General features: G+C 60.4%; 100 protein-coding genes (2 of these 100 only partly in view). 66 read left to right on the forward strand and 34 right to left on the reverse strand.

All coding sequences use genetic code 11. The annotated features are described in order from the left end of the window. The 3 genes from recJ to L6D82_RS03250 form a co-directional block, all read left to right on the forward strand. Positions 1–1292 carry the 3' portion of a single-stranded-DNA-specific exonuclease RecJ gene (gene recJ, locus L6D82_RS03240; RefSeq protein ID WP_102688609.1) on the forward strand. It extends 418 nt beyond the left edge of the window, so 1292 of the gene's 1710 nt are visible here — the last part of the coding sequence; the start codon falls outside the window, past its left edge; it ends in the stop codon at positions 1290–1292. Positions 1293–1525: 233 nt separating this feature from the next. Next, entirely contained in the window at positions 1526–2632 is a 1107-nt protein-coding gene (locus L6D82_RS03245; protein WP_085747028.1) for an NADH:flavin oxidoreductase/NADH oxidase, read from the forward strand. A gap of 91 nt (positions 2633–2723) precedes the next feature. After that, the gene (locus L6D82_RS03250; protein WP_085747029.1) at positions 2724–3257 is read left to right on the forward strand and encodes a GNAT family N-acetyltransferase; all 534 of its coding nucleotides are present in this window, start codon (positions 2724–2726) and stop codon (positions 3255–3257) included. 120 nt (positions 3258–3377) lie between these two features. Here L6D82_RS03250 and L6D82_RS03255 read toward each other — a convergent pair whose 3' ends face one another. Beyond that, on the reverse strand, positions 3378–5006 hold the full coding sequence (locus L6D82_RS03255; RefSeq protein WP_007954654.1) for a glucan biosynthesis protein D: 1629 nt from the start codon (positions 5004–5006) through the stop codon (positions 3378–3380). Positions 5007–5409: 403 nt separating this feature from the next. Between L6D82_RS03255 and L6D82_RS03260 the strand changes: the two genes are divergently transcribed. After that, on the forward strand, positions 5410–5595 hold the full coding sequence (locus L6D82_RS03260; protein ID WP_007954656.1) for a hypothetical protein: 186 nt from the start codon (positions 5410–5412) through the stop codon (positions 5593–5595). Between the two features lie 446 nt (positions 5596–6041). Here the strand turns inward: L6D82_RS03260 and L6D82_RS03265 are convergent, their stop codons facing one another. From L6D82_RS03265 to L6D82_RS03300, 8 genes are all read right to left on the reverse strand, one after another. Further along, positions 6042–7526: an APC family permease gene (locus L6D82_RS03265; protein ID WP_236188059.1), complete on the reverse strand. Its 1485-nt coding sequence runs from the start codon at positions 7524–7526 to the stop codon at positions 6042–6044. Between the two features lie 213 nt (positions 7527–7739). Then, the gene (locus tag L6D82_RS03270) at positions 7740–9164 is read right to left on the reverse strand and encodes a gamma-aminobutyraldehyde dehydrogenase (protein ID WP_207985142.1); all 1425 of its coding nucleotides are present in this window, start codon (positions 9162–9164) and stop codon (positions 7740–7742) included. A gap of 50 nt (positions 9165–9214) precedes the next feature. Then, complete coding sequence (locus L6D82_RS03275; protein WP_134023666.1) at positions 9215–10024, reverse strand: ABC transporter permease; 810 nt, start codon at positions 10022–10024, stop codon at positions 9215–9217. After that, entirely contained in the window at positions 10014–10949 is a 936-nt protein-coding gene (locus tag L6D82_RS03280; RefSeq protein WP_236188060.1) for an ABC transporter permease, read from the reverse strand. The genes L6D82_RS03275 and L6D82_RS03280 overlap by 11 nt, the downstream gene beginning before the upstream one ends. Before the next feature lies 1 nt (position 10950). Further along, complete coding sequence (locus L6D82_RS03285) at positions 10951–11988, reverse strand: ABC transporter ATP-binding protein (RefSeq protein WP_236188063.1); 1038 nt, start codon at positions 11986–11988, stop codon at positions 10951–10953. Between the two features lie 298 nt (positions 11989–12286). Beyond that, positions 12287–13438 carry a putative ABC transporter substrate-binding protein YdcS gene (gene ydcS, locus L6D82_RS03290; RefSeq protein ID WP_236188064.1) on the reverse strand — a complete coding sequence of 384 codons (1152 nt, stop codon included), beginning with the start codon at positions 13436–13438 and terminating at the stop codon, positions 12287–12289. Between the two features lie 82 nt (positions 13439–13520). Then, on the reverse strand, positions 13521–15008 hold the full coding sequence (locus tag L6D82_RS03295; protein WP_236188065.1) for a gamma-aminobutyraldehyde dehydrogenase: 1488 nt from the start codon (positions 15006–15008) through the stop codon (positions 13521–13523). 99 nt (positions 15009–15107) lie between these two features. Further along, positions 15108–16022, reverse strand: a complete 915-nt coding sequence (locus L6D82_RS03300; protein WP_007954670.1) for a LysR family transcriptional regulator — start codon at positions 16020–16022, stop codon at positions 15108–15110. A gap of 176 nt (positions 16023–16198) precedes the next feature. Here L6D82_RS03300 and L6D82_RS03305 point away from each other — a divergent pair, with 176 nt between their 5' ends. The 4 genes from L6D82_RS03305 (at position 16199) to L6D82_RS03320 (ending at position 20529) form a co-directional block, all read left to right on the forward strand. Next, on the forward strand, positions 16199–16921 hold the full coding sequence (locus L6D82_RS03305) for a tellurite resistance TerB family protein (protein WP_236188066.1): 723 nt from the start codon (positions 16199–16201) through the stop codon (positions 16919–16921). An 81-nt stretch (positions 16922–17002) separates the two neighbouring features. Further along, a complete protein-coding gene (locus L6D82_RS03310; protein ID WP_236188067.1) occupies positions 17003–17995 on the forward strand; it encodes a formylglycine-generating enzyme family protein in 993 nt (330 codons plus the stop codon). Positions 17996–18443: 448 nt separating this feature from the next. Further along, a complete protein-coding gene (locus L6D82_RS03315) occupies positions 18444–19439 on the forward strand; it encodes a formylglycine-generating enzyme family protein (RefSeq protein ID WP_236188068.1) in 996 nt (331 codons plus the stop codon). 88 nt (positions 19440–19527) lie between these two features. Beyond that, positions 19528–20529 carry a formylglycine-generating enzyme family protein gene (locus tag L6D82_RS03320; protein ID WP_102688597.1) on the forward strand — a complete coding sequence of 334 codons (1002 nt, stop codon included), beginning with the start codon at positions 19528–19530 and terminating at the stop codon, positions 20527–20529. 32 nt (positions 20530–20561) lie between these two features. Here the strand turns inward: L6D82_RS03320 and L6D82_RS03325 are convergent, their stop codons facing one another. The 4 genes from L6D82_RS03325 to L6D82_RS03340 all read right to left on the reverse strand — a co-directional run bounded on the left by L6D82_RS03325 (position 20562) and on the right by L6D82_RS03340 (position 26626). Next, positions 20562–23054, reverse strand: coding sequence for a LysM peptidoglycan-binding domain-containing protein (locus L6D82_RS03325; RefSeq protein WP_102718380.1), 2493 nt, complete (start codon positions 23052–23054; stop codon positions 20562–20564). A 19-nt stretch (positions 23055–23073) separates the two neighbouring features. After that, positions 23074–23961, reverse strand: a complete 888-nt coding sequence (locus tag L6D82_RS03330; protein WP_102718381.1) for a DUF4123 domain-containing protein — start codon at positions 23959–23961, stop codon at positions 23074–23076. Continuing rightward, positions 23904–25979, reverse strand: a complete 2076-nt coding sequence (locus L6D82_RS03335) for a type VI secretion system Vgr family protein (RefSeq protein ID WP_236188070.1) — start codon at positions 25977–25979, stop codon at positions 23904–23906. Before L6D82_RS03335 ends, L6D82_RS03330 begins: the two co-directional genes overlap by 58 nt. A 131-nt stretch (positions 25980–26110) precedes the next feature. Then, the gene (locus L6D82_RS03340) at positions 26111–26626 is read right to left on the reverse strand and encodes an Hcp family type VI secretion system effector (RefSeq protein ID WP_003226246.1); all 516 of its coding nucleotides are present in this window, start codon (positions 26624–26626) and stop codon (positions 26111–26113) included. A 524-nt stretch (positions 26627–27150) separates the two neighbouring features. On the opposite strand from L6D82_RS03340, the gene L6D82_RS03345 reads away from it, so the two are divergent. The 14 genes from L6D82_RS03345 (at position 27151) to L6D82_RS03410 (ending at position 42561) form a co-directional block, all read left to right on the forward strand. After that, positions 27151–28773 (forward strand): methyl-accepting chemotaxis protein, encoded by a 1623-nt coding sequence (locus tag L6D82_RS03345; RefSeq protein WP_039769604.1) that lies wholly within the window; start codon positions 27151–27153, stop codon positions 28771–28773. Then, on the forward strand, positions 28773–29309 hold the full coding sequence (locus L6D82_RS03350) for a chemotaxis protein CheW (RefSeq protein WP_236188071.1): 537 nt from the start codon (positions 28773–28775) through the stop codon (positions 29307–29309). The genes L6D82_RS03345 and L6D82_RS03350 overlap by 1 nt, the downstream gene beginning before the upstream one ends. After that, the gene (locus tag L6D82_RS03355; protein WP_102717177.1) at positions 29306–30583 is read left to right on the forward strand and encodes a CheR family methyltransferase; all 1278 of its coding nucleotides are present in this window, start codon (positions 29306–29308) and stop codon (positions 30581–30583) included. Before L6D82_RS03350 ends, L6D82_RS03355 begins: the two co-directional genes overlap by 4 nt. Continuing rightward, positions 30580–31263 (forward strand): chemotaxis protein CheW, encoded by a 684-nt coding sequence (locus tag L6D82_RS03360; protein WP_236188073.1) that lies wholly within the window; start codon positions 30580–30582, stop codon positions 31261–31263. Before L6D82_RS03355 ends, L6D82_RS03360 begins: the two co-directional genes overlap by 4 nt. Further along, positions 31260–33554 (forward strand): hybrid sensor histidine kinase/response regulator, encoded by a 2295-nt coding sequence (locus tag L6D82_RS03365; protein WP_236188074.1) that lies wholly within the window; start codon positions 31260–31262, stop codon positions 33552–33554. The genes L6D82_RS03360 and L6D82_RS03365 overlap by 4 nt, the downstream gene beginning before the upstream one ends. Next, a complete protein-coding gene (cheB, locus tag L6D82_RS03370; RefSeq protein WP_085748081.1) occupies positions 33551–34561 on the forward strand; it encodes a chemotaxis response regulator protein-glutamate methylesterase in 1011 nt (336 codons plus the stop codon). The genes L6D82_RS03365 and cheB overlap by 4 nt, the downstream gene beginning before the upstream one ends. A gap of 48 nt (positions 34562–34609) precedes the next feature. Beyond that, complete coding sequence (locus tag L6D82_RS03375; RefSeq protein ID WP_011332645.1) at positions 34610–35611, forward strand: response regulator; 1002 nt, start codon at positions 34610–34612, stop codon at positions 35609–35611. A gap of 106 nt (positions 35612–35717) precedes the next feature. Then, a protein-coding gene (gene prfB / locus L6D82_RS03380) for a peptide chain release factor 2 (protein ID WP_102621447.1) occupies positions 35718–36813 on the forward strand; the annotation gives its coding sequence in 2 pieces (ribosomal slippage) (positions 35718–35789 and positions 35791–36813; 1095 coding nt in all). 115 nt (positions 36814–36928) lie between these two features. Continuing rightward, a complete protein-coding gene (gene lysS / locus L6D82_RS03385) occupies positions 36929–38428 on the forward strand; it encodes a lysine--tRNA ligase (RefSeq protein ID WP_085748082.1) in 1500 nt (499 codons plus the stop codon). 118 nt (positions 38429–38546) lie between these two features. Then, positions 38547–39251, forward strand: a complete 705-nt coding sequence (locus tag L6D82_RS03390; protein WP_011332647.1) for a TetR/AcrR family transcriptional regulator — start codon at positions 38547–38549, stop codon at positions 39249–39251. Between the two features lie 145 nt (positions 39252–39396). After that, on the forward strand, positions 39397–39951 hold the full coding sequence (locus L6D82_RS03395) for a hypothetical protein (protein WP_011332648.1): 555 nt from the start codon (positions 39397–39399) through the stop codon (positions 39949–39951). Positions 39952–39984: 33 nt separating this feature from the next. Then, a complete protein-coding gene (locus L6D82_RS03400; RefSeq protein ID WP_129974054.1) occupies positions 39985–41262 on the forward strand; it encodes a flavohemoglobin expression-modulating QEGLA motif protein in 1278 nt (425 codons plus the stop codon). 58 nt (positions 41263–41320) lie between these two features. Further along, positions 41321–42235 (forward strand): alpha/beta hydrolase, encoded by a 915-nt coding sequence (locus L6D82_RS03405; protein ID WP_236188075.1) that lies wholly within the window; start codon positions 41321–41323, stop codon positions 42233–42235. Then, a complete protein-coding gene (locus L6D82_RS03410) occupies positions 42232–42561 on the forward strand; it encodes a PA3694 family proteiin (protein WP_085748084.1) in 330 nt (109 codons plus the stop codon). The genes L6D82_RS03405 and L6D82_RS03410 overlap by 4 nt, the downstream gene beginning before the upstream one ends. 68 nt (positions 42562–42629) lie before the next feature. Here L6D82_RS03410 and lptF read toward each other — a convergent pair whose 3' ends face one another. The 3 genes from lptF to L6D82_RS03425 all read right to left on the reverse strand — a co-directional run bounded on the left by lptF (position 42630) and on the right by L6D82_RS03425 (position 44593). Continuing rightward, positions 42630–43424: a lipotoxin F family OmpA-related lipoprotein LptF gene (lptF, locus tag L6D82_RS03415; RefSeq protein WP_102717182.1), complete on the reverse strand. Its 795-nt coding sequence runs from the start codon at positions 43422–43424 to the stop codon at positions 42630–42632. 55 nt (positions 43425–43479) lie between these two features. Next, positions 43480–43884 (reverse strand): DUF4398 domain-containing protein, encoded by a 405-nt coding sequence (locus L6D82_RS03420; RefSeq protein ID WP_085697302.1) that lies wholly within the window; start codon positions 43882–43884, stop codon positions 43480–43482. 364 nt (positions 43885–44248) lie between these two features. Further along, positions 44249–44593: a hypothetical protein gene (locus tag L6D82_RS03425; protein WP_011332654.1), complete on the reverse strand. Its 345-nt coding sequence runs from the start codon at positions 44591–44593 to the stop codon at positions 44249–44251. A gap of 214 nt (positions 44594–44807) precedes the next feature. Here L6D82_RS03425 and ppc point away from each other — a divergent pair, with 214 nt between their 5' ends. From ppc to L6D82_RS03460, 7 genes are all read left to right on the forward strand, one after another. Further along, positions 44808–47438 (forward strand): phosphoenolpyruvate carboxylase, encoded by a 2631-nt coding sequence (ppc, locus tag L6D82_RS03430; RefSeq protein WP_236188076.1) that lies wholly within the window; start codon positions 44808–44810, stop codon positions 47436–47438. 288 nt (positions 47439–47726) lie between these two features. Continuing rightward, complete coding sequence (gene adk / locus L6D82_RS03435; protein ID WP_236188077.1) at positions 47727–48377, forward strand: adenylate kinase; 651 nt, start codon at positions 47727–47729, stop codon at positions 48375–48377. A gap of 94 nt (positions 48378–48471) precedes the next feature. After that, positions 48472–49146 (forward strand): tRNA (adenosine(37)-N6)-threonylcarbamoyltransferase complex dimerization subunit type 1 TsaB, encoded by a 675-nt coding sequence (gene tsaB / locus L6D82_RS03440; protein ID WP_085748087.1) that lies wholly within the window; start codon positions 48472–48474, stop codon positions 49144–49146. A gap of 172 nt (positions 49147–49318) precedes the next feature. Then, a complete protein-coding gene (locus tag L6D82_RS03445) occupies positions 49319–49627 on the forward strand; it encodes a hypothetical protein (RefSeq protein ID WP_007954720.1) in 309 nt (102 codons plus the stop codon). Continuing rightward, entirely contained in the window at positions 49627–50487 is an 861-nt protein-coding gene (locus L6D82_RS03450; RefSeq protein ID WP_236188078.1) for a DUF72 domain-containing protein, read from the forward strand. Before L6D82_RS03445 ends, L6D82_RS03450 begins: the two co-directional genes overlap by 1 nt. Positions 50488–50519: 32 nt before the next feature. After that, on the forward strand, positions 50520–51356 hold the full coding sequence (locus L6D82_RS03455; RefSeq protein ID WP_236188079.1) for an isocitrate lyase/PEP mutase family protein: 837 nt from the start codon (positions 50520–50522) through the stop codon (positions 51354–51356). 2 nt (positions 51357–51358) lie between these two features. Next, positions 51359–52051, forward strand: a complete 693-nt coding sequence (locus tag L6D82_RS03460) for an extensin-like domain-containing protein (protein WP_236188081.1) — start codon at positions 51359–51361, stop codon at positions 52049–52051. 4 nt (positions 52052–52055) lie between these two features. On the opposite strand, the gene L6D82_RS03465 is transcribed toward L6D82_RS03460, so the two are convergent. Next, positions 52056–52670, reverse strand: coding sequence for an energy transducer TonB (locus L6D82_RS03465; RefSeq protein ID WP_236188082.1), 615 nt, complete (start codon positions 52668–52670; stop codon positions 52056–52058). A gap of 93 nt (positions 52671–52763) precedes the next feature. Between L6D82_RS03465 and L6D82_RS03470 the strand changes: the two genes are divergently transcribed. Then, positions 52764–53546, forward strand: coding sequence for a class I SAM-dependent methyltransferase (locus tag L6D82_RS03470; RefSeq protein WP_102686542.1), 783 nt, complete (start codon positions 52764–52766; stop codon positions 53544–53546). Positions 53547–53591: 45 nt separating this feature from the next. Here L6D82_RS03470 and L6D82_RS03475 read toward each other — a convergent pair whose 3' ends face one another. Further along, complete coding sequence (locus tag L6D82_RS03475; RefSeq protein WP_236188084.1) at positions 53592–54227, reverse strand: TetR/AcrR family transcriptional regulator; 636 nt, start codon at positions 54225–54227, stop codon at positions 53592–53594. A gap of 94 nt (positions 54228–54321) precedes the next feature. On the opposite strand from L6D82_RS03475, the gene L6D82_RS03480 reads away from it, so the two are divergent. From L6D82_RS03480 to L6D82_RS03490, 3 genes are all read left to right on the forward strand, one after another. Continuing rightward, positions 54322–55422, forward strand: coding sequence for an efflux RND transporter periplasmic adaptor subunit (locus L6D82_RS03480; protein WP_236188085.1), 1101 nt, complete (start codon positions 54322–54324; stop codon positions 55420–55422). 7 nt (positions 55423–55429) lie between these two features. Further along, positions 55430–58498 carry an efflux RND transporter permease subunit gene (locus L6D82_RS03485; protein ID WP_236188086.1) on the forward strand — a complete coding sequence of 1023 codons (3069 nt, stop codon included), beginning with the start codon at positions 55430–55432 and terminating at the stop codon, positions 58496–58498. 494 nt (positions 58499–58992) lie between these two features. Next, positions 58993–60387: a Fic family protein gene (locus tag L6D82_RS03490; protein ID WP_236188090.1), complete on the forward strand. Its 1395-nt coding sequence runs from the start codon at positions 58993–58995 to the stop codon at positions 60385–60387. Here L6D82_RS03490 and L6D82_RS03495 read toward each other — a convergent pair. The 3 genes from L6D82_RS03495 to plsB are packed head-to-tail and all read right to left on the reverse strand — an operon-like array spanning position 60384 to position 64052. Then, positions 60384–61073, reverse strand: coding sequence for a DUF4197 domain-containing protein (locus L6D82_RS03495; RefSeq protein WP_236188091.1), 690 nt, complete (start codon positions 61071–61073; stop codon positions 60384–60386). The genes L6D82_RS03490 and L6D82_RS03495 overlap by 4 nt on opposite strands. 24 nt (positions 61074–61097) lie before the next feature. Then, a complete protein-coding gene (locus L6D82_RS03500) occupies positions 61098–61496 on the reverse strand; it encodes a YbaY family lipoprotein (protein WP_085605193.1) in 399 nt (132 codons plus the stop codon). A 51-nt stretch (positions 61497–61547) separates the two neighbouring features. After that, positions 61548–64052 (reverse strand): glycerol-3-phosphate 1-O-acyltransferase PlsB, encoded by a 2505-nt coding sequence (gene plsB / locus L6D82_RS03505; RefSeq protein ID WP_236188092.1) that lies wholly within the window; start codon positions 64050–64052, stop codon positions 61548–61550. Between the two features lie 237 nt (positions 64053–64289). Between plsB and L6D82_RS03510 the strand changes: the two genes are divergently transcribed. Next, positions 64290–64499: a cold shock domain-containing protein gene (locus L6D82_RS03510; RefSeq protein WP_007954750.1), complete on the forward strand. Its 210-nt coding sequence runs from the start codon at positions 64290–64292 to the stop codon at positions 64497–64499. Between the two features lie 135 nt (positions 64500–64634). Here L6D82_RS03510 and L6D82_RS03515 read toward each other — a convergent pair whose 3' ends face one another. From L6D82_RS03515 to L6D82_RS03530, 4 genes are all read right to left on the reverse strand, one after another. Beyond that, positions 64635–65012, reverse strand: coding sequence for a hypothetical protein (locus L6D82_RS03515; RefSeq protein ID WP_039769649.1), 378 nt, complete (start codon positions 65010–65012; stop codon positions 64635–64637). 75 nt (positions 65013–65087) lie between these two features. Next, entirely contained in the window at positions 65088–65897 is an 810-nt protein-coding gene (locus L6D82_RS03520; protein WP_096819640.1) for a putative RNA methyltransferase, read from the reverse strand. Then, positions 65897–67048 (reverse strand): succinyl-diaminopimelate desuccinylase, encoded by a 1152-nt coding sequence (gene dapE, locus L6D82_RS03525; protein ID WP_011332670.1) that lies wholly within the window; start codon positions 67046–67048, stop codon positions 65897–65899. Before dapE ends, L6D82_RS03520 begins: the two co-directional genes overlap by 1 nt. A 98-nt stretch (positions 67049–67146) precedes the next feature. Next, on the reverse strand, positions 67147–69738 hold the full coding sequence (locus tag L6D82_RS03530; protein WP_102686548.1) for a glycosyltransferase: 2592 nt from the start codon (positions 69736–69738) through the stop codon (positions 67147–67149). 274 nt (positions 69739–70012) lie between these two features. On the opposite strand from L6D82_RS03530, the gene tcdA reads away from it, so the two are divergent. Then, complete coding sequence (tcdA, locus tag L6D82_RS03535) at positions 70013–70831, forward strand: tRNA cyclic N6-threonylcarbamoyladenosine(37) synthase TcdA (RefSeq protein ID WP_039769652.1); 819 nt, start codon at positions 70013–70015, stop codon at positions 70829–70831. 154 nt (positions 70832–70985) lie between these two features. Here the strand turns inward: tcdA and L6D82_RS03540 are convergent, their stop codons facing one another. The 4 genes from L6D82_RS03540 to L6D82_RS03555 all read right to left on the reverse strand — a co-directional run bounded on the left by L6D82_RS03540 (position 70986) and on the right by L6D82_RS03555 (position 74149). Continuing rightward, on the reverse strand, positions 70986–71393 hold the full coding sequence (locus L6D82_RS03540) for a SufE family protein (RefSeq protein WP_236188093.1): 408 nt from the start codon (positions 71391–71393) through the stop codon (positions 70986–70988). After that, positions 71390–72595, reverse strand: coding sequence for an aminotransferase class V-fold PLP-dependent enzyme (locus L6D82_RS03545; protein ID WP_236188096.1), 1206 nt, complete (start codon positions 72593–72595; stop codon positions 71390–71392). The genes L6D82_RS03540 and L6D82_RS03545 overlap by 4 nt, the downstream gene beginning before the upstream one ends. Before the next feature lie 125 nt (positions 72596–72720). After that, a complete protein-coding gene (gene dapD / locus L6D82_RS03550; protein WP_085748103.1) occupies positions 72721–73755 on the reverse strand; it encodes a 2,3,4,5-tetrahydropyridine-2,6-dicarboxylate N-succinyltransferase in 1035 nt (344 codons plus the stop codon). A 31-nt stretch (positions 73756–73786) separates the two neighbouring features. Then, positions 73787–74149 (reverse strand): ArsC family reductase, encoded by a 363-nt coding sequence (locus L6D82_RS03555; protein WP_003222107.1) that lies wholly within the window; start codon positions 74147–74149, stop codon positions 73787–73789. Between the two features lie 182 nt (positions 74150–74331). On the opposite strand from L6D82_RS03555, the gene L6D82_RS03560 reads away from it, so the two are divergent. Beyond that, entirely contained in the window at positions 74332–75963 is a 1632-nt protein-coding gene (locus L6D82_RS03560; RefSeq protein ID WP_236188097.1) for a Na+/H+ antiporter, read from the forward strand. An 8-nt stretch (positions 75964–75971) separates the two neighbouring features. On the opposite strand, the gene L6D82_RS03565 is transcribed toward L6D82_RS03560, so the two are convergent. The 4 genes from L6D82_RS03565 to map all read right to left on the reverse strand — a co-directional run bounded on the left by L6D82_RS03565 (position 75972) and on the right by map (position 81635). Next, positions 75972–76700, reverse strand: coding sequence for a zinc metalloprotease (locus L6D82_RS03565; protein ID WP_085748220.1), 729 nt, complete (start codon positions 76698–76700; stop codon positions 75972–75974). A 166-nt stretch (positions 76701–76866) separates the two neighbouring features. Then, complete coding sequence (gene dapC / locus L6D82_RS03570; protein WP_102686552.1) at positions 76867–78066, reverse strand: succinyldiaminopimelate transaminase; 1200 nt, start codon at positions 78064–78066, stop codon at positions 76867–76869. 43 nt (positions 78067–78109) lie between these two features. After that, positions 78110–80812, reverse strand: a complete 2703-nt coding sequence (locus L6D82_RS03575) for a [protein-PII] uridylyltransferase (protein ID WP_102686553.1) — start codon at positions 80810–80812, stop codon at positions 78110–78112. Between the two features lie 40 nt (positions 80813–80852). Beyond that, complete coding sequence (gene map, locus L6D82_RS03580; RefSeq protein ID WP_039769663.1) at positions 80853–81635, reverse strand: type I methionyl aminopeptidase; 783 nt, start codon at positions 81633–81635, stop codon at positions 80853–80855. Between the two features lie 374 nt (positions 81636–82009). Here map and rpsB point away from each other — a divergent pair, with 374 nt between their 5' ends. The 23 genes from rpsB to ispD all read left to right on the forward strand — a co-directional run bounded on the left by rpsB (position 82010) and on the right by ispD (position 108146). Continuing rightward, on the forward strand, positions 82010–82747 hold the full coding sequence (gene rpsB / locus L6D82_RS03585; RefSeq protein WP_008052780.1) for a 30S ribosomal protein S2: 738 nt from the start codon (positions 82010–82012) through the stop codon (positions 82745–82747). A 190-nt stretch (positions 82748–82937) separates the two neighbouring features. Continuing rightward, positions 82938–83801 carry a translation elongation factor Ts gene (tsf, locus tag L6D82_RS03590; RefSeq protein ID WP_011332682.1) on the forward strand — a complete coding sequence of 288 codons (864 nt, stop codon included), beginning with the start codon at positions 82938–82940 and terminating at the stop codon, positions 83799–83801. Between the two features lie 212 nt (positions 83802–84013). Then, a complete protein-coding gene (pyrH, locus tag L6D82_RS03595) occupies positions 84014–84757 on the forward strand; it encodes a UMP kinase (RefSeq protein WP_003222124.1) in 744 nt (247 codons plus the stop codon). After that, positions 84754–85311 (forward strand): ribosome recycling factor, encoded by a 558-nt coding sequence (frr, locus tag L6D82_RS03600; protein ID WP_007954771.1) that lies wholly within the window; start codon positions 84754–84756, stop codon positions 85309–85311. Before pyrH ends, frr begins: the two co-directional genes overlap by 4 nt. A 14-nt stretch (positions 85312–85325) precedes the next feature. Next, positions 85326–86081: a polyprenyl diphosphate synthase gene (gene uppS / locus L6D82_RS03605; protein ID WP_007954779.1), complete on the forward strand. Its 756-nt coding sequence runs from the start codon at positions 85326–85328 to the stop codon at positions 86079–86081. Then, positions 86081–86887, forward strand: a complete 807-nt coding sequence (locus L6D82_RS03610; protein WP_085748107.1) for a phosphatidate cytidylyltransferase — start codon at positions 86081–86083, stop codon at positions 86885–86887. Before uppS ends, L6D82_RS03610 begins: the two co-directional genes overlap by 1 nt. Further along, complete coding sequence (gene ispC, locus L6D82_RS03615) at positions 86884–88074, forward strand: 1-deoxy-D-xylulose-5-phosphate reductoisomerase (protein ID WP_085748108.1); 1191 nt, start codon at positions 86884–86886, stop codon at positions 88072–88074. The genes L6D82_RS03610 and ispC overlap by 4 nt, the downstream gene beginning before the upstream one ends. 53 nt (positions 88075–88127) lie before the next feature. Further along, positions 88128–89480 carry a sigma E protease regulator RseP gene (gene rseP / locus L6D82_RS03620; RefSeq protein WP_085748109.1) on the forward strand — a complete coding sequence of 451 codons (1353 nt, stop codon included), beginning with the start codon at positions 88128–88130 and terminating at the stop codon, positions 89478–89480. 74 nt (positions 89481–89554) lie between these two features. Then, the gene (gene bamA, locus L6D82_RS03625) at positions 89555–91930 is read left to right on the forward strand and encodes an outer membrane protein assembly factor BamA (RefSeq protein WP_207985167.1); all 2376 of its coding nucleotides are present in this window, start codon (positions 89555–89557) and stop codon (positions 91928–91930) included. A 45-nt stretch (positions 91931–91975) separates the two neighbouring features. After that, positions 91976–92479 carry an OmpH/Skp family outer membrane protein gene (locus tag L6D82_RS03630; protein WP_003222140.1) on the forward strand — a complete coding sequence of 168 codons (504 nt, stop codon included), beginning with the start codon at positions 91976–91978 and terminating at the stop codon, positions 92477–92479. 3 nt (positions 92480–92482) lie between these two features. Then, a complete protein-coding gene (gene lpxD / locus L6D82_RS03635; protein WP_085748111.1) occupies positions 92483–93538 on the forward strand; it encodes a UDP-3-O-(3-hydroxymyristoyl)glucosamine N-acyltransferase in 1056 nt (351 codons plus the stop codon). A 106-nt stretch (positions 93539–93644) separates the two neighbouring features. Beyond that, positions 93645–94085 carry a 3-hydroxyacyl-ACP dehydratase FabZ gene (gene fabZ / locus L6D82_RS03640; RefSeq protein WP_003222142.1) on the forward strand — a complete coding sequence of 147 codons (441 nt, stop codon included), beginning with the start codon at positions 93645–93647 and terminating at the stop codon, positions 94083–94085. After that, complete coding sequence (lpxA, locus tag L6D82_RS03645; protein WP_085748112.1) at positions 94082–94858, forward strand: acyl-ACP--UDP-N-acetylglucosamine O-acyltransferase; 777 nt, start codon at positions 94082–94084, stop codon at positions 94856–94858. Before fabZ ends, lpxA begins: the two co-directional genes overlap by 4 nt. Positions 94859–94860: 2 nt before the next feature. Then, on the forward strand, positions 94861–95991 hold the full coding sequence (lpxB, locus tag L6D82_RS03650; protein ID WP_085748113.1) for a lipid-A-disaccharide synthase: 1131 nt from the start codon (positions 94861–94863) through the stop codon (positions 95989–95991). An 11-nt stretch (positions 95992–96002) separates the two neighbouring features. After that, positions 96003–96629 (forward strand): ribonuclease HII, encoded by a 627-nt coding sequence (rnhB, locus tag L6D82_RS03655; RefSeq protein WP_102717198.1) that lies wholly within the window; start codon positions 96003–96005, stop codon positions 96627–96629. Between the two features lie 76 nt (positions 96630–96705). Next, entirely contained in the window at positions 96706–100227 is a 3522-nt protein-coding gene (gene dnaE, locus L6D82_RS03660) for a DNA polymerase III subunit alpha (protein WP_102686557.1), read from the forward strand. Between the two features lie 139 nt (positions 100228–100366). Further along, positions 100367–101314, forward strand: coding sequence for an acetyl-CoA carboxylase carboxyltransferase subunit alpha (locus tag L6D82_RS03665; protein ID WP_085748116.1), 948 nt, complete (start codon positions 100367–100369; stop codon positions 101312–101314). 146 nt (positions 101315–101460) lie between these two features. Then, complete coding sequence (gene tilS / locus L6D82_RS03670; RefSeq protein ID WP_102717200.1) at positions 101461–102789, forward strand: tRNA lysidine(34) synthetase TilS; 1329 nt, start codon at positions 101461–101463, stop codon at positions 102787–102789. Between the two features lie 274 nt (positions 102790–103063). After that, a complete protein-coding gene (locus tag L6D82_RS03675; protein WP_007954805.1) occupies positions 103064–104695 on the forward strand; it encodes a CTP synthase in 1632 nt (543 codons plus the stop codon). A 5-nt stretch (positions 104696–104700) separates the two neighbouring features. Continuing rightward, complete coding sequence (gene kdsA, locus L6D82_RS03680; RefSeq protein WP_007954807.1) at positions 104701–105546, forward strand: 3-deoxy-8-phosphooctulonate synthase; 846 nt, start codon at positions 104701–104703, stop codon at positions 105544–105546. A 156-nt stretch (positions 105547–105702) separates the two neighbouring features. Continuing rightward, positions 105703–106992, forward strand: coding sequence for a phosphopyruvate hydratase (gene eno / locus L6D82_RS03685; RefSeq protein ID WP_007954808.1), 1290 nt, complete (start codon positions 105703–105705; stop codon positions 106990–106992). A gap of 171 nt (positions 106993–107163) precedes the next feature. Beyond that, positions 107164–107442 (forward strand): cell division protein FtsB, encoded by a 279-nt coding sequence (gene ftsB, locus L6D82_RS03690; protein ID WP_003222158.1) that lies wholly within the window; start codon positions 107164–107166, stop codon positions 107440–107442. Continuing rightward, a complete protein-coding gene (ispD, locus tag L6D82_RS03695; protein WP_085748118.1) occupies positions 107439–108146 on the forward strand; it encodes a 2-C-methyl-D-erythritol 4-phosphate cytidylyltransferase in 708 nt (235 codons plus the stop codon). The genes ftsB and ispD overlap by 4 nt, the downstream gene beginning before the upstream one ends. On the opposite strand, the gene L6D82_RS03700 is transcribed toward ispD, so the two are convergent. Then, complete coding sequence (locus L6D82_RS03700) at positions 108143–109039, reverse strand: LysR substrate-binding domain-containing protein (RefSeq protein ID WP_102717201.1); 897 nt, start codon at positions 109037–109039, stop codon at positions 108143–108145. The two genes, ispD and L6D82_RS03700, sit on opposite strands and share 4 nt — an antisense overlap. A 116-nt stretch (positions 109040–109155) precedes the next feature. Here L6D82_RS03700 and L6D82_RS03705 point away from each other — a divergent pair, with 116 nt between their 5' ends. The 7 genes from L6D82_RS03705 to L6D82_RS03735 form a co-directional block, all read left to right on the forward strand. Next, a complete protein-coding gene (locus L6D82_RS03705) occupies positions 109156–110268 on the forward strand; it encodes an S-(hydroxymethyl)glutathione dehydrogenase/class III alcohol dehydrogenase (RefSeq protein WP_085748120.1) in 1113 nt (370 codons plus the stop codon). 55 nt (positions 110269–110323) lie between these two features. After that, positions 110324–111169, forward strand: a complete 846-nt coding sequence (gene fghA, locus L6D82_RS03710) for an S-formylglutathione hydrolase (RefSeq protein ID WP_085748121.1) — start codon at positions 110324–110326, stop codon at positions 111167–111169. A gap of 53 nt (positions 111170–111222) precedes the next feature. Further along, positions 111223–111696 carry a 2-C-methyl-D-erythritol 2,4-cyclodiphosphate synthase gene (gene ispF / locus L6D82_RS03715; protein WP_007954821.1) on the forward strand — a complete coding sequence of 158 codons (474 nt, stop codon included), beginning with the start codon at positions 111223–111225 and terminating at the stop codon, positions 111694–111696. After that, positions 111693–112751, forward strand: coding sequence for a tRNA pseudouridine(13) synthase TruD (truD, locus tag L6D82_RS03720; RefSeq protein WP_011332702.1), 1059 nt, complete (start codon positions 111693–111695; stop codon positions 112749–112751). The genes ispF and truD overlap by 4 nt, the downstream gene beginning before the upstream one ends. Beyond that, the gene (gene surE / locus L6D82_RS03725) at positions 112739–113488 is read left to right on the forward strand and encodes a 5'/3'-nucleotidase SurE (RefSeq protein ID WP_236188099.1); all 750 of its coding nucleotides are present in this window, start codon (positions 112739–112741) and stop codon (positions 113486–113488) included. The genes truD and surE overlap by 13 nt, the downstream gene beginning before the upstream one ends. Before the next feature lie 41 nt (positions 113489–113529). Further along, positions 113530–114165: a protein-L-isoaspartate(D-aspartate) O-methyltransferase gene (locus L6D82_RS03730; RefSeq protein WP_170844894.1), complete on the forward strand. Its 636-nt coding sequence runs from the start codon at positions 113530–113532 to the stop codon at positions 114163–114165. A 211-nt stretch (positions 114166–114376) separates the two neighbouring features. Next, positions 114377–114866 carry the 5' portion of a peptidoglycan DD-metalloendopeptidase family protein gene (locus L6D82_RS03735; RefSeq protein ID WP_085748123.1) on the forward strand. The gene runs 392 nt beyond the window's last position, so 490 of the gene's 882 nt are visible here — the first part of the coding sequence; the start codon lies at positions 114377–114379; the stop codon falls past the right edge of the window.

Below are 114866 nucleotides of genomic sequence, written 5' to 3' on the forward strand. Positions count from 1 at the left end.
AAGGTGTAGCGGCCGCGAAGCGCCATGGCCTGAAGGTTTTGATTACTGACCACCACTTGCCCGGCGATGAGCTGCCGCATGCAGATGCGCTGGTCAATCCGAACCAGCCCGGCTGCGAGTTTCCGAGTAAGGCGCTGGCCGGGGTCGGGGTGATTTTCTATGTGTTGATGGCCTTGCGCGCACGCCTGCGCAGCCTCGGCTGGTACGAGAGCAAACCACAGCCGAACATCGGCGAACTGCTGGATCTGGTGGCGCTGGGCAGCGTCGCCGACGTGGTGCCGCTGGATGCCAACAACCGGATTCTGGTGCACCAGGGCCTGGAACGAATTCGCGCCGGACGTGCGCGGCCGGGGATCAAGGCGATCCTGGAAGTGGCCAAGCGTGAGGCTTCGCGCATTACGTCTACCGACCTCGGTTTTATCGTCGGCCCGCGTCTGAACGCGGCGGGGCGTCTGGATGACATGAGCCTGGGCATTGAATGCCTGCTGACCCACGACCCTGCGCTGGCCCGGGAAATGGCCGCACAACTGGACGGCATGAATCAGGACCGCAAATCCATTGAGCAAGGCATGCAGCGTGAAGCGCTGGCCCAGCTCAAGGACTTGCCGGTTGAGTCGATGCCGTTCGGTCTTTGCCTGTTCGATCCGGAATGGCACCAGGGCGTCATCGGTATCCTGGCTTCGCGGATGAAGGAGCGGTATTTCCGCCCGACCATCGCCTTCGCCGATGCCGGTGACGGCCTGCTCAAGGGCTCGGGGCGTTCGGTGCAGGGTTTCCATATTCGTGACGCGCTGAGCGTGGTCGCGGCACAACATCCGGATCTGATCAGTAAGTACGGTGGCCACGCGATGGCGGCCGGTCTGACCTTGCCGCAGGAGAATTTTCCGTTGTTCGCCGAGGCCTTTGACGCCGAAGTGCGTAGGCAACTTCGCGAGGAAGATCTGACAGGGCGTCTGCTATCGGACGGCACGCTGGCGGTCGAGGAATTTCATCTGGAACTGGCTCGCGCCCTGCGCCACGCCGGGCCGTGGGGCCAGCATTTCCCGGAGCCGCTGTTTCACGGGGTGTTCCAGTTGGTCGAGCAGCGAGTGGTCGGCGAGCGGCACCTGAAAGTGGTACTGAAGACCGAATGCGGTTCGGTGAAGCTCGATGGCATCGCCTTCGGCATCGATCGCGATATCTGGCCGAACCCGACGATCAAATGGGTCGAACTGGCCTACAAGCTCGATCTCAACGAGTTTCGCGGCAATGAGACCGTGCAGTTGATGATCGCCCACATCGAACCGCGCTAAAGGACTTTGCGCCCCTTAACTGAAGGGGCGCAGGAAGCTTCAATTGTGCTGTTTCATTTCTGAACCCTCCCTCATCCCCGGATGTCGACTAGGCTCTAAGCACTGCTTGATTGGCCTTGTGACGTCTTGTCGAATTTTTTGCCCGCGGGGGCGGGTGCTGCACCTTTTTCCTGTCACTCGTCGACTTTTCAAACAGAACCCTGGAGCCTGCCCACTGATTTGAGAGGTGCCCCATGAGTCTGCTGCTTGAACCCTTTACCCTTCGCCAACTGACCCTGTCCAACCGCATCGCCGTGTCGCCCATGTGCCAGTACTCCAGCGTCGATGGCCTGGCCAACGACTGGCATCTGGTGCACCTCGGCAGCCGTGCCGTGGGGGGCGCTGGCCTGGTATTCACCGAAGCCACGGCGATCACGGCCGACGGGCGGATTACCGCCGAAGACCTGGGCCTGTGGAACGACGAACAGATCGCACCGCTGCAACGCATCACCCGTTTCATCAATGCGCAGGGCGCAGTGGCCGGCATTCAACTGGCCCACGCCGGGCGCAAGGCCAGCACCCACCGGCCGTGGATCGGCAAGCACGGCAGCGTCAAACCGGAGGACGGTGGCTGGACGCCGGTCGGGCCTTCGCCGATTGCCTTTGACCCGCAACACACCCAGCCGAAACAACTGGATGAAGGGCAGATCGCCCAGGTCATTCAGGACTTCGTGGCCGCAGCCAAACGTGCGCTGACCGCCGGTTTCAGTGTGGTCGAGGTGCATGCGGCGCACGGTTATCTGCTGCACCAGTTTCTGTCGCCGCTCAGCAACCAGCGCCGCGACCAGTACGGCGGTTCGTTCGAAAATCGCATTCGTCTGGTGCTGCAAGTGACCGAGGCGGTACGCGCGGTGTGGCCGGAAGAACTGCCGGTGTTTGTGCGCCTGTCGGCCACCGACTGGGTGGAGGACGGCTGGAATCCGGATGAAACCGTGGAGCTGGCGCGACGCCTGAAAGCCTTGGGGGCTGATCTGATCGATGTGTCATCGGGTGGCACGGCGGTCAATGCCGAAATCCCCGTGGGGCCGGGTTATCAGACGCGCTTCGCCGAACGTGTACGCAAGGAGTCAGGCATCGCCACCGGCACCGTGGGAATGATTACCGAGCCGGCCCAAGCCGAGCACATCCTGCGAACCTGTCAGGCCGACATCATCTTCCTCGCCCGTGAGTTGCTGCGTGATCCTTACTGGCCGCTGCATGCCGACGATGACCTGGGCGGACGCAAAGCGGTGTGGCCGGCGCAGTATCAACGTGCGACTCATCGGGATCAGCCGATTCACGAGTCTGATCTGCGGGATTGATTCCGACTGGTCGCAAAGCCTATAAAACCCGCCATTGAACCGGCGGGTTTTTTCTTGCCTGTCGTTTGGAATCGCGAAGGAATGGATCGCAATGTTGATCGAACGAGAGCTGACTGAATCGGACTTGCCGCTGCTTGCGTTGATCGACCGCAGTGAACTGGTCGAAGAGTGCTATCGCGTGGAAAACGGTGAGCTGATTCTGTATCCGGCGCGTTTCGACATGCGCGGCTGGCCCGAAGGGGAGGCGGCGGAAAATGCGCGGGTATTGGAAAAGTGCTGGCGCAGCGGCGGGTGGCTACACGGGATTTTCGATGGAGAGACACTGGTGGCGGCGGTGGTTGTGGATAACCGGGTTATTCACAATCAGGGTCTGAACATGCGGCAGTTGAAGTTTCTGCACATCAGCCGTGCCTGGCGTGGGCAGGGGCTTGGCGGGCGATTGTTTGCCCTGGCCTGCGAGCATGGTCGGGAGGTCGGTGCAGCGGCGTTGTACGTGTCGGCGACCGAGTCGCGCAATACCGTGGAGTTCTACCAGCGCCAGGGCTGCCGGTTGCTGGCACAACCGGATCCCGAGTTGTTTGCACTCGAACCTCACGATATCCACTTTTACTGTCGCCTGGACTGACGCCATCGCGAGCAAGCTCGCTCCCACAGGTTTCGGTTGTACACAAACGCTGTGATCAATCGATATCCATGTGGGAGCTGGCTTGCCAGCGATGAGGCCCGATCTGACGCCAGAGAATCATTAAGGATACTTGCGCTTGTCCGGTGCCGGCGGGAAGTACTGGTACAACCAGGTTTCGCTCAGCGTGCGATCGTTGGTGCGGATGAACAGTCGCAGCTCAACCGGCTCCACGCTGTCGTTGGTCGGGTACCAGTCGAACAGGATCCGGTAACCCTTGATGTCATCCAGCACCAGCACGCTGAAGTCCTGCACCTTACCGTTGGAGCAAGTCACCACCGGTTCGATCCCGGTGCCCTGCGGCAGGCGATCCAGGCCGCCACCGGTGAAGTCCACAGCAAAGCGACGGGCCCAGACCGGCGGGTAATGCTCACCCGGTGCCCAACCCTCGACAAATCCACCCATGCCCGAACGGGTCGCATGCACCCGCGCCAGCGGCGTGCCGACCGGCGGCAGGGCGCTCCAGTAGAGCTTGTAGCCATAGTTCAGCGAGTCGCCGGCCGCTACCGGTTTCTTCGGCGTCCAGAACGCAACGATGTTGTCGAGGGTTTCGCCGGTTGTAGGAATTTCCAGCAGATCGATGGAGCCTTCGCCCCATGCGGTTGTAGGTTCTACCCACAGGCTCGGACGCTTGCTGTACCAGTCGACGGTGTCCTGATAGTTGGCGAACTCATGGTCGGTCTGCACCAGACCGAAACCTTTCGGATCGGTGTCGGCGAAGGCGTTGAATTGCAGGGTCGCCGGGTTGTTCAGCGGTCGGCAGATCCACTCGCCGTTGCCGCGCCACATGGCCAGACGATCCGAGTCATGAATCTGCGGGTGAATGGTGTCGCACATCCGGCGCTCGTGGGTGCCGCAGCTGAACATGCTGGTCATCGGGGCGATGCCCAGTTGCTCGATGGCGGTACGGGCATTGATGTGGGCGTCGACTTCCATCACCACGCGCTCGGCCTGGCAGTCGATGTCGAAGCGATAGGCGCCGGTCGCGCTCGGCGAGTCAAGCAGGGCGTAGACCACAAAGCGGGTCGCGTTCTGATCCGGAGTTTCGAACCAGAATTTGGTGAAGTCAGGGAATTCTTCGCGTTTCTTGGCGTAGGTGTCGACCGCCAGGCCACGGGCGGAGAGGCCATATTGGCCAGTGGCGTCCACCGCGCGGAAGTAGCTGGCGCCGAGGAACGACACCACGTCATGCCGATCCAGCTCCGGTGCCTTGAACAGCTTGAAACCGGCAAACCCCAGATCGCCCTTGAGCTGCTGGGTGTCGACCGAGGTGTTCTCATAGTTGAACAGCTGAGGGCGGAAATGCACCTCGCGGGCCGTGCGAGTCTTCGGATCGACGCTATACATGCGCACCGGCTGGCGAAAACCCATGCCGACGTGGAAGAACTGCACATCGAGCTGACCCTTGTTCTCCTTCCACAGCGAATGCTCGCCGTCGTAGCGGATCGCGTTGAAGTTTTGCGGGGTCATGGTCGCCAGGGTCGGCGGCAGCACCTGTTTGGTGTCCTGATACGCGCTGCCGGCCAGTTGCTTGGCCTGGCGCTTCAGCGTCTCGAAGTCGAAGGCCTGGGCTTCACCGTCGGCGGCACCGCCAGAGGCGGCCCAGGCGCGTGCGGCGAGCAGGCCGGAGGCGGAAAGGCCGGTGTAAGCCGCAATGGCCATGGACGCTTTGAGCAAATTCCTGCGGTGCATAAATACAACCTGTCGTGGACAATCCCGCGCCGTTCCTGGCACGTACTGGATCAGAAATTACGGTTCGGACAAGCCTTCGGCCAAACGCTACGGACTAGTAACAGATGCCCGCTAGCTTAATCGGTTCGCCGATTTTGCAAAATTCATTGATAGCACGGCGACAGCGTCTCAATGAAACAAGACGTTACGGTTATTTATCTCACAGACTTTTCTGATTTATAGGGCATATCTGCTTTTTTCGACTAATTACTCTAAAAACAGCTTTTCAGCGCCGATTTAATTTCTATTCTATGGGCATCGCCGGTCACGACTCATCCGACCGGCAGGGCTCAAATCGCTGCTTAAAGGAGCAGGGCGATGCGGTTTTCGAAAATTTCTGACGTACTGGAAAAGGACATCGTCCATGACAAAAGGACAAGGCATCACCGAAATGTTGGGCATCTTTCCCTGCCTCACCAACGTCCGGCGAAGACGCCGGCTCAGTCCTGACGAACTGAAACTGGTGGAGCGTTACCGGGAGTTGTCGGAGAGCGACCGGATTGCGATGCGGTATCTGGTGGATGCGATGAGGAGTGTTTCGCGGTTTTGAAGTGAAAAACCAAAGGGGTGGACTGTGAAGTTCGCCCCTTTTTCATTCTTGAGACTTACCGGGGATACTGCGGTTGCATCCACCCCTTCGACAAGTTGGGTGGCGAACCGAGTGGCGTTCGAAGTCGGGTTACTTCCCGTCAACACGGCAAACCCGGAAGGCCCGCGCCACGCGGCCCGCCATAACGCAGAACTGAGGTTCGGAATAACCACAGTTCAATGAAGGGCAAACACCGTGTTGACAGATTTCCGGCTTCGACCTCAGCTAATAATTGGGCTGCAACGGGACAAAGCCTATCGGTCAGGCGCTAGCGGCGCCAAGTCTACTCTGCCGACGCCATTTGTAGGAAAGGGGACTGAATGCTGAGGGTTCGGTCTGTAGGAAGCGAGTAACTGACGCTGAAAGAAATCAGCCCCGAAATTGTGATAAATCCGGGGCTGTTTTTCTTAGCGACTAACTTTCCAGGCATCCCCAGCCGGCGCCTTCCCATGGTCATACGGCTTGCCAATCCACATATAAATCAACCCCAGCCCAATCACGATCACCGTGCTCAGCACCATCGCATAGTTGATGTACCACGCTGCATCCGGTGTGCGGGGCCAGGCCATGTTGATGATTGCGCCGACGCCATACACCAGCGCGCCGATGTTCACCGGCCAGCCCCAGGCGCCGAGGGTGAATTTGCCGCTCGGTTTCCAGCCTTTGCTGCGGGCGTACAGGGCGGCGAGGACGATCATCTGGAATGCGAGGTAGATGCCGATGGCGGCGAAGCTGACGATGGTCGCTACGGCGTCTTGCAGGAAGAAGCCGAGGGCGATGATCAGGCCGGGCAGGACGCCGGACACGAACAGTGCGGCAACTGGAACCTGGGTCGTAGGAGAAATCTTTTTCAGCAGTCGGCTGCCGATGACCATTTCATCGCGGGCGTAGGAATACAGCAGACGACTCGCCGCCGCTTGCAGGCTGATGACGCAGGAGATGAAGGAAATCATTACCACGCCCATCACCACTTTCGAGCCGACCGGGCCGAAGGCGTTGTTGAGGATGGTGGTGACCGGGTCCTTGTCGGTGCCGTTGATCACCGCCTGCATGTCCGGCACGGCGAGGATCAGCGCGAGGCAAGCGAACATCGCCGCGATGCCGCCGATGTAGATGGTCATGCGCATGGCCACCGGGATTTTTGCGCTCGGATTCGGGGTTTCTTCGGCCACGTCGCCGCAGGCTTCGAAGCCGTAGTAGAGAAACATTCCGGCCAGCGAGGCAGTGAGGAAGGCCGGTAGGTAGGAGCCGTCGACGCTGATATCGAAGGTGTTGAACAGCACGCTGATCGGCTGGTGACGCTCGAAAATCAGCAGGTACACGCCGACGATTACCGCGCCCACCAGTTCGCAGAGGAAGCCGAACATGGCGATCCGCGCCAGCACTTTGGTGCCGCTGAGATTCACTAGGGTGGCGAACAGGGTCAGCACCAGGGCGATCACGATGTTGGTGTTGTTACTCGGCTCAAAACCCAGCATGGCCGCGAGGTACGGGCCGGCGCCGACCGCAACGGCGGCGATGGTCACGCACAGGGCGATGGAGTAGATCCAGCCGACCATCCATGCCCATTTCTTACCCACCAAGCGACGCGCCCAAGGATAAACGCCGCCGGAAATCGGGAACTGCGACACCACTTCGCCGAAGACCAGGCACACCAGCAGTTGCCCGCAACCGACCAGCAAATAGGCCCAGAACATCGGTGGCCCGCCAGCGGCCAGGCACAGGCCGAACAAGGTATAAACCCCTACGACCGGTGACAGATAAGTGAAGCCCAGCGCGAAGTTTTCCCACAGGCTCATGCTGCGGTTGAAGTTGGAGGTGTAGCCCAGCTGGCGCAGTTGTTCGGCATCGCTGTCGGCAACGGCGGCTGAGAGATCGGGTGATGCACTCATGTGTGTTTGCTCCGTGAAATCGGCAGATTTCGGATGGCCGAAACCGTGGCGGGGCTTGGTAAGCGCCGCCCGGATCGGTAGTTATTGTTTTGAATGCCTGGTGATGCGTAATGCCGGTTTTCTTCCTGAAACCGGAGTGACGCCATCGCTGGCAAGCCAGCTCCCACAAGAGCTGCACTGAACCCTGTGGGAGCTGGCTTGCCAGCGATGCTTTTAGTGCTTGAACATCACATGCCGAACCGTGGTGTAGTCCTCCAGCCCGTACATGGACATGTCCTTGCCGTAGCCGGACAGTTTCTGACCGCCGTGCGGCATTTCGCTGACGAGCATGAAGTGCGTATTCACCCAGGTGCAGCCGTATTGCAACCGCGCGGACAGGCGATGGGCGCGTCCTACATCCGCGGTCCACACCGAGGACGCCAGGCCGTAGTCCGAATCGTTGGCCCATTCCAGTGCCTGGGCTTCATCGGTGAATTTGGTCACCGACACCACCGGCCCGAACACTTCACGGCGGACGATTTCGTCGTCCTGCTGCGCATCGGCCAGCACCGTCGGTTCGAAGAAGAAGCCGTTGCCTTCGACAGCCTTGCCGCCAGTGATCAAACGAATGTGCGGTTGCGCCACGGCGCGTTCGACAAACCCGGCCACGCGGTCGCGATGCTGGGCGGTGATCAACGGCCCGAGTTCGGTGGACGGATCATCCTGCAAGCCGTACTTGATGCTGCTGACCGCCGCGCCGAGCTTCTCGACGAACTTGTCGTAGATGCCTTGCTGGGCATAGATCCGGCACGCGGCGGTGCAATCCTGGCCGGCGTTGTAGAAACCGAAGGTACGAATGCCTTCGACCGCAGCATCAATGTCGGCGTCGTCGAAGATGATCACCGGCGCCTTGCCGCCCAGTTCCATGTGCATGCGTTTGACGCTGTCGGCGGTGCTGGAAATGATGTTCGAACCAGTGGCGATGGAGCCGGTCAGCGAGACCATGCGCACTTTCGGATGGGTCACCAGCGGGCTGCCTACGCTCGGCCCACGCCCGAACACCAGATTGAGTACACCGGCCGGGAAAATATCCGACGCCAGTTCGGCTAGACGCAACGCAGTCAGCGGGGTTTGTTCCGACGGCTTGAGCACCACGGTATTACCGGCGGCGAGGGCCGGAGCGATTTTCCAGGCGACCATCATCAGCGGGTAGTTCCACGGCGCGATGGAGGCGATTACGCCCACCGGGTCGCGGCGGATCATCGAGGTGTGGCCGGGCAGGTATTCGCCACCGGCCGAACCACTCATGCAACGGCTGGCGCCGGCGAAGAAACGAAACACGTCGGCAATCGCCGGGATCTCGTCGTTCAGCGCGGCGCTGTAAGGTTTGCCGCAGTTGTCCGATTCCAGTTTCGCCAGCTCTTCGCCGTGGGCTTCGATGGCGTCGGCGAGTTTGAGCAGCAGCAGCGAACGGTCTTTCGGTGTGGTCTGCGACCATTCGGCGAAGGCACTGTCGGCGGCGCGCACGGCGGCATCGACCTGGGCCTCGGTGGCCTCGTTGATTTCCACCAGCACTTCGCCGCGCGCCGGGTTGAGCACCGGTTGCGCCGGGCCTTCTCCGTTGACCAGTTGGCCGTTGATCAAGAGTTTGGTTTGCATGTTGTTGTCCTCTTTCTACTGCAAATTCAGGGTGGGAAAGGTCAGGGAAATCATTTGCCGCCGCTGCCGGCCACGCTCTCGCCACCCCGGGTCAGGTAGTAGGCGCCGAGGATCGGCAGCATGGTCACCAGCATCACCAGCATCGCCACGACGTTGGTCACGGGTACGTCCCGTGGGCGGCTCAACTGGTTGAGCAGCCACAGCGGCAAGGTGCGTTCATGGCCGGCGGTGAAGGTGGTGACGATGATTTCGTCGAACGACAGCGCAAACGCCAGCATGCCGCCGGCGAGCAGCGCCGAGCCGAGATTCGGCAGGATGATGTAGCGGAAGGTCTGCCAGCCGTCGGCGCCGAGATCCATCGACGCTTCGATCAGGCTGTGCGAAGTACGGCGCAGACGGGCGATGACGTTGTTGTAGACGATCACCACGCAGAAGGTCGCGTGGCCGACGATGATGGTGAACATCCCCGGCTCGATCCCCAGCGTCTTGAAAGTCGCCAGCAGCGCGATCCCGGTGATGATCCCCGGCAGTGCGATGGGCAGGATCAGCATCAGCGAAATGCCCTGTTTGCCGAAGAAGTCCCGGCGGTACAGCGCCGCCGAAGCGAGGGTGCCGAGCACCATCGCGATCAGCGTGGCGATGGCCGCGATCTGTAAAGACAGCTTGATCGCTTCCAGCACATCCGGCCGCGAAAACGCCACGCTGAACCAGTGCAGCGTGAAGCCTTTCGGTGGAAAGCTGAACGCCGCGTCTTCGGTGTTGAAGGCGTAGAGGAAGATGATCAGGATCGGGAAGTGCAGGAACACCAGCCCGCCCCAGGCTGCGATTCTCAGCCCTATGGATGCTTTGTCAGAGTGCATCGAAGGCCCCCAGTCGTTTGACGATGGACAGGTAGATGGCGATCAGCACGATGGGCACCAGCGTGAATGCCGCAGCCATCGGTATGTTGCCGATCGCGCCTTGCTGCGCGTACACCATGCTGCCGACGAAGTAGCCCGGCGGCCCCACCAGTTGCGGCACGATGAAGTCGCCCAACGTCAGTGAGAACGTGAAGATCGAACCGGCTGCGATGCCCGGCACCGATAGCGGCAGAATCACCTGCATGAAGGTCTGGCGCGGCTTGGCCCCGAGGTCGGCGGAGGCTTGCAGCAACGACGGCGGCAGGCGTTCCAGCGAGGCCTGGATCGGCAGGATCATGAACGGCAGCCAGATATAGACGAACACCATGAACCGGCCCAGATGCGAGGTCGACAAGGTGCTGCCGCCGACCCCGGGAATCCCCAGAATGAACTGCAGAACCGGCTCCAGCCCCAGGTGCTGAACGAACCACTGCGCCACGCCGCCCTTGGCCAGCAGCAGCGTCCAGGCGTAGGCCTTGACGATGTAACTGGCCCACATCGGCATCATCACCGCGATGTAGAAAAACGCCTTGGTCTTGCCGGTGGTGTAGCGCGCCATGTAGTAGGCAATCGGGAACGCGACGATGGCGCTGGCGATCGACACCACGACGGCCATGCTCAGTGTGCGCAGAATGATGTCGAAGTTCGACGGCTGAAACAGCGCGGCGAAATTGGCCAGGGTCAGGTCCGGGGTGACCGCCATGGTGAAGTCGTCGAAGGTGTAGAAACCTTGCCACAACAGCATCAGCAGCGAGCCCAGATAGATCGCGCCGAACCACAGCAGCGGCGGCACCAGCAGCATCGACAGATACAGATTCGGCTTGCGATAGAGCAGGTTGGAAAACCTGCGCAAAGGCGCCGATTGAGGGAGGGCGAGGGCGGTCATGTCACACCCCGCTCGCAACGGTGTCGTGCAACGGAATCATCGCTTCCCGCGCCCAGCGTGCGCTGATTCGCTGGCCGGTCTGGTGCTGCGCGCTGCTGTCGATCCATTGATTGTTGGCCTGGCTGATGCTCAGGGTCTGGCCGTTTTCCAGGGTCAGTTCATAGCGGGTGGCGCTGCCTTGATACTGGATATCATGCAGCAGGCCGCTGACTTCGATTTCATGGCTGGCCAGCGGCCCTTCAGCGAAGCGTACGTGTTCCGGGCGGATCGAAAACGGCTGCGGATGGCCGCTGAGCTGGCGCGCCAGATCGCCACGAATCACGTTCGAAGTGCCAACGAATTCGGCGACGAACGTGGTGGTGGGTTTCATGTACAGATTGCGCGGCGTGTCGACCTGCTCGATGCGACCCTTGTTGAACACGGCCACGCGGTCGGACATCGACAGCGCTTCGGTCTGATCGTGGGTTACGAAAATGAAGGTGATGCCGAGCTGGCGTTGCAGCTTCTTCAGTTCGCTCTGCATCTGTTCGCGCAGCTTCAGATCGAGAGCGCCCAACGGCTCGTCGAGCAACAACACTCGCGGGCGATTGACCAGGGCGCGGGCGAGGGCGACGCGCTGGCGCTGACCGCCGGACAATTGCACCGGTTTGCGGACGCCGTAGCCGCCGAGGGCGACCATGTCCAACGCTTCTTCGGCGCGTTTGTGGCGCTCGTACTTGTTCACGCCTTTGACTTTCAAACCGTAGGCCACGTTGTCCAGCACGTTCATGTGCGGGAACAACGCGTAATCCTGAAACACCGTGTTTACGTCGCGTTGATAAGGCGGCAGACCGGCGGCTTCGGCGCCGTGAATGCGGATCGAGCCGGCGCTCGGTTGTTCGAACCCGGCGATCAGGCGCAGGCACGTGGTCTTGCCCGAACCGGAGGGGCCGAGCATGGAAAAGAACTCGCCGTCCTGGATATCGATGGAAACCCGGTCAACGGCCTTCACCTCGCCGAACTGCCGGGAAACGTTGGTGAACTGGACTGCAAGCGTCATGATGCGGTGCTCCGAAAAGGCGAGGGCCGTCGCAGCGGCCCTGCCTGGACTTCTGAAAAAACTGGATCGTTTGGCGGTGTATGCCCGTGTTGGCTCACCTGTTTGATGAGGGCGACGCGGTTCGCTTTTAGCTCCCTCTCCCTCCGGGAGAGGGCGGGGGGTGAGGGCAGCTATTTCAGCCATTGCTCCAATTTCAAAAGCAAAGTCAAAAGCCACCCCCTCATCGGCACGCCGCCCGCCCAGCCCTCTCCCCCAGGGGGGCGAGGGGGAAAGGGAGCAGACCGCGTTGTTCCAAGTTTTATCTACCGCCCATAATCGCAATGTAGTCCTGCGTCCACCGGCTATACGGCACAAACTTCCCACCCTCAGCCTGCGGGGTTTTCCAGAACGCGATCTTGTCGAACTGATCGAACCCGTTGGTCTTGCAGCCTTCAGCGCCGAGCAACTCACTGCCCTGACACGCCGCCGGAACCGCCGGCAACGAACCGAACCACGCCGCCACATCACCCTGGACTTTCGGCTGCAACGACCAGTCCATCCACTTGTAGGCGCAGTTCGGGTGTTTGGCCTCGGTGTGCAGCATGGTGGTGTCGGCCCAACCGGTGGCGCCTTCTTTCGGCACGGTCGACGCGATCGGCTGTTTCTCGTTGATCAAGCCGTTGACCTGGTACGGCCAGGCGCTGGACGCGACCACGCCTTCGTTCTTGAAGTCGCTCATCTGCACCGTGGTGTCGTGCCAGTAGCGGTGAATCAGCTTCTGCTGCGCACGCAACAGTTCCAGCACAGCCTTGTACTGATCTTCAGTGAGCTGGTACGGATCCTTGATCCCCAGTTCAGGCTTGGTGGATTTCAGATAGAGCGCCGCATCGGCGATGTAGATCGGGCCGTCATAGGCCTGCACGCGGCCCTTGTTCGGCTTGCCATCGGGCAGATTCTGCGCGTCGAACACCACGTTCCAGCTGGTCGGCGCGGTCTTGAACACGTTGGTGTTGTACATCAGCACGTTCGGGCCCCACTGGTACGGGGTGCCGTAGGTCTGGCTCTTGACCACGTACCACGGCGCGTCTTTCAGGCGCGGGTCGAGGGACTTCCAGTTCGGGATCAACGCAGTGTTGATCGGCTGCACACGCTTGCCGACGATCAACCGCAGCGAGGCATCGCCCGACGCGGTCACCAGGTCGTAACCGCCCTTGGCCATCAGGCTGACCATTTCGTCAGAGGTAGCGGCGGTTTTCACATTGACCTTGCAGCCGGTTTCCTTCTCGAAACCGGTCACCCAGTCGTAGGCCTTGTCGCTTTCACCGCGTTCGATGTAGCCGGGCCAGGCGACGATATCCAGCTGGCCTTCGCCGGCGCCGACGGCTTTCAGCGGCTCGGCGGCCTGCAGGCTGGCGCTGGCCAGCAGGGCCGTGGTGATTGCACTGAGCAGTGCGGTCTTGTGCACGAACATGGTGAACCCTCTTCTTTAAATTATGGTCGGGGCAGTTGTGAACGCGGTGAAGCATGCCGTGGTCGGCTTGTTATTAGCGTAGTCAGAGATGCTGGCCGTGGCGGGCCATGATGTGCCGCACCACGCTGTAGTCCTGTAGCGAATCGCTGGATAAGTCTTTGCCGTAACCGGAGCGTTTCAGCCCGCCGTGGGGCATTTCGCTGACCAGCATGAAATGGCTGTTGATCCAGGTGCAGCCGTATTGCAGGCGTGCGGCGACCTGCATTGCCTTGTCCAGGTTCTGGGTCCACACCGACGAGGCGAGGCCGTATTCCGAGTCGTTGGCCCAGTCCACCGCTTGCGCGAGTTCGTCGAAGCGGGTCACGGTCACCACCGGGCCGAACACTTCGCGCTGGACGATTTCATCGCTCTGTTTGCAACCGGCCAGCAGCGTTGGCTGATAGAAGAACCCGGCGCCGGAATGCACCGCCGCGCCGGTCACTCGTTCGATGTGCGGCTGGCCGAGGGCGCGCTCGACGAAACTGGCCACGCGGTCGCGCTGGCGGGTACTGATCAGCGGCCCGATTTCGTTGTCGGCATCGCGTTTGCCGGCAAAGCGCAGGCTGCTGACCGCCGCGCCGAGTTCAGCGACCAATTTGTCGTGAATCCCGGCCTGGGCGTAGATCCGGCACGCGGCCGTGCAATCCTGCCCGGCGTTGTAATAGCCATAAGTACGAACCCCTTCGACCACGGCTTTCAGATCGGCATCGTTGCACACGATCACCGGGGCCTTGCCGCCGAGTTCGAGGTGCGTGCGCTTGAGGGTTTTGGCGGCGGCCTGGAGGATTTTCTGGCCGGTGACGATATCGCCGGTCAGCGACACCATGCGTACTTTCGGGTGACCAACCAAGTGACTGCCGACGCCTTCGCCGCCACCGCAGACGATGTTGATCACCCCACGCGGCAGGATTTCGGCCAGCGCTGGGGCCAGCGCCAGAATCGACAGCGGCGTGTGCTCGGACGGCTTGAACACCAGCGTATTGCCGGCGGCGAGGGCTGGGGCGATCTTCCATGCGGCCATCATGATCGGGTAGTTCCACGGCGCAATCGAAGCGACCACGCCAATCGGGTCGCGGCGCACCATGCTGGTGTAGCCCGGCACGTATTCGCCGCTGAGCTGGCCGGTCTGGCAGCGCACGGCGCCGGCGAAAAAGCGAAACACATCGACGGTCGCGGTCAAGTCGTCCTGGCGCGCCAGGTGCAGCGGCTTGCCGCAGTTCAGGGCTTCGAGACGGGCGAGGTGTTCAGCGTGTTTTTCGACGGCGTTGGCGATTTCCAGCAGGAAATTCGAGCGTTGTTGCGGGGTGGTGCGCGACCACTCGGCAAAGGCGCGGTGGGCGGCAAGGATGGCGGCTTCGACTTGCTCGGTGCTGGCTTCGGCGATCTGGGTCAGGACTTCGCCGGTGGCCGGGTTGAGGATCGGTTCGACAAAACCCTGTCCGGCGACCAGTTCGCCGTCGATCAGCAACGCGGTGTGCATGTGGGTCTGCGCGCCAGCCATTTTCCGTGATCTCTTTTCTTGTATGGCCATGTTGCTCCCTGTTCCGGGAGCCGACCGTCTTATAGATGCAGCAAGACTAGTGCGCGGCTCCGGGGTCGACAAATTCTAAATACTGAAGGTGGCATTCGATTAAATAGATGGCTTGCGTCCGCCGTGAGGCTGCTCGCGGGCCACGGTCAGGAAAGGATCGACCAGCGCGGGGCGGGCGGTGCCGCGACGCCAGGCCAGACCGACGTCGAGAGTCTGGTTGAGGTCGGCAATTGGCCGGGCTTCGATGATGTCGCCTTCCAGTGACCATGGGCGATACGTCATGTCTGGCTGGATCGAAACGCCGAGGCCCGCCGCCACCAGACTTCGTACGGCTTCGGTGGACGCGGTTCTGAGGGTGATCTTCGGTTGCAGTCCGGCGCCGCGCCATAGACGTTGGGCGTTGCGATCCATCTCGTCGACGTTCAGCTGAATCAACGGCTCCCGGGCGACATCGGCGAGGTTGATGCTGTCGTGTTCCAGCAGCGGATGCTGGGCCGGCAGCCACAAACGGTGCGGCGAGTGGGTCAGCACTTCGGTCTGCAACGCGTGGCGGTCTTCGAGGTTGGAGAGGATCAGCACACCGACATCGATCTCGCCGCTGACCAGCAGATGCTCGATGTACGGCCGTTCATCCTCCATCACCCGGATCTCGACATTGGGATAGGCGCGCTGGAAGCGGGTCAGCAAATCCGCCAGGTAATAACCGGCCACCAGACTGGTCACCCCGACAATCAACTGCCCAGCAACCTGATCGGTGCTCTGTTGCAGGCTGCGTTTGGCGTTGTCCACGGTCGCCAGAATCAGGTGCGCCTGGCGTAGGAATTGATGCCCCTGATGGGTCAGCGTCATGCCCTTGGCGTGGCGATTGAACAGGCTGACACCGATCTCTTCCTCCAGTTGCTGGATGGCCAAAGTCAGGGTCGATTGGGAAATGAACGCGGTTTGCGCGGCGGCGGAGATCGAGCCGGTCTCGGCCACGGCGATGAAATGGCGGATCTGACGCAAGGTCATCATGGAAGGTTTACCCGGTGGGCGGTTTTTATAGATTGCCTCGAGTGTATATCTATTTTCGCGAAGGGCTGCGGTGGGCCAGGCAACATCTGGAAGCACACTCGCACCCAAGTCACGGGCACTTTCGAACTAGGCTGAGGGCCTTATTGATCCGGATAACCCCAGTTTGGAGACGGAACATGAACACCCGTGGATTGCTCGATCAACTCCTCAAGTCCGGCCAGGATCTGCTACAGAACAAGGCAGGCGGGGCGCAGAACAAACCGGCGGCCGGTGGTTTGGGCGGCCTGCTGGGCGGATCTTCCAGTAATGGCGCACTTGGCGGTTTGCTGTCAGGCGCAGGCGGCGGTGCCCTGGCGGCCGGCGCCATGGGCCTGCTGCTGGGCAGCAAAAAAGCGCGCAAGGTTGGCGGTAAAGTCGCCCTCTACGGTGGCCTCGCCGCCCTCGGCGTGATCGCCTACAAAGCCTACGGCAACTGGAACGCCCAGAAAGGCACCGCCCCGCAAAGCGAACCGCAAACCCTCGATCGCCTGCCACCGGCGCAAGTCGAACAACACAGCCAGGCCATCCTCAAAGCCCTGGTCGCCGCCGCCAAGGCCGACGGCCACATCGACGACCGCGAACGCCAACTGATCGAAGGTGAATTCACCAAACTCGACAACGATCAGGAACTCAAGCACTGGCTCCACGCCGAACTCAACAAACCCCTCGACCCCACCGACGTCGCCCGCGCGGCAAGCACTCCGGAAATGGCGGCCGAGATGTACGTGGCGAGCGTGATGCTGGTGGATGAGGAGAACTTCATGGAGAAGAGCTATCTGGATGAACTGGCGCGGCAGTTGAAGCTGGAGCCGGGGTTGAAGGTGGAGCTGGAAAGGCAGGTTAGGGTGGCTTTGGTGTAAGCGGAGGAATTCAGATTTTTATGAGACAGGGCAGGGGATGTTAAGGTTTGGCCTTTGACGCACCTTATAAGGATATTGCCCGTGTTACGTCAGTTTGTGCTCGCCCTCCCGGCCATGTTTTTTCTGGCCGGTTGCGGGGCCGAGTCCGGCTCATTGCCCGTCAGCATGAGCCTGACACCGGAAAAAGTCGCGTCGATTGCGGAAACTATTAAAACCAAGTATCCGAACCTGTCCAGCGAGATGCGCGAAAAGGTCCTCAACACTGTAGTTCAGTCGATTGACAACACGGTGTTTGTCGAAGGTGGCCAGTTTGATATGGGCGACTTTGGATGGGCTTGCGAATACGATGAAAAAAATGTGTGTACGTGGCCTTGCGGGCAAGAGCCGGAGCAGCTTTGTCAAATCAGTCGTAACGGTGATGATGACTTTGTTCATTCGGTAAATTTAAGCTCTTACTATCTCTCTAAATATCAAACTACTGTGCGTGATTTTGATGTGTTTTTTACAGCGCAGGGCAAGGAGGTGTTTGATGTTAAATTTCGAGAGAGAGAAGATTTAAAGAGTATGTATTCTCCCAGGCTTCCTGCTCCGACCAAGACATGGCAAGAAGCAAAGGACTACTGTTTGTGGATAGGTGGTATTAGTGGTTATGCAGTAGATCTGCCAACCGAAGCGCAATGGGAATTTGCTGCCAGGAGTCGGGGTGCGCATATATTGTTTACAACTAATAGTGGAAGTCTGGATTTCGGTAAGAATTTTCCGATTGAAGGGGTGGGGGAGACGTTCTTCGTTGATAGGTTTCTTCCCAATTCGCTAGGTCTTTATAATATGTCCGGCAATGCAACCGATTGGGTAAATGATTGGTATGGCAAGGACTACTATGAAAACTCTCCAGTCGATAATCCGCAAGGCCCAGAAACCGGGAAGCAGAAAGTAAAGCGCGGCTCAAATTACCCGGAGGCGCCATTGTCGGCCGCTGCTGTTGTTAGGCGCTGGCCTGAGAATCCAAATGAGGAAGCGTATTATCCGGGCACGAGTTTTCGCTGTGCAATTCAAACAGATAAGCCGCTTTAAACAACAAAAGGCGAAGGATTTATTTTAAATGTGTCAATCAGTCACCTTTTTTATCGTCGAAGTCCTTGTGGCCGCTGACTAAGCCGACAGCCTCATCAATGGTCACGCACGTCAACTGATCGACGAATTCACCAAACTCGACAATGATCAGCAACTCACACCCTGGCATCACACCAAACCCAATCACCCCTTGAGCCTGCCGACGTTGCGCATGGCGAACACGCCGGAGATTGCAGGGGAGGTGTATGTGCCGAGCGTGATGATAGGAATGGAGAGGTGGTATCTGGATGAGCTGGCTCGGCATTTGAGCTGGGGCCGGGGTTGAAGGTTGAGCTGGAGAGGCAGGGAAGGGTTGGCTTTGGTGTAAGCAGAGGTATTCAGGTTTTTGTGAGATACGGCAGGGGATGTTAAGGTTTGGCCTTTGACGCACCTTATAAGGAAATTGCCCGTGTTACGTCAGTTTGTGCTTGCCCTCCCGGCCCTATTTTTTCTGGCCGGCTGCGAGGCCGAATCCGGCCCATTGCCAGTCAGCAAGAGCCTGACACCGGAAAAAGTCGCGTCGATTGCGGCGACCATCAAAACCAAGTACCCCGACCTCTCTACCGATCTGCGTGAAAAGGTCCTCAACACCGTAGTGCAGTCGATTGACAATATGGTGTTTGTCGAAGGTGGCCAGTTTGATATGGGCGACTTTGGCTGGGCTTGTGAATACGACGAAACGGATGTTTGTACTTGGCCTTGCGGACAGGATCCGGACCAGCTTTGTAATATCAGCAGTACTGGCGATGATGACTTTGTTCATCCGGTCAAATTGAGTTCCTATTATTTTTCAAAGTTTCAAGTCTCGCTGGGTGATTTCGATTTGTTCTTTATTGCAAACGGAAAACCTCTGTTTGATGCTGAAAAACGCGAACGTGAGGATTTGAAGTTTCGCTATCAACGTGATTTGCCTGCATTTACCAAAACTTGGCAAGAGTCCAAGGATTATTGTCACTGGATTGCCAGTCTTAGCGGTTATTCGGTGGATTTGCCTACCGAGGCGCAGTGGGAGTTTGCTGCCCGTAATCGCGGCCAACATATTCTTTTTCCTACTGATACAGGTAGTTTGAATTTTGGGAAAAACTATCCTGTGGAAGGAGGGGGTAGAACGTTTTCAATTGCTAAATTTCCACCCAGTCCACTGGGTATTTACAGTCTTGCAGGTAACGCGACTGACTGGGTTAATGATTGGTACGATGAGGAATACTACCGACAGTCACCAGTGGAAAATCCTCAAGGACCGGACAAAGGTACATATAAGGTTAAGCGAGGCTCCTACTATCCAGAAGGCCCAATGTCCGCCGCATCTATAGTTAGACGCTGGCCGGATAAACCAGAACAGGAAGCCTATTATCCTGGTACTGGTTTTCGCTGCGCTATTCAGTCAGAGGGACGTCTGCAATGACTGCTTTTTCAAGCGTTTTTTGCATTGGTGAAGATGACAATGTTGGTCTGGCGGTAGCGATGCTCTTAGATGTTTTAGGATGATAAGGATGTTGTCAGTTTTGTGTCGGTGGGTATTCGTCTTTGCAGTGTTTTTTATAATTTTCGGCTGCAAAGCAGAACATGATTCGCTGCCAGTCAGTAAGAGCCTCAGTTCGGAAAAGGTCGCATCGATCGCGGAAACTATAAAGACTAATTATCCGAATCTCTCCACTGAACTGCGGGGGAAAGTACTCAATATGGTAGTTCAGTCGATTGATAATATGATTTTTGTCGAGGGAGGCCAGTTTGATATGGGTGACTTTGGCTGGGCGTGTGAGTATGACGAAAGAAATGTATGTGCTTGGCCATGCGGGCAAGATTCGGATCAGCTTTGCAGTATAAGTCCTGATAGTGATGATGATTTTGTGCATTCGGTAGTGCTGAGTGGGTATTACATTTCTAAGTTTCAAGTGGTTCTGGGTGATTTTGATTTGTATTTTTTTGTAAACAAAAAGTCTCTATTCGATCAGGAGTACCGAGAGCGTGAAGATTTAAAATTTAGATATCAGCCTAATTTACCTGCGCCAACTCAAACTTGGCAGGAGGCCAGAGATTATTGCCAGTGGCTGGGGGACCTAAGTGGCTATGCGGTGGGGCTGCCGACTGAAGCTCAATGGGAATACGCTGCGCGCAGTCGTGGGAAAAAGTTTTTGTTTCCTACGGACAGTGGAAGTCTGGACTTTGGGAGGAATTTTCCAGTCGAAGACGAGGAGAATAACTTTCCAGTGGATCGCTTCGCACCTAATCCATTGGGGATATATGGTTTTTCTGGTAACTCGACTGATTGGGTTAGTGACTGGTACGGTAAAGACTATTACAAAGTCTCTCCTCTTGAAAATCCGCAAGGACCAGAATTTGGTACTCAAAAAATCAGGCGCGGCTCAACGGTCTTGGAAGCTCCATTATCTGCCGCGCCAATGGTCCGTCGCTGGGCTGTGAGCCCAATGCAAAAATATCATACGGGTGACGCAGGTTTTCGATGTGCTGTTCAGTCAGTATCATTAAATTAGTATAGAAGTTAAGGCGCTGAAAGCGCCTTTAATTAAGCCAAATTGTCAAAGTGGCTGCTCCGTCTTGCTGCTATCAACGTCTTTTCTTTACGCCAAGGCTGGCCGGGGCTCCACGCAAGCATTCCATATTCCTGCGCCCTGCTGTCGGTATTTACTGCTAACGTTCCAATGAAACGGTTAAATTGTTGCTGCTCCTTCCCATCAAGTAAGGAGTTTAGTCGATTCAGGCTTTTCATTGCATTAACCTTGCTGCCATCTTTTGAGCAGCATTCTAATACCTCAATGAAGTGTCTCCAGCTGCGTAGATGGGAAAGTAATAATACAGCAGCTTTTTCCTGGTCTTCAGCCCAGCTTTCCACAAAGCTTTCGGTTAATAAATGAAGCATCGGGCCAATGGTTTCAGGTGGTAAAATTTCAAGTGGTATTTTCTTGTTTTTTATTTTAATGGCCTGGTTGTTGATTAGATATTTTGCGAGGTTTTGGGCTTCTACCTTAGTTGCCTGTCGATCGTCCCACCAAAGTCCAATCTTCCGAAAGCCCTCATCAAATGCTTCGCCTGGCTGCGTAGCTATTCTGAACATTCCTCTTGCCATATAGTTGAAGGCATCCTTACTCACCGCCAACTGATAGTGGAAGTCTGCTTTTGATAGCGCGTTGCAAAAGACATAGATCAAATCACCAATTTTTTCTAAGTCTATCGACGTACCAAAGCCACCACCTGCACCCGGTCCGAAAACTAAGCTTGCCTTGCAATTAATTGCCAACCGGTCGGCGCGAATTTCGATACCAAAATCAAAACTCGCTCCGATTCCGAGTGCGACATTCCCCTCCGCCTTGATTTCCACCAGACTCGACCAGTCCGTACTCCCACTGTCATTCGCCTGTCCGGGCGTGATCTTGCCCACGCCTTGTTTGGTGGAATCAAGCCACTTCAATGTTCCGGTTACGGTTCCGCCACCTTGGACGCCCGCGAATGCGTTGCCCTTCAGGCCGAGGCTGCCGCCGCGTTTCTTGTCGACGGCCAGGTCGGGCGTACTCAACAGCGCGGTCACACCGGAGGCTTCTGCTTCCTTGGGTTTGTATTGGGCTTTGGCACCTGCCTGGCCTTGCGCGGTGGCGCCAAGGAAGCAAGACAATTCCACCTTGCCGTCGAGCCGGAAGATGCCGATGTCGCTGACCACTTCCTTGCCTTCGGCATTGCGGTACGGCATGCGCACCACGTAGCCACCCTGGTCGGGAAAGTAGCTCTTGAGTGCAACGGAGCCTTCAGCCAGAGAGATTGCTGCGCTGCCTTTGACGCCGAGTTCGATGTTGCCTTTGCCGGGTTCCCAACTGTTGATACCGGCACTGGCCGTGGCAGCGAAACGGAACGCGTGGGCTTCGGCCGACACCGCGTACATCGCGGAGTCCGCTTCGTTGGAGGTCCAGGAGCATTCTTTGTGCAGAGCGTTGAGCAGGTTGTCATCCTTGCTCGTCCACGATGTGAATTTGGCTTCCAGGCTGCCCAGAGGGCTGGTCTTGCGACCATCATTGACCGCCGTACGAATGTCCTTGATCAGATCCTTGGCCAGATTCTTGTCCAGTGGTTTGCCTTGCATCACCCTGGTAGGGACTTTGACACTCCAGGTGAGTTGTTCTCGGGTGCGCACCGGGATGTAGTGGCGGCGAGACGGGTCACGGAAGGAAATGTATTCGACCACCGTAATCCCGGTTTTGACCTGCTTGCCTTTCTGGGTGTCAGAGGCTTTCCCTTTGCCATGTTTGATGTCTGGTGCTGCACCGTTGGCACTGGTGGAGCTGTCGCCGGCTTCAGCTTTGCTTTGTGCGGCAATCCGGTTGCGCAGTGACTGAATCTCCGCGTTGAGCTCGGCAACTTTTTTGGCTTGCAGGCCTTCCCAGTTGGTCTCCAGATAGTTGCCTTCGAACGCGGGCTGCGGCTTGTAGCGCTGATACCAGTCACGGGCCTTTTGCACGGTCGCCAGTTGGCCTTGCAGATCCTCCTTTCGCTCGATGACAGTTTTCGGTTTTTCCACTGGGGGAGGGGAACGTTGCAGCAGGCCTGCTTCCTCGGCCTTGGCGTTCCAGTCATCTTTGACACAACGCGAGCAGGAGCAGCCAGCCTGCGGATCCTTGGTCTTGGCGCATTTGCTGGCTTCGGTCGCCTTGGCCAGATTCTGATGCAGCTCGTCCATGAGTTTTTTGACGAGGTCGCTCTGCTGCTTGAGGTCTTTCGACTCTTTTTCAGTCAGTATGTAAAAGTGTTCATCTCCGGTGATGTGTACGACATCGACCAGTTCGTCCTTGCACTCGACGGCACCTTTGACAGCCGTCGTGCTTTGGTTGTCGGCGTGTTTGGATGGTGGCAGGGCTTTGGCCGCAGGTAATTTCAGTACCCAGCCGACCTTGATGTGATTGGGATCTGTGATGATCGGGTTCAGTCCCCGAAGATCCGCCACGGAGCATTTGTTGGCGGCGGCAATGCTGCCAAGAGTGTCGCCGCTCTTAACGGTGTAGGTGTTGCTCATTGCGCATCGTCCTTGTGATTCACAGGCTTTCCAATTGCATCAGCTTGTCGCCCAGCGCGACGTCGTCACGCGCCAGTAATTCGGCGGCCGGTGAGTGATCCCAGAAACTGTCCCCACGCTGGATGGCGACTCGAAGCCATCGCTCCTGGTCGGCCATTTGCTCGTAGCCCATGTCCTGGCCGGCGAGCAATTGGCGGTGGACGAATTCGACGGCGTCCTCCGTGGGCAAGACTTCGTGATAATCGTCGGCAAAACGAGTCGCTATCACCTTCAGCCGGCCCTGCTCGATCAGCGCCTGGCGCTCTTGGCTCAAATACAGCCAGCCCGGAGCCTGAGTTTCCGTTGAAGCGCTTTGAGGCGACTTGGCGTAATACCTCCAGCCGATCTCGTTGCGCCAGGCTATGCCACTGAAGGGGCCGATGAATTGAGCTTTTTCAGCTTCGCTGAGGCTGAGTAGCAGAGGCTCCAGCCAGCGCGGTTCATAGAAACGCATCATTTGCTGAGGGTCTTCATCGGTTTGCACGGTCAGCAGACTGCGCCAGTGCTCAATGCCCTGATCCAGCAAGGCCGGATCACTCAACCAAGCGACACACCCTGCATCGGATTGCTCCAGCAGTTTGCTGGCGTAATTCGCAGCCGCCTGCTTTTCCGGATACATGACGACATAGGGGCCGGCAGGCTGGAGCTCGGCGTAAGGCGTGTTTGTAAACAATGGAATGCAACTGGGCCGGGATTGTTCTTCTCCTTGAAACAGGTGGCTCAGCAGGTCCGGATCAAAGCTTCGATCCAGAATCAGGCACATTGCCCCGGTTGCCGCAGGGTGCTCGAAAGGCGACTGGATAGAGGTAATCATGCTGACGCTCCCGTCTGGTGAACCGGGCAGCACCCGGTCGCGTCGAGATGACATGACGGTGTCGGCAACAACACGCCTGCCTTTGACTGTGCCTTGAAGGCGCCGAGGGAAGGCTTGACGACTTGGCCCGCCTTGTCAGTATCCGCCTGCTTCAGCACACCCGGCATCAACGGCGCCGCACCCGTGCCGCTCCCCGGTCCACCACCCGAGTTCACGTTGATCGCCGGCCCGCTCATGGTCACGCCGCCGCCATCGATCTTGATGAAGCTGCCACCGCCGACCAGCGTCAGTTCGGCCCCGGCTTCCAGCACCACCTTCATGCCGCTGCTGAGGTGAATTTCCTGGCCGGCGTCGATGAATTGCCCGGTGCCGATCTTGATGTGCTGGTTCACGCCCACGGTCAGGTGGTCGTTGGCCCGTGCTTCGACTTTGCGGTCTTCGTAGACGGTGTGGTGTTCTTCGGCCTTGAATTCCGTGTAGCTGTTCTTTTCCACGACGTCGTGGCGTTCGTTGCCGACGCGGATTTTCTGGTCGTGTTCGATGTTCTCGTCCCAGTCGCGCTGGGCGTGGAGGAAGATCTGTTCCTGGCCTTTCTTGTCTTCGATGCGCAGCTCGTTGAAGCCGCCGCCACCCATCGAGCTCAGGGTCTTGAAGGTGGTGCGGGTCTTGTTCGCCGGCAGGGCGTAGGGGACGGTGTTTTCCTTGTGGTACAGGCAGCCGCTGATCAGCGGCTGGTCGGAGTCGCCTTCGAGGAAGGTGACCAGCACTTCCATGCCGATGCGCGGGATGGCGATGCCGCCGTACTGGGCGCCGGCCCAGGCGGAAGACACGCGCAGCCAGCAGCTGGTCTTGTCGTCGGCCTGGCCGTCGCGGTCCCAGTGGAACTGGACTTTCACGCGGCCGTATTCGTCGCAGTGGATTTCTTCGCCTTTTGGGCCGGTAACCACGGCGCTCTGGCTGCCGAGGATGCGCGGTTTCGGGTGGCGCAGGGGCGGGCGGTTCGGCACGTCCCACGGGGTGGCCTGGAAGCGGTTGCGGTAACCCTGATGGAAATCGTCTTTCAGCGCGGTGGTGTCACTGGTCACCGACTCTTCCAGCACCTGCGGCTGCTTGCCTTCGTGGTGGACTTCGGTGAGCAGCCACAGGTCATTCCACTTGGCCTTCGGGTGTTCTTTCAGCGCGAGGAAATGGCCGCTGACCAGCAGAGGTTGGTCGCTCTTGCCTTCCGCGAGCTGGAAGTCGCTGCGGTGGCGTTCGAGGGCGCGTTTGGCCAGGTGTTTGCCGCGTTCGCGGTCGACGAAACGGCCCGGGTAATCGTAGTCCTCGAGGTCGGGCAGGGCGTCGCCGCGGTTTTCGCTTTCCAGCGTCAGGCGCGGTTTTTCGAAGTCGTAGTCGCGGCGGGTGGTGCGGCTGGTGCGGGTTTCCAGACGCAGGTCGAAGCGCTTGATCACCGGGTTGCTGGCGACCATGCCGGAGTCCTGCTGATAGGCCACCGGCGCCAGTTTCTTGAACACCGTCTGGTCATCGCCGAACACCAGTTTGTGGCCCGTGGCGCTGTGCTGGAAGTGGTAGTGAATGCCTTCTTCTTCGCACAGGCGCTGGATGAAATGCAGGTCCGATTCGTCGTACTGCACGCAGTAGATGCGCTCCGGGTAGATCGAGCCGGTCTGGAAGGCGTAGGCGTTGCCCTGGATGCCGTGTTCTTCGAGGACCTTGCCGATGATTTTCGGCACGCTGAGGTTCTGGAAGATCCGCTGGTTGATCCGGTGCGCGAGATACGCCAGTTGCGGGCGTAGGGTCACGGAGTAGCGCGTCAGGCGCTTGCCGGAATCGCCTTGCGCGGCGCGGTAGATCAGGCCGTGGATGCCGCTGCCGTCGGGCGACAACTGCAGGAAGGCCGGTTTGTGCAGCAGGGTTTCGAGGTCCAGCGACGGCTGCTCACTGACCAGCTCCACCTCAAACACAAAAGGCTGGCTGATGGCTTCCCGGCCGGTCAGGGTGAATACCTGAAAATCGGCGGAAAGACCTTCGATGGTCAGGGCAAAGTGGGTTTCATTGGCCGGCGCGAACATCCCTTGTTCCTCGTGCTGTACAGCGGCGCTCGTCGACGCCCGCAAAGCGGGTCAACGTACGCGAAATTCTGGAGGGGCGTAAACAACATCGACCAGCAGAGCTGGCCGATGCTTGAAACGATCAGCCGTAATTAAACGACTGGAGCACGCCAGTCATCGGATCCCGAAGTACCGGATACTTCGTGGGTCCAGGTGATTTTGCGGTAGGTGAACTGCACTTCTTCCAGGTGGGTGAAGTGCGAGTTGCCTGGATCCTGGCAGTTGTGCATTTTGTTGTTGATGGCGACGATGATCGCGTCTTCCAGTTTGGTGGTGTAGTAGTGCTCTTGGGTGCCTTGAGCCGAAGTGCGGTACCACTGGATAACGATTTCGCTCATGCGCTCGCCGGAGGTCAGAGCCGCTTGCAGCAGTGGCGAAGCCTTGTCGTAGACCTTGGTGATGATCACTGGCTTGTGCACACGCTGACCGGTTGGCTGACCGGATTGCGGGTCACGCGGGATGATCACGTCGTGGCTGAACGCCTGAACCATGACCTGGTCTTCATGACCTTCCTGGTAGGTGTTGCCAACGGAGTCGGCGGTGAAGGCGCCGGCAGTGATCAGGCCTTGTTTTTCGCCGGTAACCGACATGTACGCTGGTGTTGCCATGGGAGGTGCTCCTTGCGGATAAAGTTAGGGTGCCCGGGAGGCGAAATCGCCCGGTGGGTGGCTGACTGTTATCAAGGAGCGTGCCAGCTTTTGCCACGTCCCCGGTAGCCGGGGACTTCGCCGCTCTGGTCCGCGGGTTTGAGCGTTTTTTGAACAGCAATGAAAGCAAAAGTGCGCAACTTCTTGCGCAGTACTGCGCAAGAAGTTGCGCACTCGGCTACAGGCGACGGTAACCGGGGGCTGTAGCGAAGTCAGGCGGCGATTTCGCGAAACAAGTGCGCAAGAAGTTGCGCACCATGGCACATGGCTACCGCGCCTGCAGATCATCTAAACCCGAAATGGCCAATCCATCGCCCCTTTTTGCCATTGCGTCACTGGCACGCCACCCTCCGATTCCTTGAAAGTCCCTGTCCAGAGCCCACCCCGTTTAATGCCGGAAGGCCAGAGCGCGGCAAACCGTCTTATAAATGAAACACCGCCCTCAGCTATACTCCCCCGCATTTCGACCCGCCCGAGGACTGACTGTGAAGAACTGGACGTTGCGCCAACGCATTTTGGCGAGCTTTGCGGTGATTATCGCCATCATGTTGCTGATGGTGGTCGTCTCGTATTCGCGGCTGCTGAAGATCGAGGCCAGTGAAAACAGCGTCCGTGACGACGCGATTCCCGGCGTCTATTACAGCTCGATGATTCGTGGCGCGTGGGTCGACAGTTACCTGCAGACCCAGGAACTGCTGGGCCTCAAGGAGGGGCAGGGCGTCAGCAGTGAAGATGCGGCCGATTACAAGGCTTTCGAATCCCGGCTTCAGGAACAGATGGCCAATTACCGTGGCACGGTGGTGACGGACGAGGACAAGCTCGAATTCGCGGCGTTCGAGAAATATCACGACGCCTATCTGAAAATTCAGGATGCGGTGCTCGATCTGCACAAACGCAATCTGGAAGCCGACGCCGTCAAGCTGTTCCACGAACAACTGACTCCGACCTGGTACTCGGGCCGGATGAAGCTCAACGACATCATTGGCGAGAACAAGAAAGTCGCTGACAAGGCCATGGCCAACATTGATGAGGCCGTGGCGGCGGCCAAGGTCAGCATGTTCGTCTCGCTGCTGGTGGCCGTGCTGGCCGCCGGGTTCTGTGGTCTGCTGCTGATGCGCGCGATCATGGCGCCGATGAACCGCATCGTGCAGATCCTCGACATCATGCGCACCGGCGATCTGAGCAGCCGCTTGAACCTCGACCGCAAGGACGAGTTCGGCGCCGTGGAAACCGGCTTCAACGACATGATGACCGAGCTCACTTCGCTGGTGTCCCAGGCCCAGCGCTCGTCGGTGCAGGTCACCACCTCGGTGACCGAGATTGCGGCCACTTCCAAACAACAGCAAGCCACCGCCACCGAAACCGCTGCGACCACGACTGAAATCGGCGCTACGTCCCGCGAGATCGCCGCGACCTCCCGCGACCTCGTACGCACGATGACCGAAGTCTCCACCGCCGCCGATCAGGCCTCGGTGCTGGCCGGTTCCGGGCAGCAAGGCCTGGCGCGCATGGAGGACACCATGCACTCGGTGATGGGCGCGGCGGATCTGGTGAACGCCAAACTGGCGATCCTCAACGAGAAGGCCGGCAATATCAATCAGGTGGTGGTGACCATCGTCAAGGTCGCCGACCAGACCAACCTGCTGTCCCTGAACGCCGCGATTGAAGCGGAGAAGGCTGGTGAATATGGCCGTGGTTTCGCGGTGGTCGCCACTGAAGTGCGGCGTCTGGCGGATCAGACGGCTGTCGCCACGTATGACATCGAGCAGATGGTCCGCGAGATCCAGTCGGCGGTGTCTGCCGGGGTGATGGGCATGGACAAGTTCTCCGAGGAAGTGCGTCGCGGCATGGCCGAAGTGCAGCAGGTCGGCGAGCAGCTGTCGCAGATCATCCATCAAGTGCAGGCGCTGGCGCCGCGGGTGTTGATGGTCAACGAGGGCATGCAGGCCCAGGCCACCGGTGCCGAGCAGATCAACCACGCGCTGGTGCAGCTGGGTGATGCCAGCAGCCAGACGGTCGAGTCGTTGCGTCAGGCCAGTTTCGCCATCGACGAACTGAGCCAGGTGGCCGTGGGCCTGCGCAGCGGCGTTTCGCGATTCAAAGTCTGATGAGCGAAATCACCGCCAAACGCAGCGCTGCACCGGTGGCGAAGCAGGCGCTGTTCCTGCTGTTTCGCATCGGCAGCGAACGCTACGCCTTGCGCGCCACGGAAGTGGCCGAAGTGCTGCCGCGCCTGCCGTTGAAGCCGATTGCCCGGGCGCCGCACTGGGTGGCGGGGGTGTTTGCCTATCGCGGCACGGTGGTGCCGGTGATCGACCTCAGTGCCCTGACCTTCGGCCACGCTGCCGAAGCGCGCACCAGCACACGGCTGGTGCTGGTGCATTACCGCGCGGATGACTCGCAAGCCTCGCAATGGCTGGGTCTGATCCTTGAGCAGGCCACCGACACCCTGCGCTGCAACCCGGAGGATTTCCGGCCGTACGGCCTCGACAATCGTCAGGCGCCGTACCTCGGCCCGGTGCGTGAAGACGCCCAAGGGCTGGTGCAGTGGGTGCGGGTCAACGACTTGCTGGACGAGTCGGTGCGTACGCTGCTGTTCCCGACGCCACCGCTGGATCCGGCGCGGCTTGAGGAGCAGCCATGAGCAGCGACCAGCGCTTCTTCGATTTTCTCAAGGAACGCATCGGCCTCGATGTCGCCTCGGTCGGGCCGGCGATCATCGAACGGGCTGTGCGCCAGCGCATCACCCTGTCGCAAACGGTGAATGCCAATGAGTACTGGCAGACCCTGCAAGGCTCGCGGGATGAACAGCAGGCGCTGATCGAAGCGGTGATCGTCCCCGAAACCTGGTTTTTCCGTTACCCGGAATCCTTCGCCACCCTCGGCAAACTGGCGCGCAAACGCTTGGGTGAACTGAGCAACATGCGCGCGCTGCGCATCCTCAGCCTGCCGTGTTCCACCGGTGAAGAACCCTATTCGATTGCCATGGCCTTGCTCGATGCGGGCCTCAAGCCCCATCAGTTCAAGGTCGATGGCATGGACGTCAGCCCGTTGTCGGTGGACAAGGCGCGGCGTGCGCTGTACGGCAAGAACTCGTTTCGCGGTCAGGAGCTGGACTTTCGTGAGCGGCATTTTTTCGCCGAGAACGAGGGTTATCGAGTAAATGAAATCGTCCGCGAGCAGGTTCGCTTGCATGTCGGCAACGTGCTCGATCCGTCATTGCTGGTCAACGAGCCGCCGTTCGATTTCGTGTTCTGCCGCAACCTGCTGATCTATTTCGATCAGCCGACCCAGCAGCAGGTATTCGCGGTGCTGAAGCGCCTGACCCATGTCGATGGCGTGCTGTTTATCGGCCCGGCCGAGGGTAGTCTGCTTGGGCGGTTGGGCATGCGCTCGATCGGGATTCCACAGTCCTTTGCTTTCAGCCGTCACAGCGATCCACAACCCGAACCGTTGCCGGCGCCGACCGCGATTCCGCTGCCGTTACCTGTGCGCCAACCGCTGCGCAGCACGCCACCACCGCCGGTGCGCAACCGTCCGTTTGCTGGCGTGACGCCGTTGCCCGCGACGGCTAAAAGCACCAACCCCGACGCCGCGACCTTGCTGGCCAACATCGCCGCCCTGGCCAACGAAGGCAGAAGTGCCGAGGCCCGGGCCGCGTGCGAACAGTATTTGCGCAGCCATGAGCCGGTGGCCCAGGTGTTCTACTGGCTCGGCCTGCTGAGCGATGTCGCCGGCAGCGCGCTCGAAGCCCAGGGCTTTTACCGCAAAGCGCTGTACCTCGAACCGCAACACCCCGAAGCCTTGATGCACCTGGCTGCGTTGCTGCAGGCCCAGGGCGACACGGCCGGCGCCAGACGATTGCAGGAGCGCGCCGCCCGCAGCGACCGCACCGCCGACAGTGAGCGTAAACGATGATCCCGTCCGACACCTTGAACGTCACCCACGAAGACGCCCGGGCCATCGACGATTGCTGGAACCGCATCGGCATCCACGGCGACAAGTCCTGTCCGCTGCTGGACGAGCACATCCATTGCCGCAATTGCTCGGTGTATTCCGTCGCCGCCACGCGTCTGCTCGACCGCTATGCATTGCAGCAGGACGAGCGCGATCCGGTGGCAACCCAGGTGGAAACCGAGCTGAAGACCCGTTCGCTGCTGATGTTCCGCCTCGGTGAAGAATGGCTCGGCCTGGCCACGCGCAGTCTGGTGGAGGTCGCGCCGTTGCAGGCGATTCACTCGCTGCCGCACCAGCGCTCCCGAGCCTTGCTCGGCGTGGCGAACGTGCGCGGGGCGCTGGTGGCCTGTCTGTCGCTGGTCGAACTGCTCGACCTCGACAGCAACGCGGCCCCGGTGACCCGCGCGCGGATCATGCCGCGCATGCTGATCATCTCGGCCCAGGGCGGGCCGGTGGTGGTGCCGGTGGACGAGGTCGACGGGATTCACGCCATCGACGAGCGAATCCTCGATGCCGCATCGCGTTCCGGCGCGCAGGCCAGCGCCAAATACACCCGAGGCGTGCTGCCTTTCAAAGGTCGCAGCCTGCGTTGGCTGGATGAAGAACAGCTGTTGTCCGCCGTGTCCCGGAGCCTCACATGACCCCCGAGCAAATGCGCGACGCCTCCTTGCTCGAGCTGTTCAGCCTCGAAGCCGAAGCCCAGACCCAGGTGCTCAGCGCCGGGCTGCTGGCGCTGGAGCGCAACCCGACCCAGGCCGATCAGCTCGAATCGTGCATGCGTGCGGCGCACTCGCTGAAAGGCGCGGCGCGGATCGTTGGTATCGACAGCGGCGTCAGCGTCGCCCACGTGATGGAAGATTGTCTGGTCAGTGCGCAGGAAGGCCGGTTGTTCCTGCGCCCGGAACATATCGATGCGTTGTTGCAGGGCACCGACTTGCTGATGCGCATCGCCACCCCGGCCAATGGCCCGCAACCGGCGGACATCGAGGCTTACGTGGCGTTGATGGGCGGTTTGCTCGACCCGGCGGCACCGGCCGTGGTGCCCGCCGCTCCGAGTGCGCCACCGATGGCCGAGTTGCAGCTTCAGCCGCCGCCGGTGGTTGAGCCGGCGCCGGTTGAAATTCCGGTCGAGGTTGCCGAGCCGGAACCCGCGCCTCGCAAGAGCAAGCGCACCACCGAAGGTGGCGAGCGGGTGCTGCGGGTCACCGCCGAACGCCTGAACAGCCTGCTCGATCTGTCGAGCAAATCCCTGGTGGAAACCCAGCGCCTCAAGCCGCACCTGGCCACGATGCAGCGCCTCAAACGCATGCAGAACAACGGCCTGCGGGCGCTGGAAAGTCTTAACGTTCATCTCAAGGAACACGCCCTGAGCCTGGAGGCTCAAGAGGCGCTGGAAGACGCGCGACGTTTGCTCGCCGAATCCCAGCAGTTGCTGGCAGAGAAAAACGCCGAACTCGACGAGTTTGCCTGGCAAGCGAGTCAGCGCGCACAAGTGCTCTACGACACCGCGCTGGCCTGCCGCATGCGGCCGTTCGCCGATGTGCTGTCCGGGCAGGTGCGGATGGTGCGCGACCTCGGTCGCAGCCTCGGTAAACAGGTGCGGTTGGAGATTGAAGGCGAGAAGACTCAGGTCGATCGCGATGTACTCGAAAAACTCGAAGCACCTCTGACGCACCTGCTGCGCAATGCAGTCGATCACGGCATCGAAACTCCGGAAGAGCGCCTGCTCAAAGGCAAGTCCGAGGAAGGCCTGATCCGTCTGCGCGCCTCGCATCAGGCCGGTCTCCTGGTGCTGGAACTGAGCGACGACGGCAATGGTGTGGATCTGGAAAAGGTCCGCCGCAGCATCGTCGAACGTCAGTTGTCGCCCGCGGAAACCGCCGCCCAGTTGAGTGAAGAGGAACTGCTGACCTTTCTGTTTCTGCCGGGTTTCAGCCTGCGCGACAAGGTCACCGAAGTGTCGGGTCGTGGCGTCGGTCTCGATGCTGTTCAGCACATGGTCCGCCAGTTGCGCGGTGCGGTGGTGCTGGAGCAGACGGCGGGCGAGGGCAGTCGTTTCTATCTCGAAGTGCCGCTGACCCTGTCGGTGGTGCGCAGCCTGGTGGTGGAGGTCGGCGACGAGGCCTACGCCTTCCCGCTGGCGCACATCGAGCGCATGTGCGATCTGGCGCCGGAGGACATCGTGCAGGTCGAAGGGCGCCAGCATTTCTGGCACGAAGGCCGGCATGTCGGGCTCGTCGCGGCCAGTCAGTTATTGCAACGTCCGGCCAGCCAGAACAGCGGCGAGACCCTGAAAGTCGTGGTGATCCGCGAGCGCGATGCGATCTACGGCGTGGCGGTCGAGCGTTTCATTGGCGAGCGCACGCTGGTGGTGCTGCCACTGGACGAACGGCTGGGCAAGGTGCAGGACATTTCCGCCGGGGCCTTGCTCGACGATGGCTCGGTGGTGCTGATCGTCGATGTTGAAGACATGCTGCGTTCGGTGGACAAACTGCTCAATACCGGGCGTCTGGAGCGCATTGCTCGCCACGGTAATCAGGCCGCGGAAGCCGCGCGCAAGCGGATTCTGGTGGTCGACGACTCGCTCACCGTGCGCGAGCTGCAACGCAAGCTGCTGCTCAATCGCGGCTACGACGTCGCCGTTGCGGTGGACGGTATGGACGGCTGGAACGCCCTGCGCTCCGAGAATTTCGATCTGTTGATCACCGACATTGACATGCCGCGCATGGACGGCATCGAACTGGTCTCGTTGTTGCGCCGCGACAACCGTCTGCAATCGCTGCCGGTGATGGTGGTGTCGTACAAGGATCGCGAGGAAGACCGCCGCCGTGGACTGGACGCCGGCGCCGACTATTATCTGGCCAAGGCCAGTTTTCATGACGACGCCCTGCTCGACGCGGTGGTTGAGCTCATCGGAGGAGCGCGGGCATGAAGATCGCAATCGTCAACGACATGCCCCTGGCGGTGGAGGCCCTGCGCCGGGCGCTGGCTTTCGAGCCGGCGCATCAGGTGGTGTGGGTCGCCAGCAACGGCGCCGAAGCGGTGCGCCTGTGCGCCGAAAACACTCCTGACCTGATCCTGATGGACCTGATCATGCCAGTGATGGATGGCGTCGAGGCCACCCGCCGGATCATGGCCGAGAGCCCGTGCGCGATCGTCATCGTCACCGTGGACCGCCAGCAGAACGTGCACCGGGTGTTCGAAGCCATGGGCCACGGCGCGCTGGACGTGGTCGACACCCCGGCCATCGGCGGCGGCAATCCTCAGGAAGCGGCGGCGCCGCTGCTGCGCAAAATCCTCAATATCGGCTGGCTGATCGGCGAGAAAACCGCCCGCTCACGCCCGGCACCTGCGACACCACGCAGTACCGCCTCGCGCCAGCGGCTGGTGGCGATCGGCTCTTCGGCCGGTGGCCCGGCGGCGCTGGAAGTCTTGCTCAAAGGCCTGCCGCGCCACTTTTCGGCGGCCATCGTGCTGGTGCAGCATGTCGACCAGGTGTTTGCCGCCGGCATGGCTGAATGGCTGGCCAGCGCCAGCGGCCTGGACGTGCGTCTGGCCCGCGAAGGCGAGCCGCCGCAGGCCGGCGCGGTGCTGCTGGCCGGCACCAACCACCATATTCGTTTGCTCAAGAACGGCACGCTGGCCTACACCGCCGAGCCGGTCAACGAGATCTACCGCCCCTCGATCGACGTGTTTTTCGAAAGCGTCGCCAGTTACTGGAACGGTGACGCAGTAGGGGTTTTATTGACAGGGATGGGACGCGACGGGGCGCAAGGGCTTAAGCTCATGCGTCAACAGGGTTATCTGACCATCGCGCAGGATCAGCAAAGCAGTGCGGTGTACGGCATGCCCAAGGCTGCCGCAGCCATCGACGCGGCCGTAGAAATCCGTCCACTGGAAAAGATAGCGCCACGATTGCTGGAGATTTTCCCCAAATGAACACATCCATCCGCAATCCTGGCCCCCGCAGCACTCAGGTGACCGCCCATGAATGACTTACAGATCGATGACATCAAAACCGACGAGAACGCCGCCATGGTGTTGTTGGTGGACGATCAGGCGATGATCGGCGAAGCCGTGCGCCGTGGGCTGTCGAATGAAGAGAACATCGACTTCCACTTCTGCTCCGACCCGCATCTTGCCGTGGCACATGCGGTGCGGATCAAGCCGACCGTGATCCTGCAGGATCTGGTGATGCCCGGCCTCGACGGCCTGAGTCTGGTGCGCGAATACCGCAATCACCCGGCGACCAAGGACATTCCGATCATCGTCCTGTCGACCAAGGAAGACCCGCTGATCAAGAGCGCGGCGTTCTCCGCCGGGGCCAACGATTATCTGGTGAAACTGCCGGACAACATCGAGCTGGTGGCGCGCATCCGCTATCACTCGCGCTCCTACATGACCCTGTTGCAACGGGATGCGGCCTACCGCGCGCTGCGGGTCAGCCAGCAGCAATTACTCGACACCAACCTCGTCCTGCAGCGGTTGATGAACTCCGACGGCCTGACCGGGCTGTCCAACCGCCGGCACTTCGACGAATACCTGGAACTGGAATGGCGCCGTTCGCTGCGCGACCAGAGCCAGTTGTCGCTGCTGATGATCGACGTCGATTACTTCAAGTCCTACAACGACACCTTCGGCCACGTCGAAGGCGACGAAGCGTTGCGCAAGGTCGCCACGGCGATCCGCGAGGCCAGCGCCCGGCCGTCCGATCTGCCGGCGCGTTATGGCGGCGAAGAATTTGCGCTGGTGCTGCCGAACACTTCGCCTGGCGGGGCCCGACTGGTGGCGGAAAAGCTGCGCCAGACGGTCGCGGCGCTGAAGATTCCGCACAATGCCCCGGCCGAAGGCTCGAGCCTGACCATCAGCATCGGCCTGGCGACCATGGTGCCGGAGTCGGGCAGCGACTGCCGGTTGCTGATCTCGGCGGCGGACCGTGGCCTGTACCTGGCCAAGAACAACGGGCGCAATCAGGTGGGGATCGAATGAACCATCGGGTTCATTCGCCTCAAGAGCCGCCAGACGGGCTGCCGTGACAGCTTGATTACGTTATACTCGCCGGCTTTCAAAAGTTCGCCAACGAGTGCTGCCCGTCATGGAAATCAACCCGATCCTGAACACCATCAAGGACCTGTCCGAGCGCTCCGAAACTATTCGGGGGTATCTTTGACTACGATCAAAAGCATGAGCGTCTGATCGAAGTCAATCGCGAGCTTGAAGATCCTGCAGTCTGGAACAAACCTGAATACGCCCAGGAACTGGGCCGCGAGCGCGCTGCGCTGGCGCAGATCGTCGATACCCTCGACGAACTGAACGGTGGCCTGGCCGATTGCCGCGAGCTGCTGGACATGGCCGTTGAAGAGAACGACGAGGGCGCGGTCAACGACGTCGTCGAAGTCCTTCAAGGTCTCGAAGAGTCCCTGTCCAAGCTCGAATTCCGCCGTATGTTCAGCCACGAGATGGACCCGAACAACGCCTACCTGGACATCCAGGCCGGTTCCGGCGGCACCGAAGCACAGGACTGGGCCAACATCCTGCTGCGCATGTACCTGCGCTGGGCCGACAAACGCGGTTTCGACGCGACCATCATGGAGCTGTCGGCCGGTGAAGTCGCCGGGATCAAGGGTGCGACCGTACACATCAAGGGCGAATACGCCTTTGGCTGGCTGCGTACCGAGATCGGCGTGCACCGTCTGGTGCGCAAGAGCCCGTTCGACTCCGGCAACCGTCGCCATACCTCGTTCTCCGCAGTTTTCGTCTCGCCAGAGATCGACGACAAGGTGGAAATCGAAATCAACCCGGCAGACCTGCGGATCGACACCTATCGTTCCTCCGGTGCCGGTGGTCAGCACGTAAACACCACCGACTCGGCCGTACGTATCACCCACGTACCGACCAACACCGTGGTGAGCTGCCAGAACGAACGTTCCCAGCACGCCAACAAGGACACCGCCATGAAAATGCTGCGGGCCAAGTTGTACGAGCAGGAAATGCAGAAGCGCAACGCGGCGTCCCAGGCGCTGGAAGACACCAAGTCGGATATCGGCTGGGGTCACCAGATCCGTTCGTACGTGCTCGATGCGTCGCGGATCAAGGATCTGCGCACCAACATCGAACGCAGTGACTGCGACAAGGTGCTCGACGGCGACATCGACGAATACCTGGAAGCCAGCCTGAAATCGGGCCTGTAAGAAACGCAATACAGGATCGGCTGATTCAACTCGATCTCTGTAGGAGCCAGCCTGCTGGCGATCCCCGGGCCGAAAGGCCCGGGGGCAACGAACCTGTGATGGAATATTTAAAGACATGAGCGACCAACAACTCGACCAGGCCCTGCAACAGGAAGAAAACTCCCTGATCGCCCTGCGCAAGGAAAAGCTTGCTGCCGAGCGCGCCAAGGGCAATGCCTTCCCGAACGACTTCCGCCGCGAAAACTACTGCGAAGCACTGCAGAAACAGTACGCGGACAAGACCAAGGAAGAGCTGGCAGAGGCTGCGATCCCGGTCAAGGTTGCAGGTCGCATCATGCTCAACCGTGGCTCGTTCATGGTGATCCAGGACATGACCGGTCGCATCCAGGTCTACGTCAACCGCAAGACCCTGTCCGAAGAAACCCTGGCCGCGGTGAAAACCTGGGACATGGGTGACATCATCGCCGCCGAAGGCACCCTGGCCCGTTCCGGCAAGGGCGACCTGTACGTCGAGATGACCAGCGTGCGCCTGCTGACCAAATCCCTGCGCCCGCTGCCGGACAAGCACCACGGCCTGACCGACACCGAACAGCGCTACCGTCAGCGCTACGTTGACCTGATCGTCAACGAAGACGTGCGTCAGACCTTCCGCGTCCGTTCGCAAGTGATCGCACACATTCGCAGCTTCCTGATGAAGCGCGACTTCCTCGAAGTCGAAACGCCGATGCTGCAGACCATTCCTGGCGGCGCCGCGGCCAAGCCGTTCGAAACCCACCACAACGCGCTGGACATGGAAATGTTCCTGCGTATCGCGCCAGAGCTGTACCTCAAGCGTCTGGTGGTTGGTGGCTTCGAAAAAGTGTTCGAGATCAACCGCAACTTCCGTAACGAAGGCGTTTCGACTCGTCACAACCCTGAATTCACCATGTTGGAGTTCTACCAGGCTTACGCCGACTACGAAGACAACATGGACCTGACCGAAGAACTGTTCCGTGAACTGGCGCAGTTGGTTCTGGGCAGCACTGACGTGCCGTACGGCGACAAGGTGTTCCACTTCGGCGAGCCGTTCGTACGCCTGTCGGTGTTCGACTCGATCCTCAAGTACAACCCCGAGCTGACCGCCGATGACCTGAACGACATCGACAAGGCGCGCGCCATCGCCAAGAAGGCCGGCGCCAAGGTGCTGGGCTTCGAAGGTCTGGGCAAGCTGCAGGTGATGATTTTCGAAGAGCTGGTCGAGCACAAGCTGGAACAGCCGCACTTCATTACCCAGTATCCGTTCGAAGTGTCGCCGCTGGCCCGTCGCAACGACGACAACCCGAACGTCACCGACCGCTTCGAGCTGTTCATCGGCGGCCGTGAAATCGCCAACGCCTACTCCGAGCTGAACGACGCGGAAGACCAGGCCGAGCGCTTCATGGCGCAGGTGGCCGACAAGGACGCCGGCGACGACGAAGCCATGCACTACGACGCCGACTTCGTTCGTGCGCTGGAGTACGGCATGCCGCCAACGGCCGGCGAAGGTATCGGCATCGACCGTCTGGTGATGCTGCTGACCAACTCCCCGTCGATCCGCGACGTGATCCTGTTCCCGCACATGCGGCCACAAGCGTAAGTGTTTCAATAAAAAAGCCGCCTGAAATGGGCGGCTTTTTATTGCCTGTCTGGTACAAACGTATCAAATGGTTAATTTTGAAGAAAACAACAGAGGTATGCCTGTCGTGATCGGTGCAATGGCTCAAGAGGGTGCAGCGGGAATCGCCACTGCGGTCGCTGAAAGTGTTCAGTACCAGGGCCGCAAGGCCAGCCGGCAGGGCAGTGAACAGCGTCGACAGGACATTCTCGATGCGGCGATGCGCATTGTCGTGCGCGACGGCGTGCGGGCCGTGCGTCACCGGGCGGTGGCGGCCGAGGCCGGTGTGCCGCTGTCGGCCACCACGTATTACTTCAAGGACATCGATGACCTGCTCACCGATACCTTCGCCCAGTACGTCGAACGCAGTGCGGCCTACATGGCCAAGCTGTGGATCAACAACGAAGGCCTGCTGCGCGAAATGGTGGTCAGCGGTGACGGCAGCCCGGAGTCGCGCTCACAACTGGCCGACGATATCGCGCGGTTGATGGCTGATTACGTGCATCGGCAACTGGTCAACCGTCGCGAGCATTTGATGGCCGAGCAGGCGTTCCGTCAGGAGGCGCTGCTCAACCCGCGTCTGGCGGAATTGGTGCGTTCCCATCAGCAGATTCTCTTGCAGGGCACCTGCCAGTTGTTCCAGGTATTGGGCTCGCGCGAGCCGCAGCAGGATGCCAAGGTGTTGACGGCGATTATCGGACGGATGGAATATCAGGGCCTGCTCAACGACGCCGAGCCTTTGGCTGAAGAGGACATGCTCGGCATTCTGACGCGCTATATGCACCTGGTACTCGCGTCGGTGTAATTCTCGACCCTGATCGTTCCCTCGCTCTGCGTGGGAATGCCGCCATGGACGCTCCGCGTCCACTGTGACGCAGAACGTCACTGTATGCATTCCCACGCAGAGCGTAGGAACGATCAGAAGAAACGGGTGTTCAAGGGAGTGTCGAATGAAAGCCTGGCGTGGCGTGCTGATCGCCTTGTCGTTCCTGCTGCTCAGCGGTTGTCTGGTGACCTTCCGCGAGCCGCTGCCCGCCAGTGAACCGGCGCCCAAGGGCTTGCTCGGCAAATGGTCGAGCACCAATGCCTGGGGCGAGCCGATGAATCTGGAGCTGACGCGCCTGGGCAACGATCGCTATCAGGCGGTTGCGTACTTCAAGGCCAAACCCCGCGAGCGTGAAGCCTATCCGTTCACGGTGTCGCGCCACGGCAACCGCTGGTATCTGTCGGCGAAGGTGCCGGCGCAATACGGCGGGCACTTCACCATCGCCGGCTTCGAGATCACCGACAAGCGCGAACTGGTGATCTACAACCTCGACCTCGAACAGATCAACCAGGCCATCGCCCAGAAGACCCTCGACGGCCAGGGCTTCCAGACCGATGACGGCGAGGGCGTGCAGGTCGACAGCCCGCTTGAAAAGGTCTTTGCTTACCTCGACGACCCGGCCAATTCCGACGTTTTCGTCGAAGCGGCGCGCTATCAGCATCAGGCCAAAGCCAAATAATTCAGTTCGTCACGTTTTCTACAGGAGTTTCGGGTGGACGATTACCAGCAGACGATACGCATTCTGTCCGATCGCATAGTGCTGGCGCAGACGCCGATCCGCGTGCTCGACGCGGTCAAGTGGGACGAGAACATCCGCAAGGGCTTCCTCAAGGCCAAGGGCAAGGAATTGCCGGCGGTGGATCGTGACTACTACCTCAACCGGCCGCTGTCCTTTGATTCGAGCAAGGTCAAGCTGGAATTCCAGAACATCGAGCGGGACATCACCCGCCAGCTCGGCCAGTTCAACCCGGTCGGCCAGATCATGCGTCGCATGTGCAAGGAATACCGGATGGTGGTGCGCATGCTCGAAGCGCGCGGCACCGAGGATTTCGGCCTGATTTCCCAGGAACTGTACGGCGCCGCGTCCGATGCGTTCCACGCCGGTGACCCGACCCTGGCCGACCTTGGCCTGATGATGTCGGACTATCTGAACAACATCGACGGTCGTGGCGATCTGAAGGACGAACCGAAGACCCTTACCGCCAAGGACGCCGTTCACCTGTTGCAAACCCGCCTGAACAAGGTGTTCGGCGAGGCTGAAGAAACCATCCGCGTGTTTGAGTCCGACGGTATCGTCGCCGACGCGGCGGCGGGTGCCGACTACATCAAGATCCGCACCGACGCGATGTTCAACGACCGCGACGTGCGTGCGCTGGAAGTCCACGAAGGCCTGGTGCACGTCGGCACCACGCTCAACGGCTTGAACCAGCCGATCTGCACCTTCCTGTCCAAGGGCCCGCCCTCGTCGACGGTGACTCAGGAAGGCCTGGCGATCCTGATGGAAATCATCGCGTTCGCTTCCTACCCAAGCCGCCTGCGCAAACTGACTAACCGCACCCGCGCCATTCACATGGTCGAGGAGGGCGCGGACTTCCTGCAGATTTTCGAGTTCTTCCGCGAGCAGGGCTTCGAGATGGCGGAAAGCTACGGCAACGCCAGTCGGGTTTTCCGTGGATCGACGCCGACCGGTCTGCCATTCACCAAAGACTTGTCCTACCTCAAGGGCTTCATCATGGTTTACAACTACATTCAGTTGGCCGTGCGCAAGGGCAAGCTCGAGCAGATCCCGTTGTTGTTCTGCGGCAAGACCACGCTTGAGGACATGCGAACCCTGCGTCAGCTGGTGGACGAAGGCCTGGTGGTGCCGCCCAAGTACCTGCCGGACCAGTTCCGCGACATGAACGCGCTGTCGGCGTGGATGTGCTTCTCCAACTTCCTCAACCACTTGAGCCTGGACCGGATCGAGGCCGATTACTCCAACATCCTGTAGGCCCATTGATCATTCCCGCGCTGCGCGCGGGAATCCGAACCCTGCGAGGTTTCACCGGATGAGAATCCTCGGCATCCTTTGCCTGCTCCTGACCCTCGGCGGTTGCAGCTCCTTGCTGTTCTACCCCGAACCGGGTCAGATCTTCACCCCGGAAAAGGCCAAACTCGAATACCGCACCGTCACCCTGACCACCGCCGACGGCCTCAAGCTGAATGCCTGGTGGCTGCCGGCCAAACCCGGGGTCGAGGTCAAGGGTACGGTCCTGCACCTGCACGGCAACGGCGGGAATCTGCCGATGCACCTGGGCGGAAGCTGGTGGTTGCCGAAAAACGGCTATCAAGTGCTGCTGGTGGACTATCGCGGTTACGGCTTGTCCGAGGGCGAACCGAGCCTGCCGGCGATCTATCAGGACATCGATGCCGCCTTCGCCTGGCTGGACAAGGCGCCTGAGGTCAAAGGCAAACCGCTGGTGCTGCTGGGCCAGAGTCTCGGCGGCGCGATGGCGGTGCATTGGCTGGTGCAACATCCGGGAAGACAAAAACAGCTCAAGGCGCTGGTGCTCGACGGCGTGCCCGCCAGTTACCGCAGCGTCGGCCAATACGCCCTCAGCACCTCATGGCTGACGTGGCCGTTTCAGGTGCCGTTGTCGTGGCTGGTGCCGGACGGCGACAGTGCGATCAACGCGATGCCGCAGCTCAACGGCGTGCCGAAACTGATCTTCCACAGCCTCGACGATCCGCTGGTGCCCCTTTCCAACGGCATCCGTCTGTATCAAGCTGCGCCGCCACCGCGCGTGCTGCAACTGACTCGTGGCGGCCATGTGCAGACCTTCGGCGATCCGGTCTGGCGTCAGGTGATGCTGCGTTACCTCGACGACCCCGAACACTTCAACGGCCTGCGCCGCCTCGGCGAGATCCCGAATTATCCGACACCCCCGAATTCTGAAGACGAACCACCAGAGAGTCCGCAATGAGTGAAGAACGTAACGCCATCCCGCTGATCATCACCGGCATCTGCAGCATCCTCGGCACCGTCGGTGCCCTGTGGTACTACGGCTACCTGCACTTCGCCAAACCCGAGGATGCGTTGCTGCTCAACGAATTCACCATGCTCAAGACCGTTCCCGGCGAAGACTACAAAGTTTCCCTGACCCCGGCGCCGCAAGTGGCGCAGTGCATCGATGGCGTGCTGGTGCTGTTCGACACCGAACAGAAAGGCCTGACCGGGGTGCTGGTCAACAGTCAGAAAAAGGCTGTGCGCTGCATGGGCCAAGAGACGCCGCAGAAGCTCGAAGAGTAAATGTGCGACGGACAAAAAAGCCCCGCCTGATCAAATCAGGCGGGGCTTTTCATTTACCGCTCAGCGAATCAGTGCGCGGTCGAGCTCACGGCCGAACGCGGCATCACTGGCTGGTTGTCGTTGGAAATGGTCACTTCCACGCGACGGTTCATCGCACGGCCCGAGACGGAGGTGTTATCCGCTACCGGGTATTCCTTGCCGTAACCTTGAGCGACGATGCGCGATGGGTCGACGCCCATCTTGATCAGTGCAACCTGCACCGAGGTCGCGCGGCGCTCGGACAGCGACTGGTTGTAGCTCGCAGTACCGGTGCTGTCGGTGTAGCCCTCGACGATCACTTTGCGATCAGGGTTTTCCTGAAGGAATTGCGCCAGTTTGTTGATGTTCACCAGACCGCTGGATTTCAGGTCGGCCTTGTTGGTGGCAAACAGCACGTCACCGAAGGTCACCAAAGTACCGCGATCGGTCTGCTTGGCGTTGAGGCTGTCCTGCAGCTGTTTGATCTGCTGATCGCGAGCGTCCAGGCGGGCCTGGGCACGTTGGGCGGCGGCGTTCTTCAGATTGGCTTCAGCGGTACGCAGAGCGATGGTCTGCTTGGCCACTTCCACGCGCTGGTTGGTCAGATAGGCCAGCTGGTCGACCTTGTGCTGGTCTTCCTTGTCCAGATAAGCCTTGTCGGCCTTGTCCAGGTAATCACTGGCATCCTTGGTTTCCAGCGCCGCGACTTTGCTGGCCTGCGGGTTGGCCTGCAGCCCGGCGTAGTTGGTGCGCGCCTGTTCCAGGTTCGGGTTCGGCGGCGTCGAGCAGGCAGCCAGGGCAACGCTTGCGGCCAGGAGAGCGGGGATCATCAGTTGTTTACGCATAATCGTTCGTCCTTTCTATCGATAAGAGTTTCAGCCTTGCGGTCGGGATGCGCGCTTACTGCACGGTGCGCTGACTTTCCTGACGCAGTTCCTGAACACCTTTCTGGGAATCCTTCACAGCTTGTTCGGCTTTCATCGCCTGAGCCTTGCGTTCAGCGACGCGGGCGTCCCACTCGGCCTGTTCGGCGAGGGTGCGGGCCTCATCATATTTCTTGTCGTGCATGGCGATTTCGGCTTGCTTCAGCTTGTCCTGAGCCTGCTTCATCTCCACGGCGGCGAACTCGGTACCGCCGGCGCTGACCGCGCTGTTGACCGCCGATTGAGTCACGGCGTACTGCTCGGTCGGTGGATTGCCAGCGCAACCGGCCAGCACGAAGCTGGTGCCGATGGCGAGAGCGGCCAGTTTCAGACCGCGCAGGTGGGAAAACGAGGTTTGGGTCTTCATGGTCTTCAACTCCATTGGTTAACTCCTTGAAAGCTTCGAAATCCATCCTGGTAGCGGAGCCGCAACCTTCATGTGCAAGTGCGTTTTGAAACGCTCGTTCCAGGCGTGGTTACCTGTTCCGACCGAAGGCATTTTTCAAAAGTTCAGAAAAGATGGCCCATCGCCAAAAAATCTTTGACCAAACGGACAGGGCTCTAAACCGGGAACTTTGGCGGGGGAGAATGGTACGCGCGGGCGAAAAATGGCGTAAAAGCGGAGGGAAAATAAAGTCCCTGTGGGAGCTGGCTTGCCAGCGATGAGGCCATCCAATTCAACCCGTTTGCGGCTGAACTGACGCCATCAAGGGCAAACCATTCCCACCGTTTTGAAGGGTCAAGGATCAGTGTTTTTGCTTGCCGGCAGCCGCCGACAAGTCGTGCAGATGACGCCGCGACAACGCGAGAAAACGCGGGGTCGGGCCGACATCTTCATACAGCGGATCGCCTTCCTCGTCAGTGGCGACCACGGTCGAACCTTTCACATACGGCAGGCTCGCTTCGAACTCTTCGAGGGCGGCGCCGATCAGCTCGCCGAGCAGTTCTTCGGCGTGGCGTTTGGGGTACATCTCGGCGATTGCCGCCAGGCGTGCGGCAGCTTCCACATCCAGATGAATCGTGTAGCCGGTATCGGTCAGGCGACCCTTGGCGGTTTCTTCCCAATGCTGGGCGAGTTCACGGATTTTCATAAAAACCTCATGTCGCACCTGCTCATGGCAGGTCTTGGTGAGTGTCCGGCGTCAGCCGGCGGCAAGCCGTTGTGCGGCTTACTGTTGAGACTAGCTTCAACCCTCAAGGTTTAAAGTCCCTTCGTCGTCTGCTTGTAAGAAGCGTTCCAGAGCGGCACTCTCTGTTCATCCACTCACTTGCGATCCGTCACCGATTACTGCTGGAGAGATGCTGATGACCGATATTGATGCACGCTTGCGCGAAGACGTTCACCTGCTCGGTGAGCTGTTGGGCAACACCATTCGGGACCAGTACGGCGAGGCGTTTCTCGACAAGATCGAGCAGATTCGCAAGGGCGCCAAGGCCGACCGGCGCGGCTCGATGGACGCCGAACTCAGCGCCAGCCTCAATCAATTGAGCGAAGACGAACTATTGCCGGTGGCGCGGGCCTTCAACCAGTTTCTCAACCTGGCGAACATCGCCGAGCAGTACCAGCTCATCCATCGCCGCGAAGAGACCCAGGCCGCGCCGTTCGAATCCCGCGTGCTGCCGGAACTGCTCGCCCGCCTGCGCAACGAAGGGCACAGCGCCGAATCCCTGGCCCGGCAACTGGCGCGGCTGGAAATCGAACTGGTGCTGACCGCGCACCCGACCGAAGTGGCCCGCCGCACGCTGATCCAGAAGTACGACGCGATTGCCGCGCAACTGGCGGCTCAGGATCACCGTGACCTGACCACGGCCGAGCGCGAGCAGATCCACAACACCCTGCAACGCCTCATTGCTGAAGCTTGGCACACAGAAGAAATCCGCCGCACCCGGCCAACCCCGGTGGACGAAGCCAAGTGGGGTTTTGCGGTGATCGAACACTCGCTGTGGCAGGCGATTCCCCATCATATGCGCAAAGCCGATCAGGCGCTGTTCGCGGCCACGGGTTTGCGCTTGCCGCTGGAAGCTGCGCCGATCCGCTTCGCTTCGTGGATGGGCGGCGACCGTGACGGCAACCCGAACGTGACGGCTGCCGTGACCCGCGAAGTGTTGTTGCTGGCGCGCTGGATGGCGGCGGATCTGTACCTGCGTGACGTCGATCATCTGGCTGCCGAACTGTCGATGCAGCAGGCCAGCGAAGCGCTCAAGGCCCGAGCCGGCGACAGTGCCGAGCCGTATCGGGCGGTGCTCAAGCAATTGCGTGAGCGGCTGCGCGCCACGCGCAACTGGGCTCATGCATCTTTGACGGCGACCACGCCGGCGTCTGCCGATGTGCTGCACAATAACCGCGACCTGCTCGATCCGCTGGAGCTGTGTTTCAACTCGCTGCATGAATGCGGCATGGGCGTGATCGCCGACGGGCCGTTGCTCGATTGCCTGCGTCGGGCCGTGACTTTCGGCCTGTTCCTGGTGCGCCTCGATGTGCGTCAGGATTCGTCCCGCCACAGCGCGGCCATGACCGAAATCACCGATTACCTCGGCCTCGGCAAATACGAAGAGTGGGACGAAGAACAGCGCATCAGCTTCCTCACTCGCGAGCTGCAAAACCGTCGGCCGTTGCTGCCGGCGCATTTCAAACCTTCGGCCGACACCGCCGAAGTGCTCGCCACCTGCAAGGAAATCGCCGCCGCGCCGGGCGCTTCGCTGGGCTCCTACGTGATCTCCATGGCCGGTGCCGCTTCCGATGTGCTGGCAGTGCAACTGCTGCTCAAGGAGTCCGGCGTACTGCGGCCGATGCGCGTGGTGCCGCTGTTCGAAACCCTCGCGGACCTCGACAACGCCGGCCCTGTGATCGAACGTCTGTTGCTGCTGCCGGGTTACCGCGCGCGGCTGCAAGGCCCGCAGGAAGTGATGATCGGCTATTCCGACTCGGCCAAGGACGCCGGCACCACCGCGGCGGCGTGGGCGCAGTACCGGGCGCAGGAGCGGCTGGTGGAAATCTGTCGCGAGCAGCAAGTCGAACTGCTGCTGTTTCACGGTCGCGGTGGTACCGTGGGACGTGGCGGCGGCCCGGCGCACGCGGCGATTCTGTCGCAGCCGCCGGGTTCGGTGGCCGGACGTTTCCGCACCACCGAGCAGGGGGAAATGATTAGATTCAAATTCGGCCTGCCGGACATCGCCGAGCAAAACCTCAATCTGTATCTGGCGGCGGTGCTCGAAGCGACCCTGTTGCCACCGCCACCACCGACGCCTGAATGGCGGCATTTGATGGACGAACTGGCCGCTGACGGTGTCGCCGCCTACCGCGCAGTGGTGCGGGAGAATCCACAGTTCGTCGAGTATTTCCGCCAGTCGACCCCGGAGCAGGAGTTGGGGCGTTTGCCATTGGGCAGTCGTCCGGCCAAGCGCCGCGCCGGCGGGATCGAAAGTCTGCGGGCGATTCCGTGGATCTTCGGCTGGACCCAGACCCGCCTGATGCTGCCAGCCTGGCTTGGTTGGGAAACCGCATTGAGCAAGGCGCTGGAGCGCGGCGAAGGCGAATTGCTCGGGCAGATGCGCGAGCAGTGGCCGTTCTTCCGCACACGCATCGACATGCTGGAGATGGTGCTGGCCAAGGCCGATGCCGACATTGCGCTGTCCTACGACGAGCGTCTGGTGGAGTCGGACTTGCTGCCTTTGGGTGTGCACTTACGCGACCTATTGTCGCAGGCGTGTTCCGTCGTCCTCGGCCTGACCGGTCAGTCGCAGCTACTGGCACATAGCCCGGACACCCTGGAATTCATCCGTCTGCGCAACACCTACCTCGACCCGCTGCATCTATTGCAGGCCGAGTTGCTGGCGCGTTCGCGGCAGCAGAATGTCGAGCAGGGCAGCCCGGTGGAACAGGCGTTGCTGGTGTCTGTGGCGGGGATTGCCGCCGGTTTGCGAAATACCGGCTAAGGTTTTCTGCGTGGGGCGGGGCACCCGGGGCGAACCTCGGGTGCCGTTTATTGACTGTAGGAAAAATGCGGTCAGGCGACAGTTAATGATGGGGTTGCGACTTGGGGAACCGCGTCGCAAGGTCGCGGCGGGCGCCGGTTTCTCCGACTTTTGGCGTCTTGTGTGGGCGCAACCTGCTGTGTATCTTGATCAGCCTTTGGCCGTTTGGGCGGCCACGACCCGTTTTATGAGATTGGCCCCACGAGGCGAATCCGTTGTTTTTTATATAAAAAATTGAGGAGCACATCGATGCGCGTCATTCTGCTGGGAGCTCCCGGGGCCGGTAAAGGTACTCAGGCTAAGTTCATCACCGAGAAATTCGGCATTCCGCAAATCTCCACCGGCGACATGCTGCGTGCTGCGGTCAAGGCCGGCACCGAGCTGGGCATCAAGGCCAAGAGCATCATGGATGCCGGCGGCCTGGTGTCGGATGACCTGATCATCGCGCTGGTCAAGGACCGTATAGCTCAGGCTGACTGCGCCAACGGTTTCCTGTTCGATGGCTTCCCGCGCACCATTCCTCAGGCTGAAGCGCTGGTGACTGCCGGTGTCGAGCTGGACGCCGTGGTCGAAATCGCCGTTGAAGACGAAGAAATCGTTCAGCGTATCGCCGGTCGTCGCGTTCACGAGGCCAGCGGCCGCGTTTACCACATCGTCTACAACCCGCCGAAACTGGCCGGCAAAGACGACATCACCGGCGAAGAGCTGGTACAGCGCAAGGACGACACCGAAGAAACCGTGCGTCATCGCCTGTCGGTCTACCACTCGCAGACCAAGCCGCTGGTGGAGTTCTACCAGAACCTGTCCGCCAGGAACGGTGGCAAGCCGAAGTACAGCCACATCCCTGGCGTCGGTTCGGTTGAAGCGATCACCGCCAAGGTGCTTGAAGCGCTGAGCTGAAAAACCTGATCCGCTGCATCATCCACGGCCCGCTTGCGGGCCGTAGTTGTTTATACTGGCGCACTTTTTCCCCACCTGATTTACGGACACATCGATGAGCACCTTGCTGGCCCTGGACACCGCGACTGAAGCTTGCTCCGTTGCCTTGCTGCATGACGGCAAGGTCACGAGCCATTACGAGGTGATCCCGCGCCTGCATGCGCAGAAACTGCTGCCGATGATCCAGCAACTGCTGGCCGACGCCGGCACCACCCTGCAAGCGGTGGACGCCATCGCCTTCGGCCGTGGCCCGGGCGCTTTCACCGGCGTGCGGATTGCCATCGGTGTGGTGCAGGGCCTGGCGTTCGCGCTGGATCGCCCGGTGTTGCCGGTGTCGAACCTGGCCGTGCTGGCGCAACGGGCTTATCGCGAGCACGGCGTGAGCCAGGTCGCGGCCGCCATCGATGCGCGCATGGATGAGGTGTATTGGGGCTGCTACCGCGAGACGGCCGGGGAGATGCGTCTGGTCGGCACCGAGGCGGTGCTGCCGCCGGAAGTCGCCGCGCTGCCGGACGATGCTTCGGGTGACTGGTTCGGTGCCGGGACTGGCTGGGGTTATGGCGAGCGTATCGCGGTGAATCTGAGCGGTTCCGATGCGGGCATGCTGCCCCATGCCGAAGACCTGCTGACCCTCGCGCGATTTGCCTGGGAGCGTGGCGAAGCGATTCCGGCAGATGACGCCCAGCCGGTTTACCTGCGCGACAAAGTGGCCACCCCGAAAGCCCGCTGAGGCCATTTACCCTGTGGCATTCGCCACAGGGTTCTGCCGTTCCTGCCAATCGTCCGTTTCTAACCCCGCGCTTTAAACCTTTTGTCTTTTATGTGTTCTAGTTATCACTCGGCGATTTGCTAAGTCGGTCAGGTGCCGCTAAATTGCCATCATCGATACCGAGCATGACTTTATGCGTATAGACGGCGTTTCCACTCATTCCTACCCCATCAAGCGCAAGCCTCGCAAAGGCAATCCGGCGCTGGATGAGTCCGTCGACGATATCGACGGCGAGCTGGAATTCCCGACCGAAGAGCAACTGGCTGCCCGTGCCGCCAAAGCCACCGCCCAACGCCTGAGCAATCTGCCCGCCCGTCAACAAGACATGATTTATCACCGCGCGATGAAGAAAAGCGTGGCCATGGCCCTGGCCAGCTACCTGAGCACCGCCGGTTTTGTCGATTGGGATGCAGACGTGCTGGGCCTCGATCTGTACATCTGATGGAACTGCCTTACTACCTCGGTTGCCCGTCCTGGAGCGAAAACGCCTGGCGCGAGTACCTGTATCCGGTAGACGCCAAGACCTCCGATTTGCTCGGACTCTATTCGCAAGTGTTCAACGCCGTGGAAGGCAACACGACCTTCTACGCCAGCCCGTCGCCCGTCACCGTGCAGCGCTGGGCCGAGGTGATGCCGGAGCACTTTCGTTTCACCGCCAAGTTTCCCGGTGATATCAGCCACAGCGGCGACTTGCGCGATCAACTGACCGCCGCCGAAACCTTCCTCCAGCTACTCAAGCCGCTCGGCGAGCGCGTTTCGCCAATGTGGCTGCAACTGTCGAAAAGCTTCACGCCGCATCGCTTGCCGGAGCTCGCCGCGTTCATCGATGCGCTGGATTGTCCGCTGGCGGTGGAAGTGCGCCACGAACAATTCTTCGCCAAGGGCGAGAGTGAGCGACTGCTCAATCGGCTGCTGCTGGATCGCGGCGTGGAGCGCATCTGTCTTGATCCCCGCGCACTGTTCAGTTGTTTGTCCACCGAATCGTCGGTGATCCACGCCCAATCGAAAAAGCCCCGCGTACCGACGCGTCCGGCAGCATTCACTCAATTCCCGCAGGTGCGCTTCATTGGCCATCCGGAGCTTGAGGCCAACGATCCGTTTCTGGTGCCGTGGGTGGCGAAGATCGCCGAGTGGATCGAAGAGGGGCGCACGCCGTACATCTTCCTGCACACCGCCGACAACATTCTTGCGGCGAAACTGGCGCAACGTTTTCACGCACAACTGATGCAACGTTTGCCTGGCCTGCGACCCTTGCCTGAGCTATACAGAGAACCCGCCGCCGAGCAACTTGGCCTGCTCTGAGGCGGATTTCTTTCCTGCCCTGGAGCCTGCCGATGGACGCCCAAGCCCGTCAACAACAAGCCCGTAAAGCCGAAACCTTCAAAGCCCTGCACGAACGCTCCGGGATTTTTGTGATTCCCAATCCGTGGGATGCCGGTTCCGCGAAGATGCTCGCCAGTCTCGGCTATCAGGCGCTGGCGACCACCAGCGCCGGTTATGCATTTTCTCAGGGCAGAGCCGATGGCGGCCTGAGTCTCGACGATACGCTGGCCAATGTCCGGGCGATTGTCGCGGCCACCGATCTGCCGGTGGCGGTGGATCTGGAAAACGGTTTTGCCGACGCCCCGGCCGAATCGGCGCAAAGTCTGATCCGCGCAGCCGAGGCAGGCGCCGTGGGTGGTTCGATCGAAGATGCCACCGGCCGGGAAGACACGCCGATCTACTGCTTCGAACACGCGGTGGCGCGGATCGAAGCCGCGGTCTCTGCGGTGCGCACCTTGCCGTTTCCCTTCATGCTGACGGCCCGTGCGGAAAACTATCTGCACGGCAATCCCGATCTCAACGACACCATCCGCCGCTTGCAGGCCTTTGCCGAAGCCGGCGCCGACGTGCTGTACGCGCCGGGCCTGCACACCGCCGAAGAAATTCTGGCGGTTGTGCGCGCGGTGGCGCCGAAACCGGTCAATGTGTTGATGTCCGGCGGCTTGAAACTGACCGTGCAGCAGCTGGAAGAAATGGGCGTGAAGCGGATCAGCACCGGCTCGGCGCTGGCACTGGCGGCATTGGGTGAGTTTTTCCGCGCGGCGGAAGAGATCCAGCAGTCCGGCACGTTCACCTTCACCTCCCGTTCGATGCCGTACGCCAAGGCCAATCAATTCTTCAAGGGATGAGCATGGGGCGCTGGCTGCTGTTGGCAGGGCTGCTGACCATCGGTGGCAGCCTGATTGGCGTCTGGCGCGGTTGGCTCGATGTGCCGCCGCAATGGAACCCGTGGGCGCCACTGGACGTGCAGGCGACGCCCAACTGGCTCACGGGCTACAAGTTGATGCGCCTGCGCAGCGATCCGGCCTTGTGCGAGCAGGCATTGGGCAGCTCCGGCCTGCGGGTTTCGCCACAGGCCGACAGTCCCGATGCGAAATGCCCGCTGATCGGCGCTTTGCGCGTGCAGGGCGGCGGGGTGGGGCTCAGCAGCAGCTTTCTCGCCAGTTGCCCGTTGGCCGTGGCGTTTGCGATGTTCGAGCGCCATACGCTGCAACCGGCGGCGCAGCAGGTCTACGGTCAATCGGTGGCTCGGGTCGATCACCTCGGCAGTTTCGCCTGCCGCAACGTCTACAACCGTGAGAACGGCGCCCTGAGTCGCCATGCCAGCGCCGATGCGCTGGACATCGCTGGCTTCCGTCTTGCGGATGGTCGTGCGATCAGCGTGCTCAAGGACTGGCCGAAGCAAAATCAGGACGCGCAGTTTCTACGTCAGGTGCGCGATGGTGCCTGCGATGCGTTCAGTGTGGTGTTGAGTCCGGACTACAACACAGCCCATCGCAATCACTTTCATGTCGATGTCGGGCGCTGGAGCGTGTGTCGCTGAGGGATCAGGCGGCGATGCGCAGGTTCTGCTGAACGATCGGGCGCACCCAGCCGTTATCGAAGTCCAGGGCTTTCTGCTGCTCGACGATTTCTTCCGGTGGGAACGGCGGGTACGGCTGCAGCAGATCCAGATCGAATTCGGCAATCGGCAGGTACAGCGGTTTTTTCTGCGGGGCAGGGCCTGGCTCCAGAATCGGCTGGCCGTTGTTGATCACGACCGGACGAACCCAGCTGCTGTCGAAATCCTGCTGCTTTTGCTGAGTCTTGATTTCTTCTGGCGGGAACGGAGGGTACGGCTCGGCCAGTGTCATGTCGATTTCGGCGATCGGCAGAAACAGCGGCTCCGGCGGACGCACCTCGGTTTCAACCACATCGCATTCGCGCTGGCTGACGATGTGCGCGTGCAGTTCGCTGCCGACGGTCGGTTCTTCAGGGCTTTCCAGGTCAACCGGTGGGAACGTGCCACAGGCCGGCACCACATCACTCGATTGCTCGGCCAGTGCCTGGGCAAAAAAATCCTGCCACAGGTGGCTGACGCCGCCCAATGCTTGAGTGTTATGACGGCTGAAATCGCCTGTGGGCGAAATGTAGCCAATCGATGTGGGAAGAATGCCTGACATTTTTTTCGGTTGACGCTCAGCTCTGGCAAAATGCGCGTTGATTGGGTTATCGGCGGTTTTTGCCGATCCTTAACTTTTTTGAGCGTGTTTTCCATGATTGAGCAACCCGCGGCCTGCCGCATCCATGTCGAGGCCCTCGGCCCGACGTTCGAAGCGCAGGCTGAACAGTGGGCGCAGCGCCTGGATCTGCCGTTGCAGGTGGCTGACGGTGAGTTTGCCCTGCAGGTCGGCGAGCAGGGTTTGCAGCTGCAACAACTGGGACCGGATGCGCCGGGGCCGGTGCGGGTCGACTTCGTCGAAGGTGGCGCGGCTCACCGTCGGTTGTACGGCGGTGGCAGCGGACAGATGATCGCCAAGGCGGTAGGCATCGCCCAGGGCGTGCGCCCTCGGGTACTGGATGCCACGGCAGGGTTGGGCAAGGATGCGTTCGTGCTGGCCAGTCTCGGTTGCGAGATGAGCCTGATCGAGCGTCAGCCATTGATCGGCGCCTTGCTGGAGGATGGTCTGGCCCGAGCGGCGGAAGACTTCGAGGTGGCGCCGATCGTGGCTCGGATGAAGCTGCTCAAGGGCAACTCCATCGAGGTGATGCGCAATTGGGAGGGCGAGCCGCCGCAGGTGATCTACCTCGACCCGATGTTCCCGCATCGTGAGAAAACCGCGCTGGTGAAGAAGGAAATGCGCCTGTTCCGCCCGTTGGTGGGCGATGATCCGGATGCACCGGCCTTGCTGGAAGCGGCGCTGGCACTGGCCACGCACCGGGTGGTGGTCAAGCGACCGCGCAAGGCACCTTGCATCGAAGGGCCGAAACCGAGTCATGCGCTGGACGGCAAATCCAGCCGCTATGACATCTACCCGAAGAAAGCGCTCAAGGCCTGAGCCGTCGCATAAGAAAATCCCACGCATGGCGTGGGATTTTTGTTTTCAGGGTCGATAGGCCCGCATGAACAGCTCGACCACTTCCTGCACATGACTTTCTGCCGCCTCGCCGGTCAGCGGCTCACCGCAGCCGTACAACAGGCGGAAATTCCCCGCACCCTTGATCAGGCAAAAGAAGTGCTCGGCGGCGTTGTGCGGGTTGTCGATGCTCAGCACGCCGGTTTCGTGAATCCGCCGCAGTAAGCGTTCCATGCCTTGCACCATGCGCTGGGGGCCGGCCTCGAAGAAGATCAGTGACAGGTTGGGATCCTGACTGCCCAAGGCCATGATCAGGCGATGCAGGTTCACCGATTCATCGCTGTTGATCAGGTGGTGAAAGCCTCGCGCAATGTTCAGCAACACATTTTCCACCGCGATGCCGTCCGGCAATTCAAAGAACAGCGGCGGCAATTGCTCCTCGCATTTGGCCACTACGGCGGCGGAGAACAGCGTCTCCTTGTCGTTGAAATGGCTGTAGACCGTCAGCTTCGACACCCCGGCCTCGGCGGCCACCGCGTCCATGCTGGTGTTGGCATAGCCATGACTCAGGAACAGGATTTTCGCCGCCTCGAGAATCGCCTGGCGCTTGGCCGGATCCTTCGGGCGGCCGGGGCCGTTTGGAGCTGAAAGATTGTTCGACATTCTTCGCTTTTAATACTGGACTGGTGAGTTTGCTATTAATAACATACCGGCCAGTATAATTATTCCAAGCCTCCTTAGCGAAAGGTCCTTCACCATGTTCCGCCATGCGTTGTCCTTTGCGGTGCCAGTCAGTCTGGCGTTTTTATTGTCGGCATGTGGCAAGGAAGAGGTGACGCAAGTCAGCGTGCGACCGGCCATGGTGGTGCAGCCAGAGCCTTCGGCGCAGGCGATGGAAAGTTATCCGGGCGAGGTTCGCGCCCGCTACGAACCCGATCTGGCGTTCCGCATCGGCGGCAAAGTCAGCCGACGACTGGTCGAGGAAGGCCAGCGCGTGAAGGCCGACCAACCACTCGCCGAACTCGATCCGCAGGATGTACGCCTGCAACTGGAAGCCACCCGGGCTCAGGTCGCGGCCGCCGAAGCCAACCTGAACCTGGTGCGCGCCGAGCGTGACCGCTACAAGACCTTGATGGAACGGCAGATGGTCAGCCGCTCGGCCTACGACAATGCCGAGAACCTCTACCGCTCCGGCGAAGCCCGCCTCAAACAGATCAAAGCCGAATTCAACGTCTCGACCAATCAGGCCAGTTACGCCGTGCTGCGTGCGCCCCAGGATGGCGTGGTGGCCAAGCGTTCGGTGGAAGTCGGGCAAGTGGTCGCCGCCGGGCAGACCGTTTTTACCCTCGCCACTGATGGCGAGCGGGAAGTGCTGATCAGCCTGCCGGAGCAGAGCTTCGGCCGCTTCAAGGTCGGCCAGCCTGTCTCGGTGGAGCTGTGGACGCAACAGAATCAGCGCTTCGCCGGGCAGATCCGCGAGCTGTCGCCGGCCGCCGATCCGAAATCCCGCACCTTCGCCGCACGTATTTCATTCACTTCCGGCAAAGTCCCGGCGGAACTGGGCCAGAGCGCCCGGGTCTTCGTGCAGACCGCCGATGTCATCCCGCTGTCGGTGCCGCTCTCGGCGCTGACGGCCGAAAACGGCGCGACCTACGTCTGGGTCGTCAGCGCCAACAACACGTTGAAAAAGACCCCGGTGCGCACCGGCCCGTTCGGTGAGAAAACAGTGCCGGTGCTTGAGGGGCTGACCGCCAGCGACTGGGTGGTCGCCGCTGGCGTCCACGTGCTGCTGGAAGGGCAGCAGGTGCGTCCGGTGGATCGCTCCAACCGCGTGGTCAATCTGGCTGGCAAGGAGTAATCCCCCGATGGATTTCAATCTTTCCGCCTGGGCGCTGCGCAATCGCCAGATCGTACTGTTCCTGATGCTTTTGCTGGCGATTGTCGGCGCCTTGTCCTACACCAAGCTCGGCCAGAGTGAAGACCCGCCATTCACCTTCAAGGCGATGGTCATCCAGACTCGCTGGCCGGGCGCCACGGCCCAGGAAGTTTCGCGCCAGGTTACCGAGCGCATTGAAAAGAAACTGATGGAAACCGGCGAGTACGAGCGCATCGTTTCGTTCTCGCGCCCCGGTGAATCCCAGGTCACGTTCATTGCCCGCGACTCCATGCATTCGGTAGAGATTCCGGATCTCTGGTACCAGGTGCGCAAGAAAGTCAGCGACATTCGCCAGACCTTGCCTCCGGGGATTCAGGGGCCGTTTTTCAACGATGAATTCGGCACCACCTTCGGCAATATCTATGCGCTGACCGGCGACGGTTTCGACTACGCGGTGCTCAAGGATTACGCCGACCGCATCCAGATCCAGCTGCAACGGGTCAAGGACGTGGGCAAGGTCGATCTGCTCGGTTTGCAGGACGAGAAGGTCTGGGTCGAGCTGTCCAACGTCAAACTCGCCACCCTCGGCTTGCCACTGGCAGCCGTGCAGCAGGCGCTGGAAGAACAGAACGCGGTGTCCACCGCCGGCTTCTTCGAAACCGGCAGCGAGCGATTGCAGCTACGGGTTTCGGGGAATTTTCAGACAGTCGACGAGATCAAGAACTTCCCGATCCGGGTCGGGGATCGTACGTTCCGCATCTCCGATGTCGCTGACGTGCGGCGTGGTTTCAACGATCCTCCGGCACCGCGCATGCGCTTCATGGGCGAAGACGCCATCGGCCTTGCGGTGGCGATGAAGGACGGCGGCGACATTCTGGTGCTGGGCAAGGCCCTGGAAATCGAATTCGCCCGGATCCAGAAAAACCTCCCGGCCGGCATGCAGTTGCGCAAGGTCTCCGATCAGCCCGCAGCTGTGAAAACCGGCGTCGGCGAGTTCGTCCAGGTGCTGGTCGAAGCGCTGGCCATCGTGTTGCTGGTGAGCTTCTTTTCGCTCGGCGTGCGCACCGGCATGGTGGTGGCGCTGACCATTCCGCTGGTGCTGGCGATGACGTTCGCCTGCATGTATTACCTCGGCATCGGCCTGCACAAGATTTCCCTCGGTGCGCTGGTACTGGCGCTGGGTTTGCTGGTGGACGACGCGATAATCGCCGTAGAAATGATGGCGATCAAAATGGAGCAGGGTTTCGACCGGATCAAGGCTGCCAGTTATGCCTGGACCAGCACCGCGTTCCCGATGCTCACCGGTACGCTGATCACCGCGGCAGGCTTCCTGCCGATTGCCACGGCGCAGTCGGGCACAGGCGAATACACCCGCTCGATCTTCCAGGTGGTGACCATCGCCTTGCTCGCATCCTGGGTAGCGGCCGTGGTGTTTGTGCCGTATCTGGGGGAAAAGCTCCTGCCGGATCTGGCGAAGATTCACGCAGCCAAACACGGTACGGCTGACGGCCAGACGGATCCTTACGGAACGCCGTTCTACCAGCGGGTACGGCGTCTGGTGGAGTGGTGCGTACGTCGGCGCAAAACCGTGATCGTGCTCACCGTGCTGCTGTTCGTGGCGTCGGTGGCGTTGTTCCGGTTTGTGCCGCAGCAGTTCTTCCCGGCTTCCGGGCGACTGGAGTTGATGGTCGATCTGAAGCTTGCCGAAGGCGCCTCGCTGGCCAATACCACGGGTGAGGTCAAACGGCTGGAAGCGATGCTCAAGGATCACGCCGGCATCGACAACTATGTCGCTTACGTCGGCACCGGTTCGCCACGTTTCTACCTGCCGCTGGATCAACAACTGCCGGCGGCGAGCTTCGCCCAATTTGTCGTGCTGGCGAAAACCATCGAGGAGCGCGAAGCGCTGCGCACGTGGCTGATCGACACGTTGAACGAGCAGTTCCCGTCCCTGCGCTCGCGGGTCACGCGTCTGGAAAACGGCCCGCCGGTTGGCTATCCGGTGCAGTTCCGCGTCACCGGCGAGCACATTGAGGAAGTGCGTGCACTGGCCCGGAAAGTCGCGGCCAAGGTGCGCGAGAACCCGCATGTGGTGAACGTGCATCTGGACTGGGAAGAGCCGAGCAAGGTCGTGTACCTGAACATCGATCAGGATCGCGCCCGGGCGTTGGGCGTGAGCACGGCGAATCTGGCGAAATTCCTCCAGAGTTCGCTGACCGGTTCCAGCGTCAGCCAGTACCGCGAGGACAACGAACTGATCGAAATCCTCCTGCGCGGCACCGTGCACGAGCGCACCGAGCTGTCGTTGCTGCCGAGTCTGGCGGTGCCGACCGACAACGGTCGCAGCGTCGCGCTGTCGCAGATTGCCACGCTGGAATATGGCTTCGAGGAAGGCATCATCTGGCACCGCAATCGCCTGCCGAACGTGACCGTGCGCGCCGACATCTATGGCAAGGAGCAGCCGGCGACGCTGGTGAAGCAGATCATGCCGACGCTTGATCCGATTCGTGCCGAATTGCCGGACGGCTATTTGCTGGATGTCGGCGGTACGGTGGAGGATTCGGAGCGTGGGCAGAAGTCGGTGAACGCTGGCGTACCAATGTTCATTGTCGTGGTGCTGACGTTGCTGATGGTGCAGTTGCGCAGTTTTTCACGCACGGCGATGGTGTTTCTGACCGCACCGCTGGGGTTGATCGGGGTGACGCTGTTTCTGCTGGTGTTCCGTCAGCCGTTCGGGTTTGTGGCGATGCTCGGGACGATCGCGCTGTCGGGGATGATCATGCGTAACTCGGTGATTCTGGTGGATCAGATCGAGCAGGATATCGCCGCCGGGCTCAAGCCGTGGCAGGCGATAATCGAGGCGACTGTGCGGCGGTTCCGGCCGATTGTGTTGACGGCTTTGGCGGCGGTGTTGGCGATGATTCCGCTTTCTCGCAGTGTGTTTTTTGGGCCGATGGCGGTGGCGATTATGGGGGGGTTGATTGTTGCTACTGCTTTGACGCTTTTGTTTTTGCCGGCGTTGTATGCGGCTTGGTTCAGGGTTCGCAAGGAGTCTTGATTTGGTTTGGTGAGCTTGGCGGCCTTTGGGCCGACCAGACTCTTGGGGTTTTGGGTGAATATCCGTTTCTGCGGGTGTTGCGGCTGGCGGTTCCGCTCTTACAGCGGCTCACTTTTGCAAACGCCCAAAAGTAAGCAAAACGCTGGGCCCCGGCGTTCGGCCCCTCGCTGGGGCTCGGGGTTCCTTCGCTCCGGGATTCATCCGGGGGCATCGCCTCCGGTTTGCTTCGCTGCACCTCCTCTCGATGTGTTCGACTTCGTCGAACGGCGCTACGCGCCTACCCCCGGATAAATCCCTCCACTCAGCCGGCCGATGGGGCCGGCACGTCAAAAGCGTTACTCGAGCTAACGCTCATTGTGGTTTACGCCTTTATTTGCTCGTTGTAGGAGGGGGTGTTCTCTCCTACATGTTTTTCAGACGGCTCCGATATTGAGTCGCTGTGTTGGCGGTGCTGTACTCGAGGCTGTTTTTCAGCCTTGTTTGAGTCAGCGTTGATGAAGAAACCGCCGGTATTGAAGGGGCGGGCCGATCCGGTCTTTGAGTTCTTGATGCGCGCGCCTCACAAGCAGCGTCTGGCGGATTATCTTGCGTTGCTCAAGCCGCTGGATGATCAGGGGCGGTATCTGCCTTTTGAGGATTTGCGGTATCGCTGGGCCAGCGGGCTGGATTCGCGTTTGTGTTGGGCGTTGGTCAAGATGGCGCGGGTCGCTCAGTACATTCATCTTCTGCCTTTGGGGGAACCGGCGCAGTGGGGGAAGTTTGTGCCGACGCCCACCGCGCAGAAGGCACTTTCAGTGGTTGATCGGCAAACTACGACGGCGTCGCTGGAGTACATGACCAGCCAGATAGGCGAGCGGGCGCATTTCAGTTATTTGCTTAACGGTCTGATCGAGGATGAGGCGATCAGCAGCAGTCAGTTGGAGGGCGCCGCGACCACTACCCGTGTGGCCAAGGACATGCTCAAGCAACGGCGTCAGCCGCGTACGCCGGATGAGCGGATGGTCATGGGTAATTACCGGATGATGAATTTCGCCTGGGAAAAACGTTACGAGCCATTGAGCGTGGAGTTGATAGCGTCGATCCATCGAGTCGGTGTCGAAGGCATTGATGACGAGCGGTATGACCCCGGGCTTTTCAGGACCAACGATGAAGTGGTGGTGCAGGATGGCGAAGGGAATACCGTGCACACGCCTCCGCCTGCCGCCGGATTGGGGAGGCGGCTGGATTTGCTCTCGCAGTGGATCAATCAATCACAGGGCTCACCTCGGCAAAAAAACTACCTGCATCCGCTGATCAAGGCGATCACGCTGCACTTTGCCCTGGGTTACGAACATCCGTTTCGCGACGGTAACGGGCGGGTCGCCAGGGCGCTGTTTTACTGGTTCATGTTCAAGCATGATTTTTCGGCCTTCCGTTATATCGCGATCAGTCTTTTACTGCGCAACGCGCCGGTGAAGTACGGGCGGTCGTATTTGCACAGCGAAGCCGATGAGCTCGATCTGACGTACTTCATCGAGTTTCAGTGTTCGGTGATTCTGCGGGCGGTGGAGGGGTTTACCGAGGTGTATCGCAAGAGTGTGGCGTACAGCGAAAACTTCGAGCACTGGCTGACCTGTTCGGGCTTTTTTGATCGGCTGACAGAGCGGCAGCGAGCGATTTATCAGGTGGCCAGAAGTGGGGTGGCGAAGGAGTTCACGGCGGGGAACGTCAAGGAGCACCTTGGTTGTGCCTACAACACAGCGGTGTCGGCGTTGAGCGGGTTGGTTGAACTGCAGGTTTTCGAGAAGAAGAAAATGGGGCGCGAGTGGGTGTACTTTTTACGTGTATCTGCTGGTGGCGGATTGAACAACGGGAGTGAGACAGCTCACTCCCGTGCCGTGTCGGCTTAGAGCGTACCAAACACTTTTTTCGCCAGACTCGTCGCTGCAGCGGCCGGGTTCTTGCGGATGGTTTCTTCCTGTTTGCCGATCATTTCGAACAGGCCGTTGAGCGCTTGTTCGGTCACGTAGCTTTCGATGTTGGCGCTTTTTGCATCCACCACGCCGAAGGTTGCGGCCTGGCGGGCGAAGGCGTTGTATTTCTGGGCTACGCCGACTTTGTCGGTCGCCTGTTTGACGATGGGCAGGAACTTGGTGCGGATCTGTTCGCGGCTGGATTTGTCCAGGTATTGGGTGGCGGAGTCGTTGCCGCCGCTGAGGATGCCTTTGGCGTCTTCCACGCTCATTTTCTTCACGGCGTCGACGAGGATCGGCTGGGCCTGGGTGACGGCGGTTTCCGCGGCCTTGTTCATGGCGGTTTCCAGTTCGTCGACCTGGGCGCCCATGCCGAAGGCTTTCATCTTGCCGGCGACTTTGCCGAGTTTGCCCGGCAGTTCGATTTTCACGTCCGGGTTGTTGCTGAAGCCGCCCGGGGTGCCGAGTTGTTTGACGGCCAGTTGCGCGCCTTGGGTCAGGGCATCCTTGAGGCCACCGGTGGCGTCGCCTTGCGACAGGTCGCTGAGGGACAGGGCCAGTGCGTTGGCGGAGATCATCAGGCCCGCGCACAGGCCGGCGAAGCGAAGGGTAGGGCGGAGCATGGCGGCTTCCTTGTTCGGAGAGGGTTAGCGGGCGGCGTCGACGCGGATCTTCAGCGGCTGCGGATCCTTGCCATCGAGCTGCACGGCATGGTTTTCGGTGGTGATGAACATCAGCTCGCCGTTGACTTCGATGCGTGCGCTGACCGAGTAGCGGTGGCCGGGTTTGACCTGGGCCGGATCGTAGCTCAAGTGGAACGGCAGCGGCACCTGGCCTTTGACCGGGCCTTTCTGTTCGTCGAGTACCACGGCCGGAGCGTCGGCCAGCGAAACGTCCTGCAGGCTCACGCTCAAGGTCGCACTGGGCGGCAGGGCGATGCGTTGCAGGTAGAACACTTCGCCGTCGAGGCTGACTTTGCCGGCCGGTGAGGTCGACTGGCAGGCGCTGAGCAGGGTAGCGGCGGCCAGCAGGGAAAGTTTTTTCATCGGAGATCTCCGTATCGACGGCGCCAGAAGAAGCCTGGCGCCTGTAGGAATTTAGTCGCTTTGCACAGGGGCGGCGACCTGATCGGCCGCATCTTCGCTGCGATGCAGGGCTACCTGACGGATCGACAGGCGAATCTCCGCCGGCAACACCCGTTTGGCCGCACCCTCGGCCAGTTCGCCGAGCAGTTCGTGGTAACTCAACTTGCCGGCTTCGTCGCGACGCAGCACGTCGAGGTCGAGCATGGTCTGAATGAAGTGGCGGAACAGGCTCTTGTCGAAGAATTCCGGCGCGTTCAGACCGTGCAGGATCGACAGGCGCTGGGCCATGACCGTGCACAGGTCTTCCAGTTCTTCGGCGCTGATGCTGTTCTGGCCGCTGTTGAGCAGCAGGGAAACGGTCATGTAGAAGCGTTGCAGGGTCTGGGCGATGCTCTTCGACAGCAGGGTCAGCAGCACGAAATGCCGCGAGCTTGGTGCCGGGCGCAGGTACACGTCTTTCTCGAAACGCAGCAGGCCTTGTTCGACGAACGCTTCCAGCCACTGATCGATCACTGCATCCAGTTCGTCCAGGGTCCAGCGGATGAACAGTTCCGATTGCAGGTACGGATACAGCGCGCGGGTGTAGCGCAGGATCTGTTCGCGGCTCATGCGCGATGTGCTCTGGAAGAAACTTGCCAACAGCGCCGGCAGGGCGAAGATGTGCAGCACGTTGTTGCGGTAGTAGGTCATCAGGACGGCGTTCTGCTCGTCCAGATACAGAATCTTGCCCAGCGCATCGTTCTGCTCGGACAGCAGATCCATGTCCTTCACATGCTCGATCAGCGCGCGGCCATCGCCTTCCGGCAAGGTGGTGTGCGGCGAGTACGGGACCTTGCGCAGCAACGCCAGATACAGATCCAGCACCCGCGCCATGGCCCGATCGTCGAGTGCCAGGCGCGTAGTCGAGAGCAGCGCCAGCGCCACCAGGTTGACCGGGTTGATCGCCGCCGCTTCGTTCAGGTGCTGCGCGACTTTTTCGCCGAGGCGATTGGTGGTTTCGTTGAGCCACGCCGGTTTGTACTGTGGGCCGAGTTCCTGCTGGCGCCAGTCCGGCTGTTCGCTGTCTAGGAATTCCGCAAGTTTGATCGGCTCGCCGAAGTTCACCGCCACCTGGCCGAAACGCTGCTTGAGCGCGCCGATGACTTTGAAGATGTCGAAGATCGACTCTTTCTTCTTGCTCGCGCCACGCAGTTCGCCGAGGTAGGTGCGGCCTTCGAGCACGCGCTCGTAACCGATGTACACCGGCACGAACACGATCGGCATCCGCGACGAACGCAGGAAACTGCGCATCGTGATCGCGAGCATCCCGGTTTTCGGTTGCAGCATGCGCCCGGTGCGGGAGCGACCGCCTTCGACGAAATACTCGACCGGGAAGCCTTTGGTGAACAGGGTGTGCAGGTATTCGTTGAACACCGAGGTGTACAGCGGATTGCCCTTGAACGTGCGGCGCATGAAGAACGCCCCGCCTCGGCGCAGCAGGCTGCCGATCACCGGCATGTTCAGGTTGATCCCGGCGGCGATGTGCGGCGGGGTCAGCCCATTGCGAAACAGCAAATACGAAAGCAGCAGGTAGTCGATGTGGCTGCGGTGGCACGGCACGTAGATCACTTCGTGACCCTGGGCGACCTTCTGCACGCCTTCGATGTGGTTGACCTTGATCCCGTCGTAGATCTTGTTCCAGAACCAGCTCAGCACCACTTCCAGAAAACGGATCGCGGTATAGGTGTAATCCGAGGCGATCTCGTTACCGTAGCGCAGGGCCTGGGCCTTGGCTTTTTCCGGGGAGATGTTTTCGCGCTCGGCTTCGTCGAGGATCGCTTGCTTGACCAGCGGCTGGTTGAGCAGGCCTTTGACCAGGTTGCGGCGGTGGGAAATGTCCGGGCCGATCACCGCAGCTTTCAGGTTGCGGAAGTGCACCCGCAGGATCCGCTGGGCCATGCGCACGGTGCGTTCGTGGCCCTTGTTGTGTTCGATCAGTTCGCGCAGGTGGATCGGTGCGGAGAATTGCACACGAGTCTTGCGTCCCAGAATCATGATGCTCAGCAGCCGGCGCAGGCGTCCGGTGACGGCCCAGCTGTCGGCGAACAGCAGTTTCCATGGGCTGTTCTCGCTGTCCGGCGACTGGCCCCAGAACACGCTGACCGGAATGATCTGTGCATCTTCGGCAGCGTTCTGGCTCAGGGCGCTGACCAGGCGGGTCAGGGTCGGCGGCGCGCCGCGCTTGTCCTGGCGGCCGAGCCAGTCCGGGTCGGGCGTCAGGTAGAAGAACGCCGCCGGTTCGATCAGCGAACCCACGGACACCGGCAGCACCGGGCGCGGCAGACCGGCCTTGGTGCACTCGGTGTCGACCACCGCCAGATCAGTCAGCGATGGGTTTTGCAGGACGTAGAACACCGGACGACTGCGGTCTAGGTTGAGGGTGAACGACGACTGGTTGATCGTCTCGGAGCGAACCCAGAGATACAACAGTCGGCGCAAGGTGCCAAACACAAGACGGCGGAACGGGGAACGGGTCATACGGCTTCTGCGTGAGTGGATAAACCGAGCGTTTGCTCGGGAGGGCGACAGTTTGCCGGATTACTCGAAAATCGGCAAAAAAGCGGCGAAGTAATCTCCTGTTGAGAGTTTTGCCGCCTGTCATATACTCGGCGATCTGTCGCCGGGGCCCTTTTATGGACGTCGGACGCAGGCTGACGTTCCGCAAAGGCTTTCCTGCGAAAAGCCTGTTCAATAATAAAAAAGGAGTATGAACAGATGGCAACACGTGAAACCGGCAACGTGAAGTGGTTCAACGACGCCAAGGGCTACGGCTTCATTCAGCGCGAAGACGGGGTGGACGTGTTCGTGCACTACCGCGCGATCCGTGGCGAAGGCCACCGTTCGCTGACCGAGGGTCAGCAGGTTGAATACGCGGTGGTGGAAGGGCAGAAGGGGTTGCAGGCTGAAGACGTTGTAGGCCTGTAACGCAAATCTTCAGAACACCAAAAGCACTGTGGGAGCGAGCTTGCTCGCGATGGGGTCCTTTCAGTCAACATTGATGTTGAATGTCCGACCGCAATCGCGAGCAAGCTCGCTCCCACAGGTTTTGTGCATTGTCTGTTACGCAGTTTTCCAGGTGATCTCTTCTTCACCATCGGCGCTGATCCGGATCCAGCGATCTGCCGTCTCTTCACCTTCTTCCTCGACCCACGTCCCCGGTGCGCAGCGCACTTCGACGTTCAGCGCGGCAAAGGCTGCGCGGGCGCAGGCGATGTCGTCGTCCCATGGGGTCGCATCACTTTCCAGATACAGGCTGTTCCACTTGCCCACGGCTTTCGGCAGCCAGGTCACCGGGATGTTGCCGGCCTTGCACTTGTAAGTCTGGCCTTTCTGTACCCAGTCGCTGCACGGGCCGAGCGCGGCGCCCAGCCAGGCGGAAATGGCCTTGTGGTCGACGTCGGCGTCTTTCAGGTAAATCTCGATGTCCGGTTGGCGCATGGATGTCCTCACTGCGGGTCTGAAAAATCCATTCGCGGATTTAGCCGGCCCCGGGTCGTTGCCCGAGACCAAAAGTTATTGAAGAACGAAATAATCGTAGCGCATCGAGACAGTGGTCACGAACGGCTCGGGCTGTTCGATCACCGCCGCGCGGCGCTCGGCACTGGCGCGCCAGCCGTGGGGCGTCATCGCCAGCAGGTTGGCGCGATCCTCGGGCTTGTCCAGCGTCAGTTTGAATTCCAGGGTTTCACTGTGCGCCAGCGCCATGCCTTCCGGCACCAGGGCCAGATGCTTGTCGTCGGTGTATTCGCGCACTTCGTCGTACAGGCGTTCGCGCAGTTCCATCAGATGGCCGCTGGTCGGGCCGACTTTCATCAGGCCGCCGCCGACGCTGAGCAGGCGCTTGGCTTCTTCCCAGTCCAGTGGACTGAAGACACTGGCCAGAAACTGGCAGCTGCCGGAAGCCAAAGGCACCCGGGCCATGCTGGCGATCAACCAGGTCAGCGCCGGATTGCGTTTGCAGGCGCGCTTGACCGCCTCCTTCGAGATATCCAGCGCGTAACCGTCAGCATCGGGCAAAGCCTCGGCGATTTGCGCGGTGTAGTAACCCTCGCCACAACCGATATCGACCCAACGGGCTGGCGCATAACTCGCCGCCAGTTCCGCCAGACGCTTGGCCACCGGCGCGTAATGCCCGGCGTTCAGGAAGTCGCGGCGGGCCTCGACCATCGCCTGATTGTCGCCGGGATCGCGGCTGTTCTTGTGTTGCACCGGCAGCAGGTTGAGGTAACCCTGGCGCGCACGGTCAAAGCGGTGGCCGGCAGGGCAGACCACGCCGTTGTCCACCGCGTTCAGCGGTTCACTGCAGATCGGGCACGCGAGCATCAGGCGAGCAACTTGATCAGGGTCTGGTAGTAGATCTCGGTCAGCACGTCGAGATCGGCCGCCAGTACGCGCTCGTTGACCTGGTGGATGGTCGCGTTGACCGGGCCCAGCTCAACAACCTGCGTACCCATGGTCGCGATGAAACGACCGTCGGAGGTGCCGCCGCTGGTGGATGCCTTGGTCTCGCGGCCGGTGATGTCCTTGATGCTCGAAGACACCGCGTCGAGCAGTGCGCCCGGTTCGGTGAGGAACGGCAGACCGGACAGCGCCCAGTCGATGTGCCAGTCCAAGCCGTGCTTGTCGAGGATGTCGGCGACGCGTTTCTGCAGGCCTTCGACGGTCGATTCGGTGGAGAAACGGAAGTTGAACACCGCCACCAGGTCGCCCGGAATCACGTTGGTCGCGCCGGTGCCGGAGTTGACGTTGGAAATCTGGAAACTGGTCGGCGGGAAGAAATCGTTGCCGTGATCCCAATGCTCGGCGGCCAGTTCGGCCAGAGCCGGAGCCGCGAGGTGGATCGGGTTCTTCGCCAGGTGCGGATAGGCCACGTGGCCCTGCACACCGCGCACGGTCAGTTTGGCGCCGAGGGAGCCGCGACGACCGTTCTTCACCACGTCGCCCACCAGCGTGGTGCTCGACGGTTCGCCGACGATGCACCAGTCCAGGCGCTCGTTACGGGCTGCCAGACGCTCGACCACTGCCTTGGTGCCGTGATGCGCCGGGCCTTCTTCGTCGCTGGTGATCAGGAACGCAACCTTGCCCTTGTGATCCGGGTAGTCGGCGACAAAACGCTCGGCTGCCACAGTCATCGAGGCCAGGCTGCCTTTCATGTCCGCCGCGCCACGACCGCAAAGCATGCCGTGCTCGTCGATCACCGCGTTGAACGGGTCGATCTGCCAGGCAGTCACCGGGCCGGTCGGCACCACGTCGGTGTGACCGGCGAAGCACAGCACCGGGCCGTCGCCTTTACCGTGAGTCGCCCAGAAGTTATCCACATCTTCGATGCGCATCGGTTCCAGCTGGAAACCGGCATCGCCCAGGCGCTGCATCATCTGCTTCTGGCAATCGGCGTCGACCGGCGTCACGGACGGACGGCGGATCAGGTCGATGGCGAGTTGGAGGGTCGGCGAAAGGTCGGCGTGGGCCGTCATGGAAAACTCCGAAAGCTGGGGGGCAAGGCGCGCAAAATGGCGGTTATCTTAAAGCAAAACGGCGACCATTGGCCGCCGTTTAGTGCATCCGGAAGGATTTAGACCACCGGTGCCGGTTCAGGCGCAGCCGCAGGTTTTGGCAGCGACGACAGGAACGCCATGATCAGCGCCGCCACGTACGGCAGCGACTGTACCAGCAGCATGGCCACCCAGAAGCGCATGTCGTTGCTCGGAATGCCCTGCACCAGGAAGATCCCCAGCGCCGCGCCCCACAACAGCAGCATGATGAACAGCTCTTCCCGGGCCTCGGAAATCGCCACCCAGAAACCATGGTTGTCGGCGTTTTTCGGGGTGCGGAAGAACGGGATGCTGCTGGTGAAGAAGCCGTACAGCACCGCTTTGGCGATGGTGTGCGACAACGCCAGACCGGCCAGTGCCGCGCAGAACGCATCCTTGAGGTTCACGCCCACCGCGCGACGGTAGAGGAAGATGATCTTGCCGACCTTGAACACGAACAGCGCCAACGGCGGGATCGCGAAAATCAGCAGCGGCGGATCGACCCGTTGCGGCACGATGATCATCGCCGCCGACCACAACAGCGCGCCGATGGTGAAGAAGATGTTCATGCCGTCCGCGACCCACGGCAGCCAGCCCGCGAGGAAGTGGTAACGCTGGCCGCGAGTCAGCTCGGTGTCCTTGCCGCGCAGCAGGCTGCGGGTGTGACGCTTGATGATCTGGATCGCGCCGTAGGCCCAGCGGAAACGCTGTTTCTTGAAGTCGATGAAGGTGTCCGGCATCAGACCCTTGCCGTAACTGTCGTGGTAATACGCCGCCGACAGGCCTTTCTCGAATACCCGCAGACCGAGCTCGGCGTCTTCACAGATGCACCAGTCGGCCCAGCCCAGTTCTTCCAGAACCGAGCGACGGGTCATGGTCATGGTGCCGTGCTGGATGATCGCGTCACGGTCGTTGCGGGTGACCATGCCGATGTGGAAGAAGCCTTTGTATTCGGCGTAGCAGAGCTTCTTGAAGGTGCTTTCGTTCTGGTCGCGGTAATCCTGCGGCGACTGCACCACGGCGATTTTCGGATCGGCGAAGTGCGGCACCATATGCTTGAGCCAGTTCGGGTGCACGCAGTAGTCGGAGTCGATCACCGCGATCACTTCGGCGTCCTTGGCGGTGTGCGGGATCAGGTAGTTCAGCGCACCGCCCTTGAAACCGGCCAGGGGCGAGACGTGGAAGAACTTGAAGCGCGGGCCGAGGGTTTCGCAGTAGTCGCGCACCGGTTCCCAGACCGCCGGGTCTTTGGTGTTGTTGTCGATGATCAGGACTTCGAAGTCCGGATAGTCGAGGTTGGCCAGGGCGTTGAGGGTCTGTTTGACCATCTCCGGCGGCTCGTTGTAGCAGGGCACGTGGATCGAGACTTTCGGGCGGTAGTCCGAATCGCCGACCACCGGCAGGAATTCACGGCGACGCTTGTGAATCCACACCGCTTCGGCCAGTTCGTGGGCCTCGGTCAGCAACACGATGAACACCCCGAGCGCACCGAGCGCCAGCAGGAAACCCACCGTCAGGCTGAACCACGTGCTGTATTGCTGGCTGTAGTCGTAGCCGATCCACACCAGCACCGAGCCGCAGAGGAACGCGATAAAGGTCAGGAAGGTACGGCCGCGCTGACGCAGGGCCGAGCCGTCGATCATCAGCAGCGTCAGCGACAACAGCGCCAGCACCACCGAACCGATGGCCAGCACGCGCCATTGCGGGATCGCCACCACCGGGCCTTCGAAGTTGAATTTCTGCTGGCGCGCGGCGTTGAACACGCCCCAGTAAGCGCCGACCGAACCTTCATCGCTGGCCTTCCACGGCTGGTCAAACGCTTCGATCACGAAGTAGTTGAAGCCCTGGCGGTTGAGTTTGTTGACCAGCGTGCGCAGGTAGATCGCCTGATCCGCCGGCGACGCGTCGGCGCCACCGCGCATGCGGCCGTTGCTCGGCCAGCCCACTTCGGACAGTAGCAGCGGCTTTTTCGGGAACATCTTTTTCAGGTCGCGGGCGCGGTCGAAAACGAACTGCCCGGCCTTGTCCACCGGAATGAATTCCCAGTACGGCAGAACGTGCGCGGCGATCAGGTCGACGTGCTTGGCCAGTTCCGGGTGCTCTTCCCAGACGTGCCACTGTTCGGAGGTGGTCACCGGCACTTTCACCGCTGCGCGCACGCGGTCGAGCAGCACGCTGAGTTGTTCGGCGGTGATTTCCTTGCGGAAGATCGCTTCGTTACCGACGACTACGCGAACCACGCTGCGCGAAGTGTTGGCCAGTTCGATGGCGCGGGTGATTTCCCGCTCGTTGCGTTCCTGGTCTGGGCTGATCCAGATCCCGAGGGTCACGCGCAGGCCGAATTCTTCCGCCAGTTTCGGGATGTCCTGCAGAGAGCCGTCGACCGAGTAGATGCGGATGTTGTCCGTCAGCTTGCTCATGATCTCCAGGTCGCGGCGCATTTCATCGTCGGACGGATACTGATCCTTCTGTGGGAACTGTCCTTGCTGGAATGGTGAATAGGAAAAACCGGAGATCTGCTCCGGCCAGTTCGGCGCGGAGACGGGGCGGTTGATCAGCGCCCAGAAACCGGTGAACAGGGCGGCGATTGCCAGAACCACCACCAGGTTGAGTCCAAATTTACGCGATGACATAGCTGTGTCGGGTTCCAAAGGCTGTGGAACGGAGGGTCGGCTGGTTGACGCCAAGAGGGCGCGCATCCTACACCGGCAGTTCGCCGACTCCTACAAGAGACAGGGAAATGCCGGACGTTGGGCAATCCAACCCGACTTAAGTTCTTTCGTTTCAGCGTGTAAGACAAATCTTTGTTACGTGCAGCTTTAATTAAAGCAGGCGCGTTCGCCGTTCATAGCGCAAAGATGCTCTTGGCCGCCGACGGCCCTATAATGCGCGCCGGTTTTTAGGGTAATGGTCATGAGTACAGAAGATCCGCGGTTTGCAGGCATCGCCCGTTTGTATGGCATCGAGGGCCTCGAGCGTCTGCGCGCAGCCCATGTGGCGATTGTCGGCGTTGGCGGCGTCGGCTCCTGGGCGGCGGAAGCCATGGCCCGTTGCGGGGTGGGCGAGATTTCGCTGTTCGACCTCGACGACGTCTGCGTCAGCAACGCCAACCGTCAGTTGCATGCGCTGGACAGCACCGTCGGCAAGCCCAAGGTTGAGGTGATGGCCGAGCGTCTGCGCGGGATCAACCCGGACTGCAAGGTGCACGCCGTGGCGGACTTCGTCACCCGCGACACCATGGCCGAATACATCACGCCGAACATCGACTGCGTGATCGACTGCATCGATGCGGTCAACGCCAAGGCCGCGCTGATCGCCTGGTGCAAACGGCGCAAAATCCAGATCATCACCACCGGCGGCGCCGGCGGGCAGATCGATCCGACGCTGATTCAGGTCTGCGACCTCAACCGTACATTCAACGATCCGCTGGCCTCGAAAGTGCGTTCTACGTTGCGCCGCGATTATGGTTTCTCGCGCACCGTGACCCGCCATTACAGCGTGCCGTGCGTGTTCTCCACCGAACAGCTGCGCTATCCGAAACCGGACGGCAGCATTTGCCTGCAGAAGAGTTTTGTCGGCGACGGTGTGAAGCTGGACTGCGCCGGCGGGTTTGGCGCGGTGATGATGGTGACGGCGACGTTCGGCATGGTCGCGGCGACCAAGGCGGTGGACAAAATTGTGGCGGGTGTTCGGCGCCCGGCGGATCGGGTCAAGCCTCAGGCCTGAAGCCCAGCGCTGCGTGACCGATCGTTCCCACGTCGAGGCGTCGAACCGTCCGCGTGGGAATGCCTCAACGGACGCTCCGCGTTCGGCTCTTGATTTGGGACGCAGAGCGTCCCGGGCTGCATTCCCACGCGGAGCGTGGGAACGATCAGTACGATCAGTCAGGGGCGAGTTCACGCATCCGCTGCAACACGGCATTCAAGCCATTGCTGCGCGATGGCGACAACTGCCGCGACAGCCCAAGCTGATTGAACCAGTCCGGCAGATCAACCAACTGCAACTCGCCAGCGGTCAAACCGTTGACCCGCAACAGCAACAACGCCACCAACCCGCGAATCATCCGTGCATCGCTGCTCGCCGCGAATTGCCAGCGGTCGTCGCGCAATTCGCCAACCAGCCACACCTGACTTTCACAGCCGTGCACTCGATTGGCCTCGCACTTGTCCGCATCGCTCAACGGCGGCAGACGATCGCCAAACTGCATCAACAATCGCGCCCGCTGTTCCCAGCCGGCGGCGTTCTGAAACGTTTGCAGCGCCTCGGCGGCCTCGACCGGCAGGCTCATCGCAACAACTCCAGAGCCTGATCCAGCGCTTCAAAAAAGCGCTCCAGATCCTCGGAATCGTTGTACAGCGCCAGCGACACGCGAATCGCCCCGGCCAGTTCGAAACGCTTGAGCAGCGGCATCGCGCAGTGGTGCCCGGCACGCACGGCGATGCCCTGTTCGGTCAACAAGTGCGCCAGATCGGCGTTGTGCACGCCATCGACGACAAAACTGGCCAGCGCCAGTTGCGGCTTGCCCAACAGACGAATGCCATTGCGGGCGGCGAGGCCACGTAACAGGTAATCGTGCAGCGCCGCTTCGTGGGTGGACACCGCGTCCTGATCCAGACCCGCGAGGTAGTCGAGAGTCGCACCGAGGCCGATCACGCTGGCAATCGGCGGCGTTCCCGCTTCGAAGCCCAGCGGTGCAGGGCGGAAACGGGATTCGTGATAGTTGGCTTCCAGCACCATCTCGCCGCCGAATTGCCACGGGCGCAGTTGTTCGAGCGCTGCGTTGCGCCCGAACAGCACGCCGAGGCCATCGGGGCCGTACAACTTGTGGCTGGAAAACACGTAAAAGTCGCAACCAAGGGCCTGGACGTCATGCCGACCGTGGACCACACCTTGAGCGCCATCGACCACGGTCAGCGCGTTGTACGCCTTGGCCATCGCCAGCAGCGCCGGCAATGGTTGCCATGCACCAAGCACGTTGGACAACTGGCTGACCGCCAGCAAGCGAGTGCGCGGGCCAATCAGGTGAACGGCAGCGGCGAGGTCGATCACACCGTCATCGTCCAGCGGCAGGATTATCAGCTTCAAGTCGCGACGTTGTGCCAGTTGCTGCCAAGGCAGCAGGTTGGCGTGATGCTCCAGGGCGCTGATGACAATTTCATCGCCCGGATGGAAAAGATGTTCCAGGCCATAGGCCAGGAGATTCAGCGCACTGGTGGCGCCGTGGGTGAAGATGATCTGCCCGCTGTCACCGGCATTCAGCCACTGGGCAACCTTCAGGCGACTGTCCTCGAACGCCTGCGTGGCGTGGGCACCGGGCAGATGTTGGGCACGATGCACGTTGGCCGCGCCATTGGCGTAGTAATGCGCCAGCGCGTCGAGCAGGGCCTGGGGTTTTTGCGTGGTGGCGGCGTTGTCCAGGTAAGTCTGGTCTTGCCGTTGCAGGGCGGCGATGGCCGGGAAGTCGGCGCGCCAGGGGGAGGGAATCATCACGGTTTCAAGCCCTGGTGAAGATGGGCGGGTTAACGCCGAACCCTGTGGGAGCGGGCTTGCCCGCGATGGCGATCTTTCGAACGCCATGGCAAACAGGCCGGCTCCCTCAGGTGAGCTTCTGGCGCTTAGTTGTGAGCGTGCAGTGCTTCGTTCAGTTCGATCGCCGATTTGTGGGTCTTGCATTCCACAGCGCCGGTTTCCGAATTGCGACGGAACAGCAGGTCGGTCTGACCAGCCAGTTCACGGGCCTTGACCACTTTGACCAGTTTGTTGTGCTCGTCCAGCAGCGCCACCTTGGTGCCGGCGGTCACGTACAGGCCCGACTCGACGGTGTTGCGGTCGCCCAACGGGATACCGATACCGGCGTTGGCACCGATCAGGCAGCCTTCGCCGACCTTGATCACGATGTTGCCGCCGCCCGACAGGGTGCCCATGGTCGAGCAGCCGCCGCCCAGGTCCGAGCCCTTGCCGACGAATACGCCAGCGGAAACGCGGCCTTCGATCATGCCCGGGCCTTCGGTGCCGGCGTTGAAGTTGATGAAGCCTTCGTGCATCACGGTGGTGCCTTCGCCCACGTAGGCGCCCAGACGCAGACGCGCCGCGTCAGCGATACGCACGCCGGCCGGTACTACGTAGTCGGTCATTTTCGGGAATTTGTCCACCGAGAACACTTCCAGCAGCTCGCCGCGCAGACGGGCTTCGAGTTGCAACTCGGCCAGTTCGCTCAGGTCGATCGCGCCCTGGCTGGTCCAGGCCACGTTCGGCAGCAGCGGGAAGATCCCGGCCAGGCTCACGCCGTGCGGCTTGACCAGACGATGGGACAGCAGGTGCAGCTTCAGGTAAGCCTCAGGGGTCGAGGTCAGTTGCGCGTCTTCGGCCAGCAGGGTGGCGACCAGCGGCTTGTGGCTTTCAGCCAGACGGGTCAGCAGCTTGCCTTGTACCGCGTCGATGCCTTTCACGGCTTCAGCCAGTTGGGCGGCTTGTGCGGTGGTGAAGGTGATCGCCTGGTTGCCTTCGGTGTAGCCGAGGATCGGTGCAACAGCGGCAACCAGTTCGGCCGAAGGGTTCAACAGCGGCTGGGCGTAGAACACTTCCAGCCAAGCACCTTGACGGTTCTGGGTGCCGACGCCGAAGGCAATACTGAACAGGGAGTTGGACATGTGAATACCTCTACAAAAAGTGACGGGCTGCTTACTTGAGGGCGGCCGCGTAGATATCTGGCTTGAAGCCAATCAGGGTTCGGTCACCGAGATCGAGCACCGGGCGCTTGATCATCGAGGGTTGAGCGAGCATCAGTTCGATGGCTTTCGACTGGTCGAGATCGGCTTTGCGTTCGTCGTCGAGTTTGCGAAAGGTCGTGCCTGCGCGGTTCAACACCGTTTGCCAGCCATGTTCGTCGCACCATTGGGTCAGGTGCTCACGGTCAATGCCGGCGGTCTTGTAATCGTGGAAGTCATAGCTGACAGCGTGTTCATCGAGCCAGGTGCGCGCCTTTTTCATGGTGTCGCAGGCTTTGATGCCGAAAAGGTGCAACGTTTTGCTTGAAACGGTCAAGGAATTGCCCCCTTTACAGGTGCTGGAAAAAAATGGTGTCGGATTATGCCATGACCAGACGGTTTCGCGGCGCCGAGGTTGCTTTTACGGAGGGGGCCTGCGACATAGGTGCAACGGTCAGCCACAGCCTAAGCGGCTAATATGGCAGTTCAACGCTGTCGATTGTCCGGGATTTCCGCTTTATGCAAACCGCTTATACCGTCCTGATCCTGCTGATGCTGGTCAGTGTCTCGCGCCTGGTAGGACGGGTGATTCCGCTGCCGCTACCACTGGTACAGATCGCCGCCGGCGCCTTGCTGGCCTGGCCGACCCTCGGCCTGCACGTGGCCCTCGATCCTGAACTGTTCCTGTTTCTGTTCCTGCCGCCGCTGCTGTTTTCCGATGGCTGGCGCATGCCCAAGCGTGAATTGTGGCGCCTTCGCGGGCCGGTGCTGACGCTCGCGGTCGGGCTGGTGCTGTTCACCGTGGTCGGTGCCGGCTACTTCATTCATTGGCTGCTGCCGACGATTCCGTTGCCGGTGGCCTTTGCACTGGCGGCGGTGCTGTCGCCGACCGATGCGGTGGCAGTTTCGGCGATTTCGCAGAACCGCTTGCCAACGCCGCTGATGCACATGCTGCAAGGCGAGGCGTTGATGAATGATGCCTCGGGCCTGGTGACATTCAAATTTGCCTTGGTTGCCGCGGTGACCGGTGCGTTTTCCCTGGCCAATGCCAGTCTGACCTTCGTGCTGGTGGCAGTCGGCGGGCTGGCGGTCGGTGTGGCACTGAGCTGGCTGGTCGGCCGGTTGCGCGCCTGGATGATCGCCCGGGGCTGGGACGATCCGGCGACCCACGTGGTGTTCATGTTGCTGCTGCCGTTTGCCGCTTACGTGCTGGCCGAACGGCTTGGCGCGTCGGGCATCCTTTCGGCAGTGGCGGCGGGGATGATGCAGAGCTGGCTCGATCTGCTGCCGCGCCAGACCAGCACGCGTTTGCTCAACCGCAGTGTCTGGTCGTTACTGGAATTCGCCTTCAATGGCCTGATCTTCCTGCTGCTGGGGCTGCAACTGCCGGACATCATCAAGGCGGTGGTTAGCCACGAGAGCTCGTTGTGGCCGACCCTGTTCTATCGCTGTCTCGATGTGGTGGCGATCTTCCTGGCGCTTGTACTGTTGCGTTTCATCTGGGTACAGAGCATCTGGCGCCTGTCGGTATTGCTGCGCCGCCTGCGCGGCAAGGGAGATCTGACGCAAGTGCCGACCGCCCGTTCCTGCTGGCTGCTGACCGTCGGTGGCGTACGCGGTGCGGTGACCCTGGCAGGCGTGATGTCGGTGCCGATGCTGATGGGCAGCGAGGCGTTCCCCGAGCGCGATCTGCTGATCTTCATCGCCGCCGGGGTGATCCTGTTGTCGCTGGTGGCGGCGTGCATTGCGCTGCCGTTGCTGTTGCGCGGCATCGAAAAGAGCCCGGACGACAAACGCCGTCAGGAAGTGCGCGACGCCTGGCGCAAGACGGCGGAAGCAGCGATTCATGCGCTGGAGACCGAAGAGGTCAACCCGCAGGATGCCGCGCAAGCCGCGCTGGCCGCGGAGCTCAAGGCCCGGATCATGTCCGAGTATCGTCATCAACTGGAGGTGTTCAACGATTCGGCCGAAGCCCAGGCGCTGGCGTTCCAGATGGATCTGCTGGAGCGCCGCCTGCGACTCAAGGCGCTGCGCGCGCAACGCCTCGAGTTGTACAGCCTCAGCCGTCAGCACCAGATCGGTGATGATGTGTTGCGTGAAGTGTTGGGCGAGCTCGACTTGAGTGAGGCCAACCTGGGACAGGTCAAATAGGCAAAGCGTTACCTGGGATAGAGCAATCTCATCAGGCGTTTGTCTTTCTTGCTGATCGTGCGGTTGATCGGCACCTCCCAGTTGCCCACCGTCAAGGTGTTGGCCACGGGGTGGTGCATGATCGACCTGCGGTCGTAGGCGGTGTAGATCGCGTCCAGCGTGTCGAAGGAAGCGAACAGGTTTCTGTCGACCTGCTCCTCGGTCAGCGGGTTCATCTCGCGATTTTTGTAGAACTCGTACACCTTCGGTTTATCCCACGGAATTTTTGCCTGTGGGTGTTGGTGTTCATGCAGCGCGCCCAGCGCATGACCGAACTCGTGCATCACGATCACTTCAAAGTCCTGGTGATCCGGCTTTACGCCCAGGTTCATGGTCGGATAGTCCGGATGAATCAGCAGCGCATCGGTGCCGAGCATCGAACTGTTGTCGTTGTTTTTAGTAGCGATGCGGATGTCGCCCAACAGGTCATCGACGAATTCAAACGTGAGATTGATGTACGGCAACCACTGGCTGGCGGCATCGATGATCTTCTTCTTGTGATCGGTATCGGGCGCGTCCATGAAGGCGATTTTCAGTGTGCGGCCGTTAGCCCACAGTTTTGAGTAGTTGACGACGGAGCGCTTGCGGCGAGTGCCGGTCGCGGTGCCGGCATTGGCCGGGTTTTCGTTGATGGCGGCTATATACGCCGCCTGATCGTCGGGCCATTGGTTGAGTTGGCAATCGAGCAGTTCTGTCATTTTCACTTCTTCCATGAAGTCAAAGATCGGTTTTTAGTAAGGCGCAGCGAATGGCGCCGCTCAAGACTAACGTCTGGCGGGCAGGGGAGTGGGGTAGAAAAGAAGGGGAACTGTTACGTGATATTTGACCACCCGTGCCGGATTGCCCGGCACGGGCGTTCAGGCATTACTTGTGGCGCAGGACGAAATCGCGGATGCGCTCGGCAGCTTCGACGCATTCCGCCAGCGGCGCAACCAGCGCCATGCGCACGCGCCCGGCACCCGGATTGACGCCATCGACGTCACGGGACAGGTACGAACCCGGCACCACGGTCACGTGCTCTTCGGCAAACAGATTGCGGCAGAACGCGGCATCGTCGCCTTGCACATTCGGCCACAGGTAGAAGCTGCCATCCGGACGCTGCACGTCCATCACCGGGCTGAGGATCGCCAGCACGGCATCGAACTTCTCGCGATACAGCGCTCGGTTGGCGCGCACGTGCACTTCGTCATTCCACGCGGCGACGCTGGCCAGTTGGGTCTGAACCGGCATCGCGCAGCCGTGGTAGGTGCGGTACAGCAGGAAACCTTTGAGGATGTCGGCATCGCCGGCAACGAAACCGGAGCGCAGGCCCGGCAGGTTCGAACGCTTGGACAGGCTGTGGAACACCACGCAGCGTTTGAAATCCTTGCGACCCAGTTCGGCGCAGGCGCTGAGCAGGCCCGGCGGCGGAGTCTGTTCGTCGAAGTACAGTTCGCTGTAGCACTCGTCGGCGGCAATCACGAAGTCGTATTCGTCGGCCAGGGCGATCAGCTTTTTCAGCACGTCGACCGGGATCAGCGCGCCGGTCGGGTTGCCTGGCGAGCAGAGGAACAGGATCTGGCAGCGTTTCCAGATGTCCGGCGAAACCGCGTCGAAATCCGGGTTGAAGCCGTTCTCGTCCAGGCACGGCAGGTAATGCGGCTTGGCGCCGGCGAGGAACGCCGCGCCTTCGTAGATCTGATAGAACGGGTTCGGGCTGACGACCAAGGCGTCATCGCCACGGTTGACCACGGTCTGCGTGAAGGCGAACAGCGCTTCACGGGTGCCGTTGACCGGCAGCACGTTGCGCGCCGGGTCGATCCAGCCGCTCGGCACGTTGAAACGACGTTCGCACCAAGCCGCGATGGCTTCGCGCAGGGCCGGAATGCCGAGGGTGGTCGGGTACACCGACATCTGCTCCAGATTGTTCGCCAGCGCCTCGGCGACAAAGCTTGGCGAGCGATGCTTCGGTTCGCCAATGGACAGCGCGATCGGGCGCTTGTCCGGGTTTGGCGTGACGCTGCCGAGCAGGGCGCGGAGCTTTTCGAACGGGTAGGGCTGAAGCTGGGACAGAGCGTTGTTCATCGGTGCGGGATCTCGTGCAAAGCGGTTGAATCCGGGCGCGCAATCAAATGCTGATGCGCGACAGTTTGATATCGGGTTCCTGATTGACGCTCAGCTGTTCGACGATGGCATCCTGCAAACGGCTGCACAGCAGCGGGTCGGACAGCGGTTGATTGTGGGCGTCGGTGATGAAGAACACGTCTTCCACCCGCTCGCCCAGGGTGGCGATCTTGGCGTTCTGCAGCGACAGGTCGAACTCGAGGAAAATCCCGCCGACCCGTGCCAGCAGGCCCGGGCGATCCGGCGCGGTGAGTTCCAGCACGGTCACCGGACGCTGGGCGTCGTTGTGGATCGTCACCTGCGGGGCGAATGCGAAATGCTTGAGCTGGCGCGGCACCCGACGCTGGATGATCGTCGGGTAGTCGGCCGGGTTGCGCAGCGCTTCGGTCAGGCCGTCGCGAATCTGTTTGACCCGGACCGGATTGTCGCCGATCGAGTCGCCATCGGTGTCGAGCACGATGTAGGTGTCGAGGGTGAACTGGCTGCTGGACGTGATGACCCGGGCGTCGTGAATGTTCAGGTTGAGCTGGTCCATCGCCGCCACGGTCACGGCGAAGAAATCGTGCTGGTCCGGCGCATAGATGAAGATCTGCGTGCCGCCCTCGAACTCGCGCTGGGTGGTTTCCTTGATCAGCACCAGCGGACCGCCGTCGGCCGGTTGCTGAAGGATCGCGTCGGTGTGCCAGGCCACGTCGCCGGCGGTGTGGCGCAGGAAGTAGTCATCGCCCAGTTGCGCCCACAATTGCTCGACGTCATCCGGATCGGTGCCGCCGCGCACCAGAATGTCCAGTGCCGCACTTTGGGTCTGGCGGATCTGCTCTTCGCGATCCACCGGATTCTCCAGGCCACGGCGCAGGGCGCGCTTGGTCTCGGTGTAGAGCTGGCGCAGCAGGCTGGCACGCCACGAGTTCCAGAGAGTCGGGTTGGTCGCGTTGATGTCGGCCACGGTCAGCACGTACAGGTAGTCGAGACGGGTTTCGTCACCGACTGCCTGGGCGAAGTCATGGATCACCTGCGGGTCGGACAAATCCTTGCGTTGGGCAGTGGTCGACATCACCAGGTGGTTCTGCACCAGCCAGACGATCAGGCGGCTGTCCCAGACCGGCAGTTGGTGCCGCTGGCAGAACGCCTCGGCATCGACCGCGCCGATCTCCGAGTGATCGCCATGCCGGCCCTTGCCGATGTCGTGATACAGGCCCGCCATGTAAATGAGTTCAGGCTTGGGCAGTTTCGCCATGAGCTTGGCGGCCAGCGGGAATTTCTCCGACACCTGGGTGTACTGCAACTTGCGCAGGTGTTTGATCAGGTTCAGCGTGTGCGCATCGACCGTATAGATGTGGAACAGGTCGTGCTGCATCTGCCCGACGATAAAGCCGAACTCCGGCAGATAGCGCCCGAGAATGCCGTAGCGGTTCATCCGCCGCAGGTTGCGGTGAATGCCGATCTTGCACTTGAACAGCTCGATGAACAGGCTGGTATTGCGGATGTCGTTGCGGAAGTTGTCGTCGATCAGGTGGCGGTTTTCCCGCAGCAGACGAATCGTGTCGGCGCGTACACCTTTGATTTCCGGCTGCTGGGCCATCAGCACGAAGATCTCGAGCATGGCAAACGGCGTGCGGCGGAATACGTTGTCGTTGCGAGCTTCGATGTAGCCGTCGTGCAGTTGGAAACGCGAGTTGATCGGCTGCGGCGGCGCTTCGTCTTCCGGGGCGAGGATGACTTCCTCGAAGTGCTGGATGATCAGGTCGCTGAGCTGGGCGATGCTCATCACCACCCGGAAGTACTGCTGCATGAAGTTTTCGACGGCCTGTTTGGCGTCGTCGCCTTCAAAACCCAGCAGCCCGGCGATGGTGCGCTGGTGATCGAACAGCAGGCGGTCCTCGGAGCGACCGGCGAGCATGTGCAGGGCGTAACGCACCTTCCAGAGGAATTCCTGGGAGGAGGCCAGCAAGGCGTTTTCGCTCTCGACCAGAAAGCCTTCGCCGGCCAGGGCCCGCAGGTTCAGGGTGCCGTACTGACGACGGGCCACCCACAGAATCGTCTGGATATCCCGTAGTCCGCCAGGCGAGCCTTTGACGTTGGGTTCCAGGTTGTATTCGGTGTCGTTGTACTTGTGGTGGCGAGCCTTCTGTTCGGCGCGCTTGGCCAGGAAGAAATCCTTGCTCGGCCACATGTGTGCGGTGCTGGTGACATCGAGCATGCGCTGGCGCAGGCGCTCGGGGCCGCAGATGGTGCGGCTTTCCATCAGGTTGGTGACCACCGTCAGGTCGGCGCGGGCCTCTTCGGCGCATTCGTCGACGGAGCGAACGCTCTGACCGACTTCCAGGCCGATGTCCCACAGCAGCGTCAGAAAACGCTCGATGGAATCGCGGAAAATTTCGTGGTCGGCGCTGTCCAGCAGGATCAGCAGGTCGATGTCGGAATAGGGGTGCAATTCGCCGCGACCGTAGCCGCCGACCGCGACCAGCGCGATGTCGGCGTCTTCGCTCCAGTCGAACTGGTCCCAGGCCTTTTGCAGGATGTTGTCGACGAACCAGGCCCGGTCTTCGATCAGCCGTCGGATATCGCGACCGGCCCGAAAGCGTGCATCGAGCACTTCGCGGGCCTGGCGGATCGCCTTCTTGAACGCCGCGATGGGACTCGCTTTCAGGGCCAGTTCAGCCTGGAACTGGCCACGGTCGAAGAGTTCGGGATCCACCTGCGGCATCGATTGGCTTTCCTTCTATAGGCTGGGAACGGTGTCTGGATCAGGCCGAGATGCGCGGGATGGTGTCGTCGCTGCGCAGGGTGAAGATCTCGTAGCCGGTGTCGGTGACAAGCAAAGTGTGTTCCCACTGTGCCGACAGCTTGCGATCCTTGGTGATCGCGGTCCAGCCGTCGCCCAGTACTTTGGTGTCGGCCTTGCCCTGGTTGATCATCGGCTCGATGGTGAAGGTCATGCCGGCCTTCAGTTCCATGCCGGTGCCGGCGCGGCCGTAGTGCAGGATCTGCGGCTCTTCGTGGAACACCTTGCCGATGCCGTGACCGCAGAACTCACGCACCACCGAGAAGCCGTTCTTTTCAGCGTGCTTCTGAATGATTTCGCCGATGTCGCCGAGGCGGCAGCCGGGTTTGACGATCTCGATCGCCTTGTACATGCATTCCTGGGTGACCTGCGACAGGCGCTCGGCCCAGACCGGCACGGTGCCGACGTGGAACATGCGGCTGGTGTCGCCGTGATAGCCGTCCTTGATCACGGTGACGTCGATGTTCAGGGTGTCGCCGTTTTTCAGCGGCTTGTCGTTCGGGATACCGTGGCAGACCACGTGGTTGATCGAGGTGCAGATCGACTTCGGGTAGCCCTTGTAGTTGAGCGGGGCAGGGATGGCCTGCTGCACGTTGACGATATAGTCGTGGCAGATCTGGTTCAGCTCATCGGTGGTCACGCCCGGCTTGACGTGTTCGGCAATCATTTCCAGCACATCGGCGGCCAGTTTGCCGGCGACACGCATGCCAGCGATGTCCTCGGGGGTTTTGAGGGTGACGGTCATACAGACTCTCTCTGCGCTCGGCGGCGCTTGCTGATACGAACAGGGGCGCGGCTGTTGGTTTGGCGGCCCCAAAAAACGCGATTCTAACAGACCAAAGGCGCAAATCCGCGCCTGCGTGCATCGCTTCTCTCTATACAATGCGGTGCATTGTCCCGATTCCAAGGGCGTGGCGCGCATGTCCCTGACGCGATTGCAGATTCCGGGTTCCGTTTGCGTCGTCCCTGTGGTATAAAATGCGCCGCTTTCCGGGGATAGCTCCGGGAGCATTAACCCACACACGTGTCGACACGATGGCCTGGGTGCCTTTGATCCTCGGATCAATGGTTGGTCATTGGGATACGTGGAGGCCCAACCCGACTTATCAAGGAACTATCATGTCCCAAGTCAACATGCGCGATATGCTGAAGGCCGGTGTGCACTTCGGTCACCAAACCCGTTACTGGAATCCGAAAATGGGTAAATACATTTTCGGCGCGCGTAACAAGATTCACATCATCAACCTTGAAAAAACCCTGCCAATGTTCAACGAAGCTCTGACTTTCGTAGAGCGTCTGGCCCAGGGCAAAAACAAGATTCTGTTCGTCGGCACCAAGCGTTCCGCTGGCAAGATCGTTGCTGAAGAAGCAGCACGTTGCGGTTCGCCGTACGTCGATCACCGCTGGTTGGGCGGCATGCTGACCAACTTCAAGACCATCCGTGCTTCCATCAAGCGTCTGCGTGACCTTGAAGTACAAGCCGAAGACGGTACTTTCGCCAAGCTGACCAAGAAAGAAGCGCTGATGCGCACTCGCGATCTTGAGAAGCTGGATCGCTCCCTGGGCGGCATCAAGGACATGGGCGGTCTGCCAGACGCACTGTTCGTGATCGACGTTGACCACGAGCGCATCGCGATCACCGAAGCCAACAAGCTGGGCATCCCGGTCATCGGCGTTGTCGATACCAACAGCAGCCCGGAAGGCGTTGACTACATCATCCCAGGCAACGATGACGCAATCCGCGCTATCCAGCTGTACATGGGTTCGATGGCTGACGCAGTCATCCGCGGTCGCAACAACGTTGCTGGCGGTACTGTAGAATTCGCAGCTGAAGAAACTCAGGCTGCAGCTGAGTAATTGACGCCCTGGCGTTGACTCAGTAAGCAAAAAGGGGGCTTGGCCCCCTTTTTGCCACCTCGAAAACCATTTGTCGGCAGCGCAGCTACAGCATCTGTAACGTGCAGCGGCTACAAGGTGTCTCGGGAAGAATTGAACGCCCGTTCGATCGGGTGGAATGGTTGAAAACCTATCCAAGAGGAATTTGAAAATGGCAGCAATTACTGCAGCGTTGGTCAAAGAACTGCGCGAGCGTACCGGCGAAGGCATGATGGATTGCAAGAAAGCCCTGGAAAAGGCTGGCGGCGACATCGAAAAAGCCATTGATGACATGCGTGCTTCGGGCGCGATCAAGGCTGCCAAGAAAGCTGGCAACGTTGCCGCTGAAGGCGCTATCGCAATCAAGGACGACGGCAAGGCTGCCGTTCTGATCGAAGTCAACTCGCAGACCGACTTCCTGGCTCTGCAGGACGACTTCAAAAACTTCGTTGCTGCCAGCGTTGACAAAGCATTCGCTGACAAGCTGACCGACGCAGCTCCGCTGATCGCTGCTCAAGAAGCCGCTCGCGAAGCACTGGTTGCCAAAGTAGGCGAGAACGTCAACATCCGTCGCCTGGTGCGCGTAGAAGGCGACGTAGTCGGCACCTACCTGCACGGCAACAAGATTGGTGTTGCTGTTGTCCTGAAAGGCGGCGACGTCGAGCTGGCCAAAGACATCGCAATGCACGTTGCTGCAAGCAACCCTGAGTTCCTGCTGCCTTCGCAAGTCTCCGACGAAGCGATCGAGCGTGAAAAGGCTGTGTTCCTGCAGCTGAACGAAGAAAAAATCAAAGGCAAGCCAGAAAACATTGTTGAGAACATGGTCAAAGGCCGTATCAGCAAGTTCCTGGCAGAAGCGAGCCTGGTTGAGCAGGCGTTCGTCAAGAACCCTGAAATCAAGGTTGGCGAGCTGGCCAAGAAAGGCGGCGCTGAAATCGTTTCCTTCACTTACTTCAAAGTAGGCGAAGGCATCGAGAAGCCGGTCGACAACTTCGCTGAAGAAGTTGCTGCCCAGCTGGCTGCCGCCAAGCAATAAGACGGTTTTTCAACTGTCGCCCGAAAGAGGCTGCCCGCTCACGCGCGCAGCCTCTTTTCAGATAGGGTTACCAATTTTTAATTGGTTTCCCCTTGGAACTGACTTACAAAGCCATGTTCCGATGGCGCTGAAGCAGCGCCAAGCTAGATTGAACGCCAGCTGTAACACAGCTCGCAAAGAATTTTTAAAATACGCCGCAGGAGAGATTCGCAATGGCTCAGCAGGGCAGTGGTTATCAGGCTCGCTATAAACGCATTCTACTCAAGCTTAGCGGCGAGGCCCTGATGGGCTCGGAAGAGTTCGGGATCGATCCGAAGGTGCTGGATCGCATGGCGCTGGAAGTCGGCCAGCTGGTCGGTATCGGCGTTCAGGTCGGTCTGGTGATTGGCGGTGGCAACCTGTTCCGCGGTGAAGCGCTGAGCAAGGCCGGCATGGATCGGGTCACGGGCGACCACATGGGCATGCTGGCCACTGTGATGAACGCCCTGGCCATGCGCGACGCGCTGGAACGTGCCAATATCTCGGCGATCGTGATGTCGGCCATCTCCATGGTCGGTGTGACCGATCACTATGACCGTCGCAAGGCCATGCGCCACCTGAACTCCAAGGACGTGGTGATCTTCGCGGCCGGTACCGGCAATCCGTTCTTTACCACGGATTCGGCAGCCTGCCTGCGCGCCATTGAAATCGACGCCGATGTCGTGCTCAAGGCGACCAAGGTCGATGGCGTCTACACCGCTGACCCGTTCAAAGACCCGCATGCCGAGAAGTTCGATCATCTGACTTACGATGAAGTACTGGATCGCAAGCTGGGCGTAATGGATCTGACGGCCATCTGCCTGTGCCGCGATCACAAGATGCCGCTGCGCGTATTTAACATGAACAAGCCCGGCGCCCTGCTGAACATCGTGCATGGTGGCGCAGAAGGGACTTTGATCGAGGAAGGCCAACAATGATCAACGAAATCAAGAAAGACGCCCAAGCGCGTATGCAGAAATCCCTGGAGTCTCTGAACCATGCGTTCGGTCAGATTCGTACCGGCAAGGCTCACCCGAGCATCCTCGGCAGTGTCATGGTGCCTTACTACGGCACTGATACTCCGCTGAGCGGCGTTGCCAACGTCACCGTGAAAGACTCGCGCACCCTGCAGGTCGTGGCGTTCGAGCGCAACATGCTCGCTGCTGTCGACAAGGCAATCCAAAGCGCTGGTCTGAACCTCAACCCGACCAACCTGGGTGAGTTGCTGTTGATCCCTATGCCGGCCCTCACCGAGGAAACGCGTAAAGGCTTCACCAAGCAGGCGCGTAGCGCTGCTGAAGACGCGCGTGTTGCCGTGCGCAATATTCGTCGTGATGCCTTGGGCGAGCTCAAGAAACTGGTCAAGGACAAGGAAATCAGCGAAGACGAAGAGCGTCGTGCCATCGCTGATATCGATAAGCTGACCAAAGAATCCGAGGCCCAGATCACCAAGGCCACGGACGAGAAAGAAAAAGACCTGATGGCCGTATAAGGGTCGAGTTTTAAATGGACAAGACCAAGCAGACTGCGCCGTCCGCGGTGCCGCGCCATGTCGCGATCATCATGGATGGCAATAATCGCTGGGCGAAAAAACGCTTCATGCCGGGTGTCGCCGGGCATAAGGCGGGCGTAGACGCTGTGCGGGCGGTGATCGAGGTGTGTGCCGAGGCCAAGGTCGAGGTGCTCACCCTGTTCGCCTTTTCCAGTGAAAACTGGCAGCGCCCGGCCGATGAGGTCAGCGCCTTGATGGATCTGTTCTTCAAGGCGTTGCGTCGCGAGGCAAAGCGCCTGAATGACAACAACATCAGTCTGCGCATCATCGGTGACCGTACGCGGTTCCATCCGGAGCTTCAGGCCGCCATGCGTGAAGCGGAAGCGATGACCGCCGGTGCCAACCGTTTCATCCTGCAGATCGCCGCCAACTACGGCGGTCAGTGGGACATTGCGCAAGCGGCGCAGCGTCTGGCGCGTGAAGTTCAGGCCGGTCATCTGCGGCCGGAAGACATCACGCCGGATCTGCTGCAGACCTGCCTGGTTACCGGTGATCTGCCGTTGCCCGACTTGTGCATCCGCACCGGCGGCGAGCACCGCATCAGCAATTTCCTCTTGTGGCAGCTGGCTTACGCCGAGCTGTACTTCTCCGACCTGTTCTGGCCGGACTTCAAACACGAAGCCATGCGCAATGCGCTGGCCGATTTCGCTTTGCGCCAGCGTCGCTTCGGTAAAACGAGCGAGCAGGTCGAAGCTGGAGCCCGGGTTTAATGCTTAAACAACGCATCATCACTGCACTGATTCTGCTGCCGATCGCCCTGGGCGGTTTTTTCCTGCTCGAGGGTTCCGGTTTTGCTCTGTTCATCGGGCTGGTCGTAAGTCTGGGCGCCTGGGAATGGGCGCGTCTGGCCGGCTTCACCGCACAGGCATTTCGTGTCGGCTACGCGGCGGTGGTCGCGCTGATGCTGTTCGTCATGTACATCCTGCCGGGGCTGGCGCCTTGGGTGTTGGGTGCTTCGGTGATCTGGTGGGCATTGGCGACCTGGCTGGTGCTGACTTACCCGCGCTCCAGCGAGCATTGGTCCAGCGCCGCCGCCAAGCTGGTGATCGGTCTGTTGATTCTGTTGCCTGCCTGGCAAGGTTTGGTGCAGATCAAGCAGTATCCGCTGGGCAACTGGCTGATCATGGCGGTGATGGTGCTGGTGTGGGGCGCTGATATCGGTGCCTATTTCTCCGGTCGCGCGTTCGGCAAGCGCAAGCTGGCGCCGCAAGTCAGTCCCGGCAAAAGCTGGGAGGGCGTGTATGGCGGTCTGGCGCTGAGCCTGGTCATCACCACCCTGGTCGCGCTGGTCCGTGACTGGACGGTGGCACAACTGTTCAAGGGCTTGATCGGCGCTGCGGTGATCGTCTTCATCTCGGTGGTGGGTGACCTGACCGAAAGCATGTTCAAGCGTCAGTCCGGCATCAAGGACAGCAGTAATCTGCTGCCCGGTCATGGTGGTGTACTGGATCGCATCGACAGCCTGACGGCGGCGATCCCGGTCTTCGCGGTGCTGTTGTGGATGGCGGCGTCGTGAGTCGCCCACAGCAGATTACCGTCCTGGGGGCGACCGGTTCGATCGGTCTGAGCACCCTGGATGTCATCGCCCGGCATCCGGAGCGTTATCAGGCTTTCGCCCTGAGCGGTTTTACCCGTCTGAGCGAACTGTTTGCCCTGTGTGTTCGCCATCTCCCGAAATATGCGGTAGTGCCGGAAGCCGGCGCTGCCCGCAGCCTGCAGGACGATTTGCGTGCTGCGGGCCTGTCGACGCAGGTGCTGGTCGGCGAAGAAGGCTTGTGTCAGGTCGCTGCTGCACCGGAGGTGGATGCTGTCATGGCCGCCATCGTCGGCGCTGCCGGCTTGCGCCCGACTTTGGCGGCAGTTGAGGCGGGCAAGAAGATTCTTCTGGCCAACAAGGAAGCGCTGGTCATGTCCGGCGCCTTGTTCATGCAGGCCGTGCGCAAGAGCGGTTCGGTCCTGTTGCCGATCGATAGCGAGCACAACGCGATTTTCCAGTGCATGCCACAGGACTTTGCTCGCGGGTTGAGCAACGTTGGGGTCCGCCGGATTTTGCTCACGGCCTCTGGTGGCCCTTTCCGGCAGACGCCGATGGCCGAGCTGGCACATGTTTCACCCGATCAGGCGTGTGCGCACCCGAACTGGTCGATGGGTCGCAAGATCTCGGTCGATTCGGCCAGCATGATGAACAAAGGGCTCGAATTGATCGAGGCCTGCTGGTTGTTCGATGCCAAGCCATCGCAAGTCGAGGTGGTGATTCATCCGCAGAGCGTGATTCATTCGCTGGTCGATTACGTGGACGGTTCGGTGCTGGCGCAGTTGGGCAATCCCGACATGCGCACGCCGATTGCCAACGCCCTGGCCTGGCCTGAGCGCATTGACTCGGGCGTGGCGCCGCTGGATCTGTTCGCTGTAGCACGCCTGGATTTCGAAGCACCCGACGAAGAGCGCTTCCCGTGCCTGCGTCTGGCGCGCCAGGCTGCCGAGGCGGGAAACAGCGCCCCGGCCATGCTCAATGCGGCGAATGAAGTGGCGGTCGCCGCGTTTCTCGACGGACGGGTTCGCTACCTGGAAATCGCGAGTATCATCGAGGAAGTCTTGAACCTCGAACCTGTGGTGGCCCTGGACAATCTCGATGCGGTGTTCACCGCTGACGCGACTGCCCGGACATTGGCCGGGCAGTGGTTAAGTCGTCACGGCCGATAGGTCTTGCAACACATGGCTTCACGCGGCACTGGACAGGATTGCGGAGAAAGTAGATGAGCGCGCTCTATATGATTGCCGGCACCCTGATCGCTTTGGGTGTGCTGGTCACCTTTCACGAATTCGGCCATTTCTGGGTCGCGCGTCGCTGTGGCGTGAAGGTTCTGCGTTTCTCCGTGGGCTTCGGCATGCCGCTGCTGCGCTGGCACGATAAGCAGGGCACGGAGTTCGTGGTCGCGGCCATTCCGCTGGGTGGCTACGTCAAGATGCTCGACGAGCGCGAGGGCGAAGTACCGGCCGATCAGCTTCATCAATCATTCAATCGCAAGTCCGTTCGTCAACGCATCGCGATCGTCGCCGCCGGTCCTGTGGCCAACTTTCTGCTTGCGCTGGTGTTCTTCTGGGTGCTGGCCATGCTCGGCAGCGAGCAGATTCGCCCGGTCATCGGTTCGGTGGAGTCCGGCAGCATCGCTGCAACGGCCGGACTGAGCGCCGGTCAGGAAATCGTCGCGATCGACGGTGAGCCGACCTCGGGCTGGGCGGCAGTCAACCTGCAACTGGTGCGACGTCTCGGGGAAAGCGGTTCCTTGCAGGTGCTGGTGCGCGAGCAGGGCTCTACGGCTGATACGCCTCGTGAACTGGCACTCGATAAATGGCTCAAGGGGGCTGACGAGCCGGATCCGATTCGCTCTCTCGGCATTCGCCCTTGGCGTCCGGCATTGCCGCCAGTGCTGGCCGAACTCGACCCGAAAGGTCCGGCCCAGGCAGCCGGGCTGAAAACCGGCGATCGTCTGCTGACGCTCGATGGCAAGGCGCTGGATGACTGGCAGCAGGTGGTCGACACCGTTCGTACGCGTCCTGATACCAAAATCGTGCTGCGCGTCGAGCGCGACGGTGTTCCAATCGACGTCCCTGTCACACTGGCCGCGCGGGGCGAGAAGAAGTCACCAAGCGGTTACCTGGGGGCGGGCGTGAAGGCTGTCGACTGGCCGCCGGAGATGATCCGCGAGGTCAGCTACGGGCCTTTGGCAGCAATTGGCGAGGGTGCCCGTCGTACCTGGACCATGAGCGTCCTGACGCTGGATTCACTGAAGAAAATGCTCTTCGGCGAGCTCTCGGTAAAAAACTTGAGTGGACCGATAACCATTGCTAAAGTGGCGGGCGCTTCTGCCCAGTCGGGCGTCGCTGATTTCCTGAATTTCCTTGCTTATCTGAGTATTAGCCTGGGGGTTCTGAATTTGCTGCCCATTCCTGTACTGGATGGGGGGCATTTGTTGTTTTATCTGATCGAGTGGGCGCGTGGTCGTCCCTTGTCGGATCGGGTGCAAGGTTGGGGGATACAGATCGGTATCAGTTTGGTGGTCGGGGTGATGTTGCTTGCTCTGGTCAACGATCTGGGTCGACTGTAACGCTTCGCTGAATTGCGAATCTGCCGCATTTTGCGGCAGTTTGTTTATTGCCAGTTGGAATAAGAAAGGACTTCATGAAACGTCTGCTGCTAACTGCGGTTCTCACCGTATTGATGATCGCCGAAGTTCACGCCGAGTCCTTCACTATCTCTGATATTCGCGTCAATGGCCTCCAGCGGGTCTCCGCGGGTAGCGTCTTTGGTGCCTTGCCGTTGAACGTCGGCGAGCAGGCGGATGATCGTCGCCTGGTGGAATCCACTCGTGCGTTGTTCAAAACCGGTTTCTTTCAAGATATCCAGCTGGGCCGCGAAGGCAACGTTCTGGTGATCACCGTCGTCGAACGTCCCTCGGTCGCCAGCATCGAGATCGAAGGCAACAAGGCGATCTCCACCGAAGACCTGATGAAAGGCCTCAAGCAATCCGGTCTGGCCGAAGGCGAGATCTTCCAGCGCGCGACCCTCGAAGGCGTGCGTAACGAGCTGCAACGTCAATACGTTGCACAAGGTCGTTACTCGGCTACCGTCGATACCGAAGTGGTCTCGCAGCCGCGCAACCGTGTCGGCCTGAAAGTGAAGATCAATGAAGGCACCGTTGCTGCCATTCAGCACATCAACGTGGTTGGCAACACGGTTTTCCCCGAAGAAGACCTGACCGACCTGTTCGAACTGAAAACCACCAACTGGCTGTCGTTCTTCAAGAACGATGACAAGTACGCCCGTGAAAAACTGTCCGGTGACCTGGAGCGTCTGCGTTCCTACTACCTGGACCGCGGCTATATCAACATGGATATCGCTTCGACCCAGGTGTCCATCACCCCGGACAAGAAGCACGTCTACATCACCGTCAACGTCAACGAAGGCGAGAAGTACACCGTTCGTGACGTCAAACTCAGCGGTGACCTGAAGGTTCCTGAAGACCAGGTCAAGTCGCTGTTGCTGGTGCAGAAAGGCCAGGTGTTCTCGCGCAAGCTGATGACCACCACCTCCGAACTGATCACCCGTCGTCTGGGTAACGAGGGTTACACCTTCGCCAACGTCAACGGCGTACCGCAACCGCACGACGAAGATCACACCGTCGATATCCTGTTTGCTGTCGATCCAGGCAAGCGTGCCTACGTCAATCGCATCAATTTCCGTGGCAACACCAAGTCCGAGGACGAAGTGCTGCGTCGTGAAATGCGTCAAATGGAAGGTGGCTGGGCTTCGACCTACCTGATCGACCAGTCCAAGACCCGTCTGGAGCGTCTGGGCTTCTTTAAAGAAGTCAACGTCGAAACCCCGGCCGTGCCAGGTGTCGACGACCAGGTTGACGTGAACTACAGCGTTGAAGAGCAGGCTTCCGGTTCGATCACCGCCAGCGTCGGTTTCGCCCAGAGCGCCGGTCTGATCCTCGGTGGTTCGATCACCCAGAACAACTTCCTCGGTACCGGTAACCGCGTCAGCGTCGGCCTGACCCGCAGCGAATACCAGAGCCGCTACAACTTCGGCTACGTTGACCCCTACTGGACCGCCGATGGCGTGAGCCTGGGTTACAACGCGTTCTACCGTACCACCGACTACAAAGACCTCGACGTCGATGTGGCGAGCTATGCGGTAGACAGCCTGGGCGCCGGCGTGAACGTGGGCTACCCGATCAGCGAGACTTCGCGTCTGACCTTTGGTCTGTCCGTTCAACAGGACGAGATCAAGACCGGTACCTACACCGTTGACGAGATTTTCGACTTCGTTAACAGGGAAGGCGACAAGTACCTGAACTTCAAGGCCTCGGCCGGCTGGTCCGAGTCCACCTTGAACAAAGGTGTACTGCCGACCCGTGGTCGCTCCCAGAGCCTGACGCTGGAAACTACCGTTCCAGGCAGCGATCTGTCGTTCTTCAAGCTCGATTACCGCGGTCAGCTGTTTCAGCCGATCAGCGATAACTACACTCTGCGCCTGCACACTGAACTGGGCTATGGCGACGGTTACGGTTCGACCGACGGCTTGCCGTTCTATGAAAACTACTATGCTGGTGGTTTCAACTCGGTGCGTGGCTTCAAGGACAGCACCCTTGGCCCGCGAAGCACGCCAAGTACGGGGAGTAACCCGGGCACGGCGAGAGACCCGGACCAGGATCCGCTGCCGTTCGGTGGTAACGTCCTGATCCAGGGCGGTGTCGAGGTTCTGTTCCCGCTCCCGTTCGTCAAGGATCAGCGTTCGCTGCGTACTTCGGTATTCTGGGATGTCGGTAACGTGTTCGACTCCAAGTGTTCCGATACTACGAACGCCAACGGTACGAAGTCGAATACCCAATGCAACGACATCAGTCTTAGCAACATGGCCAGCTCCGTCGGTGTCGGCGTGACCTGGGTCACCGCACTGGGTCCGCTGAGTTTTGCACTGGCTATGCCGATCAAGAAACCGGATGACGCTGAAACTCAAGTGTTCCAATTCTCCCTCGGTCAGACGTTCTAAGCGTTTGACCCAAGATAACGACAATGGATTTTGTAGGAGTGCATCGTGCGTAAGTTGACTCAATTGGTTCTCCTGGCCTCCGTACTGGTGGCAGGCCCGGCATTTGCCGACATGAAAATCGCCGTTCTGAACTATCAGATGGCGCTGCTGGAATCCGACGCGGCCAAGAAGTACGCCGTGGATGCCGAGAAGAAATTCGGCCCTCAACTGACCAAGCTCAAGACCCTGGAAAGCAGCGCCAAGGGCATTCAGGATCGCCTGATGGCCGGTGGCGACAAGATGCAGCAAGGCGAGCGCGAGCGTCTGGAGCTTGAGTTCAAGCAAAAGGCTCGTGACTTCCAGTTCCAGTCCAAGGAACTGAACGAAGCCAAGGCCGTTGCCGACCGCGAAATGCTCAAGCAACTGAAGCCGAAGCTGGATAGCGCAGTGGAAGAAGTCATCAAGAAAGGTGGTTTTGACCTGGTGTTCGAGCGTGGCGCAGTGATCGATGTCAAACCTCAGTACGACATCACGCGCCAGGTTATCGAGCGCATGAATCAGCTGAAGTAACCCATGACCGTGACTATCAAGCTCGGCCAGTTGGCCGAGTTCCTCGGCGCCACCCTGAGTGGCGACCCCGAGAAGCAAATCACTGGGCTAGCCACCTTGCAGGAGGCTGGCCCAGCTCAGTTGAGCTTTCTGGCAAACCCCCAATACCGTAAATACCTGGCAGGCTCGCAAGCCGCAGCCCTGTTGCTCAAGGCTGCCGACGCGGAAGGTTATGCCGGTGATGCGTTGGTGGTGCCGGATCCTTACCTGGCTTACGCGCGCATTTCCCATCTGTTCGATCCAAAGCCCAAGGCAACTGCCGGCGTTCATCCAACAGCGGTGATTGCCGAGGATGCCGTGGTTGATCCGAGTGCCAGTGTCGGTCCCTTCGTGGTGATCGAAGCCGGGGCTCGAATCGGTGCAGGCGTGACACTCGGCGCGCATTGCGTTGTCGGTGCCCGCAGCGAAATCGGCGAGGGCGGCTGGCTGGCCCCGCGGGTCACGCTGTATCACGATGTGCGGATCGGCAAGCGTGTGGTGATCCAGTCCGGTGCTGTGCTCGGCGGTGAAGGCTTCGGCTTTGCCAACGAGAAGGGCATCTGGCAAAAGATCGCCCAGATCGGTGGCGTGACCATCGGCGACGATGTGGAGATCGGCGTGAATACCGCCATCGACCGCGGTGCGTTGGCCGATACCGTGATCGGCAATGGCGTGAAGCTCGACAACCAGATTCAGATCGCCCACAACGTGCAGGTCGGTGACCACACCGCCATGGCGGCGTGCGTGGGGATTTCCGGCAGCACCAAAATCGGCAAGCACTGCATGCTCGCCGGCGGTGTTGGCCTGGTAGGGCACATCGATATTTGCGACAACGTATTCCTGACCGGGATGACCATGGTGACCCACTCGATTACCGAGCCGGGTGCCTATTCTTCCGGCACAGCTATGCAACCTGCGGCCGAATGGCGCAAAAGCGCGGCCCGTATTCGTCAGCTCGATGACATCGCGCGACGTTTGAAACAGCTGGAAAAGCGGTCCGGGGAAGTGACCCCCGACGGTAATGCTTCATCTGAAGGCTGATACCATTTCCATATCAAGTGTGCACAGCCTCTGGACTGCCTCCTTGATTTGCTAGAGGAGTGCGCGTCAGTCGCGCTCCCAATCTTTACATAGGCTTCCCCCCGAAATGATGGACATCAACGAGATTCGCGAATACCTGCCTCACCGTTACCCGTTCCTGCTGGTGGACCGGGTAGTGGAGCTGGATACGGAAGGCAAGCGCATTCGCGCCTACAAGAATGTCAGCATCAATGAACCGTTCTTCAATGGTCACTTCCCTGCGCACCCGATCATGCCGGGCGTGCTGATCATCGAAGCCATGGCTCAGGCTGCCGGGATCCTCGGTTTCAAGATGCTTGACGTGAAACCGGCCGACGGCACCCTTTACTACTTCGTCGGTTCCGACAAGCTGCGCTTCCGCCAGCCGGTGCTGCCGGGTGATCAGTTGATCCTTGAAGCCAAGTTCATCAGCTGCAAGCGTCAGATCTGGAAGTTCGAATGCCAGGCTTCGGTCGATGGTAAACCGGTCTGCTCGGCTGAAATCATTTGTGCGGAACGCAAGCTATGAGTTTGATTGACCCTCGCGCAATCATCGATCCGTCGGCCGTCCTGGCTGATGGCGTCGAGGTCGGCCCGTGGTCGATCATCGGTGCAGGTGTGGAAATCGGCGAGGGAACGGTCATCGGGCCACACGTGATCCTCAAAGGTCCGACCCGTATCGGCAGGCACAATCGCATCTACCAGTTTTCCTCTGTAGGCGAAGACACGCCGGACCTGAAATACAAGGGCGAAGAAACGCGCCTGGTGATCGGTGACCATAATGTCATCCGTGAAGGCGTGACGATTCACCGTGGCACCGTGCAGGATCGTTCCGAAACGACCTTGGGTGATCACAACCTGATCATGGCCTATGCCCACATCGGACATGACAGCGTCATCGGCAACCACTGCATCCTGGTCAACAACACCGCGTTGGCCGGCCATGTGCACGTTGATGACTGGGCGATCCTGTCCGGTTTCACCCTGGTGCATCAGTATTGCCACATTGGCGCCCACAGCTTTTCCGGCATGGGCACGGCCATCGGCAAGGACGTTCCGGCGTTCGTCACTGTATTTGGCAACCCGGCCGAAGCGCGCAGCATGAACTTCGAGGGCATGCGCCGTCGCGGTTTCAGCGAAGACGCCATTCACGCCCTGCGCCGTGCATACAAAACGGTGTATCGCCAGGGACTGACCGTCGAGCAGGCGCTGGCCGAACTCGCCGAACCGTCCGCCCAGTTCCCGGAAGTCGCGGTGTTCCGTGACTCCATTCAGTCGTCGTCTCGCGGCATCACCCGCTGATCATGGCCAATCTTCGTATTGCGCTGGTGGCGGGGGAGGCTTCCGGTGACATTCTGGGCGCCGGTCTCATGCGTGCGCTCAAGGCACAGCATCCCGCGGTGGAGTTCATCGGTGTCGGCGGTCCGCTGATGCAGGCCGAAGGCCTGACTTCCTATTTTCCGATGGAGCGTCTGTCGGTCATGGGGCTGGTGGAGGTCCTGGGGCGGTTGCGTGAGCTGCTCAAGCGCCGCAAGGACCTGATTGCTACCCTGATTGCCGAGAAGCCAGACGTATTCATCGGTATCGACGCGCCGGACTTCAACCTCAATATCGAACTCAAGCTACGTCAGGCCGGAATCAAGACCGTGCATTACGTCAGCCCGTCGGTGTGGGCGTGGCGGCAGAAGCGGGTCCTGAAGATCCGCGAAGGCTGCGACCTGATGCTTACGCTGCTGCCGTTCGAAGCCAGATTCTACGAAGAGAAGGGCGTACCGGTGCGGTTCGTCGGCCATACGCTGGCCGACACCATTCCGCTGGAGGCTGATCGCTCTGCTGCGCGCGCCGAACTCGGTCTGCCGGATGGTCCGCTGGTGGCTTTGATGCCCGGCAGCCGGGGCGGTGAAGTCAGTCGTCTGGGGGCGCTGTTCCTCGATACTGCCCAGCGCGTGCGGGCCATGCGCCCAGGCGTGCGTTTCGTCATACCGTGCGCCAACCCCGAGCGTCGTGCCCAGCTCGAAGAGCTGCTGGCCGGCCGCGACCTGCCGGTGACCCTGCTCGATGGCAAATCCCATCTGGCGCTGGCGGCGTGCAATGCGGTCCTGATCGCGTCGGGTACGGCAACCCTTGAAGCGCTGTTGTACAAGCGCCCGATGGTCGTGGCCTACCGTCTTGCTCCGCTGACGTTCTGGATTCTCAAACGCATGGTCAAGAGCCCGTACGTGTCCCTGCCGAACCTGTTGGCCCAGCGATTGCTGGTCCCGGAATTGTTGCAGGATGATGCCACGGTCGAGGCGCTTGCCCAGACCCTGTCGCCGTTGATCGACGGTGGCGAAGAGCAGACCCGCGGCTTCGACGAGATCCACCGCACCCTGCGCCTGGACGCTTCCAATCAGGCGGCTGACGCCGTTCTGAACCTGATCGGGCAAACACGATGAGCAAGACAAGCATGCAGATGGGCCTGGATTTCACCTTGGTCGCCGAAGTCGAAGAGCTGGTCGCCGGCGTCGATGAAGTCGGTCGCGGCCCGTTGTGCGGCGCGGTCGTTACGGCAGCGGTGATCCTCGATCCGAACCGTCCGATTCTCGGCCTCAACGATTCGAAGAAACTTACCGAAGCCAAGCGCGAAAAGCTCTACGACGAAATCTGCGAGAAGGCGCTGAGCTGGTGCATCGCCCGCGCCGAAGTCGAAGAAATCGACGAACTGAACATCCTTCACGCCACCATGCTGGCGATGCAGCGCGCGGTCGCTGGCCTGCATATCCAGCCGAAACTGGCAATGATCGACGGCAACCGCTGCCCGAAACTGCCGATGCGTTCCGAAGCGGTGGTGCAGGGCGACGGCAAGGTACCGGCAATTGCAGCAGCGTCGATTCTGGCCAAGGTCAGCCGTGACCGCGAGATGGCAGCGTTTGAGTTGATCTACCCGGGTTACGGCATCGGCGGCCACAAAGGCTACCCGACGCCCGTTCATCTGGAAGCATTGGCGCGCCTCGGACCGACGCCGATTCACCGGCGTTCTTTTGCCCCGGTTCGGCAGGCTTATGAAGCACTGGAAGGTCTCGCGCAGGTTTAGCGGCGAGGCTGATGTTTTGTTCGGGGCCCGGTACAATCCGGGCCTTGTTGTCTCTATGTAACTGGACAGGATCACTATGCCGGCTTCATTCGTTCATCTACGCCTGCACACTGAATACTCCCTGGTCGACGGGCTGGTGCGGATCAAACCGCTGGTCAAGGCCCTGACCGGCATGGGCATGCCGGCCGTTGCGGTGACCGACCAGAACAACATGTGTTCGCTGGTCAAATTCTATAAAAACGCCATGGGTGCCGGGATCAAGCCGATCTGCGGCGCCGACCTGTGGCTGTCGAACAAGGACCCGGACGGGCCGCTGAGCCGGATCAGCCTGCTGGTCATGAATGCCCAGGGCTATCGCAACCTGACCGAGCTGATTTCCCGTGGCTTCATCGACGGTCAGCGTAACGGCATGGTCATCATCGAGCGCGAGTGGGTCGCCGAGGCCAACGAAGGCCTGATCATGCTGTCCGCCGCGAAAGAAGGCGAGATCGGTATGGCCATGATCGGCGGCAACCCCGCCGAAGCCGAGGCGCTGGCCCGCGAATGGATGGCGGTGTTCCCGGATCGTTTCTATCTGGAAATTCAGCGTACCAACCGTCCGAACGACGAAGAACAGTTGCACGGTGCCGTGGCCCTTGCCGACAAGCTCGGCGCGCCGTTGGTAGCTACGAACGACGTACGCTTCATCAAGCAGGAAGACTTCGCCGCTCACGAAACCCGTGTCTGCATCGGTGAGGGCCGGGCCCTCGACGACCCACGGCGATCCAAGAACTACAGCGACCAGCAGTACCTGAAAAGCGCCGAGGAAATGGCCGAGCTGTTCAGCGACCTGCCCGATGCGATCGAGAACACCGTCGAGATCGCCAAGCGCTGCAACATCGACGTGAAGCTGGGCAAGCACTTCCTGCCCGACTATCCAATTCCCGATGGCATGACCATTGACGAATATTTCCGCAAGGTCTCGTTCGATGGTCTGGAAGAGCGCCTCAGCGTGCTGCTGCCCAAGGACACCACCGAGGACTACGAGGCCAAGCGTCAGGTCTACGTCGACCGGCTGAATTTCGAGCTGGATATCATCATCCAGATGGGGTTCCCCGGTTACTTCCTGATCGTGATGGACTTTATCCAGTGGGCCAAGAACAACGGTGTTCCGGTGGGCCCAGGCCGGGGGTCGGGTGCCGGATCGCTGGTGGCCTATGTGCAGAAGATCACCGACCTCGATCCGCTGGAATATGACCTGCTGTTCGAACGTTTCCTCAACCCGGAACGGGTATCGATGCCCGACTTCGACGTCGACTTCTGCATGGACGGTCGCGACCGGGTAATCGATTACGTGGCCGAAAAATACGGCCGTAACGCCGTAAGCCAGATCATCACCTTCGGTTCCATGGCCGCTAAAGCTGTGGTGCGCGACGTGGCGCGGGCCCAGGGCAAGTCGTTCGGCCTGGCGGATCGCCTGTCGAAGATGATTCCGTTCGAAGTCGGCATGACCCTGGAAAAAGCCTACGAGCAGGAAGAAATCCTGCGCGACTTCATTAAGGTCGATGAAGAAGCGGCGGAAATCTGGGAAATGGCGCGCAAGCTCGAAGGCGTGGTGCGTAACGTCGGTAAACACGCCGGTGGTGTGGTGATCGCGCCGACCAAGCTGACCGACTTCTCGCCGATCTATTGCGACGAGGCCGGCGACGGTCTGGTGACCCAGTTCGACAAGGACGACGTCGAGGCCGCCGGTCTGGTGAAGTTCGACTTCCTCGGCCTGCGGACCCTGACGATCATCGACTGGGCGCTGAAAACCATCAACCGCGACCGCGCCAAGGTCAACGAGCCGCCCCTGGACATCGCGTTCATCCCGCTGGATGACAAGCCGACCTATCAGCTGCTGCAAAAAGCTGAAACCACGGCGGTGTTCCAGCTTGAATCCCGCGGCATGAAAGAGCTGATCAAAAAGCTCAAGCCCGACTGCCTCGAAGACTTGATCGCACTGGTGGCCCTGTTCCGTCCGGGCCCGCTGCAGTCCGGCATGGTGGATGACTTCATCAACCGTAAGCACGGTCGCGCAGAACTTGCTTATCCGCACCCGGATTACCAGTACGAAGGTTTGCAGCCGGTACTGGCGCCGACCTACGGCATCATCCTGTATCAGGAACAGGTGATGCAGATCGCCCAGGTCATGGCCGGTTACACCCTCGGTGGTGCGGACATGCTGCGTCGGGCGATGGGCAAGAAGAAACCCGAGGAAATGGCCAAGCAGCGCGGCGGTTTCATTGAGGGTTGTGCGTCGAACAATATCGACGCGGATCTGGCCGGTAACATTTTCGACCTGGTGGAAAAATTCGCCGGTTACGGCTTCAACAAATCCCACTCCGCCGCCTACGGCCTGGTGTCGTACCAGACTGCCTGGCTGAAAGCCCACTACCCGGCGCCGTTCATGGCCGCGGTACTGTCGGCGGATATGCACAACACCGACAAGGTTGTGACCTTGATCGAGGAAGTGCGCACGATGAAGCTGCGCCTCGACGCGCCGGACGTGAACACCTCTGAGTTCAAGTTTACGGTGAACGACGAAGGCCGCATCGTGTACGGCCTGGGCGCGATCAAAGGCGTCGGCGAAGGCCCGGTGGAAGCGATCACCGAAGCCCGTCAGGCCGGTCCGTTCAAGGATTTGTTCGACTTCTGCGCCCGGGTCGACCTCAAGCGCATCAACAAGCGCACGCTGGACGGTCTGATCCGCAGCGGCGCGCTGGATCGCCTCGGCCCGTACTTCCATGACGAGCAAAAGGCTTATCAGGCCAACATCGACCGCAACCGCGCCGTGCTGCTGGCGGCGATGGAGGAGGCGATCAAGTCGGCCGAGCAGACCGCACGCACCCGTGACAGCGGCCACGCCGACCTGTTTGGCGGGCTGTTCGTCGAGGAAGACGCGGACGTTTACGCGATCCACCGCAAGGCGAAGGAGCTGACGCTCAAGGAGCGCCTCAAAGGTGAAAAAGACACCTTGGGCCTGTACCTGACCGGTCACCCGATTGACGAGTACGAAGGTGAGATCCGCCGTTTCGCCCGTCAGCGCATCATCGACCTGAAACCGGCCCGGGATACCCAGACCGTGGCGGGGATGATCATTGCCCTGCGGGTGATGAAGAACAAAAAGGGCGACAAGATGGGGTTCATCACCCTCGATGATCGCTCCGGACGGATCGAGGCGTCGCTGTTCGCCGATGCGTTCCACTCCGCGCAATCGCTGCTTCAGACCGATGCGATGGTGGTGGTCGAGGGCGAGGTCAGCAACGATGACTTCTCCGGTGGTCTGCGGCTGCGGGTCAAGCGGGTGATGAGCATGGAAGATGCGCGTACCAACCTGGCCGAAAGCCTGCGCCTGAAGTTGCAAACCCAGGATCTGAAAGGCGATCAGCTACGCTGGTTGGGTGATTTGCTCAAGCGTCATCGCGGGGCGTGCCCGATCACCATGGAGTACACCAGTCCCGATGCGAAGACCTTGCTGCAGTTTGGCGAGACCTGGCGGATCGACCCGGCGGATGCCTTGATTCAAGCCCTGCGTGACCAGTTCGGGCGAGACAACGTCTTCCTCCAATACCGTTGACCGGGAGGTGCTATCAAAGCGCCTGCCCACAACCTGAATTTTTAATCTCGACCTCAGCGCGCCTCTCCCTTAAGGTAGGGCGCGAATAGACAACCGGCCGGCCCAAGCTCATTTGGGACACGACCCAAGACGGACGCCTATGAACCCGAATTTTCTAGATTTCGAACAGCCGATCGCCGACCTGCAAGCCAAGATCGAAGAGTTGCGCTTGGTCGGTAATGACAATTCGCTGAATATCGGCGATGAGATCTCCCGCCTGCAGGACAAGAGCAAGACGCTGACCGAAGACATTTTCGGCAAGCTGACCAGCTGGCAGATCGCTCGTCTGGCGCGTCACCCGAAACGTCCTTACACCCTGGACTACATCGAGCACATCTTCACCGAGTTCGACGAACTGCACGGTGACCGTCACTTCTCCGACGACGCGGCCATTGTGGGCGGCGTGGCACGTCTGGAAGACCAGCCAGTGATGGTGATCGGTCACCAGAAGGGCCGTGAAGTGCGTGAAAAGGTACGCCGCAACTTCGGCATGCCGCGTCCGGAAGGCTACCGCAAGGCTTGCCGCCTGATGGAAATGGCCGAACGTTTCAAGATGCCGATCCTGACCTTCATCGACACCCCGGGCGCCTACCCTGGCATCGACGCCGAAGAGCGCAACCAGAGCGAAGCGATCGCCTGGAACCTGCGCGTCATGGCTCGCCTGAAAACCCCGATCATCGCCACCGTGATTGGTGAAGGTGGTTCCGGCGGTGCACTGGCGATCGGCGTGTGCGATCAGTTGAACATGCTGCAGTACTCGACCTACGCGGTGATCTCGCCGGAAGGTTGCGCGTCGATTCTGTGGAAAACCGCAGAGAAAGCGCCGGATGCTGCTGAAGCGATGGGCATCACCGCCGAGCGTCTGAAAGGCCTGGGCATCGTCGACAAGGTGATCGGCGAGCCTCTGGGTGGCGCTCACCGCGATCCGGCTGCGGCCGCTGCCTCGATCCGCGCCGAGCTGAGCTCGCAACTGGCGATGCTGAAGAAGTTCGACAACGAAGCGCTGCTCAAGCGTCGTTACGATCGTCTGATGAGCTACGGCCTCTAAGTCGAGCCGTTTCGGCCAACGATGCAAAACACTGTGGGAGCGGGCTTGCCCGCGAATGCGATGTAACATCCAACGACTGTGTTGGCTGTTTCAGCGCTTTCGCGAGCAAGCCCGCTCCCACATTTGGTTTGTGAAAAGGTAGAAAAATGGGTCAGCCCTCGATTGATTTGCCTTCCAGGCTTCTGCGCAATCTCAAGCCCTGGCTCGGCGCTTCCCATTGGCGCATCGCCTTCTCCGGTGGCCTCGATTCCACCGTTCTGCTGCACCTCCTCGCCAATCTTGCCAAAACCCATTCCCTTCCCGCGCTAAGTGCCATCCATGTCCATCACGGCCTTCAGACTGTGGCCGACGCGTGGCCGGCGCATTGTCAGGCTGTCTGCGATGAACTGGCGGTGCCGTTGCAAGTGGTGCATGTGCAGGTGCAGCCGGGGGCGAGTCTGGAGCGGGCGGCGCGGGATGCGCGCTATGCAGCGTTCATAGCGGCGACTCAGGCCAGTGATGTGCTGCTGACCGGGCAGCATCGCGATGATCAGGCTGAAACGCTGTTGTTTCGCCTGTTGCGTGGCGCTGGCGTGCGTGGGTTGTCCGGTATGCCAGTTCAGCGCGTGCTGGGGCAGGGCAGTCTGGTTCGGCCGTTACTCGATGTTACGCGGGCCGAGCTGGAAGCCTATGCGCACGACCATGGTCTGCGTTGGATTGAGGACCCTTCCAATCAGGATCGACAGTTCTCGCGCAACTATCTGCGCCATCAGGTCATGCCGTTGCTGACCGGCCGCTGGCCTCAGGCTCACGCCAGCATGGCCCGCAGTGCGGCGCATCTGCGTGAGGCGCAAGGTTTGCTCGATGAGCTGGCTCAAATCGATCTGGCTCAAGCAAGCTTGCCCGCCGAGTTCGAATGGTCGGGATTGCCATCATTGGAGTTTGCGGCCATCGCGGGGTTGTCCGATGCCCGTCAGCGAAACGCACTCAGTCACTGGCTTGAACCTTTGACCCGACTGCCGGATACCGACCATTGGTCGGGTTGGGCGGACCTGCGCGATGCCGGCAACGATGCCTCGCCGATCTGGCGTCTGGCGGATGGCGAGTTGCATCGAAGCGCCGGTCGCTTGTGGTGGCTCAGCGGGCAATGGCTACGCGCACCGGTGGTCAGCGGCGACTGGCACGAGCCGTCGCTGGCGCTACGCTTGCCCGATAACGGACGTGTCATGTTCATCGGCCAGACTCCCGCCGGGCCGCTGCAAATCCGCTATCGGCAGGGCGGCGAGGTGATGCATCTGGCGGATCGCGGTCATCGTGATCTCAAGCGCCTGCTCAATGAGCGCGCGGTGCCGGGCTTCGTGCGTGGCAGATTGCCGCTGCTGTTTCGCGGTGAAGAATTGCTCGCCGTGGCGAACCTGCCGGGGCTCGACGGCAATGCGCTGGAAGGCTGGCGATTGCATTGGCAGCCTTCGGACGAAGATCAAGGTTTGAGATGAAGGGGGCATTCCGGTAGACTACGCTCCCTTCTTGATACAACTTCTGTGGATTCGCCTGAATTGCAGGAGTTGCCGATTACCAAGCAGTCTTTGCTGGGCGATTCCAAAAAATGTGTAGCGAGCAACGTACCGGTGTTTTCACTTCCGGTCTGTCCCAACGCGGCGGTTTTTTTGAAAGGTGCACTGTGATTAATGCAGGTGATCGGGGGCTTCGGCCTTCCTTCGCTTTCCCCGGCGGCTCGGACCGCTTTAACGCAGACTTCTAGGGTTTTTCATGACGCGCTACATATTCGTCACGGGCGGTGTTGTTTCTTCTTTGGGGAAAGGCATTGCATCGGCTTCATTGGCGGCCATCCTGGAGGCGCGGGGGCTTAAGGTCACCATGCTGAAGCTGGATCCGTACATCAACGTCGACCCGGGCACCATGAGCCCGTTCCAGCACGGTGAAGTGTTCGTCACCCACGACGGCGCCGAGACCGACCTGGACCTGGGCCACTACGAGCGGTTCATCCGCACGACCATGACCCAGAACAACAACTTCACCACCGGCCGTGTCTACGAACACGTGCTGCGCAAAGAGCGCCGTGGTGACTACCTGGGTGCAACCATCCAGGTGATTCCGCACATCACCGACGAAATCAAGCGTCGCATCATCAAGGGCGCCGGCGATGCCGACGTGGCCCTGGTGGAAATCGGTGGCACCGTTGGCGACATCGAATCGCAACCGTTCCTCGAAGCCATCCGCCAGCTGCGTGTGGAAGTCGGTTCCAAGCGCGCGATGCTGATGCACCTGACCCTGGTTCCGTATATCGCCACCGCAGGCGAAACCAAGACCAAGCCGACCCAGCACTCCGTGAAGGAACTGCGTTCGATCGGCCTGCAGCCAGACGTTCTGATCTGCCGTTCCGACCATCCGGTGGATGTGTCGTCGCGTCGCAAGATCGCGCTGTTCACCAACGTTGAAGAGCGTGCGGTGATCTCCCTGGAAGACGTCGACACCATCTACAAGATCCCGGCCGTGCTGCACGCTCAGGGTCTGGACGATTTCGTCGTCGAGCGTTTCGGTCTGCAATGCAATGGCGCCGACCTGTCCGAGTGGGAAAAGGTCGTTGATGCCAAGCTCAATCCAGAGCACGAAGTCACCATCGCGATGGTCGGCAAGTACATGGAGCTGCTGGACGCCTACAAGTCGCTGATCGAAGCGATGAGTCACGCCGGCATCACCAACCGTACCAAGGTCAACCTGCGCTACATCGATTCCGAAGACATCGAGAACCAGGGCACCGCGCTGCTGGAAGGCGTCGACGCGATCCTCGTACCGGGCGGCTTCGGTCTGCGTGGCGTGGAAGGCAAGATCACTGCCGTTCAATACGCTCGCGAAAACAAGGTTCCATACCTGGGGATCTGCCTGGGCATGCAAGTGGCGGTCATCGAGTTCGCCCGTAACGTGCTGGGCTGGAAAGACGCCAACTCCACCGAATTCGATCGTGCCAGCGGCCATCCGGTTGTCGGTCTGATCACCGAGTGGGAAGACGCTACCGGTGCAGTCGAAACCCGTACCGAAGCGTCCGATCTGGGCGGCACCATGCGCCTCGGCGCTCAGGAATGCCTGCTCGAAGCCGGCTCCAAGGTGCACGACTGCTACGGCAAGGATGTGATTGTCGAGCGTCACCGTCACCGTTACGAAGTGAACAACAACCTGCTGCCGCAAATCATCGAGGCTGGCCTGAAAATCTCCGGTCGCTCTTCCGATGCTGCGCTGGTTGAAGTGGTCGAAGCTCCGGATCATCCATGGTTCGTCGCTTGCCAGTTCCACCCAGAGTTCACCTCGACGCCACGCGATGGCCATCCGCTGTTCAGCGGCTTCGTCAAAGCGGCATTGGCTCAACACCAGAAGAAGGCGTAACCCCGATGGCACAGAAGATCATCCGCGTCGGCGACATCGAGATTGCCAACGACAAACCCATGGTGCTGTTCGGCGGCATGAACGTGCTGGAAAGCCGTGACATGGCCATGCAGGTTTGCGAAGAGTACGTGAAGGTCACCGAAAAACTCGGCATCCCTTACGTGTTCAAGGCCAGCTTCGACAAGGCCAACCGTTCTTCTGTGACCTCTTATCGCGGTCCTGGCCTGGAAGAGGGCATGCGCATCTTCCAGGACATCAAACAAGCCTTCGGCGTGCCGATCATCACCGACGTCCACGAGCCTGACCAGGCCGCGGTCGTCGCCGAGGTCTGCGACATCATCCAGCTGCCGGCCTTCCTGTCGCGCCAGACCGATCTGGTCGTCGCGATGGCCAAGACCAACGCTGTGATCAACATCAAGAAAGCCCAGTTCCTCGCGCCTCAGGAAATGAAACACATCCTGAACAAGTGCGTGGAAGCGGGTAACGATCAGTTGATCCTCTGCGAGCGCGGTTCGAGCTTCGGCTACAACAACCTCGTGGTCGACATGCTCGGCTTCGGCATCATGAAGCAGTTCGAGTACCCGGTATTCTTCGACGTGACCCATTCGCTGCAAATGCCTGGCGGTCGTTCCGACTCTGCCGGCGGTCGCCGCGCCCAGGTCACCGACCTGGCCAAGGCTGGCATGAGCCAGTCGCTGGCGGGCCTGTTCCTCGAAGCGCACCCGGATCCGGACAACGCCAAATGCGACGGCCCTTGCGCCTTGCGTCTGGACAAACTGGAGCCATTCCTGGCCCAGCTCAAAGCCCTGGACGAACTGGTGAAGAGTTTTCCGACGGTAGAAACCGCGTAAACCTCAATTCTCCGGTAAAGTACCGCACGATTTGTCGCTCATGCCCTCGGGTATGAGCGTTGTCGTCTGCAAGCTGCCCGCTGCACACCACTTGCCGACGGTAAAAAGATTTCCTCTAGCTGCGTCGTTTTCGTCAACTTTGGAGTGTTTACAACAATGGCAAAAATCGTCGACATCAAAGGTCGTGAAGTTCTCGACTCCCGTGGCAATCCCACCGTGGAAGCGGACGTGCTTCTCGACAACGGCATCATCGGCAGCGCTTGCGCGCCGTCCGGTGCATCCACTGGCTCGCGTGAAGCGCTCGAGCTGCGTGATGGCGACAAGAGCCGTTACCTGGGCAAGGGCGTGCTCAAGGCGGTAGCCAACATCAACGGTCCGATCCGCGATCTGCTGCTGGGCACCGACCCAAGCGACCAGAAAGCTCTGGATCACGCGATGATCAAGCTGGACGGTACTGAAAACAAAGCGACCCTGGGCGCCAACGCCATCCTCGCCGTTTCTCTGGCTGCGGCCAAGGCGGCTGCACAGGATCAGGATCTGCCGCTGTACGCTCACATCGCCAACCTGAACGGCACCCCGGGTGTGTACTCGATGCCGGTTCCGATGATGAACATCATCAACGGTGGCGAACACGCCGACAACAACGTCGACATCCAGGAATTCATGGTTCAGCCGGTTGGCGCCAAGTCTTTCTCGGAAGGTCTGCGCATGGGCACCGAGATTTTCCATCACCTGAAAGCTGTTCTGAAGGCCCGTGGCCTGAGCACTGCTGTCGGTGACGAAGGCGGTTTCGCGCCGAACCTGGCTTCCAACGAAGACGCACTGAAAGTGATTTCCGAAGCAGTCGCCAACGCCGGTTACAAGCTGGGCACCGACGTGACCCTGGCTCTGGACTGCGCGGCCAGCGAGTTCTTCGAAGACGGCAAGTACAACCTGTCCGGCGAAGGCCAGGTGTTCACCGCTGAAGGTTTCGCCGACTACCTCAAAGGTCTGACCGAGCGTTACCCGATCATCTCGATCGAAGACGGTCTGGACGAGTCCGACTGGGCTGGCTGGAAGATCCTCACCGACAAGATCGGCGAGAAGACCCAACTGGTCGGCGACGACCTGTTCGTGACCAACACCAAGATCCTGAAAGAAGGCATCGATAAAAAGATCGCCAACTCGATCCTGATCAAGTTCAACCAGATCGGCACCCTGACCGAAACCCTGGAAGCCATCCAGATGGCCAAGGCAGCCGGTTACACCGCCGTGATCTCGCACCGTTCGGGCGAAACCGAAGATTCGACCATTGCCGACCTGGCTGTGGGTACTTCGGCTGGCCAGATCAAGACCGGTTCGCTGTGCCGTTCCGACCGCGTTTCCAAGTACAACCAACTGCTGCGTATCGAAGAGCAGTTGAATGGCAAGGCCAAGTACAACGGTCGTAGCGAGTTTCGCGGCTGAGCAGTAAATGTTAGAAAGACACCGGATTGTGTCGGAAAAGTCGTGACAGCGATGGATTTGCCACTAATCTGATGCCTTATATGCACAAGCCTGGATATTCCAGGCTTCGTGCTATCAGATGCTTCAAAGTTTTGGCGTGGCTGTCTTTTTTCACTGGATACCTGATATTCGATGCGCAGTCCTTACTGGTTGTTTCTCGTTTTGCTCTTGCTGCTGGCCGGTCTGCAGTACCGCCTGTGGGTGGGCAATGGCAGTCTGGCGCAAGTCGCCGAACTGAATCAGCAGATTGCTGATCAACACGCCGAGAACGAAGCCCTGCTGGAGCGCAACCGGGTGATGGACGCTGAAGTCAGCGAGTTGAAAAAAGGCATGGAGACCGTTGAAGAGCGGGCTCGTCACGAACTGGGCATGGTCAAGGACGGCGAAACCCTTTACCAGTTGGCCCAATGATCGATTCCCTGCCGGCCTTCTGGGCCGTGATTCCTGCCGCGGGCGTCGGTGCCCGTATGGCCGCGGACCGTCCCAAGCAATATCTGCAACTGGGCGGGCGCACAATTCTCGAACACAGCCTCGGCTGTTTCCTCGATCACCCGAGCCTCAAGGGCCTGGTGGTCAGTCTTGCCGTTGATGATCCTTATTGGCCGAACCTGGCCAGCGCCAGTGATCCGCGCATTCAACGGGTTGACGGTGGTGCCGAACGTTCCGGCTCGGTGCTCAACGCCTTGCTTCATCTGCATGCCCAAGGTGCCGACGACGAGGACTGGGTGCTGGTGCACGATGCGGCGCGGCCTAATCTGAGCCGTGACGATCTCGACAAACTGCTCGCTGAGCTGGCGAACGATTCGGTCGGCGGCCTGTTGGCCGTGCCGGCGAAGGACACTCTTAAGCGGGTCGACAAGCACGGTCGAGTGGTGGAAACCGTTGATCGCAGTGTGATCTGGCAAGCCTATACGCCGCAGATGTTCCGCCTCGGTGCACTGCACCGCGCGCTGGCAGACAGTCTGGTGGCGGATGCAGTGATCACCGATGAAGCCTCGGCGATGGAGTGGGCCGGCATGGCGCCACGCCTGATCGAAGGCCGTGCGGATAACCTGAAAGTCACCCGCCCCGAAGACCTCGAATGGTTGCGCCAGCGCTGGGCCAACCGTCGTTAAGCTCGATATTCCGGCCGCTCGGCCAAACCTTCCCTGAGAAAGTCCACCAGTTTGCGCACCTTCGGCGACAAGTGCCGCTGCTGTGGGTACAGCGCCCACACCGCCGTATTCGGCGGTTGATGCGCTTCCAAAAGCGAAACCAACGCACCGCTGTGCAGATGTTCCAGCACGTAATAGTCCGGCAACTGACACAGTCCGACGCCTTGTAGCGCCGCATCCAGCACCGCTTGCCCACTGTTGCAGCGCCAGTTTCCCTGCACCCGCTGGGAAAATTCCCGCCCATTTTGTTCAAGCTGCCAGATGTCCGAGCTGCCGATCAGGCAATTGTGCCGTCCCAGCTCCGACAAACTGTGTGGGCGCCCGTACCGTTCAAGGTAGGAAGGCGATGCGCACAGATACATGCGTCGAGGTGCCAGGCGGGTCGCCACCAAGCGGGAATCCTGAAGACGACCGAGGCGGATCGCCAGGTCCAGGCCTTCGTGCACCAGATCGAGTTGCCGGTTGGTCAGTTCAATATCGATGCGCAGTTGCGGATAGTGCCCCATGAACCGGGTCACCAGCGGCACGATGAAGCGTTCGCCATAGGCCACGGCGCAGGTCATGCGCAGCATGCCTTTGGGTTCGCTGGTCAGGTCGCCGACTGCGCGCAGCGCTTCTTCGCGACCGTCCTGTAGACGCTGGCAATGTTGCAGAAAGGTCTGGCCGGCTTCGGTCAGGGTGACGCGCCGAGTACTGCGGTACAGCAGTCGCGTCTGCAAGCGCTCTTCCAGTCGTACGATTTGTCGACTGATGTGCGAGGAAGAAACGCCCAGGCGTTCGGCAGCCGCAGTGAACTGGCTGCATTCGGCAACGGCGACGAACTCGTCGATGCCTTCCCAGCGGTTTTCGGACATGGGGATTATCCCTGTATGGCAATAATGTTTTGCTTTTGCCAGGATTATTCATCAAGCAGCGCTGAACTACACTGACTGTCTGGTTTTTTATTCAATCGATTCACTGGAGAGTCAGCATGATCAAGTCGCGCGCCGCCGTTGCCTTCGAGGCCAAGAAGCCGCTGGAAATCGTAGAAGTCGATGTCGCCATGCCCAAGGCCGGTGAAGTGCTGCTGCGCGTGGTGGCTTCCGGGGTTTGCCACACTGACGCTTACACCCTGTCCGGCGCTGATCCGGAAGGTATCTTCCCGTCGATCCTCGGTCACGAAGGCGGTGCCATCGTCGAAGCGATCGGCGAAGGCGTGACCTCGGTGGCCGTCGGCGACCACGTGATTCCGCTGTACACCCCGGAATGCGGTCAGTGCAAATTCTGCAAGTCGGGCAAGACCAATCTGTGTCAGGCGATTCGCGCCACCCAGGGCAAGGGCCTGATGCCGGACGGCACTTCGCGCTTTTCCTACAAGGGCCAAACGATTTTCCACTACATGGGCACTTCGACGTTCTCCGAGTACACCGTGCTGCCGGAAATCTCCGTGGCCAAGATCTCCAAGGATGCCCCGCTGGAAAAGGTCTGCCTGCTCGGTTGCGGCGTGACCACCGGTATCGGTGCGGTGATCAACACCGCCAAGGTCAAACCGGGTGACACCGTGGCGATCTTCGGTCTCGGCGGCATCGGTCTGTCGGCCGTGATTGGTGCAGTGAAGGCCAAGGCCGCGCGCATCATCGCCATCGACATCAACCCGGCCAAGTTCGAAATCGCCAAACAATTGGGTGCTACCGACTGCGTGAACCCGAAAGACTTCGATCGTCCGATCCAGGAAGTGATCGTGGACATGACCGATGGCGGCGTCGACTTCTCTTTCGAATGCATCGGCAACGTGCAACTTATGCGCGCAGCCCTCGAGTGCTGCCATAAAGGCTGGGGCGAGTCGGTCATCATCGGTGTGGCCGGTGCCGGCCAGGAAATCTCCACCCGTCCGTTCCAGCTGGTGACCGGTCGCGTCTGGCGTGGTTCGGCGTTTGGTGGCGTGCGTGGTCGTACCGAATTGCCAAGCTACGTCGATATGGCGCAAAGCGGCGAAATCCCGCTGGATACTTTCATCACTCACACCATGGGCCTGGAAGATATCAACAAAGCTTTCGACCTGATGCACGAAGGCAAGAGCATCCGCACCGTCATTCATTTCTGATCAGTCGCGATGCCACGGCTGCCGATATGTAGCCGTGGCTGCGTAGGAGTCCTACATGAGTCTGGAAAACATCTCCTGTCAGAAAAGTTTCGGCGGTTGGCACAAGCGCTATCGCCATCGCTCCGAAGTGCTGGGCTGCGACATGGTGTTTGCCGTGTATCTGCCGCCGCAGGCAGAGCAGGGCGGCAAGTTGCCGGTGCTGTACTGGCTGTCGGGCCTGACCTGCACGGACGAGAACTTCATGCAGAAGGCCGGCGCGATGCGCATGGCGGCCGAACTCGGTCTGATCATCGTGGCGCCGGACACGAGCCCCCGTGGCCCCGACGTACCGGGTGATCCTGACGGGGCCTGGGATTTCGGCCTAGGTGCCGGGTTTTATCTGAATGCCACGCAGGAACCCTGGTCGCGGCACTATCGGATGCATGACTACGTTGTGCAGGAATTGCCTTCACTGGTTGAGGCGCATTTCCCGGCCTCGGACAAGCGCAGCATCAGTGGCCACTCCATGGGCGGCCACGGTGCATTGGTTTGTGCGTTGCGCAATCCGGGTCGTTACCAGTCGGTTTCGGCGTTTTCGCCAATCAACAATCCGATTGATTGCCCGTGGGGCCAGAAGGCATTCACCCGCTATCTGGGCGAAGACCGTTCGAAGTGGCGCGAGTGGGATGCCTGTGCACTGATCGCCGAAGCGGACGAGAAACTGCCACTGCTGGTCGATCAGGGTGACCGCGACGATTTCCTCGCCACCCAGCTCAAACCGGAAGCCCTGCAACAAGCGGCAAAACAAGCGGGCCACCCGCTGACGTTGCGCCTGCAACCGGGCTACGACCACAGCTATTTCTTCATCGCGAGCTTCATTGACGACCACTTGCAGCATCACGCACGCGCTCTAGGCGCCTAACGCCTGACAAAGCAGGTAGAATCACGCCCTGACAAAATTCGGGGCGTTTTTTTATGCGTATTGGCCACGGCTATGATGTGCACCGTTTCGCTGAAGGCGATTTCATTACTCTGGGCGGCGTGCGAATCGCACACGGCTTCGGGCTGCTCGCTCACTCCGATGGTGACGTCCTGCTGCATGCCTTGAGCGACGCCTTGCTCGGCGCGGCTGCGCTGGGTGATATCGGCAAGCATTTCCCGGATACCGACCCGCAATTCAAGGGCGCCGATAGCCGTGTGCTGCTGCGTCACGTGGTCAGTCTGATCCACGCCAAAGGCTGGAAGGTCGGCAACGTCGACAACACCATCGTTGCCCAGGCACCGAAAATGGCCCCCCATATCGAATCGATGCGCGCGCTGATTGCCGCGGATCTGCAAGTAGAACTGGATCAAGTGAACGTGAAAGCCACCACCACCGAGAAGCTCGGCTTCGTCGGTCGCGAAGAAGGCATCGCCGTGCATTCCGTTGCCTTGTTGCTGCGCGCATGAACGAACTGCAACTGCTCGGCCCGCGGGCCTATGGCGACGCCCTCGGCACCGCGGTACTCAAAGCCATCGCCGAAGATTTCCAGGTCGATGAAGTTCTCGACATTCCGTTCAGCGGTGACGGCGAGCACCTGTGGATCTGGGTGGAAAAGCGCGGTCTGAATACTGAAGAAGCCGCGCGCCGTATCGCCAAGGCCGCCGGTGTACCGCTGCGCACGGTGAGCTATGCCGGTCTGAAGGATCGTCAGGCGCTGACCCGTCAGTGGTTCAGCGTGCAACTCCCGGGCAAGGCCGATCCGGATCTGTCGGCGGCGGAAAACGACACGCTGAAAATCCTCAAGACCACCCGCCACAAACGCAAGCTGCAGCGCGGTGCGCATTCGGCCAACGGTTTCACGCTGCGCCTGACCCAGTTCAATGGCGACAAGGCCGCCATCGACGAGCGTCTGCAACTGATCGCCAAACAAGGTATCCCGAATTATTTCGGTGCCCAGCGTTTCGGCCATGACGGTGGCAACGTCGTCGATGCCCGTTCGTGGGCCGCGCGCAAGGCACTGCCGGAACAACGCAATGTGCGTTCGCGCCTGCTGTCGACCGCGCGCAGTTTTCTGTTCAATCAGGTGCTCGCAGCGCGGGTCGCCGATGGCACCTGGCAGCGTGCCCAGGTCGGCGATCTGCTGGCCTTCACCGACAGCCGCAGTTTTTTCCCGGCCGGTGAAGCCGAGTGCAGCGACCCGCGACTGGCCATCCTTGATCTGCATCCGACCGGTCCGCAGTGGGGCGAAGGTGACTCGCCGGCGGCCGGGGTTGTCCATGATCTGGAGCAGGGGATTGCCGCACGCGAGGCGGATCTGCGCGATTGGTTGATTAATGCCGGTATGAGCCACGAACGTCGCATCCTGCGGCTGCCCATTGGCGGGTTGACGTGGCATTATCCCGAGCCTGACATTCTGCAACTGGAATTCGTCCTCCCGGCCGGATGCTTCGCCACCGTATTGGTGCGCGAACTCGTTGATCTGGTGCCGGTGGGGCAGACGGACAGCCCATGCGTATTCTGATTTCTAACGACGATGGGGTGACTGCGCCCGGTCTTGCCGCGCTTTATGCTGCGCTGGCGGATTACACCGAGTGCGTGGTTATCGCCCCGGAACAGGACAAGAGCGGTGCCAGCAGTTCGCTGACACTCGACCGTCCGCTGCACCCGCAATACCTGGCCAACGGCTTTATCAGCCTCAATGGCACACCGACCGATTGCGTTCATCTGGGGCTCAACGGTTTGCTCGAACGCCAGCCGGACATGGTGGTTTCGGGTATCAACCTGGGCGCTAACCTGGGTGACGACGTGCTGTATTCCGGGACGGTGGCAGCGGCCCTCGAGGGCCGCTTTCTTGAGCGCCCGTCGTTTGCCTTCTCGCTGGTTTCGCGGCAGGTAGACAACTTGCCCACGGCTGCCTACTTTGCGCGCAAACTGGTCGAAGCCCATACCGGGCTCGATCTGCCACCGCGTACGGTGTTGAACGTGAACATTCCGAATCTGCCGATCGATCACATTCGCGGCATTCAACTGACCCGTCTCGGCCATCGCGCCCGTGCGGCGGCACCGATGAAAGTCGTGGACCCGCGCGGCAAGGCCGGTTACTGGATCGCAGCGGCAGGTGATGCGGAAGACTGCGGGCCGGGCACCGATTTCCATGCCGTGATGCAAGGTTACGTATCCATCACTCCGTTGCAGCTCGATCGCACCTTCAATGATGCCTTCCGAAGTCTCGACGGCTGGCTGGAGGGGCTCAACTGATGGCTCGTGAACAAGACGACAGGCTGCGCAGCGGCATCGGGATGACGTCCCAGCGAACCCGTGAGCGCCTGATCCAGCGTCTGTACGAAGAGGGCGTTTCCAACGCCAGCGTGCTGGAAGTGATCCGCCGCACCCCACGACACCTGTTCGTCGATGAAGCGCTGGCGCACCGTGCCTATGAAGACACCGCGCTGCCGATCGGCAACAACCAGACTATTTCCCAGCCTTATATGGTGGCGCGTATGAGCGAGCTGCTGCTGGAGGCCGGGCCGCTGGATAAAGTACTGGAGATCGGCACCGGTTCCGGTTACCAGACGGCGGTGCTGTCGCAACTGGTCGAGCGGGTGTTTTCGGTGGAGCGCATCAAGGTTCTGCAGGATCGGGCCAAGGAACGCCTGGTCGAGCTCAACCTGCGCAACGTGGTGTTTCGTTGGGGCGATGGCTGGGAAGGCTGGCCGGCGCTGGCGCCATACAACGGCATCATCGTCACGGCGGTGGCGACCGATGTGCCTCAGGCTTTGCTTGATCAACTGGCGCCGGGCGGGCGGATGGTGATCCCGGTCGGCTCCGGTGAAGTGCAGCAATTGATGCTGATCGTGCGCGAAGAAAACGGCTTCTCCCGACACGTTCTGGGGGCGGTGCGTTTCGTGCCATTGCTCAACGGTCCGCTGGCCTGAGCATTTGTTTCACGATGCTGAATTCCTGTCGAGTGCGCCTGTCTTACAGCGGCAGCGAATGTTTAAACAGGATGGATCGTCTACAAGCAAACGTGTGCGCCGAGCCATAGCGCTTCTATAAAGGTAAAGCCGGTTGCGCCCGTTATACTTGCGAAGTTTCATGCCGGAATCGGCATTCCACATTTTTCAGCCACCACAAAGGGAGCGGCGGGTGAGTCTCACAGTCATTGCGCAGCGTATGGGTAACACGAGCTTTCAGCGCCTGGTGACTGGCCTTGTCTTGAGCACCTTGCTGGTCGGTTGCTCCAGCACAAAATCGAGCAACGTTCGGGTCGTCGATCGCAACAATGCGGTGGCCCAGCGTCCGGTCGTGACGACCGGGCAGTATGTAGTCCGTCCGGGCGATACTTTGTTTTCCATCGCTTTTCGCTACGGCTGGGACTACAAAGCCCTCGCCGCCCGGAACAATATTCCTACGCCATACACGATCCATCCGGGTCAGACGATTCGCTTCGATGGCCGCACCGGTTCAACGTCGACGGCGGTCGTCACCAACTCCGGTTCCTCAGCGTCTTCGTCCAGCAAAACCACGGTTATCCGGCGCCAGGCAAATGGCACGACAACCACTACGACCACGGGTTCCGGTGCGGCTTCCACGGCGGTTGTACCGTCCGTCGCCAACAAGCAAACCCCCGCTCCGT

It is taken from the genome of Pseudomonas paraglycinae (genome assembly GCF_021601625.1).
GTDB classification, from domain to species: Bacteria; Pseudomonadota; Gammaproteobacteria; order Pseudomonadales; family Pseudomonadaceae; genus Aquipseudomonas; species Aquipseudomonas paraglycinae.

What these genes read in the sequence shown, in the direction of transcription:
- frr (WP_007954771.1), top strand. Translation starts at nt 84,754, where the DNA reads ATGATCAACGAAATCAAGAAAGACGCCCAAGCGCGTATGCAGAAATCC.
- adk (WP_236188077.1), top strand. Translation starts at nt 47,727, where the DNA reads ATGCGCGTCATTCTGCTGGGAGCTCCCGGGGCCGGTAAAGGTACTCAG.
- dnaE (WP_102686557.1), top strand. Translation starts at nt 96,706, where the DNA reads ATGCCGGCTTCATTCGTTCATCTACGCCTGCACACTGAATACTCCCTG.
- L6D82_RS03375 (WP_011332645.1), top strand. Translation starts at nt 34,610, where the DNA reads ATGAATGACTTACAGATCGATGACATCAAAACCGACGAGAACGCCGCC.
- tsf (WP_011332682.1), top strand. Translation starts at nt 82,938, where the DNA reads ATGGCAGCAATTACTGCAGCGTTGGTCAAAGAACTGCGCGAGCGTACC.
- L6D82_RS03475 (WP_236188084.1), bottom strand. Translation starts at nt 54,227, where the DNA reads ATGTCGAACAATCTTTCAGCTCCAAACGGCCCCGGCCGCCCGAAGGAT.
- L6D82_RS03245 (WP_085747028.1), top strand. Translation starts at nt 1,526, where the DNA reads ATGAGTCTGCTGCTTGAACCCTTTACCCTTCGCCAACTGACCCTGTCC.
- L6D82_RS03665 (WP_085748116.1), top strand. Translation starts at nt 100,367, where the DNA reads ATGAACCCGAATTTTCTAGATTTCGAACAGCCGATCGCCGACCTGCAA.
- rseP (WP_085748109.1), top strand. Translation starts at nt 88,128, where the DNA reads ATGAGCGCGCTCTATATGATTGCCGGCACCCTGATCGCTTTGGGTGTG.
- surE (WP_236188099.1), top strand. Translation starts at nt 112,739, where the DNA reads ATGCGTATTCTGATTTCTAACGACGATGGGGTGACTGCGCCCGGTCTT.
- L6D82_RS03275 (WP_134023666.1), bottom strand. Translation starts at nt 10,024, where the DNA reads ATGCACTCTGACAAAGCATCCATAGGGCTGAGAATCGCAGCCTGGGGC.
- L6D82_RS03675 (WP_007954805.1), top strand. Translation starts at nt 103,064, where the DNA reads ATGACGCGCTACATATTCGTCACGGGCGGTGTTGTTTCTTCTTTGGGG.
- L6D82_RS03455 (WP_236188079.1), top strand. Translation starts at nt 50,520, where the DNA reads ATGGACGCCCAAGCCCGTCAACAACAAGCCCGTAAAGCCGAAACCTTC.
- ispF (WP_007954821.1), top strand. Translation starts at nt 111,223, where the DNA reads ATGCGTATTGGCCACGGCTATGATGTGCACCGTTTCGCTGAAGGCGAT.
- tilS (WP_102717200.1), top strand. Translation starts at nt 101,461, where the DNA reads ATGGGTCAGCCCTCGATTGATTTGCCTTCCAGGCTTCTGCGCAATCTC.
- bamA (WP_207985167.1), top strand. Translation starts at nt 89,555, where the DNA reads ATGAAACGTCTGCTGCTAACTGCGGTTCTCACCGTATTGATGATCGCC.
- L6D82_RS03575 (WP_102686553.1), bottom strand. Translation starts at nt 80,812, where the DNA reads ATGCCGCAGGTGGATCCCGAACTCTTCGACCGTGGCCAGTTCCAGGCT.
- eno (WP_007954808.1), top strand. Translation starts at nt 105,703, where the DNA reads ATGGCAAAAATCGTCGACATCAAAGGTCGTGAAGTTCTCGACTCCCGT.
- L6D82_RS03610 (WP_085748107.1), top strand. Translation starts at nt 86,081, where the DNA reads ATGCTTAAACAACGCATCATCACTGCACTGATTCTGCTGCCGATCGCC.
- L6D82_RS03260 (WP_007954656.1), top strand. Translation starts at nt 5,410, where the DNA reads ATGACAAAAGGACAAGGCATCACCGAAATGTTGGGCATCTTTCCCTGC.
- L6D82_RS03305 (WP_236188066.1), top strand. Translation starts at nt 16,199, where the DNA reads ATGAACACCCGTGGATTGCTCGATCAACTCCTCAAGTCCGGCCAGGAT.
- dapC (WP_102686552.1), bottom strand. Translation starts at nt 78,066, where the DNA reads ATGAACAACGCTCTGTCCCAGCTTCAGCCCTACCCGTTCGAAAAGCTC.
- L6D82_RS03295 (WP_236188065.1), bottom strand. Translation starts at nt 15,008, where the DNA reads ATGGCCATACAAGAAAAGAGATCACGGAAAATGGCTGGCGCGCAGACC.
- lptF (WP_102717182.1), bottom strand. Translation starts at nt 43,424, where the DNA reads ATGCGTAAACAACTGATGATCCCCGCTCTCCTGGCCGCAAGCGTTGCC.
- ppc (WP_236188076.1), top strand. Translation starts at nt 44,808, where the DNA reads ATGACCGATATTGATGCACGCTTGCGCGAAGACGTTCACCTGCTCGGT.
- L6D82_RS03480 (WP_236188085.1), top strand. Translation starts at nt 54,322, where the DNA reads ATGTTCCGCCATGCGTTGTCCTTTGCGGTGCCAGTCAGTCTGGCGTTT.
- L6D82_RS03565 (WP_085748220.1), bottom strand. Translation starts at nt 76,700, where the DNA reads ATGACAGAACTGCTCGATTGCCAACTCAACCAATGGCCCGACGATCAG.
- fabZ (WP_003222142.1), top strand. Translation starts at nt 93,645, where the DNA reads ATGATGGACATCAACGAGATTCGCGAATACCTGCCTCACCGTTACCCG.
- kdsA (WP_007954807.1), top strand. Translation starts at nt 104,701, where the DNA reads ATGGCACAGAAGATCATCCGCGTCGGCGACATCGAGATTGCCAACGAC.
- L6D82_RS03700 (WP_102717201.1), bottom strand. Translation starts at nt 109,039, where the DNA reads ATGTCCGAAAACCGCTGGGAAGGCATCGACGAGTTCGTCGCCGTTGCC.
- L6D82_RS03350 (WP_236188071.1), top strand. Translation starts at nt 28,773, where the DNA reads ATGAGCGAAATCACCGCCAAACGCAGCGCTGCACCGGTGGCGAAGCAG.
- L6D82_RS03410 (WP_085748084.1), top strand. Translation starts at nt 42,232, where the DNA reads ATGAGTGAAGAACGTAACGCCATCCCGCTGATCATCACCGGCATCTGC.
- L6D82_RS03500 (WP_085605193.1), bottom strand. Translation starts at nt 61,496, where the DNA reads ATGAAAAAACTTTCCCTGCTGGCCGCCGCTACCCTGCTCAGCGCCTGC.
- L6D82_RS03450 (WP_236188078.1), top strand. Translation starts at nt 49,627, where the DNA reads ATGGAACTGCCTTACTACCTCGGTTGCCCGTCCTGGAGCGAAAACGCC.
- L6D82_RS03495 (WP_236188091.1), bottom strand. Translation starts at nt 61,073, where the DNA reads ATGCTCCGCCCTACCCTTCGCTTCGCCGGCCTGTGCGCGGGCCTGATG.
- fghA (WP_085748121.1), top strand. Translation starts at nt 110,324, where the DNA reads ATGAGTCTGGAAAACATCTCCTGTCAGAAAAGTTTCGGCGGTTGGCAC.
- ftsB (WP_003222158.1), top strand. Translation starts at nt 107,164, where the DNA reads ATGCGCAGTCCTTACTGGTTGTTTCTCGTTTTGCTCTTGCTGCTGGCC.
- lpxB (WP_085748113.1), top strand. Translation starts at nt 94,861, where the DNA reads ATGGCCAATCTTCGTATTGCGCTGGTGGCGGGGGAGGCTTCCGGTGAC.
- L6D82_RS03445 (WP_007954720.1), top strand. Translation starts at nt 49,319, where the DNA reads ATGCGTATAGACGGCGTTTCCACTCATTCCTACCCCATCAAGCGCAAG.
- L6D82_RS03255 (WP_007954654.1), bottom strand. Translation starts at nt 5,006, where the DNA reads ATGCACCGCAGGAATTTGCTCAAAGCGTCCATGGCCATTGCGGCTTAC.
- uppS (WP_007954779.1), top strand. Translation starts at nt 85,326, where the DNA reads ATGGACAAGACCAAGCAGACTGCGCCGTCCGCGGTGCCGCGCCATGTC.
- L6D82_RS03470 (WP_102686542.1), top strand. Translation starts at nt 52,764, where the DNA reads ATGATTGAGCAACCCGCGGCCTGCCGCATCCATGTCGAGGCCCTCGGC.
- L6D82_RS03250 (WP_085747029.1), top strand. Translation starts at nt 2,724, where the DNA reads ATGTTGATCGAACGAGAGCTGACTGAATCGGACTTGCCGCTGCTTGCG.
- L6D82_RS03515 (WP_039769649.1), bottom strand. Translation starts at nt 65,012, where the DNA reads ATGCGCCAACCGGACATCGAGATTTACCTGAAAGACGCCGACGTCGAC.
- dapE (WP_011332670.1), bottom strand. Translation starts at nt 67,048, where the DNA reads ATGACGGCCCACGCCGACCTTTCGCCGACCCTCCAACTCGCCATCGAC.
- L6D82_RS03390 (WP_011332647.1), top strand. Translation starts at nt 38,547, where the DNA reads ATGGCTCAAGAGGGTGCAGCGGGAATCGCCACTGCGGTCGCTGAAAGT.
- L6D82_RS03325 (WP_102718380.1), bottom strand. Translation starts at nt 23,054, where the DNA reads ATGAGCAACACCTACACCGTTAAGAGCGGCGACACTCTTGGCAGCATT.
- tsaB (WP_085748087.1), top strand. Translation starts at nt 48,472, where the DNA reads ATGAGCACCTTGCTGGCCCTGGACACCGCGACTGAAGCTTGCTCCGTT.
- L6D82_RS03465 (WP_236188082.1), bottom strand. Translation starts at nt 52,670, where the DNA reads ATGTCAGGCATTCTTCCCACATCGATTGGCTACATTTCGCCCACAGGC.
- ispD (WP_085748118.1), top strand. Translation starts at nt 107,439, where the DNA reads ATGATCGATTCCCTGCCGGCCTTCTGGGCCGTGATTCCTGCCGCGGGC.
- truD (WP_011332702.1), top strand. Translation starts at nt 111,693, where the DNA reads ATGAACGAACTGCAACTGCTCGGCCCGCGGGCCTATGGCGACGCCCTC.
- plsB (WP_236188092.1), bottom strand. Translation starts at nt 64,052, where the DNA reads ATGACCCGTTCCCCGTTCCGCCGTCTTGTGTTTGGCACCTTGCGCCGA.
- L6D82_RS03280 (WP_236188060.1), bottom strand. Translation starts at nt 10,949, where the DNA reads ATGACCGCCCTCGCCCTCCCTCAATCGGCGCCTTTGCGCAGGTTTTCC.
- L6D82_RS03365 (WP_236188074.1), top strand. Translation starts at nt 31,260, where the DNA reads ATGACCCCCGAGCAAATGCGCGACGCCTCCTTGCTCGAGCTGTTCAGC.
- L6D82_RS03425 (WP_011332654.1), bottom strand. Translation starts at nt 44,593, where the DNA reads ATGAAAATCCGTGAACTCGCCCAGCATTGGGAAGAAACCGCCAAGGGT.
- L6D82_RS03490 (WP_236188090.1), top strand. Translation starts at nt 58,993, where the DNA reads ATGAAGAAACCGCCGGTATTGAAGGGGCGGGCCGATCCGGTCTTTGAG.
- L6D82_RS03540 (WP_236188093.1), bottom strand. Translation starts at nt 71,393, where the DNA reads ATGAGCCTGCCGGTCGAGGCCGCCGAGGCGCTGCAAACGTTTCAGAAC.
- L6D82_RS03485 (WP_236188086.1), top strand. Translation starts at nt 55,430, where the DNA reads ATGGATTTCAATCTTTCCGCCTGGGCGCTGCGCAATCGCCAGATCGTA.
- L6D82_RS03520 (WP_096819640.1), bottom strand. Translation starts at nt 65,897, where the DNA reads ATGCTCGCGTGCCCGATCTGCAGTGAACCGCTGAACGCGGTGGACAAC.
- tcdA (WP_039769652.1), top strand. Translation starts at nt 70,013, where the DNA reads ATGGTCATGAGTACAGAAGATCCGCGGTTTGCAGGCATCGCCCGTTTG.
- lpxA (WP_085748112.1), top strand. Translation starts at nt 94,082, where the DNA reads ATGAGTTTGATTGACCCTCGCGCAATCATCGATCCGTCGGCCGTCCTG.
- L6D82_RS03560 (WP_236188097.1), top strand. Translation starts at nt 74,332, where the DNA reads ATGCAAACCGCTTATACCGTCCTGATCCTGCTGATGCTGGTCAGTGTC.
- L6D82_RS03510 (WP_007954750.1), top strand. Translation starts at nt 64,290, where the DNA reads ATGGCAACACGTGAAACCGGCAACGTGAAGTGGTTCAACGACGCCAAG.
- L6D82_RS03285 (WP_236188063.1), bottom strand. Translation starts at nt 11,988, where the DNA reads ATGACGCTTGCAGTCCAGTTCACCAACGTTTCCCGGCAGTTCGGCGAG.
- L6D82_RS03530 (WP_102686548.1), bottom strand. Translation starts at nt 69,738, where the DNA reads ATGTCATCGCGTAAATTTGGACTCAACCTGGTGGTGGTTCTGGCAATC.
- L6D82_RS03730 (WP_170844894.1), top strand. Translation starts at nt 113,530, where the DNA reads ATGACGTCCCAGCGAACCCGTGAGCGCCTGATCCAGCGTCTGTACGAA.
- rnhB (WP_102717198.1), top strand. Translation starts at nt 96,003, where the DNA reads ATGCAGATGGGCCTGGATTTCACCTTGGTCGCCGAAGTCGAAGAGCTG.
- L6D82_RS03420 (WP_085697302.1), bottom strand. Translation starts at nt 43,884, where the DNA reads ATGGAGTTGAAGACCATGAAGACCCAAACCTCGTTTTCCCACCTGCGC.
- L6D82_RS03460 (WP_236188081.1), top strand. Translation starts at nt 51,359, where the DNA reads ATGGGGCGCTGGCTGCTGTTGGCAGGGCTGCTGACCATCGGTGGCAGC.
- map (WP_039769663.1), bottom strand. Translation starts at nt 81,635, where the DNA reads ATGACCGTCACCCTCAAAACCCCCGAGGACATCGCTGGCATGCGTGTC.
- L6D82_RS03405 (WP_236188075.1), top strand. Translation starts at nt 41,321, where the DNA reads ATGAGAATCCTCGGCATCCTTTGCCTGCTCCTGACCCTCGGCGGTTGC.
- rpsB (WP_008052780.1), top strand. Translation starts at nt 82,010, where the DNA reads ATGTCCCAAGTCAACATGCGCGATATGCTGAAGGCCGGTGTGCACTTC.
- ydcS (WP_236188064.1), bottom strand. Translation starts at nt 13,438, where the DNA reads ATGTTCGTGCACAAGACCGCACTGCTCAGTGCAATCACCACGGCCCTG.
- lysS (WP_085748082.1), top strand. Translation starts at nt 36,929, where the DNA reads ATGAGCGACCAACAACTCGACCAGGCCCTGCAACAGGAAGAAAACTCC.
- cheB (WP_085748081.1), top strand. Translation starts at nt 33,551, where the DNA reads ATGAAGATCGCAATCGTCAACGACATGCCCCTGGCGGTGGAGGCCCTG.
- lpxD (WP_085748111.1), top strand. Translation starts at nt 92,483, where the DNA reads ATGACCGTGACTATCAAGCTCGGCCAGTTGGCCGAGTTCCTCGGCGCC.
- L6D82_RS03300 (WP_007954670.1), bottom strand. Translation starts at nt 16,022, where the DNA reads ATGATGACCTTGCGTCAGATCCGCCATTTCATCGCCGTGGCCGAGACC.
- L6D82_RS03395 (WP_011332648.1), top strand. Translation starts at nt 39,397, where the DNA reads ATGAAAGCCTGGCGTGGCGTGCTGATCGCCTTGTCGTTCCTGCTGCTC.
- L6D82_RS03705 (WP_085748120.1), top strand. Translation starts at nt 109,156, where the DNA reads ATGATCAAGTCGCGCGCCGCCGTTGCCTTCGAGGCCAAGAAGCCGCTG.
- L6D82_RS03270 (WP_207985142.1), bottom strand. Translation starts at nt 9,164, where the DNA reads ATGCAAACCAAACTCTTGATCAACGGCCAACTGGTCAACGGAGAAGGC.
- L6D82_RS03355 (WP_102717177.1), top strand. Translation starts at nt 29,306, where the DNA reads ATGAGCAGCGACCAGCGCTTCTTCGATTTTCTCAAGGAACGCATCGGC.
- L6D82_RS03340 (WP_003226246.1), bottom strand. Translation starts at nt 26,626, where the DNA reads ATGGCAACACCAGCGTACATGTCGGTTACCGGCGAAAAACAAGGCCTG.
- L6D82_RS03360 (WP_236188073.1), top strand. Translation starts at nt 30,580, where the DNA reads ATGATCCCGTCCGACACCTTGAACGTCACCCACGAAGACGCCCGGGCC.
- pyrH (WP_003222124.1), top strand. Translation starts at nt 84,014, where the DNA reads ATGGCTCAGCAGGGCAGTGGTTATCAGGCTCGCTATAAACGCATTCTA.
- L6D82_RS03320 (WP_102688597.1), top strand. Translation starts at nt 19,528, where the DNA reads ATGTTGTCAGTTTTGTGTCGGTGGGTATTCGTCTTTGCAGTGTTTTTT.
- L6D82_RS03335 (WP_236188070.1), bottom strand. Translation starts at nt 25,979, where the DNA reads ATGTTCGCGCCGGCCAATGAAACCCACTTTGCCCTGACCATCGAAGGT.
- dapD (WP_085748103.1), bottom strand. Translation starts at nt 73,755, where the DNA reads ATGTCCAACTCCCTGTTCAGTATTGCCTTCGGCGTCGGCACCCAGAAC.
- L6D82_RS03265 (WP_236188059.1), bottom strand. Translation starts at nt 7,526, where the DNA reads ATGAGTGCATCACCCGATCTCTCAGCCGCCGTTGCCGACAGCGATGCC.
- L6D82_RS03330 (WP_102718381.1), bottom strand. Translation starts at nt 23,961, where the DNA reads ATGTCATCTCGACGCGACCGGGTGCTGCCCGGTTCACCAGACGGGAGC.